This is a genomic window from Marinovum algicola (assembly GCF_900109145.1).
Classification (GTDB): domain Bacteria; phylum Pseudomonadota; class Alphaproteobacteria; order Rhodobacterales; family Rhodobacteraceae; genus Marinovum; species Marinovum algicola.
This window is the reverse complement of record NZ_FNYY01000006.1, coordinates 111,156-223,790: the sequence shown is the minus strand read 5'-3', so window position 1 is coordinate 223,790 and position 112,635 is coordinate 111,156. Positions and strand designations below refer to the sequence as shown.

The window sequence follows — 112,635 nt, the reverse complement described above, 5'->3', positions numbered from 1 at the left end:
ATCGATGCCCGCGGCACCTGTCTTTCGGCCTTTGAGCGCTATCAGCTCAGCCTCGCACGCGCGCTCTATCACAGCCCTGAAATCCTGATCATCGATCAGCTCGATTCCGACATGCTGGTGCGCATTCCCAAAAAACTGAAACAGACGCTTACCGCGCTCAAAGACGAGGGGACGCTGATCCTGATGACCGCGCGCGACCCTCTGGGGCTGGGGTATACCGACCGGCACTTCCTGCTCAAGGACGGCAAGCTCACCGAACAGAAAAGCGCCTCGTCCTCCAATCAGAACCGCAGGGTGGCCGAAGACGCGCCCGCCGCCGCGGGCCAGCAACGGCCGCGGGTCGCGGTGGTGCGCAACGATGGCGCCGTGAGCGAAGAGCCCCGCCCCAAGGTCGCGAGACGGTGAGCCGATGACCGAGAGCCCCGACCGACGCCGCAGGACCTGGACCACCGGACGCCCGTTCACCATCGTGGTGCTGACAATGATCCTCGGGCTGGCGGGGCTGGGCTATTGGTCGACGCAGGCGCGGATATCAGGGGCGGTGATCGGCAAGGGCGTGCTCGAGGTTTCGACCTCCATGACCGCCGTGCAGCATCCGGTGGGCGGCGTCGTCGATCAGATTTTTGCCCGCAACGGCGACCGGGTGCGCGCCGGCGATCTGCTTGTCCGGCTCGACAGCACCGAGCCGCGCTCCGATCTCAATGTCACCGAAGGCGAGCTCTTCGAGACGCTGGCCAATATCGCCCGGCTCGACGCGGTGCTCGACAACCGCGACGCGCTCGACCTGCACCCGTTGCTGGCCGAAGCCGCGGCCGAGCACGCGGATATCGGCCGGCTGGTCGCGCGACAGCGCCGACAGCTGGCGGCCCATTTCGAGGCGGTCAGCTCCGGCATGCGGCTGCTGGAAGAACAGGCCCAGCAAATTCGCGCCGAGATTGCCGGGGTGTCCTCGCAGTTGGCCGCCACTCGCGAAGAGCTGTCGCTCTTGGCGGAAGAGATCGCCAATGCCGACGCCCTGGCCGAACGCCAGTTGATCAAGGCCTCGGAGGTCTACAAGCTCAAGAAGGAAGATGTCGCCATGCGCGGCGAGATCGGCAGGCTCGAAGCCAAGATCGCGGAGCTGCGCGGCAAGATCTCCGAGCTCGACCTCAAGCGGTTGGCGGTGGTGCCGGAAGCACAGGAAAAGGCCGAAGAGGCGCTGAGCAAGCTGCGGCCGCTGCGCACGCGCTACCTGGAAAAGCGGCTTCAGCTCACCGACACGTTGAGCAAGCTGGAGATCCGCGCGCCGGTGGACGGCACCATCCACCAGTCAGCCCTGTTCGGCACCCGGTCGGTCGTGGTGGCGGCCAAGCCGCTGATGATGATCGTGCCCAGCAGCGAACCGGTGCAGGTCGGCATAAGGGTCGACGCCACCGACATCGACGAGGTGCGCGTCGGGCAGCAGGCGTCGATCAAGTTCAAGGCGTTCAGCGAGCGGGAAATCCCGATCATCGTCGGTGAAGTGGCGCGGATCTCGGCCGATGTGATCTCGGATCCGGTGAGCAAGGCCTTCTACTACGAGGTCAAGGTGCAGCTGCGCGAGGATGAGATGGCCAAGCTCGGCGATCGCGATCTGGTGCCCGGAATGCCGGTGGAAGCGTTCATGACCACCGAAAGCCAGATCGCCATTCAATACGTGCTCCGGCCGATCAAACATTATTTCGATCGCGCCTTCCGCGACACCTGACCGCTATTGCGGCTTTGGCGTGGCGTGGAAATCGCCCGCCGCCAGCACCGGCGAGGCATCGATATCTTCGGCGTCGAGCATGGCGGCCACCCGCTCGAGCGAGGACAGAAGCTGCGCCTGCTCCCAATCCTGCATCCGCTCGAAGGAGCCCACAAAACGCTGTTGCAGCGCGTCGGGCACATCCTTGACCACGCTGCGGCCCTTGTCGGTGATCACCACATGGGTCTGGCGGCGGTCGGTCTCGCTGCGCTGCCGCGATACCAGGCGCGAGGCCTCGAGCTTGTCGATCAGCGCGGTCACCGTCGCCTGCACCACCCCCATCTGCGTTGCCAGCACCTTGGGCGTGGTGCTGCCGTCGCGCTGACCGTGCAGGATCTGCAACACCCGAAGCTGTGCCGGGGTGATTCCCGCCGCCATGGCAAGATTGCGCTCATACAGCGTCGTGGCGCGCAGGATTCGCCGCAGCGCAATGAGGCACTCGTCGACACGGATGGGGGGCAATTCAGTCATGCGCCCAGTGTCGCATGAAGCGGGTTGACGCTTCAATCATCAAACTATCTACATTCTTTCGTTCACAGAGCGAAGAAAGCCTGAGTCAAGCTGCTTCGATAGTCTTTCCAATTATGGCGCATTCTTGCCTCAAATGCCGCTATTAGCGCCGGAAAGCGAGATAAATCTACTTCGCATGTTGAAGTTTCGGCACTCTGGCGCTATTTAAAGCCTCGAACGATCAGGGAGCGTAAAGCCAGATGCCGAAAGACATGACCGAACCCCGAACGCGTAAGCTCCGTTTGCGCAAACCCGATGCGACGGACGGAGCCGACATCTGGGCGCTTGTCAAAAGTTGCAAGCCGCTCGACGAAAATTCCATGTATGCGAACCTGATCCAGGCCGATCATTTCCGCGATACCTGCGTGGTGGCGGAGCTTGACGGCGAGATCGTCGGCTGGATCTCCGGCCACATGATCCCGTCGAAGGACGAATTCTTTGTCTGGCAGGTGGCGGTCAGCGCACAAGCGCGTGGCCTCGGCCTCGGCAAGAAGATGCTGCTGGAACTGATCCAGCGCGACGCCTGCGACGGCGCCGACCATCTCAAGACCACGATCACCAAGGACAACGCCGCATCCTGGGGGCTCTTTCGGAGCTTTGCCCGCGAAATCGGCGGCGAACTGGCAGATGAGCCGCATTTCGAACGCGATGCGCATTTCGACGGGCATCACGACACCGAGCATATGGTGACGATCAGCCTTCCGGCGCCCGAAATGCTGGCACGCGCTGCCTGAACTCACCCCCGGATTCCAGAAATTTTCAACGCACCAAGTGCGAAAGGATACCTCATGCCCAAGGACATGACAGAAACCCGCGATATCTTTGAACGTCGCGAGAGTGCCGCCCGCTCCTATTGCCGCAGCATGCCCGCCGTCTTTACCAAGGCGAGCGGTTCCGAGCTGACGGCGGACGACGGCCAGAGCTACATCGACTTTCTCGCCGGCTGTTCCTCGCTGAACTACGGCCACAACGACCCGGACATGAAGGCCGCGCTGATCGATCACATCAGCGCCGACGGCATTGCCCATGGTCTCGACCTGCACACCGACACCAAGGCCGCCTTTCTCGAGGCCTTCGACCGGCACATTCTCGAGCCGCGCGGCATGGATCACCGGGTGATGTTCACCGGACCGACCGGCGCCAATGCCGTCGAGGCGGCGATGAAGATCGCCCGCAAGGTTACCGGCCGCACTAATGTCATCGCCTTCACCAACGGCTTTCACGGCGTGACCAACGGCGCGCTGGCCGCGACCGGCAACGGCTATCACCGTGGCGGCGCCGGCATGGCGCTCTCCGGTGTGACGCGGATGCCCTATGACGGCTATTTCGCCGGTGCCACCGACACCGCCGATTTCCTCGAGGCGATGCTGAGCGACAAATCCGGCGGCGTCGACGCGCCCGCCGCGATCATCCTCGAGACCGTGCAGGGCGAAGGCGGATTGAACGCCGCCAGCACCGAATGGGTGCAGCGCATCGCCAAGCTGGCCAAAGACCACGGCGCGCTTCTGATCATCGATGACATCCAGGCCGGCTGCGGCCGCTGCGGCACTTTCTTCTCCTTCGAAGAGATGGGTGTGACGCCGGATATCGTGACCATGGCGAAATCGCTCTCGGGCTTCGGCCTGCCGATGGCGATGCTTCTGGTGCGCCCCGAGCATGACGTGTTCGGCCCGGCCGAGCACAACGGCACCTTCCGCGGCAACACCCACGCCTTTGTCACCGCGCGCGTCGCGATCGAGAAATTCTGGGCCGATGATGCGTTCCAGAAAGAGCTGGCCGACAAGGCCGAGCTGATCCATGGCAAGCTGACCGAGCTGGCAAATATGGTCGAGGGCTCCAAGATGAAGGGCCGCGGTCTGATGCAGGGCGTCGACGTCGGTTCGGGCGAGCTCGCCGGCGAGATCTGCGCCAAGGCCTATGAGAACGGCCTCGTGGTCGAGACCTCGGGCAGCGAGGACCAGGTGGTCAAGATCCTTGCGCCGCTGACCACCCCGGTCGCGCTGCTGGAGAAGGGCTTCGAGATCCTGCTTTCGGCGGCCGAGACCGTGATTTCCGAGAAAACAGCAATCGCAGCGGAGTAACCGACATGATCGTGAGAGACTTCAACAAGATCGTCGATTCCGAGCGGGATCGCGTGGTGTCCGACGCGCAATGGACGTCGGTCCGGATGCTGCTGGCGGATGATGGTATGGGCTTTTCCTTCCATATCACCTTCCTCGAAGGCGGCTCGGAACACACCTTCGAGTACAAGAACCACTTCGAAAGCGTCTATTGCATGAAAGGCAAGGGCTCGATCACCGATCTCGCCACCGGCGAGACCCACGAGATCACCCCCGGCGTCATGTATGCGCTGAATGAACATGACCGGCACGTCCTGCGCGCCGAAGAAGAGCTTGTCATGGCCTGCGTCTTCAATCCGCCCGTCACCGGGACGGAAGTACACCGCGAAGACGGGTCCTATGCGGCAGCCGAGGTAGCTTGACATGTCCCATACAGTCGAAAAAATCGGCGGGACGTCCATGGACCGCATCGACGAGCTGCGCGACACGCTGATCGTCGGCGACCGCAAGCCGGCGGACCTTTATGGCCGGATCTTCGTGGTCTCGGCCTTCGGCGGCATCACCAACCTGCTGCTCGAGCACAAGAAGACCGGCGAGCCCGGCGCCTATGCAGCCTTTGCCAGCGACGACAACGATCACGGCTGGCATGACCGGCTGGATCGCGTCGCCGAGGCGATGAAGATGGCGCATACCCGCGTGCTGGAGAATCCGGCCGACATCGAGCGCGCCGATGCCTTTGTGAACGACCGTCTGCTGGGCGCCCGCAACTGCCTGATCGACCTGCAACGGCTGTGTTCCTACGGCCACTTCCGCCTGTCCCAGAACATGGGGCAGACCCGCGAGCTGCTGGCCGGTCTGGGCGAGTCGCATTCGGCCTTTGTCACATCTCTGATGTTGCAGCGGGCCGGGGTGAACGCACGGTTCATCGACCTCTCCGGCTGGTGTGACGAAGGTGACCTGACCCTGGAAGAGCGCATCACCGGCGCAATGAAGGGTGTGGATCTCGAGACCGAGATGCCGATCGTCACCGGCTATGCGCAATGCTCCGAGGGCCTGATGGGCGAATTCGACCGCGGCTATTCCGAGGTGACATTCTCGCGTCTGGCGGCGCTGACCGGCGCCCGGGAAGCGATCATCCACAAGGAATTCCACCTCTCGTCGGCCGATCCCAAGCTTGTCGGCGCCGATGCCGTCAAGAAGCTGGGCCGGACCAACTATGACGTGGCCGATCAGCTGTCGAACCTCGGGATGGAGGCGATCCACCCGAAGGCCGCCAAGACCCTGCGCCAGGCGGCGGTGCCGCTGCGCGTGACCAATGCCTTCGAGCCGGCCGACCCCGGCACGCTGATCGACGATCAGCCGGCGGAAGAGGCAGCGGTCGAGATTGTCACCGGCCTCGATCTCTTTGCGCTGGAGGTGTTCGAACAGGACATGGTCGGCGTGAAGGGCTACGATTCGACCATCCTCGAGGTGCTGACCCGGCACAACGTGCGGATCGTCTCGAAAGTGTCGAACGCCAATACGATCACCCACTACGTGGACACCTCGATGAAGGTGCTGCGCCGGGTCGAGCGGGATCTGGCCAAGCACTACCCCTCCGCCGACGTTTCGTCGCGTGCCATCGCCATGGCAGCGGTGATCGGCGGCGATCTGTCGGGGCTCTCGGTGCTGACCCGTGGCCTTCAGGCCATCGCCGCGGCCGATCTCGAAGCGATCGGCGCCAGCCAGGGCCCGCGCAACGTGGATGTTCAGTTCATCCTCGAGCGTGACGCGCTGAAGCCGGCCATTGCCGCGCTGCATGGCGCACTGGTAGAGCAACGCGCGCCAAAGCTCGCCCGCGTCGCCTGAGCCATCCAATGAGCAGCCAAGGGCCCGCCTGGCATCAGCCGGTGCGGGCCTTTTCACGTCTTGGGGCACCGTATCCGGCCGAATATTCGTCGAAAAACCGATAGGCATTGGCGAGCAGGGCAAATTGCCGTCTCGGATCCTCGGCGTGCAGCGGCAGCATCGCTACAAACAGCAGCGCGGTCATCGGGATGATTTCCTCGGACAGCAGATCCTGCCCCCGGATGCGCAGCGGGCGGAATTCATCCTGCACCGCCTGAACCGAACTTTCCTGATGAACCTCGAGCGCAAAATCGCTTGGTCCTCGCCGCTCGAAGGACATGCGATCCGACAGGATCAAATCGTAGCAGCCAAAGACGGAATGGCAGAGCTTGGCCATATCGTAGCGCCAATCGCCGATCGCGACCTTTTCGGCTGCATCGGGAATACCTCTGGGATCGATTGCCTTCAGCTTGCTGGACCGCAGGTCGAACAGGATATTGCCGAAGAAGAAATCGCCATGCCAGAAACTCATGTCCTGTGGCGTAGACGGGCGAATGCCGTCAATCAGCCCCTCGGCAAACCGCATCAGCGATGGATAGCGGCGCCCGTTCAGCATGATTTCGGCATCGATATCAAAATCCGCCTGCCGGCCAAAGGCCTCGACCCGATCCAGGGACTTGTCAACGATCAGCCGTTGAAACCAGTCCGACGCACGGTTCCCCATGGCGCGATCCGTGGACGTCAGCGAAAAGGCGTTGCATCGGTCAAGGAACACTTCGCATTGGCGGCCGATCGTGCTCCACTGAAATCTCGGTAGGCGCGCAAAGACGTGAAGCTCGGCCAATGTCGGATTGTGCAGGTATTCAAGATTGTAGGAAAACCCATCGGAGGTGCCGTTGTTGCCGAGATAGGCCGGCGCAAAGACACGCATTTCATCGTGCAGCGACTCGAACCAGCGCGCCTCGGCGCGAAGCTTTGCCTGATCCTGCCCGCCCTTGGTCAACACCGGGCCGTCACATTCCAGAGAGTTAAAATACCGCGCCACCAGCATCTGTTTGCGTGAGTTGTAGAAGGTATTGATATGGCCAAAATCCAGCCACTCGTCCCGCTTCAGAGCCACCGGCCGACTCTTTGAATAGGTCGAAATCGCGGCATCGAAATCGACGCCCTTGCAGACTTCATCGCGAAATTTCTGCGCGTCGGAAAGGAAATAGAACCCGGAGGCCACGGTGCGGGGCGAATTGCCGTCGCCAAACCCCTTGCGCAAGCTCAGAACTCCGTCCTGCGCCTCGACGATTTCGGACCATTTGTAGAAATCGGTGGTATCGAAAACCGAAACCGTGTCCGCAGCCGGATTATCCTGAAACCGCATCAAGGTGTCGCCCAGCAGGATCATGACCTCGGAGGTCAATTGCAGGACTTCGAAAATGAAATAGACCGCGTTTCCCAGCGACAATCCGATGGGAACCCGCAGTATTCTGACGTCTTCGCGTTCCAGCCGTTCCTGGTCGGCCAGGTCCAGCTCGAAATCAGCCGGAATCGCCAGCACGATTTCCTCGGTAAACCGGGTCAGCTCCTTGAACTGATGCTCATACAGCCGCCGCGTGCCAACCGGCAAAAAGGCCGGCGGCAATTTCCCGAACTCCGCGCAGATATCTTCGCCGCTGTAATCGCCCGACATGATAACTGCGGTCGGAACCCTAGTCATCGCGCTGCATTTCCCGTTTCAGAAGGTCTTCGATTTCCTGCCGTGACAGGTTGCAGAATTCGCTCGGGCGGATCGCCCGGTCATCGACGTAGAACCCATTGTCGCCGCACCAGGGTTTGCCGACCCAAATTTCGTCATAGGGAACATCGTGTTTCTTGAGCCAGTCAATGACAATCGGCACCGTATTGGCGGTGATCGCCCCGACACTGCTTTCATAGGTTCGCATGTTCCGCGAGGTATGGATCGCGATGGTGAAACCGTCATTGCGGTACTTGCGAAGGGTATCGATGGCGCTCACATTGGGCCGCTTGGTCGAGTAGTCCTCGGGCCCGTCGATCGTGAGCGTATTGTCGAGATCGATAACAAGCCTGGGCGAATTGGGTTTCATTGTGCAGGCTCCAGCTCGGACAGCCGGTCAACCAGACGGGAGACAACCGAAGGATCGGCGCCAGACCGGGCTCGCAAGAAACCTATATACTCGGCAACCGTGCAAATCCGTGTCGCGTTGTACTGCCAGTTCTGAAAGGAAAATATTGGTCTGATATACAAATCGGACAACATGAGTGAGTACCCGAGCGTCGAATGCGGATTGATTGCCCCCGAACCAGTGTCGAAGGGCAAGTCTTTGTATTTCTTCCCATACTCATGCCAGACGCCGCAATAATGTTTTATCGCCTCGGGTCCGGCAATGGCAAAATTGTCGTCAACGAAAGGGAAATGGATGTCATAAAGCGGCGCCCGTCGAACAAATATGGCACGCGGTTGCCGGGCGCAGATTTCGATGGCCTCGCGAAGTTCACTTTGGTCGAAATCGAAACTCAGATCGGGCCGCATCCGGATAAAGAAATCAAACTCCCCGGTTTCGATTGCTGAATGGTAGACGTCAAACAGCTTGTAGAACAAGCGCTCCTGATTGTGCTTGAATTTCTGGCAAGTTTCACCTTCCCGGTCAATCTGGACCCATTCCGCGTCATAGGCCTCGTAGAGCGCCTTCTCTGAAATTCTCGACGAGGGGCTGAAATCATAGGTCTTGTTGAAGGCTTCTCCTGAAATCTGCTTTTCCAGGCAGACCTCGCGAATGACCGGGCGAATTCTCTCTTCATAGCCTCGCAGGGTGCCGAAGTTGGCCGGCGGGGTGCCCCGATTGGCCCAGGTCGAAATCAACGTCGTGAGCTCGATGCCGTCGAACAGCGGCGAATTGCGGAAGTTCTGGGCAAAATCATCGGCCCGCATCTGTCCGCTCAGCAGCAGCGCGCCGCGCAGGGCGGGTTTCTTGCTGAAGCTGGGCAACAGCGACTTCAGGCCAAAGCGCTTCTTGGGAGCAGCCGGCCGCTCAGCCTTGACCTGCGGCTTCGCGCTTGTCTGGCCGACGTCCTGCGCCACGATGTTGCGCAGGATCTGACGGCGCTTGTCGTCACCCTTGGAATGCTCGCGCGCCGTTTCCAGGTGACGTTCGATATAGGCGAGGATCGGTTTCCTGTCGGCCTCCGGGCGCAACCGGGTGATGCAATAGATGAAAAACAGGAAAACCACCGTCGGGCTCTCCTGCTCCAGATCGACGACATGTTTGATCATGCGGCTCGGCGAGATCGATTTCCGCATGATCCGAAGGATATGGCGATGGACGGGCAAGGAGAAATCGGCAAACGCGAATTTGAGCGCCTCGCTCGGCCGTTTCAGAGCATCCGCTTCACAGAGGTTGATAAGCCCGGCCAGAATATTCATCGCCTTGGCCCGGTCGTTTTCAAAATAGGCCCGTTGCAACATGTCATTCAGGATCGGGCGCAGGGCTTGGGTCGCCTTGCGAAAGCCCTTGGCTTCGGCGCGCAATCCGCGCAGGCCGAATGTATAATGGCTGAAACTGTCATGCTCGACGTGATACTCGAGAATGTTGCGGCAGATTTCGGTTAGTTTGCCCTGCTGCGCGATACTGGGATGCGCCATGATGTGATCGAAGAACTCGGTAAACCTGGGCTGCGATCGGCCCTGTGTGTACATCCTGGTCAGGACCGACATGTGATAGGCAAAATCAAGCTCGATCCCGCGCGGGCTCTGTTGGGCCCGGAACGCTTCATATTCCTGCGGCGTGCCGCAAAAATGCATGGCCTCAGCCGGCACCAGAACCGCAGCGACGCGATGGCCGTTCTTGATCAGCCGGTTGTAGATCGGTGCCACGAACAGCTCGTTGCCTATCGAGTAGTTTTTCGCTTCTTCGTCAAAGTGCTTGAGGAACAGCTCCGCCGTCCTGAAATAATACAATCCGTTGGAGCAGAAATCGGAAATCCGCACCTTCTCCGCGACGGCCTTGACCTCGGCAGCACCGGAGGCCTTGAAGGCTTTCGGGTCGGCCACTTCCGCAAACGACCAATGGTCGCCTTCGCCGCGAAAGACCTCGAGATAGCCATCCAGCGGCTTCAGGACTTTGGCCGATGGCAGCTTGAAATTCAGCCGGATCGTATCGACGTTGAATATGATGATCCGCTCGTCGGCCGGAACATCGGTGGCGCGAATGCCCTGGGCGACGGTATCCGCCTGCCCGGCGGTCATCCGGGGGACGCGGTGGACCTGGATGCGGTCCTCGGCAACCCCGGCCTTGGCGCATTCTGCGCGGATGAAATTCTCTGTAAAGTCATCCTCCTGGAGGATAAACAGGAAGTCGTCTTTGATCCCGGGCCCGTTGAAATGCTGAACGATGTGGCGGAAGATCGGGGCGCCAAACGCCTCCAGCCGGAATTTCGGAAGGGTGTAACCGGCGTCGGAAAACCGTCGGCTCTTCCCGACCAGAGGAAAAACTATCATAAAGGCGATGTTCCTGCGGTAGAGTATTGTATTAAAAATGCCGCCTGAACCGGCAGCGAAAGATATTCTCTGCGGCGCAGGGTAACCTGTGCGGCATGCAGCATCAAGCATGGTTTGCCGTGGGCGGCGCCCGCAGGCCGCCGGAAAGGCCGGCTCAGTACAGCCGCGCGGCGGTGCCGTGGTAGAGCGCTTGTCGGTCGCGCTCCGGGATATCCAGCTCGGCGAGAGCGGTGTCGAGCCGGTGGCGCCAATAGCCCGGCGAGGCCAGGGCCGTGGCGACCGGCCAGTTGCTGGCGTAAAGCAGGCGCTCGGCCCCGAAAAGCCGGATCATCGCGGCGACATGACGCTGGGTCATCGGATCGTCCTGCGCCGGATCGCCGGTCAGCGGCAGGCCCGAAACCTTGACGTGGATATTGTTCAGCTCGGCCAGCCCGGCCATGGCGCGATGCCAGCCGTCAAAGCGGCCGGGGTCCGTGTCGGGCAGGCCGAAATGCGCGACCACGACCGGCAGCTTCGGATGCGCCCGGGCCAGCGCCGCCACGGCGCCAAACAGGGGCGGCGGGGCCAGCACCTCGATCAACGCGCCGCTGTCCTGCAAGGCCGCGCAGGCCCCGCGCGCGGCCGCGCTGCGCAGATAGTCTTCGGGTGCCGCATCCAGCAGCGGTGTGAGCCGCACACCGCGAAAGCCGGGATCGGCGGATTGCCGGGCAAGTTGGGCCTGGCAGGCGGGATCGCGCAGATCGACCCAGCCCACAACGGCGCGAAACATTTCATGCGCGCGGCAAAGATCAAGGCAATGCAGCGCGTGCTCGACCGTCGCGGGGCCGTGAACCAGCACCGCGCTCTCGGCCCCGGTCTCGGCCAGAACGGGGGCAAGATCGGCAGGCAGAAAGGCGTTGCCGGTGAGGCTGGGGAATTGCTTTTCGGCAATGAAGGTCTCGCCGCGGCTGCGGTCCCAGATGTGGACATGGGCGTCGATGATGTGCTGGGTCATGTCAGGGCTGTTCGGTTGGGGCCGGTATCCCGAGCGAGGCCAGGGCCGGCCAGAGGGCGGCGGGAACGGGCGCGGAGAGATCGGCCAGGTTGGAGCGCAAACCCGCGGGCGCGGTCAGCCCGAGCACCAGCCGCGTCACCGCCGGATGGGCGGCGCTATAGTGCAGCGCGGCGCGTTTGAGCGTGACGTCATGGGCCGCGCAAGCCTTTTGAATGGCGTGCACTTTCGCCCGCGTCGCGGCGTCGGGGGGCTGATAGTCGAAGCGCGTGGCGGGATCGTCGGGGCCGGTGGCGAGAATGCCGGAGTTGAACGGCGAGGCCAGCTCGACCTGGGTGCCGCGCTGGCGGCACAGCGGGAAAAGATCGGGCGCGGCGGATTGATCAAGCAGGGTGAACCGCCCGGCGACCATCAGCACGTCAAGCTCGGCCTCGCGCAAGAGCGCGAGATGCGTGGCGGCGAAATTGCTGCCGACGCCCAGCGCGCCCACCACCCCCTGCGCTTTCAGCTCGGCCAGGGCCGGCAGCGCGCCGTCCAGTGCGGCGTCCGGGTCATCGTCGCAATCATGCACAAAGGCGATGTCGAGCCGGTCGGTGCCGAGCCGCGTCAGGCTCTGCTCGACCGAACGCAGGGTGGCGTCGCGGGAATAGTCGCGCCAGTCGCCCGGATTGGCCTTGGGGTTGCTGATCCGGGCGGCATAATCGCGGTAGCGCCCGACCTTGGACGACAGCAGATAATCGCCGCGCGGCACGCCCCGCAATAGTCGCCCCAACCGCTCCTCGGACAGCCCGCCGCCATACAGCGGCGCGGTGTCGAAACGCCGCAGGCCCATCGCCCAGGCGGCGGCGAACATCGCCTCGGCCTGGGCGTCCGAGATCGGCGCGACATTGCTGGTGCCCAACAGGCCGAACCCGAGGCCAAGAGGTTTGATCGGCTGGCTCATCGAATGCGCCGTTCGGTGTCGGGATCGAAGAAATAGGCATGCGCCATGTCGAAGGCGAGCGGATGGGGGGCGCCTTCGGCAAGATCGACCCGGCCGCCGGTCTTGCCGATCATGCTGTGCTGGCCAGCGCGGAAATGCACCAGCTTTTCGGTGCCCAATTGTTCGATCAGGTCCACCGGCACCGTCGCGGTTGCGCGGCCGGGCTGGTCGGCGGCGGGGCGGATGTCGTCCGGGCGGATGCCGCAGATCACCCGCGCGCCGGCGCGCAGCCCGTCGGGCGTGGCGCAGGCAATCTCGCTGTCGCCCAGTTTCAACCCGGTCGGCGTCACCATGCAATCGACCAGGTTCATCGGCGGGCTGCCCATGAACCCGGCGACAAAGACGGTGTCGGGATCGTGGAAAATGGCATCCGGCGTGCCCTGCTGTTCGATCTTGCCGTCGCGCATGATGACGATGCGGTCGGCCAGGGTCATCGCCTCCACCTGATCATGGGTGACATAGATGATGGTGTTCTGGAGCCGCTGGTGCAGCCGCTTGATCTCGGCCCGCATCTGGCCGCGCAGCTTGGCGTCGAGGTTCGACAGGGGTTCGTCAAAGAGAAACACCTCCGGGTCGCGCACGATGGCGCGACCCATGGCGACGCGCTGGCGCTGGCCGCCCGAGAGGGCGCCGGGCTTGCGCTCGAGCAGCGGCGTCAGCTCGAGAATATCGGCCACCTCGCGCACGCGCCGGTCGATCTCGGGCTTGGGCATCCGCGAAAGTTGCAGCGAAAACGCCATGTTGTTGTAGACGGTCTTGGCCGGGTAGAGCGCGTAGTTCTGGAACACCATGGCAATGCCGCGTTCCTTCGGGCGCAGCCCGTTGACGACGCGCTCGCCGATGGCAATCTCGCCGCCCGAGATGGTCTCGAGCCCGGCCACCATGCGCAGGGTGGTGGATTTGCCGCAGCCCGAAGGGCCGACAAGGACACAGAACTCGCCCGGCTGGATCGAGATGTCGATCCCGTGCAGCGCCTGATGGGCGCCGTACATCTTCACGAGGTTTCGGATTTCAATGCGTGACATGGGGTCTCCGGGTCTTACAGACGGCGCGCTTCGTTGCGCAGGTAAAGCAGCGTGAAGGCCGCCGAGATGATGAGGATGGATACGGCGACGGTGGCCGCCTGGCTGAACTGGAAATCGACAAAGGCGAGGCGGAAGGTCAGGGTCGAGAGCACCTCGGTCGCCCGGCCGGGGCCGCCGCCAGTGGACAGCCAGACCAGCGGAAAGAGCTGGAAGGTCCAGATCAGGTCCAGCAGCGCGACACCGAAGATCACCGGTTTCAGCTGCGGCAGGGTGACATGCCAGAACTTGTGCCAGAAGCCTGCGCCGTCGATCTCGGCGGCTTCGTAAAGCTCACGCGGGACGGTTTGCAGCCCCGACAGGAAGCTGACCATGATGAAGGGATACCCGCGCCAAGTCGAGATCAGCAGCAGCGACCACATGGCGAGATCGGGATCGCCCAACCAGTCGAGCGGCTCGGACGTGAGCCCCATCCATTGCAACATGTAGTTGATCAGGCCGAAGGGGTTGAGCAGCAATTGCCAGTTCAGCGCCACGACGACGGCGGTGAAGATCCACGGCAGGATCAGCATCGAGCGAAAGAACGTGCGGGCGCGCGGTGCAATATCGGCATTGACCAGGAGCGCCAGCCCGATGCCGACAATCATGTGGCCCAGCACCGAGCCCACGGTGAAGACCACGGTGTTGAACCCGGCACTCCAATAGCCGGGATCTGTCATCAGGTTGGTGTAATTGGCGAGGCCGACAAAGGTGGGGTTTCGCTCGACGATGACATTGTCGTAAAGCGAATATTCCACCACCTTGTAGAGCGGCACCGACAGCAGCGCGCCGAGGATCACCAGCCCCGGCAGAAGGAACAGGTAGGGCGTGCCCCGGGTGGTCATCTGGCGAAGCATTGTGGTCACTTGAACGTCCTTTTCGCGTGGAGGGTGGGGCGCAGGGATGCGCCCGGCCCTTGCGTCTTATCCGGCGAGGTCGAGCCAGCGCGCCTGAACGGCGGCGGCGGCCTCTTCCGGGCTTTGGTCGCCGCGCAGCATGGCCTGGATTTCCTCGGTCATGACCGACCAGCTGGCCGCCGCCTTGGGCGACTGGCGCATCTCCTCGACCGGGGTATCGCCCGACAGGATTTCCATCTGTTTGAGCAGCGTCTCATCCGCGCCCTCGCGCACCGCATCAAGCGCGGCGAGATTGCCGGGCAGCGCATTGGCGGCCTTGGCGGCACGGGCATTGACCTCGGGCGAAAGCAGGTAGTTGACGAAGGTCCAGGCCGCGTCCTTGTTGGGGCTGTCGGCGGCAATGCCGATTTCCCAGCCATGCACGCGATAGGCGGTCTCCCCGTTCGTGGGCACCCGCACCAGCGTGTACTCCAGCTCGGGATTGCGGCTGGTGATCGAGCTGGAATGCACCCCCGGGGAAATCATGAACCCGGTGCGCCCGGCGATGAACTCCTCCAGATCGACGCCGCCGGTGCGCGAGGCCGCGCCCGGCGCGATGGCACCGGCATCGTTCATGTCCTTGAGGAATTGCAGCGTCGCCACCACCTCGGGGTTGTCGAAGTTCGGCGTGGTGTCAGCCATGATCCTGCCGCCATGGGCATAGAGCAGCGGCAGGAAGGTCAGGATCGGGCCGTTCGACGGCGGCTGCGAGGAAAACGGCATGCCGATGCCCGAGATGCCATCCTCCAGCGCCGAGATCGCGCCGGCCTGTTCGGCCAGTTCCTCCCAGGTGGCGGGCGGCGCGTCGAACCCGGCCTGGCGCACCAGCCCCATGTTCACATGCATCACGAAAGGAAAGGCATTGAGCGGCACCATCCAGGTGTGGCCGTCGATCTTGCCCAGCGGCGCCTCGACCAGATCGGATGTGGCAAAGCTGTTGTCGTCGCGGGCCAGATACTCGTCGAGCGGCTCGAGAATGCCGATGTCGAGGAATTCCTTGGTCCAGGGCATGTTGAGGCCCAGCACGTCCGAGCCGACGCCGATGGCATTGTCGGTCACGATGCTCTCGCGCACCTTGCCAAAGGGCTGGGTGACCAGCTTGACGGTGATATCCGGGTGCTTGGCTTCGAAGTCGGCGACCAGCTCGTCATAAAAGCCGTCGGTGTTCTCGGCCGCGAACCATTGCAGCCATTCGATCTCGGCGGCCTGCGCCGCCAGCGGCGTCAGCGCCGTCGCGGCGGCGAGCGCCAGGGCAGTGAAACGGGTCTTGATCATGGTAGTCTCCTCCTTGTTGTGGTCCGGGGCTTGCCGCCCCGGTGTGCGGGCTCCTCACCCCTTGACGCCCCCCGCGGACAACCCGCCGACGACAAATCTCTGAACGAGCATGAACAGGATCAGCACCGGCAAAGAGCCGATCACCGAAAACGCCATCATCTCGTCCCACTTCAGGCCGAACTCGCCGACCATCATCGAAATCCCCACCGGCACGGTGCGCATGTCCATCGACCGGGTCAGCGCCAGGGCAAACAGGAACTCGTTCCAGGCCAGCAGGAAGGTGTAGACGGCGGTCGAGATGATCCCCGGCAGCGCCACCGGCAGCAGCACCCGCACCAGCACGCCCAGCGGCGTGCAGCCGTCGATGGTGGCGGCCTCGTCGAAATCCTTGGGGATGGTGTCGAGATAGCCGTTCATCATGACGATGGAATAGGGCAGCGCGAAGGTCAGATAGGTCAGGATCAGACCCCAGAGCGTGTCATAGAGCCCGAGAAAGACGATCACGCCGAAATAGGGGATCAGCAGTGTGATCGTCGGCACCATCTGGGTGGTGATCACAAAGAGCTTGGCCACCCGGTCGCCGAAAAAGCGGTAGCGCGAGAAGCCGAAGGCCGCCAGCGTGCCGATCACCAGCGACAGCGCGGTGACGGCGAGGCCCACCACGTAGCTGTTGATCAGGAAGCTGCGAAACTTGGGATCGGTCAGCACCTTGGCATAGCCGTCCCAATGGAAGGTCTCGGGCAGGAGCCGCGGCGGCAGCGAAAAGGTCTCCGTGGTCGGCTTGAGCGAAACCGAGATCATCCAGAGGATCGGAAACACCATGACAAAGGTGACCAGGGCCAGCGCGGCATAGATCGCGGCCTGCCGCCAGCGGCGGCGGCGCTCTTCGTTGACGGCCTGTGTGGCCTGGGCGGGCTGGACGATATCCGACATCACAGCACCTTCAGCGTCGCGTTGTCGATGAAATCCCAATCCAGCGCGATGCCGAGGCCCGGGCCCTGCGGCAGATGCGTGTGGCCGTCGCGCACGTCGATCGGATCTTTCAACCCGATGGCAAAGAGCTCTTCCGGCACCAGCACCTCGAAGAATTCGTTGTTGCGGATCGCGGCGGCGCAATGCAGGTTCACCAGCTCCAGCGGGTGATAGATCGCGGTGTGGATCTCGCAGTTCATTCCATGCGCCTCGGCCAGATGCGCCGTCTTCATCAGCCCGGTGATCCCGCCCGACCACGAGGCGTCGCCGCGCACGATGTCGACCGCGCGGCTGGCCACCAGCTCGGCCACGCCTGCGGGGTGGTTCTCGGCGGTCTCGCCGCCGACGATGGGAATGCGCAGCGCCCGCGTCAGCTCGCGCATGGAGCCGTGGCATTCGTCGAACATCGGTTCTTCGAGCCAGTAGTAATTCAGCTCTTCCAGCATCTTGCCGAAGTGCAGATTCTGCTGGAAATTGAAGTTGTTGACCGGGTCGGACATCAGCCGGAATTCCGGGCCCACCGCCTCGCGGCAGAGCCGGTGCGCCTCGAAGGCAATGTCGATATCCGCCGGCGGGTGCAGCTTGTAGGCCGCCCAGCCGCGCGCCTGCAACGCCTTCGCCTCATCGGCATAGGCCTGCGCCGTGGGCAGGGTCAGCGAAGAGCCATAGATCGGCACCGCATCGCGCACCGCGCCCAGATGCTTGTACAGCGGCAGCTCCGCCGCCTGCGCCTGCGCCAGATGGCAGGCGATGTCGTAAGGCGCATAGGCATAGGCCGGGGTGAAGTTCCAGGCCCGGTTGAAGCGGCGATAATCGTGCCAGTGCTTTTCGCGGTAATCCGGGTCGCGACCGATGAAAAACGGCCGCAACAGCTCGGCCGAGACCGCCCCCATGGCCAGCGCGCTGCGGCCGGCAAAGCCGAAGGTCTCGACGCTGATCCCGGCGTCGGTGTCGAATTTCATGGCGAGGAATTCGAAGTCGATCGGCTTGCCGTCCTTCAGGCTGTAGGCCTGATCCGGTTCGTGGCGGCAGGCCCGGATTTCGATATTGGTGAACTTCATGAAAATCTCCTTCAGCCGGCCTGATAGGCGGCGTGTTCGGTCGTGTAGAAATCGAGGGTGGAGGGGCCGACCGAGCCGGTGCCGAGGCCGGATGCGCGGATGCCGACAAAGGGCATGTTGTCATCCGGCGCGGTGCCGTGGTTGACGTGGATCATGCCCGATTGCAGCTCATTCATCGCGCGCCGGGCAAAATCGAGCCGGTCGGTGAAGATCGCGCCGGTCAGCCCGTAGGCGGTGGCATTGGCAAGGCGCAGCGCCGCATCGTCGCCGTCATAGCGCGACAGCGTCAGCACCGGGCCAAAGATTTCGTCCTGCACCGCCGGGTTGGCGGGATCGTCGCTGGCCAGCAGCGTCGGCTCGAAAAACAGCCCCTCGGGCGCGCTGTCCGGCGCCAGCCGCCGCCCGCCAGTGAGCACCGTCGCGCCTTCGAGCTCGGCGGCACGGACAAGATGCGTGATCCGGTCAAGCTGCGCCTGCGTGGTGATCGGCCCCAGCGTCGTTTTGGCATCGCGTCCCGGCCCCGCGATCAGCCCCTGCATCCGCGCGATCAGCCCGTGGCGCACCGCGTCATAGACCTCGGTCTGGGCGATCACCCGGCTGATCGCGGTGCAACGCTGGCCCGAACATTGAAAGGCCGCGCCGATGATTGCATCGAGCGCGGGTTCCAGATCGGCCACCCGGTCGACGATGACCGCATTCTTGCCGCCCAGCTCGAGAGAAACTGGCACCAAATTGCCGCCGGCGACCGCGCCGATCTTGCGCCCGGTGGCAACCGAGCCGGTGAAGGAGATCGCGTCGACCTGTGCCGCGACAAGCCCCGACGCCACCTCGCCGGCGCCATTGACCAGGCAGAGCGCGCCCTGCGGCAAGAGGCCCTCGGCCGCGCGCACCAGCCGCATTGCCGCCGCCGGGGTGTATTCCGAGGGTTTCAGCACCACAGCATTGCCTGCGGCCAGCGCCGGCACCAGCTTGCGCAGCGGGGTCAGCACCGGGAAATTCCATGGCGTGATCGCCAGCACCACGCCACGCGGGCGGCGCAGGATGGTGTTGCTCCAGCCCGGCGCGCGCCCGGGCAGCGTCTGGCCGCCATGGCTGCGGGCAAATCCCAGCATCTGCCGCGCCTCGCGCAGCGATTTGCCGATCTCGGCCGTCGCTTCGGCCAGGGGCTTGCCCTGTTCATCGGTCATCTCGCCGGCCAGCGCCGGGGTTTCGGCCTCGATCCGCGACAGCCAGTCGCCCAGCAGATCGCAACGCTGGTTGACGGTCAGCGCCGACCATGCGGCAAAGCCCTTGCCCGCAATCTCGAGCACTTGCGTCACATCCCCGGGCGAGGCAAAGGCGTAGCGGCCGACCACCAGCCCCAGCGCCGGGTCGCGGGTCTCGAAATCCGCCGTGCCCGACCAATTGGCCGGCGCCGGCAGGACGGGCGGCTTTACCGACGTCATGCCGCCCCTCCCGCCGCCTTGAGCCCGGCGACCAGCGCCTGTGCCCCGCCGCGCAACATCGTCTGATCCGAGCCACCCGGCACCACCTGCGCCCCGCGTTGCACCAGCGCCTCGAGCGCCAGGCCGGGAGCGGGCAGCGCGCCAAACACCTTGCCTGCGGCCAGGGTGCTGTCGAAGACCTTGTCAAAGGCCTCGCGGAATGCCGGCGCCTCGAACTGGCGGAACAGCCCCATGGTGGCTGAGAGATCGTTCGGCCCGACAAAGAGGCCATCGAGCCGGGACAGCGCGAGGATCGCATCGAGGTTGGCCACCGCCTCGGGCGATTCAATCTGCATCAGCACCGTCAGGGCGTCATTGGCATGGGTGTAATAGCTGTCGGCCGCATACCCCCAATCGGCGGCCTGGATCGCGCCGACTGCCACGCCGCGCCGCCCCGCGCCGGGAAACAGCGCCGCCTCCAGCACCCGCGCCGCCATTTCGGCATTGTCGACCTGCGGCACCAGAAGGCAGTTCGCCCCGGCATCGAGACAGCGCTTGACGCTGCTGGTGTCGTGATCTGGCAGCCGCACCATGACCGCTGTGTCGAAGCCGGCCAGCGCCTGCACCTGTGCCGCCAGACCATCGATCCCGCCGCGCCCGTGCTCGAGATCGACCAGCAGGTAATCCAGCCCGGCTCGCGCCATGAGACAGGCGACCTCGGGCGAGCCAAGCGTCGACCATGCGCCGGAAACGGCCCGGCCCTCGGCCAGCTTCTGCTTGAAAATACGCCCTTTTTTCAGGGTACGGGGCAATGTGTCTGTCATTTGCTTTCCTTCGAAATCGTGGCATGGGCGCTGACGAGGTTGTGGGTGTGCACATGTGCCCCCGCCGCGATGTCGGCCGTGGCCCGGCCGATGGGCCAGCCGCCGCGCCAGACGGTTTCGCCGGCGCGGATCGGGCGCAGGGCAATCTTGTGAAACACTGAAATCGCGTCTTGGGCCGTCACCGCGCCGGTTGCCGCACCTTGCAGCGAGGTCTCGGCCCCGGCCGCGACATCGGCGAGCAGATAGGCGACCATGTCATCGGCGCCGACCGTATGGGCAACCGGGGTCATATCGCTTCTCCGAACCGGCTGATGGCCTCGCCGCCCTCGCCCATGATCTCGCCATAGGTGAGCTGGCCGGCGGCAGTGGCGGCGATTTCTTCGATCAGCCGGTCGGCCATGTCGTCCATTGTTCGCCCGGCGAGCAGGCCCGAAGCGTCAAAGTCGATCTGGCGGCCCAGCGCCCCGGCGGTTGCGGCATTGGCGCTCAGCTTCAGGGTCGGCGCCAGCGCGCTGCAATAGCTGTTGCCGAGCCCGGTGGTGAACAGGATCATCTGCGCCCCGGCGGCGACAAATCCGGTCAGCGACTCGGGCGAATAGCTCGGGGCGTCCATGAAATGCAGCCCCGGGGTGGCGGGCGTCTCGGCATAGGCCAGCAGCGACCGGATCGGCCGCGTGCCGGCCTTTTGCACCGCGCCGCTGGCCTTTTCCTCGATGGTGCTCAGCCCGGCCTTGATATTGGCGGCATTGGGATTGGTGCCGAGCAGGTCGAGCCCGGCGGCATGCGCCAGATCGAGGCGCCGTCGCACCGCCTGTTTCAGCGCGCGGCCGAGTTCGGGCGTCGCCGCGCGACGCGCCAGCTCCTCTTCGGTGCCGAGCCATTCGATGCTTTCGCCCAGCATCACGCTGCCGCCGGCATCGACCAGCCAATCGGCCACCCGGCCGAGCAGCGGATTGGCCGCCAGCCCGGAAGACGGGTCGGACAGGCCGCATTCGAAGGCCAGCAACAGATCGATGAGCGGGCAGTCCTGCGGCTGCTGCGCCGACAGGCGCCGCAACAGCCCCGCGCCGAGGGCCAGGCCGCGCTGGCTCAGCAGATGCGCGTCATGTCCGACCTCGTCGAGGCCCAGCGCCGCATACGGCCGCCCGTCGCGGTCCAGCACCGCGATCAACTGGTCAAGCCGGGTGCGGTCGGCGCCGATCAGAAGCACCGCGCCGCAATTGGGATGCACCGCCAGACCTGACAGCGCGGCAAGGTGAAGCTCGGCGTCCCGGCCGACCATACCCATGCCGAACATCGTTCCGGCAAAGACCGTGCCCGGCAACGCCCCTGCAATCCGCCGCGCCGCCGCATCGGTCAGCCCGGTGGCGTTCAGAACCAGCAGGTGATTGCGGATCCCCGGCCGGCCGCTGGGGCGCGGATAGCCCCGGAATGTCTCGGGCCCCCGCACCATCAGGGGGCCACCATCCTGGCGGCGGTGCGGGCGGCTCTCGGGGCCGGAACGACGGTGCGCGACATGCGGGTCTCCAAGCTGGGTTGCTGCGCTCCTTATTGGGCGCTTAACTGAGATCTTACAAAAGATTTGACAGAGTCGACTGGCCGAGTCAATGCTGATCTCACCGCCATGAAAGGACCGAGGCCGCATGACCGCCCCCACTCTCCCCGCCGACCGGCCGCCAGGTGCGCAGGTTGAAAAGACCGGGGGCTTGGGCGTAATGAGGGGGCGGGCGGCCGGCGATAATCACCCGGGCCCCTGCCGTCCCTCGCCTTGCCCGACCGCCCCATTTTCAGGAGATCACCTGTGCCCAGTGACGTGAACGACCCGACTGTGGAAGAGGCCGCGCAATCCTCCCAGGTCCAGCGCTCGGGCGCCTATGAGCGGTTTGTGAAATGCCTGATGCAGGGCACGTTCAAACCCGGCCGGCTGGTCACCCAGCGCGAGATCTGCGATGCCACCGGCTCGACCATCACGGCGGTGCGCGAGGCGCTGAAGCGGCTCGAGGGCGAGGGGATTGTCGAGCTGATTGCCAAGAAAGGCGTCGTTCTGCGCGAGATCGACGCCACCGAGGTGCGCGAGATCTATCAGTTGCGCAAACTGGTCGAGATGCCGGCGGTGCGCGCATACGCAAGCGACCACGACCCCCAGGAAGTCGACGCATTGCGCCGCAGAACGCTGGAGATCATGGAAGCCTCGACCGAGACCGCCGAACAGCGCCAGGCGCTGGTCCGCCGGCGCACCAAGCTCGACTGGGATCTGCACCAGACCTTTCTAGGGGCCCTGGGCAGCAGCCTGATCGACGAGATATTCAGAAACCTTGAAACCAAGCAGATGCTGGTGCGGCTGCAATTGCCGCCGCGCTATCTCAGCCACGGCGAGGCCTTTGCCGAACACCTCGAGATCCTGCATGCGATCCGCGACAAGGACGCCGACCGGGCCGCGCGGCTGCTCGAAGAGCATCTCAACACCGCGCAGCAAAGATTTCTGGACGCCATCGAATATTGACGGCCCGGCGGGGCCGGGGCCTGCCGCCGGCCGGGGTGCGTCAGGCGCGGCCGGTCGCGGCCAGGGCCGCGGCGGCACCGCGCAGCTCGGCCAGGCCGCGCAGCCGGCCGATATAGGGGTAGCCGGCGCGCATGCCGCGTGACTGATCCCAGCCGATCATATGGCCGTGGTCCGGGCGCATCGGCACGTGCCGGCCGCTGTCGGCCTCGAGACGCAGCGCCCGCCGCACGATTTCGACCAGACCGGCATCGCCGGCCAGATGCGCGGCCTCGTGAAAGCTGACGCCATCGGCCTCGCGCTCGGTCGAACGCAGGTGCAGGAAGTGGATGCGGTCGCGGAACCGATCGAACATCGCCGGCAGATCGTTGTCGGCGCGCACGCCCAGCGAACCGGTGCAGAAGGTCAGCCCGTTTTCCGCCACCGGCGCGTGATCGAGGATCGCCGCCAGGTCCTCGGCGCAGGAGACCACCCGCGGCAGGCCGAACAGCGCGAAGGGCGGATCGTCGGGATGGATGGCCAGCTTGACGCCGGCCTCGCGCGCCACCGGCAGCACCCGGTCGAGAAAGGCCAGCAGGTTGGCGCGCAGCCGCGCGGCATCGATCTCGCGGTAATCGGCGATGCGATTGCGGAAGCCGTCGAGCGTCCAGCTTTCCTCGGCCCCCGGCAGCCCGGCGATGATCGTCTCGGTCAGCCGCTGACAGGCGGCCCCGTCCATGCCGTCATAGCGCGTTTCGGCCTCGTCGGCGATGTCCGCGCGGTGGTCGGCGCGGGCGCCGTCGCGCTTGAGCAGGAAGATGTCGAAGATCGCCGCATCCACCGCGTCATACCGCAGGCATTGCGCGCCATCGGCCAGCGCATGGTCGAGCGCGGTGCGGGTCCAGTCCAGCACCGGCATGAAATTGTAGCAGACCGTGGTGATGCCTTCGGCGGCGACGGCGCGCAGGCTCTCGGCCCAGACGTCGGCCATGGCTTCCCAGCCCGGCGCGCCGGTCTTGATGCTCTCGTGGACCGGAATGCTCTCGACCACGACCCATTCCAGGCCGGCATCGCGGATCATCTCTTGCCGGGTCGCAATATCCTCGCGGCGCCAGGGGGTGTCGGCCGGCACGCCGTGCAGGGCGGTGACAATGCCGGTGGCGCCCGCCTGGCGGACATCGGATAGGGTCACGGGATCATCGGGGCCAAACCAGCGCCAGGATTCGATCATAGAGGCCTCTCGGGGGCTTTGGGGTTATCCGGTCTGGGCGACCGGCTCGAAAAGATAGCCGTCGAACGAGGGATCCTCGACGTCCGACAGCGCCATCAGCGTTTCGCGGACATTGCCGAGATGCTGACACATGGCGGCGCGCGCCTGTTCCGGGTTGCGGGCCTGAAGCGCGGCGAGGATAGCCTCGTGATCGTCCAGCCAGGCGCGGCGATATTCGGTCTCGAAGATGCGATCGTGCAGCCGCGCCCACATCGGGCTCTGCTCGCGCTTGCGCCAGAGCTCCTCGACCACGTCGACCAGCACCGAATTCTGCGTCGCCTCGGCGATCAGCCGGTGGAATTCGCGGTCGCCGTCATAGCCGGGATCGCCGTCGGCCATGTCGGCACGTTCACGGGCCAGCGCCTCGCGCAGCCGCAGGATGTCGTTCTTGGTGACCATGCGGGCGGCAAAGCCGGCGACCTCGGATTCGATGAGCTGCCGCGCCTGCAACAGCTCGAACGGGCCGATATCGTCGCGCACCTGTGCCCCGGTGCCCAGTGGCGTGTCGGAGATGTAGATCCCCGAGCCCTTGCGCACCTCGACCACGCCCTCGATCTCGAGCAGGATCAGCGCCTCGCGCACCAGCGAGCGCGACACGCCAAGCCGGTCCGACAGCCCGCGTTCCGGCGGCAACCGGTCGCCGGCGGCCAGCGCCTCGCTGCGGATGATGTCCTGTATGTCCCGCGCCACATCCCGATATTGCCTGCGTTCGCCCATCACTCCTCCTTCGATGCCCGCTCCGCGTAATGCGCCGCCAGAAGGCCGAAGGCCGGCTTTCTGGTCTGCTTGTCGGCGGCGATCAGACCCTTGCGGTTCCAACCACGCTGAAAGACATTCTGACGCCGTTCGACACGGAAATCATAGAGGATCCAGGGCGAAATTCCCTTGATGTAATCAAGATCCGACAGTGTCGCGATCTGTTTTTCATAGACTTCAGACTGATAGGCGGTGGAAAACAGCCCGCGCTCGGGCCCTTTCTCATGGTCGCCATCGGCTCCGGTTTCCGAAATCACCACCGGCCGGTCGGGGGCGGAATTGCGGCCGATGATCGCCAGTTCGTCGAAGTTTTCGTCATACCAGCCGTAATATTCGTTGATCCCGATGATATCGAGCGCGCCGGCCAGACGGTCCTCGATCTTGAGCTTGGCGTGGTTGATCAGGCAGGCGGCGGCGATCAGCCGGGTCGGATCTTCGGCCCGGGCGGTCGCGGCCAGACCCTGCATGAAGTCGAGCCGGGCATCGGTGTCGGGGTTCTCGTTGCCGATCGACCAGATGATCACGCTGGCGCGGTTGCGGTCGCGGCGCACCAGTTCGGTGAGCTGGTTGGTGGCATCGCGGCGGGTGGCCGGATTGGCGAAATCGATCGCCCAGTAGACCGGGATTTCCTCCCAGAGCAGCAGGCCCAGCTCGTCGGCGATCTCTGCGGCGCGTTCGTGATGCGGGTAATGCGCCAGCCGCAGGAAGTTGCAGCCCAGTTCGCGGGCATGTTCGAAGCGGCGGCGGATGTCGGCCTCGCTGGTGACCTTGCCGGATTGTTCGTCGTCCTCATGCACGGAAATGCCGCGCAGGAACAGCGGTTTGCCGTTCAGGAAAATCTCGGTTCCGCGCCGTTCGACAGTGCGGAAACCGACCCGGTCGGTCACCACATCGCCGCCGGCGGCGCAGGTCACGTCATAGAGCTTCGGGCTGTCGGGCGACCAGAGCGCGGGCTGCGCCTCCAGCGTCACCTCGCCACGACCCTCGGTCAGCGGAATGTCGGTTTTGACGCCCAGTTCGGGGATCTCCAGCCGCGCGCTCTCGGCCGGGCCATCAGCAACGACCAAGGCTTTTACCGCGCCGCCCTCGAGTCGCAGGAACAGCTCGCGGATCACCGTCGCCGGCGTCTCGAAAAGCGTCACCTCGCGGTAGACGCCGCCATAGTTGAACCAGTCGGTGTTGCGCATCGGCACCCGGTCGCGGGTGCGGGTATTGTTGACGCAGAGCATGATCCAGTTTTCGCCCGGCTCCAGCGCCTCGGTCAGCTCGACACAGAACGGCGTGGAGCCGCCGTAGTGGTTGCCGAGGAACTGGCCGTTGACGAAGACCTTGCAATCATACTGGGCGGCGCCGATCCGCAGGAAGCGGCGCCGTCCTTCATCCAGGGCGTCGACGGTGACGGGCCGGGTGTACCAGGCCGAGCCTTCGAAGAAATACCATTTCTCCTTCAGCATCTGCCAGTTCGAGGGCACCGGCACCGTCTCGCCGTCATGGGGATCGTAATCCCAGGGCTCGATACGGTCTTCGGGGCGGGCGGGCGTCATGGCGAACCATTTCTGCCGCAGCCCGGTATCCAGGAGATCGACGCAGAAATACCACTCTCCGTCCAGCGACCGGCCCTGCCGGCCGCCGGAGAAGATCAGGGTATCGGCGTTCAGGTTCTGCGTGTTGAAAGGACGGTCGTAGTCCTCGTCATGCAGACACTGAAGCGCGTTCTCGGCGATATCTGACCGTTCGAGCATGGCCGCCTCAGGAGCCGGAAGCCGAGGACTGGATACGCTCGATCAGATCGGCGACCGTCTCGGATTGCGCGGCAACCTCTTCGTACATCGGCTGGACCGCCTCGACGAAGGGCGTCTTGTCGACCTCGTGGACGGTGACGTCCAGCTCGGCCTGGGCCTGTTCGATGGCGGCGTCAGAGGCTTTTTTCCACTCCACGCCGTGGCGCTCCTGCATTTCCGCCGCAGCGGTCATGAAGGCTTCCTGCTCTTCGGCGCTCATGCCGTCCCAGGCGCAGTTCGACATCACCACCACCGAGGGGATGATGGTGTGCTCGTCGAGCGAGAAATGCGACGCCACTTCGCCGTGACGGGCCGACGTCAGTGCCGTGGGGTTGTTCTCGGCGGCGTCGACGACACCCTGTTGCAGCGCGCTGTAGAGCTCGCCCCAGGAGATCGGTGTGGGGTTGCCGCCGAGCAGCTCGACCATGCGGATGGCCGACGGCGAAGGCTGCACGCGCACCTTGACGCCGGTCAGATCGGCCGGCGACAGGATCGGCTTCTGGCCATAGAACGACCGTGCGCCTTCGGTCAGGAAGGCCACGCCGCGAAAGCCGTTGTCGACCGATGCGGCAAGGATGTCCTGGCCGATTTCACCCGAGATCACCTCGTTGAAATGCGCTTCGGAGGCGAAGATATAGGGCAGGTTCATTGCCGAATAGCTTTCCTCGAAGGCTTCGAGCTCGGAGGCGTTGGAGCGGGCCATCTCGAGCGCGCAGTTCTGCACCAGCTCCATCGATTCGCGCTGGGTGCCAAGCTGGGCGTTGGGGAAGATCTGGATCTTGATGCCGCCATCGGTCAGCTCTTCGACGCGATCCGCCATGAACTGCATCGACAGATGCGTCGGATGATCCGGCGGGTTGTTGTGGTTGAGACGGAACGTCTCGGCGCCGGCCGATGTGGCGACCGCGGCAATGGCGGCGGCGGTAAAGGTAGCTGCGACTTTCATGGAAGTCCTCCCGGAAGAATTTCAGCGATTGGCCCCTTATCCTGGTTGACCAATCTGGACGGATGATGCGGTTTATTGCAGGAAGTAGTCAACCCATTTCTGAAATTGGTTGACCACATTTATCGAGGCTGCGAGTATGCGGCACATTCTCAGCCTGAGGAGGAGACGAGATGATCCCCCACGCAAGACCACCCCGCCCAAGCCGGAGGCGCGCTCCATGAAGTCCGCAATCGACAGCCTGTTGCGCTGGGTCATCATCGCGATCTTCACGGTGCTGGTCGCCTGTGTCACCTGGCAGGTGCTGAGCCGCTACGTGCTCGGCACGCCGAGCACTCTGACCGACGAGATCGCGCGCTTTCTCTTCATGTGGCTGGCGCTGATCGGCGGCGCCTATACCTTTGGCGCCCGCCGCCACCTGGCCATCGACCTGCTGACCAGCACGCTCAGCGGCCGCCGCAAGCTGGCTTCCGAGGCGGCGATCCTGCTGGTGGTGGCAAGCTTCGCCGCCGTGGTGATGATCTGGGGCGGCTATTCGCTGGTGTCGCGGACCCTGGCCTCTGGCCAGGTCACCCCGGCGCTGCGCATCTCGATGGGCTGGATCTACGGCGCCATCCCTTTCGCCGGGGCGGTGATTCTCTACTACTGCGCCCTGTTTTTTGCCGAGGTCGCCCGCGGGCGGATGCCTGTGGTCGAGTCCGACTCCGACCTGCCGATCGAATGAGGAAATAGATATGAGCTACGCGATCTGGGTCCTCTTCGGCTCCTTCGTCATCTTCATGGCCATGGGCGTGCCCATTGCCTTTGCCATCGGCTCCGCGGCGACGCTGACCTTCCTGCTGTTCATGGGGGTCGAGCAATCGGTCTTTATCGTCGCCCAGCAGATGGCCTCGGGGCTCGACAGCTTCACGCTGCTGGCCATCCCCTTCTTCATCCTCGCCGGCAACATCATGAACCATGGCGGCATCGCCATGCGGCTGATCAATTTCGCCAAGGTGCTGGCCGGCCGGCTGCCCGGCGCGCTGGCGCATTGCAACGTGCTGGCCAACATGATGTTCGGCTCGATTTCCGGCTCTGCCGTGGCCTCGGCGGCGGCGGTCGGCGGCGTGATGGCGCCGCTGCAAGACCGCGAAGGCTATGACCGCAGCTTCTCGGCAGCGGTCAATATCGCCTCCTGCCCGACCGGCCTGTTGATCCCGCCCTCGGCGACGCTGATCGTCTATTCGCTGATCACCGGCGGCACCTCGATCGCGGCGCTGTTTGTCGCCGGCTACCTGCCCGGCCTGCTGATGGGCCTCGGCATCATGATCGTCGCCGGCATCATCGCCAAGCGGCGCGGCTACCCGGTCTCGCCCCGCCCCTCGCTGAACGAATTCTGGGTGGCGGCGCGCGACGCGGTGCTGCCGCTTGGGCTGATCGTCGTCATCATGGGCGGCATCATCTCGGGCGTCTTCACCGCAACCGAGGCCTCGGCCGCGGCGGTGATCTATGCGCTGGTGCTGGCGCTGGTCTGGTATCGCGAGATTTCGCTGCGCGACCTGCCGCGCATCATCATCGAGAGCGCCGTCACCACCTCGGTGGTGCTGCTGATGATCGGCGCTTCGATCGCGATGAGCCGGGCCATGGCCTTTGGCATGATCCCCAACACTATCTCCGATGTGCTGCTCAATCTGTCCGACAACCCGCTGATGATCCTGCTGGCGATCAACATCACCCTGCTGCTGATCGGCACCTTCATGGACATGACACCGGCGCTTCTGATCTTTACGCCGATCTTCCTGCCGGTGGTGGGCGATCTGGGCATGGATCCGGTGCATTTCGGCATCGTCATGACCTTCAACCTCTGCATCGGCATCTGCACCCCGCCGGTCGGATCGGCGCTGTTTGTCGGCTGTTCGGTCGGCGGCACCTCGATCGCCAAGGTGATCAAACCGCTGCTGCCGCTCTATGCGGTGCTTGTCTCGCTGCTGCTCGTGGTCACCTATGTCCCCGAGATCAGCCTCTTCCTGCCCCGCCTGCTTCTGGGATACGGCCTATGAAAACGCTTCGCGACTGGACCCTTCACACCCGCCACGCCGCCGGGGCCGATCTTTTGGTCGAGGGCCGGCACCTGCTGTCGATCCGGGTGCTGGAGCATGACCTGATCCGGGTGTCGCTGAAGAAGGACGGCACCTGGCGGCTCGACCGGACCTGGTGCGTCGCGCCGGGGGGCGAGATGCCCTGGCAGGGGCGCAGCCGCGACGAGCTCACGGGTTTTGCCTGCCCCGCGGCAAAGATCACCGACGGCGAGACGCTGGTGATCGAGACCGATGTGCTGCGCCTCACGGTCTCGCAGCCGCTGCACCTGGCCTGGGCGGCACGGATCGACGGTGAATGGGTGCCCTTTGTCGAGGAACGCCCCACCGGCGGCACCCTACTCGACACCCGCGATCACCGGCACGAACATTTCCTGCGGCGCTATCCCGAGGACCGGGTTTATGGCCTTGGCGAAAAGACCGGCGATCTGGAACGCAGCGGCCGCCGTTTCGAGATGCGCAATCTCGATGCCATGGGCTATGACGCCGAAAAGACCGATCCGCTCTACAAGCATGTGCCCTTTACGCTGACCCAGACCGAGCGCGCCGGGGCCTGGTCGATCTTTTACGACAACCTGGCCTCCTGCTGGTTCGACATCGGCAACGAGCTCGACAATTACCACCTGCCGTATCGCGCCTACCGGGCCGAGGATGGCGATCTCGATTACTATGTCCGCTGGGCGCCGCAACTGCTCGATCTGGTCAAGGGCCAGACCCGGCTGACCGGCGGCACCGCCTTTCCACCGCGCTGGACGCTGGGCTATTCCGGCTCGACCATGAGCTATACCGACGCGCCCGACGCGCAGGCGCAGCTCGAGGGTTTTCTCGCCCATATTGCCGAGCACGACATTCCCTGCGACAGCTTCCAGATGTCCTCGGGCTACACCTCGATTGGCCCGAAACGCTATGTCTTCAACTGGAATCATGACAAGGTGCCCGACATCGCCGGCATGACCACGCGCTTTGCCGAGGCCGGTGTACACCTGATCGCCAATATCAAGCCCTGCCTGTTGCAGGACCACCCGCGTTATGACGAGGTGGCCGGGGCCGGGCTCTTCATCCGCGACAGCGAGGACCACGACAAACCCGAACGCTCGATCTTCTGGGACGACGAAGGCGCGCACCTCGATTTCACCAACCCGGATGCGGTGGCGTGGTGGCAGGAGGGCGTGACGACGCAACTGCTCGATCATGGCATCGGCTCGACCTGGAACGACAACAACGAATACGAGATCTGGGATCACCACGCCCGCTGCGCCGGCTTTGGCGATCCGGTCGATGTCGGGCTGATCCGGCCGCTGATGCCGATCCTGATGAGCCGCGCCTCGGAAGAGGCGCAGCGCAGACATGCGCCGGGCAAGCGGCCCTACCTGATCTCGCGCTCCGGCGCGCCGGGGCTCCAACGCCATGCCCAGACCTGGTCGGGCGACAATCGCACCGACTGGAAGACCATCCGTTTCAATACCCGCACCGGTCTCGGGATGAGCCTCTCGGGGTTCTACAACATCGGCCATGACGTCGGCGGCTTTTCCGGCCCCAAGCCCGGACCCGAACTCTTTGTCCGCTGGGTGCAGAACGGCATCTTCCATCCGCGCTTCACCATCCATTCCTGGAACGACGACGGCACCGTCAACGAGCCCTGGATGTACCCCGAGGTGCTGCCGCAGATTCGGGCGGCCCTGGCGCTGCGCTACCGGCTGCTGCCCTATCTCTACACCTGCCTGTGGCAGGCGGCGGACGCCGACGAACCGATGCTGCGGCCGCTGTTCCTCGATTTCCCGGAAGATCCGGCCTGCTGGCAGGAGCGTGACGAATTCATGCTCGGCCGCGATCTGCTGGTCGCCAATGTGATGGACGCGGGCGCCGAGACGCGGGTGGTGCAGCTCCCCCGGAACGCCACCGGCTGGTGGGATTTCCACAGCGGCGCCTATCACGCCCCCGGCTCCCGGCTCGAGCTGCCGGTCGACCTGGGCAGCATGCCGCTGTTTGTCCGCGCCGGTGCGGTGTTGCCGGTCTCTGCGGGCGCGATGCGCGCCGATCCCTCCGCCGATCAGGCGCGCGACCTGCTGCTGTTCCCCACCCCGGGCGAGGCCAGCGAGGTATCGCTGTTTTACGAGGACGATGGCATCAGCGAAGCCCCCGAACACAGCCTGCTGAGATTCACCCTTGCGAGCACCGACAGTCATGTCACGCTCGACTGGCAGCAGGCGGGCAGCGCCGCGCCGATCCTGCCGAGCGCGCGGGTGATCCTGCCCGCCGGCGAAACCCGTGGCTTGCGTGCCGGGGGCCGGGACATCGCATCGCATGACGAGGTAGAGCTATGACCGATCTGGAGATCACCCACGAGGCGCCCGCTTATGACCGCGCGGCGCTGAAACCGCGCATCCTGCATCTCGGCTTCGGCGCCTTTGGCCGGGCGCATCCGATGTGGGTGCTCGACCGGGGGCTCGACGCCACGGGCGGCGATTGGGGCGTGGTGGCCGCGCGGCTGCATTCGGGGGCCGAGGCGCTCTCGGCGCTGGACCGGGCCGAGGGCCGCTATCATGTCGCCGCCGCCGATGGCGAAAGCGCCCGGGTGCGCAGGATCGGCTGCGTGATCGCCAGCCTGCATCCGCGCCGCGACGGGCCGGAGGCGCTTCTCGATCTGATCGCCTCGGGCGGGCTCGAGGTGGTGCTGCTGACGGTGACCGAAAAGGGCTATTGCCAGGCCGGCGGCCGGCTGGACACCAGCCGCGACGACATCAAGGCCGACCTTTCCGGGGACAGCGCACCCAGCACCGCCATCGGTGACCTGGCCGAGGGGCTGCGTCGCCGCCGCACCGGCGGCGCTGGGCCAATCACCCTGGTCTCTTGCGACAACATGCCGGGCAATGGCGATATCCTGCGCCAGGTGGTGCTGGACTACGCCGCAGAGATCGACGCCGAACTGCCCGGCTGGATCGAGGCCAATGCCGCCTTCCCGAACTCCATGGTCGACCGCATCACCCCGGCGCTGGATGACGCGGGTCGGGCGCTGATCGAACAGGCGGCGGGCGGCGAGGACGCCAACGGCATCGTCACCGAGCCGTTCCTGCAATGGGTGCTCGAGGATCATTTCGCCGGCGCCCGCCCGCCCTTTGCCGAAGGCGGGGCCGAGCTGGTGGAGGATGTCACGCCCTACGAGGAAATGAAGCTGCGCATGCTGAATGGCGCGCATAGTTTCCTCGCCCACGCCGGGCGGCTGGCGGGCCATGAGACCGTGGCAGAGGCCACCGGCGACGCGGTGCTGCGACAGGCGGCGCTGAAACTGATGCTCGACGAACAGGCCGCGACGCTCGACATGCCCGAGGGCGTCGATCTGCCCGGCTATGCCGAGGCGCTGATCGCGCGGTTCGCCAACACGCGGCTGCGCCACCGGCTCGACCAGATCGCCCAGGACACCAGCCAGAAGATGCCGCAGCGGCTGTTCGCACCGGCCAGCCGGAACGCCGCCGCCGGGCGGCCCTGGCCGCTCACCGCGCTGGCGATCGCCAGCTGGATCGCCGCGCTGCGCGATCTGCCCCCGGTGGCCGACCCGCGCCAGGACGCCCTGCGCGCCGCTGCTGCCGGCGCCGATCCGGTCGCTGACGTGCTCGGCCTCGATGGGCCGACCGACCTGTCGGAAACATTGACCCCCGCCGTGCAAACTGCGTTTGACGCCATCACCAGCCAGGGCATCATCGGCGCCCTGAAGGAGGCCCTGTGACCCGTTTCCTGAACGACGATTTCCTGCTCGACACCGCCGAGGCGCGGCACCTGTTCCACGAGGTGGCCCGCGACCTGCCGATCATCGACTACCACAACCACCTGCCCCCGGCCGAGATCGCCAAGGACCAGCGCTGGGACGAGCTTGGCACGCTCTGGCTTGGCCATGATCACTACAAATGGCGGCTGATGCGCTGGGCCGGGGTCGAGGAACGGCTGATCACCGGCGACGCCGACCCCCGCGACAAGTTCAATGCCTTCGCCCGCGTCATGCCCAAGCTGGTCGCCAACCCGGTGCACCATTGGTCGCATCTCGAGCTCTGGCGCTACTTCGGGCTCGACGGCACCGTGCTGAGCACCGAGACGGCCGACCGGATCTGGGACGCCGCCAAGGAGCGGCTGGCAGAGCCGGGCTACGGCGCGCAGGGGCTGCTCAGCCAGATGAAGGTCGAACTGGTGGGCACCACCGACGATCCGCTCGACAGTCTCGAACATCACGCCGCGCTCAAGGACGCGCCCTGGCGCGTGGTGCCGACCTTCCGCCCCGATCCTGCGATGAAGATCGACGCGCCGGGCTTTGCCGCCTGGATCGCGCGGCTGGAAGAGCTGACCCACCCGATTGCCAGCTTCGACGACCTGATCGGCGCGCTGGAAAAACGACTCGATCATTTCGTGGCGCATGGCTGCCGCGCCGCCGACCACGGCATCGACCGGCTCGACGCCGGGCCGGAGGTGCCGGCGGCGGTGCTTGACGCGGCGCTGGATGCCGGGCGCACCGGGCGCGCGGTCTCGGGTGAGGATGCCGCCGCCTGGCGGGCGGCGCTGCTGGTGGCGCTGGGCCGGGCCTATGCCAAGCGCGATCTGGTGATGCAGCTGCATGTCAACGCCCTACGCTCCAACCGCACCCGTCTGCGCGAGAGCCTTGGCCCCGACGTCGGCGCCGACAGCCCGCGCGACATCAGCCTGGCCGAGCCGCTCAACACCCTGCTCGACCGGCTCGACCGCGACGGCACGCTGCCGCGCTCCGTGCTCTACGGGCTCGACACCACCCGCAATGCCGCCATTGTCACCACTGCCGGCAACTTCCAGGACGGTTCGATCCCCGGCAAGATCCAGGCCGGCACCGCCTGGTGGTTCAACGACCAGCTCGATGGCATGGAGGACCAGATGCGCACCCTGGCGCAGATGGGGCTGATTTCGACCTTCCTCGGGATGCTGACCGACAGCCGCTCGTTCCTGTCCTTCCCGCGTCACGAATATTTCCGCCGGCTGTTCTGCCGCATCGTCGGCCGCTGGCAGGTCGAGGGCCATGTGCCCGATGATCAGGACGCGATGGACGAATTGGTGCGCGATGTCTGCTATCGCAACGCCCGCGACTGGTTTCTCTAGAAGACTGCGGGTGGCGGCCTATTGCAACAGGTCGGTCGCCACCTCCACATCCTCGAAGCGCAGCACCTCGATATCGCGCAGGTGAACCACACCCTCGCTATGCCAAGCCCGCAGGAGCGGCCCCTGACGGTCGAAACCATAGCTGCCATAGGCCCCCGGCAGCTCGGCCACGTCGCGCCCGGGCCCGCCATGCAGGAAATCGCCCCGCCCGGCGCTTACCAGCACGTCATCCCCGGCCCGCCCGATCAGCACATCCTCTTCGCTGGTGCCCTCCAGCCGGTCGGCCGCCTCGGTGCCCCGCCGCGTCACGCCCTGCAAGAAGGTGCCCGGCGCGCGTTGTTCCCACCAGCCGGGGGCGGTCTGGTTGAAGGCCATCAGCGCATCCCAGCGCGGGGTGCTGTCGTCGAGGTGGCGCAGGTTGCCCCAGCTGCCGAATTTCGACGGCTTGCCGATATCGACAAAGGCATTGAACAGCGTGCCGCCGACATCGCGCCAGGCGACGAGCAGATCGGCATAGAGCGCACCCATCTCGGGCGAATAGTTGAGCCGGTGGAAATAGGCGGTCAGGGTCTCATCCTCCTGCCAGGGGCCGTGACCGAGGATATGGGTGCCGCCCTCGTACATCACCAGCCGCATGTCCTGTTCTGCCGCGACCCGGGCGTGATAGGGCCAGAGCTCCTCGGTCAGCTCTTTCAGCGATCCGGCGCGCAGCCGGTCGATCACCGGCGCAATGGTGCCCTCGAACTGCCGCGCCCGCGCATATTCGCGCAGGGCAACCCGGCGCAGCCCTTCGGCCTCGCCCGCCGCGCGCGCCCGCGCCGCGGCATCGTCGAGCAGCGCCCTGATCTCGTGGCCCTCCTCCTCGCTGCCGATCATATGGCCGAAATAGCCCGAGACCGCATAGGCCTGAAACCGCCCGGCCGGGGCGGCATTGCCCTCCGCCTGCCAGAGCGGCGCGGCAAGCTGCGGCACCTCGAGCCCCGGCCAGCCGATGTGCACCCCGATCACGTTGACCAGCCGCGCGGCAGCTTCGGCGCCGAAAACCCCGGTCCAGATATCCGCCACCTGCGCCGCCCGCATCCCGGCAAACTGCATCCAGCCATCGTCGCCGGCCGCCTCGCCCCAGCGGGCGCGGGCCTGTTCGTCGGCCCAGGCCGCCTGGGGAAAGAACCGGTTCCAGAGCTCGTTGGAATATTCGACATGGGCCTTGAGCCGTGGATCGAGCCCGCTGCGCACCGCCGTGGCATAGGCCCGGAGATAGCCGTCATCGGCCATATGCGGCATGGTGAACCACGGATCGGCGCCCACCAGATTGGCCAGCGCCACCAGATGTTCGACCGGCACGCCGCGATGGAAATAGGAATAATCGCCAATCCGCGCACGGTCCTGCCAGGCCACCTTGGGCGAGCCGTTGGTGAACATCCAGTCCATGAAGCGCAGGGCGCGGAGATCCTTGATGCGGTCGATGAAATCCGGGTTGAACACCACCCCGGCCTCATCCAGCGGCAGATGCGCCTCGCGGATCACGCGGATGTTGCGGATGTAATCGCCGGTGCCGTTCGGATCGGTCGATCTGATCTGGACCGCAACCGTCCCCTCCCCCGGTTCATAAAGAAACCAGAGCGCGCGCGCCTCCTTCTGCTGCACCCGGGCGCGCCCGACGACGGTGACTTCGCCGCTGCCCTCCCATGTCACCCGGTAGCGGCCTTTCAGCGAGACCGCCTCGGGCGGCATATCGGTCAGCAGAAAGGCCTCGACCCGGTCGACACCCGCCGGCATCCGGGTCAGCCAGCCATGCGCATCCAACGCCCCCTGCGCCGCCATATCCTCGGCCGAGACACCGCCCCATTGCCCCGGCAGATGCCCGACCCAGTGCCGCGCGGTCTTCATCACGTCGATGAAGGGCTGTTGTGTGGACCAGTCGGCAATGCCGTTCAGCCCCACGGCCATCGACGGGTTGGCCAGTCCGACACCGGTCGAGGCCGGGGCGAACTGCGGCTGCGGCGCCACTTGCGCCGTGGCCGGCACGTCCTGCGGCGGGGCATCGAGGGCAGCGGCCCGGCGCGGCGCGGCAAATCCCTGCATTTCCTGCCAGATGTAATCCGCCGCGGCGCCATAGCTCTCTGCCAGCACCGGATGCACGTCCTCGGGCAGCTCGAGGACCGGCGGCGGCGCGTTGTAGAGCGCGGCATAGGTGATCATGGCGGCGATCAGATAGGTTGCCGGCGTGCCATGCGGGGCGTTGTCAGTATAGAGATCGGTCGGGCGCAGCTCCTGCAACGGGCCCTCGGTCAAGAGACCGGTCAGGATCGGCCCGACCGGGATCAGCCGCACATCGAGCGCGGGCAGTGCCGCGGCCACGGCGGCGTGATAATCGAGATACCAGTCGTGGTAATCGCCGGTGGTAAAGGCCTGATAGCGGCGATAGGCGCGCCGGGTGGGCGGGAAACGCTCCATCTCGGCCCATCCTTCATAAAGAAAGACCGTCGGCGACAACCCCTGATCGACCACCCAGGCGGCAAGCGCCACAGTGCCGCTGACCGGGCTGCGGCCGTCGCTGTGATCGCCGTCATACGGCTCTGACGGGCCCTTGTACTGGATAAAGTTCTCGGGATTTATCAACAGGGTATCAATCCGCGCATCGCCAAATGCGCGGCCGGGCTCATAGCTGGGCGTGACTCCCGGAAACCCCCATTCCGGCAGCGGCGGCAGCTTGTCGGGGAATTGCCCGCCAAAGGCATATTGCCCGCTGAGCGCCAGCTCGCGCCCCGCTGCCCCGGCCATCCGCGCCAGCCACCAGGGCACCGCGGTGCCCTCCGATGCGGTGGGATGATTGATCAGCGAATTGCCCCAGACATAGGCCCTGACCGAGCGCTCCTCCTGCGCTGGGGCCGCGCCGGCAAATCCGAGCCCCAGACACAGGGCCATCCAGACCGTTCTCAACATGAAACATACCTCCGAATCCCGTCCCACCATTCTTGTGAATGTTATGGCGAGAATTTGACAGGCTGTCTCACGATTGCGCGGGCCGGCTCAGACCGAGACATGCTCCAGCAGCACATCGCGTTCGGCGCTGGCGCGGTCCCGCTCGAGCACCACCTCGCCGCGTTTCAGCACCACGAAATGATCGCCGAGACCATAGGCGAAGTCAAAGAACTGCTCGACCAGCACGATCGCCATCTCGCCCTTGCCGCGCAGGTATTTGATCACCTCGCCGATCTGCTGGATGATGTTGGGCTGGATGCCCTCGGTCGGTTCGTCGAGCAAGAGCAGCTTGGGCTTGGCGATCAGCGCGCGGGCAATCGCCAGCTGCTGCTGCTGACCCCCCGAGAGATCGCCGCCCCGGCGGGCGCGCATCTGCTTGAGCACCGGGAACAGCTCGAAGATCTCGTCGGGCACAAAATGCTCCGCGCGCGGCAGACAGGCATACCCGGTTTCGAGGTTCTCCATCACCGTCATCAGCGGAAAGATGTCGCGACCCTGCGGCACATATCCCACGCCTTTCTGCGCCAACACATGCGCCGGCGCCGGCGGGATCACCTCGCCGTCGATCGACAGATCGCCGCCGGCGCGGGGATGGCTGCCGGAGATCGCCTTGAGCAGGCTTGTCTTGCCGACGCCATTGGTGCCCATGACACAGGTCACCTCGCCGGCCCGCGCCTGCATCGAGATGCCGTGCAGGATCTGGCTGTGGCCGTATTTCAGCGTCAGGTCGCGGGTTTCCAGCATCGGCTTACCGTCCGAGATAGACATCGATGACCTCCTTGTTGTTGGTCACGTGGTCGAGCGAGCCTTCGGCCAGCACCGAGCCTTCGTTCAGCACCGTAACCTTGCAGTTCAGGCGGCGGACAAATTCCATGTCGTGCTCGACCACCACCACCGCGTGTTTCCGGGCTGCCTCGACCAGCATCGTCGTGGTCTTTTCGCGTTCCGCCGGGGTCATCCCTGCCGCCGGTTCATCCACCAGAAGCAGGCGCGGATCCTGCGCCAGCAGCATGCCGATCTCGAGCCATTGCTTCTGGCCGTGGCTGAGTTCGCCGGAGAGCCGGGTAAGTTCTTCGGTCAGCCCGATCAGCTCGGCGATCTCCTCGATCCGTTCGGCGCCGCGTTTCGATTTGCGATAGAACAGCACGTCGAAGGGGCCACGCTTGTTGGCCAGCGCCATGGCGAGGTTCTCGCGCACGGTCTGGGCCTCAAACACCGTGGGTTTCTGGAACTTGCGGCCGACGCCGGCGCGGGCGATCTGGCTTTCGCTCATCTTCAGAAGCGAGACGGACTTTTCGCCGAAGAGCACGCGGCCCTCGTCCGGCCGGGTCTTGCCGGTGATGATGTCCATGAAGGTGGTCTTGCCGGCGCCGTTGGGTCCGATGATGGCGCGCAGCTCCGGCTCGCCGATCTGGAAGCTCAGGTTGTTGATCGCCTTGAAGCCGTCGAAGCTGACCGAGACCCCTGACATTTCGAGCAGCGTTGTCATGGCTTGCCCTCCTCCTTGCGTCGTGCGCCGCCGTCGGGTCCGTAATCGCCCACACGGTCGGGGATCGGATGGCGGATGGTGATGTAATCGAAGAGGCCGCCGATGCCCTTGGGGAAGAACAGGGTGACGGCGACGAACGACAGGCCCAGCAACACCAGCCACCAGTCGGTCCACTGGATGGTGTAGAAGCCCAGCGGAATGGCCGGCGCGCCGCCGCCGGTGAACCAGCTCGACAGCAGCGAGACGAAGGCGGCGCCGATCACCGCGCCGTATAGCCGGCCGCGGCCGCCGATCGCCACCCAGACGGCGAGGTAGATCGAGGCGATGGGCGCGATCTCGGCCGGGTTGATGATGCCGGCCTGCGGGTAATACAGCGCCCCGGCAATGCCCGCCACAATGGCGGTCAGGGTGAAGACAAAGAGCTTGTAGCTCTCGACATGGTAGCCGAGGAAGCGGACCCGCGCCTCGTTGTCGCGGATCGCGCGGATCACGCTGCCCATCTTGCCGTCGACCACGACGGCAAAGAGCAGGTAGCCCAGCCCCAAAGCCAGCGCCGAGCCCCAGAAGAAGGCCATCGAGATCATCGCCTGCGGCGTGTCCTCGAAGCCGGGGATGTTTTGCAGGCCGGAGAGGCCGTTGTTGCCCCTGAGCCCGGTGTCGTTCTGAAAGAGGTAGAGCGACAGCGCCAGGGTCATCGCCTGGGTCAGGATCGACAGGTAGACGCCGGTGACGCGGCTGCGGAAGGCGAGCCAGCCGAAGACCAGGGCCAGGAGGCCGGGGACGAGGATGACGGCGATGAGTTGCAGCGGCAGGGAATGCGCGAAACTCCACAGGCCCGGCAGTTCCGAGGCGCCGACCACGCCGAAGATCTGGCCGGCGATAGCGTCGGAAATCTCCTGGGGCGTCGGCGGCAGGGCGCCGGCTTGCAGGCTTTCGAGCACGATGCCCTCGGTGCGGGCATACATCAGCCACATGCCGATGGCATAGCCGCCGATGCCGAAGAAGGCGAAATGGCCAAGCGAGAGAATGCCGCAATAGCCCCAGACCACGTCCATGGCGATGGCGATGAGCGCGAGACAGAGGGTCTTGCCCAGGGTCTTGACGAAGCTGGTGGAGACAAAGCCCACGCCGGTGGCCTCGCTGAGCGCGGTGACCCCGAGGGTGAAAAGCGCCAATGCGGCGAGGAACCACATCACCGACGGGTTGCGGAAGAGGAAGGATCGGGTCATTGGGCTGCGCCTTTCATGTTGCGCCGCCTCTGGCGTCGCCGGGGGCGGGGGCTCTGCCCCCGTCCGCTTGCAGCGGACTCCCCCGCGGTATTTTCGGCAAGAGGAAGGACTGGATGGGTCATGGTCAGTCTCCTGCGGCGCGGCCCTTGAGGGCGACGATGCCCTTGGGACGGAACTGGATGAAGAGGATGATGAAGAGGATCATGTAGGTCTGGGCGGCGAGCGTGTTCGACGGGTTGAAGAACTCGATGCCCTTTTGCAGGAAGCCGATCAGCGTGGCGCCGGCGAGCGTGCCCCAGACATTGCCGACGCCGCCCACGACCACGGTCATGAAGCTCTGCACGATGTAATCGGCGCCCATTTCCGAGGTGACCTTGGCGTAAAGGCCGATGGCGACGCCGGCGATGCCGGCGATGCCCGAGCCGAGGCCGAAGGTCAGCATGTTGATCCGGTCGGGATTGATGCCCATCGACGACGCCATGCGCGGATTCTGCGTCACGGCGCGCACTTCCAGCCCGAGGCGGGTCTTCTTGAGGATGAAGAGCAGCAGACCGAGGAACAGCAGCGCCAGCACGAAGATCGCGATGCGGATATAGGCGATCTGCACCACGTCGTTGAGCACCCAGGCGCCATCGAGCCAGCCCGGCGAGGTCAGCGGGCGGGCCTGGGTGCCGAAGATGTTCTTGGCCAGCTGTTGCAGGGCGATCGAGATGCCGAAGGTGGCGAGCAGCGTCTCGAGCGGGCGGTGGTAGAGCCAGCGGATCACCAGCCGCTCCATCGCGACGCCGGCGGCGAAGGTGACGGCGAAGGCCAGCGGCAGGGCGACCACCAGCGACAGGGTGTAATCGGGCACGAAGAGCTGGACCACATAGCCGGTATAGGCGCCCATCATGATGAATTCGCCATGCGCCATGTTGATCACCCCCATGACGCCGAAGGTGATGGCGAGGCCGATGGCGGCGAGGAAGTAGATCGAGGCCAGCGACACCGCATCCATCGTCAGATCGATGGTCTGGCCGACGCCGACGCGGGTGCGCACGGCGGCCAGCGTGTCCTCGGCGGCCCCGGTGATCGCCGGATCGGTCTCTTCGTAGCTGTCGAAGAAGACATGCGCCGCGAGGGCGGCGTCGATGTCCGCTTCGGTGACCTGTTGCGGCACCGTGCCTTCGGCGGCCAGAGCGGCATAGGCCCTGGCGCGGGCTTCGGCAGTGCCGAGCTGGCCGAGCGGGATGCCGCCGACCCGGCCTCCGGTGATGTTGGCTTCGAGCGCGGCGCGGACCGCGCCGGCATCAACCAGCGGCGGGGCGAGATCGGCATCGACCAGGGCGGCATAGGCGGTGTCGCGGTCGATGCCCTCGCCCGGGGTAAGCACGCGGGCGATATTGCTGTCGCCGGGCAGGGATTGCGCCGCGGCGAAACGCGTGGCGAGGATCTGGTTGAGCACCGCGCGGCCTTCGACGCTGAGGTCGTCGGACAGGGTGCGGATAGCCGTGATCCGGGCTTCGGAAGTGTCGCCGAAACGGGCGGTGAGATAGGTGGCGAGCCGCGCCTTGCGGCTGCGCAGGCCGGCGTCGGTCTCGCCCTCGATCGAGGCGGTCAGCGCGGCGAGCTGCGAGGGATCGGGATTGCGCGAGATCGCGTCGAGCGCGTCGCGGCGGCGGGTGATGTCGGGATCGGAGAGCTGGAACTGCACCAATGCCGCGCCGATCTCGCGCCGGACACCGCCGTTGGGCTTGATGTTCTTCAGGCCGTCGCCGTCCACCTCGGCCAGGACGTCACCGCTGTCGATGTCGGTCAGGGCATAGGCGTCACCGGTTTCCTCGGCATAGAAGAACACCCCATCCGCCTCGCGCTGCCAGACCTCCTTTTCGGCGTAGCGGTTCAGGAAGACCGGCACCTGCGGCAGGCCGGAGGCCGTGAGCGCATCGAGCACCGTGCCAATGGTACGGCGCGACGGTTTGGCGACAAGTGGCGCATGCTCTTGCAGGATCGCTTGCAGGGCGGCGTCGGTGGTGGACGATTGTGAGGAGTTCGGGGCCTGATCCTGCGCCGCTGCCATCAGCGGCAGGCACAGAAGGGTCAGGCACGCGAAAAGAACGCGGTGCATATTCAGGGGCCTGTTCTGTCGAGGAGAGCGGGGGCGCGGCACGATGGCCACGCCCCTCGGGAGGTCAGATCAGTAGTTCGACTTGATCTGGACGCAGGTCGAGGTCTCGGTGTTGTACATGCCGCAGCCGAGGTCTTTCCAATCGGACTTCAGCACCGCCGATTCCGGCAGGAAATCGGTCCAGGCGTCGCCCGGGACTTCCTCGGTCTGGCTGACGATGTCGAATTGTCCGTCCTCGGTGATCTCGCCGATCAGCACCGGCTTGGCCAGGTGATGGTTGGGCAGCATGACCGCGGTGCCGCCGGTCAGGTTCGGGAATTCCTGACCGTACATCGCGGTACGGACGGCATCGACCTCGGTGGTTTCGGCATCGGTGACCGCGTTCACCCACATGTTGAAGCCGATGTAATGGGCCTCCATCGGGTCATTGGTCACACGCTCCGCGCCCATGCGGGCCTTCCAGGTGTCGATGAAGGCGGCATTGGCCTCGGTTTCAGCGGACTGGAAGTAGTTCCAGGCGGCGAGGTGGCCGACGAGGTTGGAGGTGTCGAGGCCCGAGAGCTCTTCCTCACCCACCGAGAAGGCGACGACGGGGATGTCGTCGGCCGAAACGCCGGCGGCGGCCAGTTCCTTGTAAAAGCCGATATTGGCGTCGCCGTTGATCGTCGAGATCACGCCGACCTGCTTGCCATCGGCGCCGAGCGCCACGACATCCGCCACGATGGTGGCCCAGTCCGAATGCCCGAAGGGGGTGTAGTTGACGAAGATGTCCTCCTCGGGGATGCCCTTGGATTTCAGGTAGGATTCCAGGATGTTGTTGGTGGTGCGGGGATAGACGTAATCGGTGCCGAGCAGGGCGAATTTCTCGACGCCGAGCTCTTCGAGGAAGTAATCGGTGGCCGGGATCGCCTGCTGGTTGGGGGCGGCGCCGGTGTAGAAGACGTTCTTGGAGCTTTCCTCGCCTTCGTATTGCACCGGGTAGAACAGCAGGCCGTTCAGCTCTTCGATCACCGGCAGGACGGATTTGCGGCTGACCGAGGTCCAGTTGCCGAAGATCACGTCGACCTCATGCACGCTCAGCAGCTCGCGCGCCTTTTCGGCAAACAGCGGCCAGTCCGAGGCCGGATCGACGACAACCGCTTCAAGCTCGCAGCCCAGCAGGCCGCCGGCGTCGTTCTGCTGTTCGACCAGCATTTCGACGGTGTCTTTCAGCGTGGTTTCGGAAATGGCCATGGTGCCGCTGAGCGAGTGCAGCACGCCGACCTTGATCGGGCAGTCCTGTTGCGCCAGCGCGGGCGCGGCGGCGAACATGCCAAGTGCGGCGATAGAGGTGAATGTCTTGCTGATACGGGTCATATCTTGTCTCTCCCCGCAGAGCGGCTGTGGGGCCATTGCGCCAGCGGGCGCGGCGGCCTACAGAAAGCCCTGCAACGTTCATGTTGCGAAAGTGTGGCGGCCGCTACGAATGCCAGTTCTCTTGGCCGTCACACGCCCTGCGCCGGTTGCCCTAGCGGGATGTCACCGTTGCGTGAGCAAGGACATGAGTTCTGCATTGCGGCGAATGGATCAATTCTGCCGGGAGGATTTCAGGCCGCTCCTCGGCAATTGCCCCATTTCCGGGCGCTGTTAACCACTTTTGTCTAAAAATTAGGCGAAATGGCCCGGCACTTGCTTCCAAACTGCCGCGAATCTGGCCATTGGCGGCGCCCATATGCTCAATCCGCAGCAGATCACGTCATCCAAGCGGAGCAAGCCCATCACCCTGCATCCCCCGATACCCCAAGCGTTTCAGCCGCTTGACGCCCAGCCCCGGGCGCGCGGGGAGATCGTGCTGTCGGCGAAACGCCATGGCGGGCGCAGCGTGATCGACGGGTTGCGCCAGGCCGGCGCGATGAAGGCGCTGTTTCCGCGGGCGGGCGCGATGTTGCAGACGATCTGCATCAATACCGCCGGCGGCGTGACCGGTGGCGACCGACTGTCGCTGACTGCCAGCGCCGGGCCGGGCGCGGCGCTGGGGCTGACGACGCAGGCGGCCGAGCGCGCCTATCGCAGCCGCGACGGCGAATTCGGCCGGGTCGACAGCACGCTTCAGGTGGCTGCCGGTGCGACATTGCATTGGCTGCCGCAGGAACTCATTCTTTATGACGGCTGCGCGCTGCGGCGGCGGTTGAGCGTCGATCTGGCCGCCGATGCACGGCTCTTGATGGTCGAACCGGTGATCTTCGGGCGCGCCGCCATGGGCGAAACCCTGACCGACGCCCGGTTTCACGACCGGATCACCCTGCGCCGGGCGGGCCAGCCGCTTTATTGCGATGCGGTGCGGCTCGAGGGCGACATCAGCCGACAATTGGCCCGGCGCCCGATCGGCGATGGCGCCGGGGCGATGGCCTCGCTGGTCTATGTCGCGCCAGACGCCGAGGCGCATCTGGCCGCCGTCCGCGCCCAGCTTGCCACCTGCGGCGGCGCCAGCCTGCTGGCGCCGGATGTGCTGGTGCTGCGTCTTCTATGCCCTGACAGCCATGTGCTGCGGCAGCATCTGCTGCCGGTGCTGGACCGTCTGTCGGGCGATACCCTGCCTGTTTCCTGGAGATTGTGACCTCATGAACCTGACCCCCCGCGAAAAGGACAAGCTTCTGGTCGCCATGGCGGCCGAGATCGCCCGCAAGCGGCTCGACCGAGGCGTCAAGCTGAACCACCCCGAGGCGATTGCCCTGATCACCGACGCGGTGGTCGAAGGCGCGCGCGACGGCCGGTCTGTCGCCGACATGATGGAGGCGGGCGCGCAGGTGATCACCCGCGACCATTGCATGGAAGGCGTGCCGGAGATGATCCACGAGGTCCAGGTCGAGGCCACCTTTCCCGACGGCACCAAGCTTGTCACCGTCCACAACCCGATCCGCTGACCCGTAGGGTGGGTTTGCAACCCACCGCCCCAACAGGAGAATTCCCCATGACCCGCCTGCTCGCCCCGCTTTTCACCCTAACCCTTTCGACTGCCCCGGCCCTCGCCCATTCCGGCGCCCATCTGCATCCGCATGACTCCGGCAACTGGCTGACCGTTGCAATGGCGCTGGGCCTCATCGCCGTCGCCGCCGCGCTGATGGTGCTGCGCAAATGATCCCGGGCGAGCTCATTCCCGCCGCCGGCACGCTGACGCTCAACCCGGGCGCCGAAGCGCTCACCCTGATGGTCGCCAATACCGGCGACCGCCCGGTGCAGGTCGGCTCGCACTACCACTTTGCCGAGGCCAATCCCGCGCTGGAGTTCGACCGTGACGCCGCGCGCGGGCGACGTCTGGACATTGCCGCCGGCACCGCCGTCCGGTTCGAACCGGGCCAGCGGCGCGAGGTCAGCCTGATCCCGATTTCCGGGGCGCGGCGGATCTTTGGTTTCAATCAACATGTGATGGGAGACCTCTGAGATGCCCGCCACGATCAAACGCTCCGATTACGCCGCCATGTTCGGCCCCACCGTCGGCGACCGCCTGCGGCTGGCCGATACCGACCTGATCATCGAAGTCGAACGCGACCTCACCGCCGAGCAGGCCGGGGCCGCGCTCACCGGGGGCGAGGGTCGGAACGCCCTCGCCTACGGTGAAGAGGTCAAGTTCGGCGGCGGCAAGGTGATCCGTGATGGCATGGGCCAAGCCCAGGTCACGCAGGCCGGCGGTGCGGTGGATACCGTCATCACCAATGCGCTGATCGTGGATCACACCGGCATCGTGAAAGCCGATGTCGGCCTGAAAGACGGCCGGATCGCCGCCATCGGCAAGGCCGGCAACCCCGACACCCAGCCCGGCGTGACCATCATCGTCGGGCCCGGCACCGAGGTAATCGCCGGCGAAGGCCGCATCCTGACCGCCGGCGGTTTCGACAGCCACATTCATTTCATCTGCCCGCAGCAGATCGAGGATGCGCTGCATTCCGGCCTGACCACCATGCTGGGCGGCGGCACCGGCCCGGCGCATGGAACGCTGGCCACCACCTGCACCCCCGGCCCCTGGCATATGGGGCGGATGTTGCAGGCGGCGGACGCCTTTCCGATGAACCTGGCCTTTGCCGGCAAGGGCAATGCCTCACTGCCCGAAGCGCTGGTCGAACAGGTCAAGGGCGGCGCCTGCGCGCTGAAACTGCACGAGGATTGGGGCACCACCCCCGGCGCCATCGACTGCTGCCTGAGCGTGGCCGATGACATGGACGTGCAGGTGATGATCCACACCGATACGCTCAACGAGAGCGGCTTTGTCGAGCACACGGTAAAGGCCATGAAAGGCCGCACCATCCACGCCTTTCACACCGAGGGCGCGGGCGGCGGCCACGCCCCCGATATCATCAAGATCTGCGGCGAAGAGCACGTTCTGCCGTCTTCGACCAACCCGACGCGGCCGTTTACCGTGAACACGCTCGAAGAACATCTCGACATGCTCATGGTCTGTCACCACCTCGACAAGTCGATCCCCGAGGATGTGGCCTTTGCCGAGAGCCGCATCCGGCGCGAAACCATCGCCGCCGAGGACATCCTGCACGACATGGGCGCGTTTTCGATCATCGCGTCGGACAGCCAGGCCATGGGCCGGGTGGGCGAGGTGCTGATCCGCACCTGGCAGACCGCCGACAAGATGAAGAAACAGCGCGGGCGGCTCTCCGAGGAGACCGGCGACAACGACAATTTCCGCGTCCGCCGCTATATCGCCAAATACACCATCAACCCGGCCATCGCGCATGGGCTGTCGCACGAGATCGGCTCGATCGAGGTCGGCAAACGCGCCGACCTGGTGCTCTGGAACCCGGCGTTCTTCGGGGTGAAGCCCGAGATGGTCCTGCTCGGCGGCACCATTGCCTGTGCGCAGATGGGCGATCCCAATGCTTCGATCCCGACGCCGCAGCCGGTCTATTCGCGGCCGATGTGGGGCGCCTATGGCCGTTCGGTCGAGAACTCCGCGGTGACCTTCGTCTCGGCCGCCGCCCAGGCCGAAGGCATCCGCGACACCTGGGGCCTGGCGAAGCAGACCGTGGCGGTGGAAAACACCCGCAAGATCGGCAAGTCGGACCTGAAACTCAACACCGCCACACCTCAGGTCGAGGTGCATCCCGAAACCTACGAGGTGCGCGCCGACGGCGAGCTGCTGACCTGCCAGCCGGCCGAGGTGCTGCCGATGGCGCAAAGGTATTTTCTGTTCTGAGGCCTTCCGGGATGCACTCCCGGCCGGCCTGCCCCCACGCGCGGCGCGTTCCTCTTCTTCCCTTATAACCGGATTAGACCATGTCCCTCCCCGTTACCCAGACCCTGATCCCCCACGTCGACACCTGCACCGACCGCGTGCAGCTCTCCTATGACGACCGGTTCCTGCGCCGCAAGGTGCTGGTCTCGGAGGCCGGCCTGCGCTTTCTCGTCGATCTCGAACACACGACCTCGGTCGATCACGGCCAGGCCTTTGCGCTGCCCGACGGCATCCGGATCGAGGTCATCGCCGCCGCGGAAGACCTCTATGCCGTCACCGGCCCCGATCTCACCCGGCTGGCCTGGCATATCGGCAACCGCCACACCCCCTGCCAGATCGACGACAGCCGACTGCTGATCCAGCGCGACCCGGTGATCGGGCATATGCTCGAACATCTCGGCGCCACGCTGACCGAAGTCACCGAGCCTTTCACCCCGGAGGGCGGCGCCTATGGCCATGGCCGCACCCATGCGCATGAACACGGGCATACGGCCCATGCCCATTGACCTTCTGACCCTGCAACACTGGCTCTCGCCCGCCTTCCCGCTGGGCGCCTTCGCCTATTCGCACGGGCTGGAGAGCGCGATTTCCCGCGGCTGGGTAAACTCCGGCGACAGCCTGCGCGACTGGCTGGCGGCGCTGCTCGAGGACGGCAGCGGCCGGGCTGACGCGGTGCTGGTCTCGCTCGGCTGGCAGGCCGAGGATGCGGCCACGCTCGATCAGGTCGATGCCACGGCGCGGGCCTTTGCCGCTTCGGCCGAGCGGCTGATGGAAGCAGAGCTGCAAGGCGCGGCCTTCTGCAAGACGCTGCGCGATGTCTGGGGCCATGACCTGCCCGACCTGATGCTGCCGGTGGCGCTCGGCCGCGCCGCGCGGCTGGCCGGCCTGCCGCTGGAGCAGACTGGCGCCATGTATCTGCACGCCTTTGCCGCCAACCTGGCCTCGGCGGCGATCCGGCTGGTGCCGCTGGGCCAGACCGAGGGCCAGGCGGCGCTGGCCGCGCTCACCCCGCTCTGCGCCCGGGTCGCCGGCGAGACCGCCGAGGCCACGGCGGACGACCTCTATTCCAATGCCTTCCTGTCGGATGTGGCGGCGATGGCGCATGAAACCCTGCAACCAAGGATCTTTCGCTCATGACCCGGATGAACGGACCCCTCCGCATCGGCATCGGCGGCCCCGTCGGCGCCGGCAAGACCACGCTGACCGCCAAACTGGCAGGGCTGATGCATCCCGGCTATTCGATCGGGGTGATCACCAATGACATCTACACCCAGGAGGACGCCGAGGCGCTGATGCGCATGCAGGTGCTGCCGGGCGACCGGGTGATGGGGGTGGAGACCGGCGGCTGCCCGCATACCGCGATCCGCGAGGATGCCTCGATCAACCTCGCCGCCATCGCCAAGATGCGCCAACGCCACGCGGATCTCGAAGTGGTGCTGGTGGAATCGGGCGGCGACAACCTGTCCGCCACCTTCTCGCCTGAGCTTGCCGATTTCACCATCTACGTGATCGACGTCGCCGCCGGCGAGGAGATTCCGCGCAAGGGCGGGCCGGCGATCACCAAGTCGGACCTGCTGATCATCAACAAGACCGACCTGGCGCCGCATGTCGGCGCCTCGCTCGAGGTGATGGAGCGGGATGCGACACGGATGCGCCAGGGACGGCCATTTCTCTTTACCGCGCTGCGCCATGACCGGGGACCGGACGAGGTGCTCAAGGCGATCTGCGCGCTGGCCGGGCTGCGCGAGCTGGCTTGTGTGGCGTGAGGTCGCGCCCCGGACCTGATCCGGGGCCTCATGGCGGGCGGCGAGGTCCCGGGTCAGGCCCGGGACGGGTGCCGCGAAGGTCGATCGAAAATCTCGCCTTTTGAAAGACGTCGGCACAGGCCGCGCGAGTGCCGGTCTGCGGAATGGCGATCGTCGGGCGCCTTCGGGGCCGTTCGCGCGCGGGTGCCGCCGCCATGAAAAAGCCGCCCGGGTCCCCCCGGACGGCTTTCGTGGATTTCGAGCCCTGATCAGCCGATGATCGCGTTCAGCGTCTTGCTCGGGCGCATCACCTCGGCTTTCTGCTCGTCGCTCGGCTTGTAGTAGCCGCCGATTTCCGCCGCCTGGCCCTGCGCCGCGGCCAGTTCGCCGGTGATCTCGGCTTCCTTGGCGCCCAGCTCTTCGGCCAGCGGCTTGAAATGCACCGCCAGCTCGGCGTCCTTGGTCTGCGCCGCCAAAGCTTCGGCCCAGTAACGGGCGAACCAGTAGTGGCTGTCGCGGTTGTCCGGCTGGCCCACCTTGCGCGAGGGCGAGCGGTCATTGTCGAGAATGCCCTGCGTGGCTTCCTCGGCGGCTTCGCCCAGAACACCGGCCTTGTCGTTGCCCTGGCTGTCGGCGAGGAACTTCAGGCTTTCGCCCAGGGCGCAGAACTCACCCATCGAATCCCAGCGCAGGTGGTTTTCCTCGACCAGCTGCTGTACGTGCTTCGGCGCTGAGCCGCCGGCACCGGTTTCGAACAACCCGCCGCCGTTCATCAGCTTGACGATCGACAACATCTTGGCCGAGGTGCCGAGCTCGAGGATCGGGAACAGGTCGGTCAGATAGTCGCGCAGCACGTTGCCGGTGATGGCGATGCTGTCCTTGCCGGCGGTGATGGTCTCGAGCGAGGCGCGGGTCGCTTCGCGCGGCGCCAGGATCTCGAACTTGTCGGCAACGCCCTTGGCTTCAAGGATCGGGGTCACGTATTTGATCAGCTCGGCATCATGCGCCCGGGTCTCGTCGAGCCAGAAGATCGCCTGCGCCCCGGTGAGCCGCTGGCGGTCCATCGCCAGTTGCACCCAGTTCTCGATCGGCGCCTTCTTGGTGGTGCAGGCGCGCCAGATGTCGCCGGCCTCGACGTCATGGGAATGCAGCACATCACCGTTCTCCAGCACGATGCGCATCGTGCCCTCGGCTTCGGCCTCGAAGGTGGTGGGATGCGAGCCGTATTCCTCGGCCTTCTGCGCCATCAGGCCGACGTTCTGCACCGAGCCTGCGGTCGCCGGGTCGAGCGCGCCGTTTTCCTTGAAGAACTTGATGCTCTCGTCATAGACCGGAGCATAGGAGTTGTCGGGGATGACGCAGTTGCTGTCGCCCTCGTTGCCATCAGGGCCCCAGCCCTTGCCACCGGCACGGATCAGCGCCGGCATCGAGGCGTCGATGATCACGTCGGACGGCACGTGCAGGTTGGTGATGCCCTTGTCCGAGTTCACCATGTACATCGGCGGGCGTTGCTCGCGCACCTCTTCGATCGCCGCCAGGATCTCGGGCTTGTCCTTGACCCGCTCGAGCAGGTCACCCAGACCGGAGTTGGGGTTCACACCCGCCGCCTTCAGCGCATCGCCGTGCTTCTCGAACACCGGGGCCAGCCAGGCCCTGACCGCGTGGCCAAAGATGATCGGGTCCGAGACCTTCATCATCGTCGCCTTCAGGTGCAGCGAGAACAGCGTGCCGTCGGCCTTGGTCTCTTCGATCTGCTTGGCCAGGAAATCCGAAAGCGCCCGGGCCGACATGAAGCTCGCATCGACGACCGCGCCCGCCTCCAGCGGCCAGCCGTCCTTCAGCACCTTGGTGCTGCCGTCCTTGCCGACGAATTCGATTTTTGCCGTGCCGGCCTGCTCAGCGGTCAGCGTGGCCGAGACCTCGTTCGAGCGGAAATCATTGCCGTCCATCGACGACACCTTGGTCTTGCTGTCGGCCGACCATTTGCCCATGCGGTGCGGGTTCTTCTGAGCGTCGTTCTTGACTGCCTTGGCGGCGCGCCGGTCGGAGTTGCCCTCGCGCAGCACCGGGTTCACCGCCGAGCCCTTGATCCCGTCGTAGCGCGCGCGCACGTCCTTCTCGGCGTCGGTCTGCGGATCCTCGGGATAATCCGGCAGCGCATATCCCTGCGCCTGCAACTCCTTCACCGCCGCCACCAGCTGCGGCACCGAGGCCGAGATGTTGGGCAGCTTGATGACATTGGCGCCGGGCTGTTTCACCAGCTCGCCCAATTCGGCCAGATCGTCGGACTGGCGCTGCGCCTCGGTCAGGTTCTCCGGGAAGGTCGCGATGATCCGGCCTGCCAGCGAAATATCCTTGGTGCCAACCGTGATCCCGGCCGCCGAGGCGAACTTGCGGATGATCGGCAGGAAGGAGGCGCTGGCCAGCTCCGGCGCTTCGTCTACAATGGTATACAGTATCTCGGGGGACTTTGTTTCGGCCATGATGTATTGCCTTTTTTCTGACAGTGGAAACGCTTGCGGCTCTGGCGTGTGGCGGTCGGCAGGAAAGCCAGGCCCTCGCCTGGACGCAACCGGGGTATCGCCAAATACTTCGATCACTGGTCGCATAGACCAGCCCCGCCCGCGTTTCAACCGGACAAAGCCGCGCGGCACCATCGCAGCCCGCGCCCCGGACGTGATCCGGGGCCCCCTGGCTGGCCGAGAGGGGCCGGGACGGGCAAGTCCCGGGTCCAGCGCCGGTTCAGAAGTCGAGGCCGAGGTCCAGGGTCTGCGCCGAATGGGTAAGCGCGCCGGAAGAGATGTAATCCACTCCGGTCGCCGCCACTTCGGCGATCCGGTCGAGCCGCATGTTGCCGGAGGCCTCGGTCACCAGCCGCCCCGACACCAGCGCCACGGCTTCGCGCAGGGTCGCGCTGTCCATATTGTCGAGCAGCACGACATCGGCGCCGCCGGTCTCGAGCACCTCCGCAAGCTGGTCCAGTGTATCGACCTCGATCTCGACGCGCATCATGTGGCTGGCCCGCGCCTTGCAGGCCTCGAGCACCGGGCGCACGCCACCGGCGGCGGCGATGTGATTGTCCTTGATCAGGATCGCATCCGACAGCGAGAAGCGGTGGTTGAAGCCGCCGCCATGCAACACGGCCAGTTTCTCGACGATGCGCAGTCCAGGCGTGGTCTTGCGGGTGCAGGTGATGCGGGTCGCGGTGCCGGCGGTCTCTGCCACAAAGGCCGCGGTCAGGCTGGCGATGCCCGAAAGCCGCCCGGCAAAGTTCAGCGCCACGCGCTCGGCGGTCAGGATCGCGGCGGCGTCGCCCGCGATCTCCATCAGCACGTCGCCCGGCACGCAGGGGCTGCCATCCGTCAGGCGGGTCACCGGCGCCAGCGCGGGATCGACCAGCCGAAAGGCCAGCGCCGCCACCTGCATGCCCGAAACGACCCCCGCCTCGCGCGCGGTCAGCCGGGCGGTGTAGCTGGTGCCGGCGGGGATCACGGTGCGGGTGGTGATATCGCCGTAGCTGCCCAGATCCTCGGCCAGCGCCATGCGCAGCATCGGTTCCAGCACCAGATCGGGAAGGGATGTATGGGCGGTCATGCGATTTCCTCTTCTGCCACCTTGCGCCGCAGGGCCAGCGCCTCGGTCAGGGTGATCCGGCTGCGCCGCGCGTCCGGGGCGGCGGCCGGAAAATCCTCGCGGAAATGCGCGCCGCGGCTTTCCTCGCGCAACAGCGCGGCCGCAGCGATCAGCGTCGCGGTGGCGGTCATGTTTCTGAATGTCGGGCTGGTGCCGAACGTGGCCTCCAGCCGGGCGATTTCGGTCAGGGCGCGGCGCAGCCCGCCGGCGGTACGGATCACGCCGACATGGCTCGTCATCGCCGCCCGCAGCCGTGCCACCGCGCGCTCATCGGGCGCTTGCCCGCCCTTCTCGAAGGTCAGCGTCACCTCCGGGGCGGGGTCCGTGTCGGGGGCCAGCGTCGCGGCGATGCCCAGCGCGCAGTTGCGGGCATAGACCAGCGCCTCGAGCAGCCCGTTCGAGGCCAGCCGGTTGGCGCCATGCAGCCCGGTCGAGGCCGCCTCGCCGCAGGCCCAGAGATTGCCGAGACTGGCCCGGCCCTCGGCGTCGGTGTCGATGCCACCCATGTGGTAATGCGCCGCCGCCGCCACCGGGATCGGCTGGGTCGCCGGGTCGATGCCGGCCCGCAGGCAGGCCTCGGCCACTCCCGGAAACAGTGTCAGGATGCGTGCGCCCAGGGCCTCGCGCGTGTCGAGCGCCGGCGCCAGCCCGGCCTGGGTCTGGGCATAGACGGCGCGCGCGACGACATCGCGGGGGGCCAGCTCGGCGTCGGGATGGGCCGCGACCATGAAGCGTGACCCGTCGCGGTTGATCAGCACTGCGCCTTCGCCGCGCAGCGCCTCGGTGGCCAGCGGTGCCGGATCCTCGCCCGAGGCGATGGCCGTGGGATGGAACTGGACGAACTCCGGGTCGGCGATCACCGCGCCGGCGCGGGCCGCCATGCCGATCACCTGGCCTCTGATGCGGCGCGGATTGGTGGTCAGCGCATAGAGCCCGCCCGAGCCGCCTCCGGCCAGCAGGACCGCCGATCCGCGAAGGGTCAGCGGCGCCGAGCCCTGATCGCAGGCGCGCGCCAGCGTGACACCGGTGACCCGGCCGTCGGCGACCTCGAGGCCGGTGGCCAGCACGCCTTCGATCACCTGCACCGAGGGCGTCGCCCGCACCTGCGCCACCAGCGCCTTCATGATCTCGGCCCCGGCCTGATCGCCCTTGACCCGCACCACCCGGGCAAAGGAATGCGCCGCCTCGCGCGAAAGCACGTACCCGCCCGCCGCCGTACGGTCGAAAGGCGCGCCAAGCTCGGTCAGATCGAGGATATGCTCGCGCGCCGCGCGCGCAATCTGATCGGCCACCGCGCCATCGACAATCCCGGCACCCGCGCTGACGGTATCGCCGGCATGGGCCTCTGGGCTGTCGGCCGGGTCCATCGCCGCCGCCACGCCGCCCTGCGCCCAGGCCGAGCTTGCGCCTTCACCCAGCGGCTCGGGCGAGATCATCACCACCGGGTGCGGCGCCAGTTTCAGCGCCGCGTAAAGCGCGCCCAGCCCGGCGCCGATGATGACAGTGCGGCCGGTCTCGACCACCTGCACCCGGATCAGAGCCCCAGCTTGCGCGACAGGTCGATCATCCGCTCGACCGCGACACGGGCGTTTTCGGCGATGGCCGGATCAACCTCGACCGGCTCGGTCATCGTGTGCAGCGACCAGAGCACCTTTTCCAGCGTGATCATCTTCATGTAGGGGCAGGCATTGCAGGGCTTGGTCAGCTCGACCTCGGGCAGTTCCTCGGCCACATTGGCAGCCATCGAACATTCGGTCACCAGCATCACCTTTTCGGGGCGGTTCTGCCGCACCCAGTCGACCATGCCGGTGGTCGAGCCGGTGAAATCAGCGGCCTGCACCACGTCGGGCTTGCATTCGGGGTGGGCCACGATCTTGGTGCCCGGATTGGCATCGCGATAGGCGTTCAGCTCATCGGCGGTATAAAGCTCGTGCACCACGCAGGAACCGGGCCAGTAGACGACCTTCTTCGAGCTCTGCGCCGCAACGTTCTGGGCCAGATACTGGTCGGGCGTCATGATGACGGTGTCGCTTTCCATCGCCTCGACGATTTGCAGCGCATTGGCCGAGGTGCAGCAGATGTCCGACGCCGCCTTGACCTCGGCGGTGGTGTTGACATAGCTCACCACCGGCGCGCCGGGGTATTTCGCCCGCATCTCGGCGATGCCGTCTGCGGTGATCGATTCGGCCAGCGAACAGCCGGCGTTCATGTCGGGCATCAGGACGGTCTTGGACGGGTTCAGGATCTTCGAGGTCTCGGCCATGAAATGCACGCCGCATTGCACGATCACATCGGCCTCGACCTCCTTGGCCTTGACCGCCAGAGCCAGGCTATCACCCACCACGTCGGAAATGCCGTGAAAGATCTCAGGCGTCATGTAGTTATGCGCCAGGATCACCGCATTCCGCTCTTTTTTCAAGCGGTTGATCGCCGCCACATAGGGCGCGTACATCGCCCAGTCGGGGAGGGTGAGCGAGGGCTTCATCGGCGCATAGAGCGCGGCCATGTCTTCGGCGAGATCGAGCGAGGGGGCGAGATCATAATGTTCGGCAAGCGTGCTGCGCATGTCGAGGTGATCGAGCATCGGAGATGTCCTTTGCCAAGGGGCAGGGCCAAGGGCCCGAGATACAAGAGCGGCTTACATATGTCGGATGTGACCCAAGGTCAAAAGCCTGTTTCCACGAGACCGGGGAATATCGCCTCTGCCCCGGTGTGTCACGGCTTCCCTCGGGTGCCCGAGAGGCGAAACGCGGCTTGCAAGGGGCCTGGGCCGGTGCTAATTGCCTGACCGGCGCCGGTGTAGCTCAGCTGGTAGAGCACGTCATTCGTAATGATGGGGTCGTAGGTTCGAGTCCTATCACCGGCACCATTTTCCAAGCACCTCAAGGGATCTCGGGGCAGACCGCCACCGCCTGCCGGCCCGGGCCCGGCCGAAGGGGTCAGCCGGCGGCCGCCAAGGCACCGGTACGGGGCTGGCAGGGATAGGGCACCGGGGTGCCGCTGACCGGATCGGGGTAGATTTCGACCGCGATCTCGTAGACCTCGGCGACAAGTTCGGCCGTCACCACCTCGGCCGGGGCGCCCTGGGCCACGATCGCACCATCCTTCATGACCACCAGGTGATCGGCATACCGGGCCGCCTGGGCGATGTCATGCAGCACCGCGACACAGGTACGGCCCTCGGCGGCGAGGCTCCGGATCAGCGTGAGCACCTGCACCTGGTGCTGGATGTCGAGCCAGTTCGTCGGCTCGTCGAAGAGCATCGCCGGGGTGTCCTGGGCCAGCAGCATGGCGAGAAAGGCGCGCTGGCGCTGGCCGCCCGAGAGGCTGGCCACCGGCGCCTGCGCCAGATGCGCCAGATCCATGCGGTGCAGCGCCCGGGCGACATGGGCGCGGTCTGTGTCGCTGGCGATGCCCAGCAGGCTTTGATGCGGCGCACGGCCATAGCCGGCCAGATCGGCGACGCTGATCCCGGCCGGAGCGATGTTTTCCTGCGGCAGGAGCGCGATCCGCCGGGCGAGGTCTTTCTGGCTCAGCCCCGCGGCCGCGCGCCCGCCGATCCGCACCGCGCCGGAGAGCGGCGCAAGCTGGCGCGAGATCATCCGCAACAGGGTCGATTTCCCGCAGCCGTTGGGGCCGATGAGAGCGGAAAACCGGCCCTCGGCAAAGGTGAGCGTGGTCGGCGCCAGCCGAAACGACGTGTAGCCCGCGACGGCGTTCTCGAGGTCGATCATGCCTATATCCTCCGGTCTTCGGCGATCAGCAGCCAGATGAAAAACGCCGCCCCCATCAGCGCGGTGAGAATACCGGCCGAGATCTCGAGCGGCGGGCGGATGGCGCGGCCCAGGGTATCGGCACCCACGGTCAGCACGGCGCCGAACAGCGCGGCGGTGGGCAGCATGATCCGGTGCCGGCCACCGACAAGCCGGGTGGCGACATGCGGCGCCATCAGCCCGACAAAGCCGAGCACGCCGACCACGCTGACGGCGACCGAAGCCAGGATCACCGCCGCCAGCAGCGCCAGCGTCCGCTCCAGCCCGATCCGCACACCGAGGCCGGCGGCGCGACGCGGCCCCAACGCCTGAAGATCGAGACGGAAAGCCAGGATCAGGGCAGCGGCCGCCAGCGTCAGCAGCACCGGCGCGACGCTGGCCAGATGGGTCCAGCCCCGGCCCCAGAGACTGCCGGTCAGCCAGATCAGCGGCGCCGAGGATTCCGGCCCGGTGTTGGCCACCAGAAGCGCATCGACCCCGGCGTCCAGCGTCAGCCCGACGGCAAGCCCGACAAGCGTCAGCTGCCGGGGGTCGATATCGCCGCGCTGTGCGCACCACCAGACCAGCGCCCCGGCCATCAGCCCGCCCAGCGCCGCCGGGACCGGCAGCAGCGAATGTGGCAGCGCCGGGATGTAGAAGGCGGTGACCAGCACGGCAAAGGCCGCGCCAGAGTTGATTCCGACGATCTTGGGGCTGGCCAGCGGATTGCGCATCAAGGCCTGGATCAACGCCCCCGAGAGCGCCAGAGCGCCGCCGGCCAGCGCCGCCAGCAGGGCGCGCGGCAGGCGCGATTGCAGCACGATGAAATCCTGCCGGGGCCCGTCGCGGCCCAGCAGGCTGTTGACCACGGTCTCGATCTCGAGCGGTATGGCGCCGGCAAAGAGACCGGCGAACATCAGCACCGGCAAGAGCGCGCCAAGCAGCGCCAGCGTGACCGGACCGCGCAGGCCGGGGAACTCGGGGCGCCGGGCGTCAGACATGGGCGGTGCCCGACCGGCGCAGAACCGACACCAGCAGCCAGGGCGCGCCCAGCATCGCCACGACGATGCCGACGGGGGCTTCCTCGGCCTGCGGCAAGAGCTTGGACAGCGCATCGGCCCAGATGGTGAGCGTGGCACCGATCAACACCACGACCGGCAGCAGCCGGCGGTGATCGGCGCCGCACAGCCAGCGCGCGATATGCGGCGCCACCAGACCGACAAAGGCAATCGGCCCGGCCACCGAAATCGACACCCCGGTCAACAGCGCGGCAAGCACGGTGCCCTGCACCAGGGTCGCCCGCGGATCGAAGCCCAGCCCGTGGCTGGCGGCATGGCCCATGGCCATCAGGTTCAACCGATGCGCCATGAGATAGGCCAGCCCCAGCCCCGGCACTGCAAAGGCCAGCAGCCGCAGCGCCGCATCGATCCGCAGGTCGGCGATGTCGCCGACCGTCCAGCGCACCACTTCTCGGGCGATGTCATCCTCCAGCGTGTAGCCCAGCCGCACCGCGGAAAAGCCGATGGCGCCGACCGCGACGCCGCCGAGGATCAACCGCATCGAGTCGATCCGCCCCGAGACCAGACCGGCAATCGCGAAGGTCAGGCAGGCCGCCGCCAGTCCGAAGACCGACGCCAGGAGCCAGCCCGGCACCACCGCCAGCGCCGGAACGGTGAGCCCCAGGACGATGCCCAGCGCCGCGCCCTGGTTGATCCCCAGGATCGCCGGCGAGGCCAGCGGATTGCGCGTCACCGCCTGCAACAGAAGGCCCGCCACCCCGAGATTGATCCCGAGACCTGCCGCGGCCAGCGTCCGCGGCAGGCGAATGTCGCGCATCGTCTGTTCCGCCGGGCTGGCGGCCTCCCCGGCAAAGAGCCCGGCCAGCTGCGCCAGCCCCACATCGTCGCGGCCGCCGGTCAACAGCGAGGCCAGCGCCCCCGCGGCGAGGACGCAGGTCAGGACCGCCCCGCGCATCCCGCCCCGGGAGAGGCGGATACGCGACGGGCGACCGGTGCGGCTGAACGTCAGGTCGGTCACTTCAGCGTGGCGGCAATGTCGCGGATGTCAGCCGCGATCTCTTCGGCGGTCAGCATGCCACGGGCACGCGACCACAGGTCAGACGACACATTGAACAACCGGCCACGCTCGACCGCGTCGATCTGCTGCCACAGGCTGTCGGCGTTCCAGTCCTGATCGAGGGTGCGGCCATCGCCACTCTTGCCGAGAATGAGCAGCCCCGGATCAAGCGCCGAAAGCTGTTCCAGCGTGGTCTTCTGGTACAGCTCGCCATAGCTGTCGGAGCCGGTCAGCGGCATGGCCGGGGCAAAGCCGAAGCTGGCCAGCAGACTGCCGACATAGGATTTCGGGCTGTGCAGCCAGAGGCCATTGGCGTTGATCACCCCAAACTGCGCGTCATCGCCCTGCGTCTGCTCCGAGACGTCGGCCCGCAGCGCATCCATGCGGGCGCCGTGGCCGGCCTGGAAAGCGTCCATTTCCTCGGCCCGGCCAAGCGCGGTGCCGATCTCATCGGCGACGGCCAGCATGTCCTCGTAATCGCCGGTAAGACTGTCATAGACGACGGTCGGCGCGATCTGGCCGAGAGTCTCGTAGACCGCTGCATGGCGCGACTTGTCGGCAATGATCAGATCCGGCTGAAGCGAGGCGATGATCTCGAGGTTCGGCGTCTTGCGGGTGCCGACGCTGGTCCAGTCGTCGCCGATCCGCTCTGACCAGACCGGCTGGACCCGGTCGCGCTGATCGTCATCGGCGATGCCCACCGGCGCAAGGTTCAGCGCCGCGAGCGCGTCGATAAAGGAAAACTCCAGCACGACAATGCGCTCGGGGCTGTCAGGCACGTCAGTGGTGCCAAGCTCATGGGTCACGTCACGCGCCTGGGCCGCGCCGGCGGCCAGGGCAAGCGCAAGGAAAACAGTGGGGAATTTCATGAAATCTGCCTGCGGTTCGAGGGGTGGAGACATCCGCCTCCTTAATTCCGATTTATTTAGTCGGATATTGCGCCCCGGTCAAACCGTTTCGCTCAGGAATTCCGGCCACCCCAGGCCGGAACGCCTGTCAGATGCTGCCTTTCAGTGGTCGGCCCGCTTCAATGTCGGGTCGAGCCGGTCGCGCAACCAATCGCCCGCCAGACTGATCGACAGGGTGGTGAGAAAGATCACGACCCCCGCCGGCACGCCGATCCACCACGCGGTGGCGAGATAGCTGCGCCCCTCGCCCAGCGCGAGGCCGAGGCTGGTCTGCGGCGGCTGGATGCCCAGCCCGAGAAAGCTCAACGAGGTCTCGAGCAGGATGAGATCGGGGAAATTCAGCGTCACCTGCACGATCAGCACCGACAGGATATTGGGCAGGATGTGACGCAGATAAATCCTGACCGGCGGCACGCCGAGGGTGCGGATGGCAAAGGCATAGCTCTGACTGTTGGCTTGAAGCACGAGGCCACGGGTGATCCGGGCATAGGTTTCCCAGCCGTGCAGGCCGATGATCAGGATGAACAGCTCGATCGAATTGCCAAAGAAGGCCAGGATCGCCAGCACGATGATCAGAAATGGCATGGCGGCCTGAAGATCGACCAGGGTCATGATCGTCTCTTCCACCCAGCCGCGGAAATGCGCCGCGAGGATGCCGATCAGCGTGCCGACGCTGGCACCGATCAGCGACCCGGCCAGCGCGATGATCACGCTCATCCTTGTGCCATGCAGCAGCCGGCTCAGCACGTCGCGGCCGAGATTGTCGGTGCCCAGGAGATAGGCCGGGTCGCCGCCGGCAAAGGCCGGCGGCATTAGACGCGACAGCAGGCTTTGTTCGGTATGAGAATACGGGGCCAGAAGATCGGCAAAGATCGCCACAAAGACAATCACCGCCAGCCAGACCAGCGACAAGATCACCAGCGGGCCGGGCGCAGAGGCATTCCGGGCCCGCGAACCCCGCCAACGGCGGCGCTGCGGGAGCGAGAGGTCGGGTGCGGTCATGTCGCCTCCTTTCCGGCGCCGGCGATGCGCGGATCGAGCCAGCGATAGGCCACGTCGACGGCGAAATTGGCCACCACCATGGTCAGCGCCACCAGGATCACGATGGTCTGGACGACCGCCAGATCGCGCTGCCCCACGGCCGTCACCAGCAATTGCCCGATGCCGGGCCAGGCAAAGACCGTTTCGACTACCACGGTGCCGGAGATCAGCCCGCCCATGCGCAACCCCAGAACGGTGACCACCGGGATCGCCGCATTGGGCACCGCGTCGCGCAGCACCCGGGTGGCGACCGGCACGCCCTTGGCACGGGCGGTTTTCATGTAGGGCTGGTTCAGCACTTCGAGCATCGACGACCGGGTGAAACGGGCAATCGCCCCGGCGCCACCCACCCCCAGCGTGATGGCCGGCATCACCAGATGCGCGGCACTGCCCATGCCGGCGCTTGGCAGGATGCGCCAGGTCATGGCAAACAGCAGGATCATCAGGATGCCGAGAAAGAAGCTCGGCATCGAATGACCAAAGATCGAGAAACTGATGACCGCCTGATCGACAAGGCTGCCCCGGCGCAGCGCCGCGACGATCCCCGCCACCAGGCCGATCAGGGTCGAAACCACAAAGCTTGTCAGCCCCAGCAGCAGGGTCGCCGGAATCCGGCTCAGCACCGTGTCGAGCGCCGGCTGCCGGTCGCGGAAGGAATAGCCGAAATCGCCCTGCATCAGCCCCTGAAGATAGCGCAGGTATTGTTCCGGCAGCGGCCGGTCGAGCCCATAGAGCTGGCGGTAATGGTCGATCACATCGGGCGGCGTGTCATCGGGCAGCATCAGCCGCAGCGGGTCGCCCGCCAGACGCAGGATCACAAAGACAAAGGTCACCGCGAGAAACAGCGTCAGCAGGCCGCGCAGCAGCTTGAGGGTGAGAAATCCGGGGCTCATGCCTGCGGCTCCGCGTATCGTGTCAGTACCGCGCGGCAGGCGGCCGGGTCGTTCACCAGAAAGCCCGTGGCGCCCAGGTCGCGCAGCTGCCTCAGGCTGGCATCGGCGTGATCGCCGGCCCTGCGACCGTCACAGCCGCCGGTGGTGATCCAGACCGGCCGGTGGGCGGCGACATGGGCCGCCAGGCTGCGGGGATCGGCAAGCGCCGGGCCTTCCCAGAGACGCAGGATGGTGCCGCCCTCGGCGAAAAAGGCCTCGGCTTCAGACATGTCGCGCAGCAGGCCCAGCACATCGCCGCGCCAGCCCAGCGCCCGCAGGCGCCGCAGGCCCTCGACCCGGTGCAGCCCGAAAGTCAGGTTCTCGCGCCCGCTGGCCAATGCGGCCTCGACCAGCAGCGCCAGCGCCACGGGGCGTTCGTCCTTGACGTCGAACAGGATCGGCTGGCGCGGCGGCACGGTGGCGAACAGTTGCGACAGCGGCGGCGCGGCGGGGGCGTCTTCGGCACTGTGGCGTTGCAGCTCGGCAAAGGGCGTCTCGGCGATCACATCGGGGCTGCCTGCGATGCGGGCAAGATCGGCGTCATGGCAGATGACAATGCGGTGGTCGGCGCTCATGCGGACGTCGGCCTCGATCATCGCGGCACCGGCGGCAATGGCGGCCTGCCAGGCGGCGGGGGCGTTTTCGCGGTGCTGGGCCGAGGCGCCGCGATGGGCAATCAACAGGGGCTGGCTCATGTCAGGGCTCTTTCCTGGCGGCGCTGCTGCGCCGTGTCGCGCGCCCGCCGGGCGGCGGGTGTGGCGGCGGGCACGGCGGCAAGCAACGCGCGGGTGTAGGGATGGCGCGGCGTGGCAAAGACGCGATCGGCCTCACCTTCCTCGACCAGCTTGCCATGGCGCATCACGGCAATCCGGTCAGAGATGTGGCGCACGACGCCGAGGTCGTGCGAGATGAACAGGTAGCTCATGCCGAACCGGGCGCGCAGGTCGGTCAGCAGGTTGATGATCTGGGCCTGAACCGAGACATCCAGCGCGCTGACCGCCTCGTCACAGATCACCAGCCGCGGCCGGAGCGACAGGGCGCGGGCGATCACCGCGCGCTGTTGCTGCCCGCCGGACAGCTGGTGGACAAAGCGGTCGCCCAGACCGCCCAGACCGGTCAGCTCCAGATATTCCGCCACCTTGTCGCGCCGGTCGCGGCGGCCGGCGATGGCATGAGTGGCCATCGCCTCTTCGATCTGAGCGGCAACCGACATCCGGGGATCGAGCGCGCGCGACGGGTTCTGCCAGATCATCTGCACCTGCGCGCGCTCGCGGCGCCAGGCGGCAGAGCCGATCCTCGGCCCCGGCTGACCATCGATCAGCACCTCGCCTGCGGTGGGGCTTTCGATCCGGGCGGCGATCCGGCCCAGCGTCGACTTGCCGGAGCCGCTTTCACCGACGATGCCCAGAACCTCGCCCGGGGCGAGGCTGAGGCTGACGTCATCCACCGCACGCACTGCGGCGACCCGGCGCCAGAGACCCCCGCCATAGACCCGCGTGATCCCGCGCAGGCTCAGACCGGCGCCGCTCATCGCGCGGGCCCGATCGAGTGGCAGGCCACCGCCTGCGCCGCCCCGACGCCCAGCAACGCGGGCCGGTTGGCACAGACCGCTTCGGCCTTCGGGCAGCGCGGCGCAAAGGCGCAGCCGGCGGGCCGTGCCGATGGCGGCGGCACCACGCCTTCGATCGCGGCCAGCCGCCCGGCGCTGGGTGTGGCCACATGCAGGCGACAGGCCATCAGGCCGCGGGTATAGGGATGGCGCGGCGCCTCGAACAGCGCATCGGCGGTGGCGACCTCGACAATCCGGCCGGAATACATCACCGCAACCCGGTCAGCGATTTCGGCCACGACGCCAAGATCATGGGTGACAAAGATCATTGCCGCGCCGGTCTCGACCTGGAGCTGGCGCAGCAGGTCGAGGATCTGCGCCTGGGTGGTGACATCCAGCGCCGTTGTCGCCTCGTCGGCAACGATCAGCTTCGGGCGGCAGGCCAGCGCCATGGCGATCATCACCCGCTGGTTCATCCCGCCCGAAAGCTCATGCGGATAGGCACGTAGCCGGGCGCGCGGATCGGGAATGCCGACCATGTCGAACAACGCGGCGGCGCGGGCACGGGCGGCGTGGCAGGTCAGGCCCTCGTGCAGCACGAGCACTTCGGCCACCTGGTCACCGACCCGGCGCACCGGGTTCAGAGCCGCCGTGGCATCCTGAAAGATCATCGAGATATCGCGACCGCGCAGCGCCTGAAGCTGGGTCTCGGTCAGGGCCGAGATCTCCTGCCCGGCAAAATGCACCCGCCCCGACGTGCACCGCACCGGCGCCGACAGCAGCCCCATGGCTGCCAGACAGGTCAGCGATTTGCCGCAGCCGCTTTCGCCGACAAGGCACAGGGTTTCCCCGGGCGCGAGCGAAAGATCGACATCCATCACCAGATCGACGCGATCGGTGCCGACGCTCACCCCCTCGAGACGCAGAAGCGGCTCGGGCCCGACGGCGGGGCCGGTCGGGCCCGAGGACGTCCGCCGGCGGGTGCCGGCGAACGAGATATCATCGACCAGCGTCACTGCGAGACAGCCATGTCTTCGAAGTTGTCGTTGCGCAGATCGAGGTAGAAGTGGGAATAAGGTTGCCACTTCAGGCTCTTGCGCACGCCATAGGTTTCCAGCGGCTGATAGAGGATGGTGCCGGGCGCCTCGTCTTCCCAAATATCGAGCATCTGGTGAAAGACCTCCTTGCGCGCGGCCGGCTCGGGCGTCTTGTCCAGCGTTTCACCCAGAGCGTTGAACGCCGCCGGCACCCATTCCTTGTTGCGCTGCGTGCTCTGATGCGGGCCCCAGAGGTTCCACAACCCGCCGGCCGGATCGGGGAAACGGGTGGTGTTGGACCAGGTGCGCACCATCAGCGTGTCTTCCGGTCCGCCGCGCGTGTCCTCGACAAGGTTCAGCTTGCCGTTGAGACCCACGGCTTTCCACATCTCGATGATCGCCTGCGCGGCGGGCACGGTGTTGACGTAGTAATTGGGGTTGGTGTTGTAGTGGATCGGTGCCCCGTCATAGCCGGCCTCGGCCAGAAGCGCGCGCGCCCGCTCCGGGTCATAGACCAGGCCGTCGCGGCTCGGGTCGAACAGCGCACCGTATTCCGGGTATTGGTGCGACAGCGGCACAACCGTCTTGCCGGCCCAGAGCGCCTTGACCAGCAGCTCGCGGTCGATCGCCAGGTTCATCGCCTGGCGAATGCGCTTGTCAGCCAGCGTCGGGTGTTCGGTATTGTAGACCAGCACGTGCGAGTTCGACAGGACAACCGACCGGGCCTCGACCGTGTCGTAAGCGTTGATCTGGCCGATCTGATCCGGGCCGATGGTGGTGACGATGTCGAAATCGCCGGCCACAAGCCCGGCAATCCGCGCCGCTTCCTCCGGCACTTTCACAAAGGTCACCGAGGCGGCCTTGGGCGTGCCGCCGAAGTAATCGTCGAAGGCCACCAGACGGATCGACTGATCGGCCTTGTAGTCGTCGAGCATGAAGGGGCCGGTGCCGACCGGAAACTGCGGATAGCTGTCACCGGCGTTGGCCTGCCAGTCCTTCTTGTTCACCACCCAGGCGGTCCAGGAGGCGAGCCGTTGTTCAAAGATCGGATCGGCGACTTTCAGGGAAAAGGTCACTTGCAGCGGGCCGGTGGCATCGACACTCTCGATATTGCCGAAATAGCCGCGGCCGTTGGCCATGATCGATTCCGGGCCCGACAGCCGCTCGGCGGAAAAGGTAAAGGCCACGTCTTCGGCGGTCAGGGTTTCGCCGTTGTGGAATTTCACGCCGGCGCGCAGATCGAGCACCAGGGTGCGCGGATCGGTCCAGGCCCAGCTTTCGGCCAGCGCCGGTGTCAATTCGGCACCGGAGCCATCCTCGGCCGAAAGGAAATCCCGGCGGATGACCGTATCGAAGATGTCATAGGTGATGCGCGTGCCGATGTTGGACAGCTCCTTGGCGGGCTCCAGCGTCGGCGGCAGGTCGGGAACGGCAACGACGATATCGGGCCGGCTTTCGGCCTTGGCCGCGGACATGCCGAAGGTGGCGGCCAGTCCGATGCTGGCCGCTGCGAGGGCGGACAATAGTTTCAAGTGCTTGCTCCAGGTGAGATGCAGGATGAGCACCGCAATATGCCCGCTTTGGTGACGCCGGCACTACGGTTGCGTGACACTTGCATGAAGGCATGCGGCAGCCGTCAGAGCAGCCGGCCGGCAGGGCATCGCGCTGGCTACGGACCGGTCACTTCAACTGGCCGGCCGACGTCACGATCAGGTCGCGGGCATATTTCAGCCGCGCCGGGAGCGGGCGGCCGCGCCGGGCGGCCAGCCAGAGCGCGTGCCAGCGCCGTTGCGGCAACGGCACGACCCGGAGACGGTCCTTGCGCGCAAAGGCCTCGATCCCGCTGCGCGGCAAGAGCGTATAGCCGATGCCCTCGGCCACCGGGGCGGGAATCTGGCCAATCTGGTTCACATAGGCTCGAATCCGCATCCGGTCGGCGCCGGGATAGGCGCCGGTAAAGTTCAGGTTCAGAAGATCGTCGGCATAGGCATAGCCGTCGGGATGCGCGACAAAGCCACGCGCGTCGAGATCGGCGAAGCCGGACACCCGGTCGGGCGCATCCGCCGGCAGCACAAGGCACAGCTCTTCGCGTCCGAGATGGCGCGCCTCGAGTCGGGCATGACCGGGATCGGCGCCGAGCACGCCAAGATCGAAACGCCCGTCGAGCAGACCCGCCAGAATATCCGCCTGTGGCGCCGCCTGAAGGTGGATCGCCAGATCGGGCGCGGCGCGCATCCACGGCAGCAGGACCGGATAGAGCAGCATCGCAAAACTGCCGGAACAGGCGATGCGCACCTCGCCGGCATCCCGGTCGTCGGTCTCGAGCGCAGCGCGCAGGTGTTTCTCTTCGTTGCGCCGCGCCCGGCCAAGCGCAAACACCGCCTCGCCGGCGGCGGTGAGGGTAAAGCTCTTGCCCTCACGCGCGATCAGGCTCTGGCCCAGTTGCGCCTCGAGTTTGCGCAGATGCTGCGAGACGCCCGGCTGGGTCATGTTCAGCCGTTCCGCCGCGCGGGTGAAATGCTCGGTCTCGCAAAGCGTGGTGAAGGTGTCGAGCCAGGTGGCGTTCAGCATGAGGAGGCAAACGTTTTGTTATGATTTCCATTCAAACTGATAATTTCACATGCGGGCACCGGCTGTCTACTTCAAGCTCATCGCAACCGGATTGGAGTAATCGAATGTCACCGACCCCCCGCAGCTTTTCCCACATCGGCCTGTCGGTTCCCGACCTCGAGGCCGCCGTAAAGTTCTATTCCGAGGTTCTGGGTTTCTATGTCGTGATGCAGCCGTCCGAGGCCATCGAAGACGACAGCGCCATCGGCACCATGTGCACCGATGTCTTTGGCCCCGGCTGGGGCTCGCTCAGGATCGCACATCTTGCCACCGCCGACGGCATCGGCATCGAGATCTTCGAGTTCCCCGGCAATTACGCCCCCGACAAAAACCTCGAACACCGGCGCCACGGCACCTTTCATTTCGCGATCCAGGACCCGGATGTCGAAGGCCTGCTGGAGCGGATCGTGGCCGCCGGTGGCCGTCAGCGCATGCCGGTCCGGGAGTATTTCCCCGGCAAGAAGCCCTATCGCATGGTCTATGTCGAAGACCCGTTCGGCATTGTCTTCGAGCTTTACAGCCACAGCTACGAGCTCACCTATTCCGCCGGCGCCTATGAATGACTGCCAGCCCGGACCCCGCCGCAGCGGCTTTTCCGGCGTGGCGGGGCAGGTTTGTCGCGGGGTCGGGCTTATCCGGGTTGAACCGGCTTGAAGGCGATCACGTCGATTTCGACCTTGGCATCGACCATCAGCAGCGATTGCACCGTCGAACGGGCCGGCGGATGATCGATGAAGTGCTTTTCGAACACCGCGTTGAAGGACGAGAAATCCCGGGCGTCGTCCAGCCAGCAATTGACCTTGATCACATCCTCGAGCCCGCATTCGGCCAGGGCCAAAACCTGCTTGATATTGGCCACGACCTGCTCGGTCTGGGCGACGATGCCGCCGGTGACGACCTCGCCATCGACGGTCGGCACCTGTCCCGAGACATAGACGAAATCCCCGGCCCTCACGGCCTTGGAAAAGGGGCGTTTCTGGCCGCCGGCCTGGGCGTCGGCGCCGTCAAACCGGATAAGGTGCGGGTGTGTCATGTCAGCATACCTGTTTGTGTGATTGTTTCGTGAAAGAGACGCGGCCGGCGCGTCACCAGACCTGGCCCCGCGCCGCCACCGGCGCCGGGCCTTCATGATGATCGCCGCGGACCAGCTCGACCCGGTCCAGCATGTTGGTGACGACGCAGGCGTGATTGGGCACGATTCGCACCCGATCGCCGACCGCGAGGCCGATGGTCGCGGCGCTGAGCGTGCCATGCTCTTCCGACAGCGCGGCAACCGTGATGTCGGGACGGCCCAGCACATGGCCAAAACCCTCAAGCCCCAGCAGATCGGAGGTCAGCACCTTGGACCCCGCGTCGATGATTGCCCGATCCGGCGCCGGAACCGAAACCACCGTGGCCAGTACCGCCAGCGCACAATCAGCCCAGTCGCAAAGCCCGCGCGCCTGCAAGGAGCGGTCGTTGTAGATGTAGGTGCCGATCCGGTATTCGGTGGCGGCGGGCACCTCTTGCGCCTGCCACATGCCCGGCGTGCCGCCGTTCGACACCACCTCGACGGTCAGGCCGCGCGCCTCGCAGAGCGTTCTGGCGCGGGTCAGCCAGTCCTGCACCTTGGCCTCGCGCCCGACCGGTGGATAGGTCATCAGCCCGCCAAAACGCAGGCCGGGCAGGTCCGCAATTGCCGCCGCCAGCTCGGCCGCGGCTTCGGGCGTCTGCACGCCGCAGCGTCCTGCCCCGGTGTCGCATTCGACCAGCACCGGCAGCGGCGCGTCGGCATCGCAAAACGCCGCTGAAAGTCCCTCCGCCACTTGCCCATTGTCGCAGACCACAGAGAGCCGCACCCGGTCGGCCAGCTTGCGCAGCCGCGCAAGCTTTTCCGCGCCAAGGATATTGTAGGTCAGCAGCACATCCTCGACGCCGCCCTCGGCGATCATCGCCTCGGCTTCCGAGATCTTCTGACAGGTGATGCCAATGGCGCCGGCGGCGATCTGACGTTGGGCGAGGCGCGGCAGCTTGTGGGTTTTGATATGCGGGCGCAGCCGCAGGCCATGGCGGTCGCAATGGGCCTGAAAGCGGTCGATGTTGGCCTCGGCGATATCGAGGTCGATCAGGACGGCGGGGGTGTCGATTTCTCGGAACGTCATTGCGCCTCCAATTCATGCGGGTTGTCGACGATCGGCCAGAGCGGCCGGGTCAGGCGGGTATAGGCGTTTTTGCGCGGGTCGTTCGGGTACGGCCCGTCCACCGCGGCATAGAGGATCTCGGCCGCTATCGGAGCAAAGGCGCCATGGAAATGGTTGGTCGACTTGACCACCAGGATCTTGCGGGCGGCGGTGTCGATGCCGAGGTTGCTGAACAGATCCGGCGAAAAGGCCTGCGCCCGGTTCGAGTTCAGCACGACCTCGATCCCCTGCACTTCGATCACCGCGCAGTCGCCGAGCGGCACGACCGAGGTGCCGAAGCTCTGGACCGCATCTTTCTGCACGCGCTTGACGAGAACCTCGGCATCCACCGGATCGCCCGCCACCGAGGAGGTCTTGCCGCCAAAGCGCAGCGCCAGCCGGGCGCCCTCGCCCGCCGCATGGCAAAGCCGCACCGCCATCGGATCCCAGATCGTGCCAAAGGCTGCATCGGTAAGCCCCAGCGCCATCGCCTCGCGCAGCAGAATGGTGCTGTCGCCCGGCACGCCGCCGCCGGGATTGTCCCAGACGTCGGCGATCACCACCGGCCCTTCGGGCGCGGCGGCGGCGCGTTGCAGTGCCTCGCGGGCGGTCAGGAAATCGGGCCGGGCCGCACCGCGAAAGGAAAAGAGTTCCATCCCCAGATCACGCGCCAGCCGGTCGGCGGCGGCCGGGTCATTGTCGGTGATGACGATGAGCTTTGCGCCCAGATCGGGCGAGTCGCCCGCCATGAATCCATGGATCACCGAAACCGACAGCGCCGCGCCGGAGGCCTCGAGCGCCTGCATCCGGTCGACGAAACCGCGCATCGGATCGCGGCTGGTGGGCAGGATATCCATCAGCCGCACGTCAAACACCGCCATCGCGGGGGCAATCTCGCCCCGCGCGGCGCGCAGGGTCAGATCGACACAGGCCTCGCCGGTTTCGACGAAATCGGTGTGCGGGAATTCCTTGAAAACAGTGACGATATCCGCGTTGTCCGTGCGTTTGGCGCTAAGGTGGCTATGCGGGTCGAAACTGACGCCGATGGTGACATCAGGCCCGACGACCTCGCGCATGCTTTCGATCAGCACGCCCTCGCAATCGACGCAGTTTTCGGCGATCATCGCGCCGTGCAGCCCCAGTACCACCGCCTCGACAGGAAGCGCGGCGCGCAGCTGCGCCAGCACCTCTTCGCGCAACCGGTCCCATGTCGGCGCATTCACGATGCCGCCCGGCTCGGCCCAGGTCGCGGTGCCCTCGATCAGCTCGATCTCGCCGGCGGCTTCTCGCCGGCGCAGCGCCGGAAAGACCGCGCTGCACAGGGTCGGCGTCTCTGGATGCGCCCCCGGCGGAGCATAGAAGCTCTGGGCGAAATCGGTGAAGTCGGCCCGCAGCGGCGAGAAGGTATTGCATTCCGTTGCGACGGAGGCACAGAAAACACGCATATTGGGAAACCTATCTGCTTGGGGCCGGCGGCAGAGCGCCCCCGGCCCGCATTGTCGGGATCAGTCGAGGTAGGTGTTGCCGTTGGCGGCAGAGACCTCGGTCTTCAGAAGCTCGAGCAATTCGCCCGCCTTGGCGTCCAGATTCTCGGCGACATGGGTCTCGAACACCGGCTGGGTCGCATCGGCCATGGCCTTGCGCTGCTCGGCGGTCAGGGCGGTCACCTCGATCTGGTCCATCAACCCGGCAAGACCACGATCCGAGGCTTCGATGATCCGGCTGATGCCACGGCTGGCGGTGACGCAGTTCTCGGCCGCGTGGTGCAGCACGGTCCGCTCCTGATCGGTCAGATCTTCATAGAACGCCCGGTTAATCATGAAGGTATAGGGCGAAAACAGGTGGTTGGTGAGCGTCATGTATTCCTGCACCTCGGCGAAGTTCGCGAACGAGATGATCGGCACCGGGTTCATCTGGCCGTCGATCACGCCGGTTTGCAGCCCGGAATAGACCTCGCCCCAGGCCAGAGGATAGGCCTCGGCGCCGAGCGCCTGCATGATCTTCTGGTGCGACGGCAGGGTCATGGTGCGCACCCGCACGCCCTCGAAATCCGCCAGGTCGGCAATCGGCCGCTTGGAGTTGGTGACGGCAAAGAACCCGCCGGTATCCGGGAACCCCAGGACCACCACGTCGCCCAGCGTCTCTTCGATATCCGCCGCCAGCGCCGTGCCGAAGGCACCATCGAAGACTTCGTACGTCGAGCTGTTGTCGGCAAAGGCAAAGGGCAGGTTCAGCACGTCGATGCGCGGGTAATAGCTGGCCAACGCCCCGGTCGAGGTCAGCGTCGCCTGCAAGATGCCGTCGCGCACCTGCTGCACGTGTTCGGCGGCGGTGCCGAGTTGGTTCGAGCCAAAGACCTCGACGTCGACGCTGCCGTTGGTGCCGGCCTCGAGAATGTTCGAGAAGACGGCAGTACAGGCATGCGCCGGGTTCTCGAAGGGGTCGGCCTTGTTGTCATGGCCGAACTTGATTGTGCCACCGGCAAAGGCCGACGAGGCGGTCATCATGCCGGCAAGCGCGGCACAGGTTGCGAGATGTTTCATTATTATCCTCCAGTTGTCATGAAACGGTTATTGGGCAAATCCCAGCAGGCGCGGCAGCCAGAGCGCTGCGTCCTCCCAGAAGGCGAAGATGAAGAGCACCGCGACCTCGGCTATCAGGAAGGGGAAGAGCTTGAGCGAGATCCGCTCGAGCTTTTCGCCCGTCACCGAGGACAGCACAAAGAGACAGGCGCCCACCGGCGGCGTCATCAGCGATATGTTGAGCGCCAGCACGAAGATGATCCCGGCATGGATCGGCTCGAGCCCGACATTCTCGGTCAGCGGCACCAGCACCGGCGCGAGGATGATCAGGATGGCGGTGATGTCCATCACCATGCCCACGACAAGTAGCAGGCCGATGATGATGGCGATCACGATATAGCGGTTGTCCGACAGGCTCAGCACGCCCTCGGCGATCATCTGCGGGATGCGCTCGAAGCTCATCCACCAGCCAAGGATGCCGGCGAAGGCGATGATGACGAAGATCACCCCGGTGATCCGCGCGGTGCGCACCAGCATGCCGTAGAAGCTGCGGAAGGTCAGCGTGCGATAGACGAAGATGCCGATGAAGAGCGCATAGGCCACGGCGATCGAAGCCGCCTCGGTGGGTGTCACCACGCCGCCCAGGATGCCGCCGAGGATGATGACGGGCATCGCCAGCGCCGTCAGCGACGACACGAAGGTCTGCCAGACCTCGCGCAGCGTGGCGCCGCGCAGCGCCTTGGGCAGGTTCTCGCGGTTGCCGCCGATGGCGATCACCGACATGCAGACCAAGCAAATCACCAGCCCCGGCAGGACGCCCGCGGCGAACAGCCCGGCAATCGACACGCCCATCAGCGAGCCATAGACCACCATCAGCCCCGAGGGCGGAATCGTCGGCCCGATGATCGAGCCGGCGGCGGTAACAGCACAGGCATAGTCGCGCTTGTAGCCCTCCTTGACCATCGCCGGCACCAGCGTGCGGCCAAAGGCGGCGGCATCGGCCGTGGCCGAGCCGGTCAGCCCGGCGAAGAACACCGAGGCCAGCATGTTGGTATGCGCCAGCCCGCCGCGGAACCGGCCCACCAGAACGCGGGCCAGCTTGACCAGCCGGTCGGTGATGCCGGTGTCGTTCATCACCTCACCCGCGAGGATAAAGAACGGCATGGCGAGAAAGGGAAAGATGTTGAGGCCGTTGAAGATCTTGGACGGGCCGATGGCGAGAAACTGGGTTCCGCCCATATCGATCAACCCGACGACACCCGCCAGGCCGATGGCAAAGCCGATCGGCATGCCAAACAGGATCAGAAAGACAAATGCTGCCAGCGCCCAGATCATACCGCGTCCTCCTCGAAGGTGGGTTCGCTGTGGGCGCCAAGATCGCGCAGAAGCACCAGCGCCATCTGGAGCGAGGCAATCGCCGCCGCCATCGGGATCGCCGCGTAATAGGGGCGCAAGCTGGTGCCAAAGATCATCGCCTGCCGGCTGGCGCCGCCATTGGCAAAGGGAATGCCGTACCAGAGCACGTAGAGAAAAAGCGCCAGCGCCAGCAAATCCATCGCGATCAGGCTGGCCCGACGCAGCACCTTGGGAAGCAGGTCGACAAAGGCCGTCAACCCGATATGTTCGCGCCCGGCAATACCGCAGGACACCGCCAGCATCGCCGCCCAGATCATCAGATAACGGGCAAATTCCTCGGGCCAGGGAAGCTGCCAGTGGAAATAATAGCGATCGACGACGCCCAGCCAGACGTCGAACACAAGCGCCAGCATGAGGCCCGCCACAATGGCCTCGACCACGGCGTTAATCCGCGCACTGACATTTCCAGCCCAGGATTTCACAATGACCCCTCCCCGAATCCATTTTGTAACTTAGGTACAGTTCTGCCGAAGCATCCGGGAAAAATCAAGCAATTTTGTCATTAAAGTACATGTATGAGCGGAAATCCCTGTCATCTATGTACTTTATTGTCAGTCATATGTATCTAAGGTACGCAAACGGATGAAACGGTGACCCATGCCAAGCGATCGATCAGACCTGTCGTCCTCGTCGGAACTGCCAGTGCGCGGCCGCGCCAGGGTGGCCGATGTCATCTCGGAATTGCGCAAGCACGACGGCAATTTTGCCGCCCGGGAACAGAAGGTGGCGGATTTCGTCAAAGCCAATCTGAACACGGTCTCGGACATGACCATTGCCAAGGTTGCCGAAGCCGCCGATGTCAGCACGCCGACGGTGATCCGGTTTTGCCGGACGCTTGGCTGCGACGGATTTCGCGAGTTCAAGCTGCGCCTGGCCCAGAACCTGGCGGTGAGCCAACAATATCTTCAGCCCGCCATCGCCGCCGGCGACGACGGCCTGTCCGGCACCGCGCTCGACCGTGTGCTCGGCGCGCTTTATGCCACCCTCTCGGCCGCCCAGAACCAGGTGGATCCGCAGCAGATCGCCGCGGCCGGCACGCTTCTGGCACACGCCCGGCAGGTGGTGTCGGCCGGCATCGGCGGCGGCTCCTCGATGCTTGCCACCGAGGCCGCCAACCGGCTTTTTCGCCTCGGCATCCCCAGCGCGTCGGTCAATGACAGCTACGTTTTGCAGATGCGGGCCGCGACCCTGGGCCCCGGTGACGTGATGCTGCTGTTTTCTTCCAGCGGTGAGGCCGACGCCGTGGTCGGCGCCGCCCGCGTGGCGCGCAGCTACGGCGCCGCCACCCTCGGCATCTCCCGGGCCGGCTCTCGCCTGGCCGACGCCTGCGAAACCGCAATCGGCCTCGACCTGCCGGAAGACAGCGACATCTTCAAACCGACGCCGTCGCGCTTTGCCTATCTGGCCATTCTCGACGCGCTGGCGCTGTCCGTGGCGCATGAAAACACCGACAAGACCCGCGAGAACCTGCGCCGCATCCGCGCCTCGCTTACCGCCTACCACGGCCGGACCGACCCGCAACCTCTGGGCGACTAACGCCGTTGCCGGCACCGCGACCGCCACCAGCGGAGCCTGGCGCCGGTCTCGCGCGAGACCGAAACTTGCGGTGGCGGCAGTTCGCTTTACCTCACTCCAGCATGAGCCGTTTGTGACCCTGCATCCCCTACAGCCCTTTAGAAATCCAGGTTCTCCACGCTCAGCGCGTTTTTCTGGATGAATTCGCGCCGCGGCTCCACGACGTCGCCCATCAGCTTGGTAAAGATGTCATCGGCCTCGGCCACGTCATCGACCTTGACCTGCAACAAGGTCCGGGCGTCCGGATCGAGGGTGGTTTCCCAGAGCTGGTCGGGGTTCATCTCGCCCAGACCCTTGTAGCGCTGAAGCGTGTTGCCCTTTTCGCCCTCTTCCAGGATCGCCTTCAAGAGATCGAGCGGACCGTGGATCACCTGATGACGATCCTTGCGGTGCAGGGTGGCCGCGCTGCCGTAGATTTCCTGGAGCGACTCGGTAAAGCTGCCGGTGCGGCGGGCCTCTCCCGAGCGCAGCATCGGGCCGTCAAGGGTGCGCACCTCTTCGACGCCGCGCAGGATGCGGGCCAGGCGGATGCCGTGATCCTGGGTGATCCTGCCGCGCCAGCCCATTTCGTATTCCAGCGCGATCAGATCGAGCCGCTGCGCCACCTTGTCGGCGACGCCCTGCAAATCGGCATCCACCGCGCCGGGCACGAAGGCGCCGGCAATCGCCGCCTGTTCGAGAATGTGGCGCGGGTAATGCGTCGGGAAGGCGTCGAGCACGCGCTTGAGCTGGCGCGCTTCTTCGACCACCCGCAGAAGGTCCTGCCCGGTGATCTCCTCGCCGCCGGCGAGTTTCAGCACTGCGCCGTCAACCCCTTGATTCATCAGGTAATCATCCATTGCCGCTTGGTCCTTGAGATAAACCTCGGACTTGCCGCGGCTGACCTTGTAGAGCGGCGGCTGGGCGATATAGAGATAGCCGCCCTCGATCAGCTCGGGCATCTGCCGGTAGAAGAAGGTCAGAAGCAGGGTGCGGATGTGGGCGCCGTCGACGTCGGCGTCGGTCATGATGACGATCTTGTGGTAGCGCAGCTTGTCGATGTTGAACTCGTCCCGGCCGATGCCGGTGCCGAGCGCCATCACCAGGTTGCCGATCTCCTGCGACGAGAGCATGCGGTCGAACCGCGCGCGTTCCACGTTGAGGATCTTGCCCTTGAGCGGCAGGATCGCCTGGGTGCCCCGGTCGCGGCCGGTCTGGGCCGAGCCGCCGGCGCTGTCCCCCTCGACGAGAAAGAGCTCGGTCTTGGCCGGATCCTTTTCCGAGCAGTCCTTGAGCTTTCCGGCCAGGAAATTGACGTCCATCGCGGATTTTCGGCGGGTCAATTCCCGTGCCTTGCGGGCGGCCTCGCGCGCCATGGCGGCTTCGATGATCTTGCTGACGATCATCTTGGCTTCATTGGGGTTTTCCTCGAACCACTCCGACAGTTTCTCGCCGACAAGGTTCTCGACCGCAGGCCGCACCTCGGAGCTGACCAGCTTGTCCTTGGTCTGCGAGCTGAACTTGGGATCGGGCACCTTGACCGAGAGCACGCAGGTCAGCCCTTCGCGGGCGTCGTCGCCGGTAAAGTTGACCTTCTCGCGCTTGGCGATGCCGCTTTCCTGAGCGTATTTCTGGATCGTCCGGGTCAGCGCGCCGCGGAACCCCGCAAGGTGGGTGCCGCCGTCGCGCTGCGGGATGTTGTTGGTAAAGGGCAGCACCGTCTCATGGTAGCTGTCGTTCCACCACATCGCCACTTCGACGCCGATCTCGTCGCGTTCGCCCTGCACATAGATCGGCTCGGGCATCATCGCGTGCTTGTGGCGGTCGACATATTTGACGAATTCCTTGACCCCACCGTCATAGAACAGCTCGATGTGCAGCGGCTCGGCCGGACGATCATCCTCGAGGATGATCTTGACGCCGGAATTCAGGAAGGCGAGTTCGCGCAGGCGCTTTTCCAGCACATGGAAATCGTAGTCGAGGTTCGAGAAGGTGTTGGTCGAGGCAAGGAAACGCACCTCGGTGCCGCTTTCGCCCTCGGCATCGCCGGTGACGCGCAGATGCTCGGTGGTCTCGCCATGTTCGAACTTGGCGTAATGCACCTTGCCGTTGCGCCAGACCCGCAGCTCTAGCCAGACCGAGAGCGCGTTGACGACCGAAACGCCGACGCCGTGCAACCCGCCCGAGACCTTGTAGGAATTGCTGTCGAATTTGCCGCCGGCGTGAAGCTGGGTCATGATGACCTCGGCCGCCGAAACACCCTCTTCCTCGTGGATGTCGACCGGAATTCCGCGGCCGTTGTCACGCACCGAGACAGAGTTGTCCGCGTGGATTTTCACATGCACATAGTCGGCATGACCGGCCAGCGCCTCGTCGATGCCGTTGTCCACCACCTCGTAGACCATGTGATGCAGACCCGAGCCGTCGTCGGTGTCGCCGATGTACATGCCGGGACGTTTGCGGACAGCTTCTAAGCCTTTGAGAACCTTGATCGAATCCGCGCCATATTCGGGTGCGGGTTGTGCTTGCTCGGACATGCGATGCCTTCTTTTTCTCTCGCCCGGAATATATGCGCTTTTTGCGTATATGTCACGCAGATGCCACAAGATTTTGTGTGTCGGCCGGTCCCCGCCGCGGGCTCTCTCGGGCCGTGGGGGGAGGTCCCGGATCGGGCCCGGGACAGGGGCGACCGACGCACCACCGATGCCGCAGACCAGCCCCCGCCCCGGACCCGATCCGGGGCCGCCCCGCGCGCAATGGCACGCTTGGTCAGCCGGTGGCGATCGAGGAGGCGCCGCCCGTCTCGCTGACCTCGAAGCGCTGCGCCCGGGCACCCAGGTCGGCAAAAAGCTCCGGCCCGGTGCCGGTCATCCAGGCCTGGGCGCCAAGGGCGCAGATTTCATCATAAAGCGCGGCGCGGCGGGCGGCATCGAGATGGGCGGCGACCTCGTCGAGCAGAAGGATCGGCGGGCTGCCGATATCGCGCGCCAGCGCCCTTGCATTGGCGAGGATCAGCGAGATCAAAAGCGCCTTCTGCTCGCCGGTCGAACAATCGCGCGCCGGCACCCCCTTGGCGGCAAAGACGGCGTGCAGCTCGGCCCGGTGCGGCCCCACCATGGCGCGGCCGGTGGCCAGATCGCGAAACCGGCTCTCGGCCAGCGCGGCGCGCAACTCGGCTTCGCCGGCCGGCATCTCGCCTTCGGTGGCGGTGAGGTCAAGCTCGCTCACCGGAAAGGCGGTCTCGGTGTCCGCCTGGGCCTCGGCGATCCGCGCGAGCGCCGCCTGCCGGTTGGCGTGGATCACCGCGCCGGCGCGGGCCATCTGCACCTCGAGCGCGGAATACCAATGGGCGTCGCGCACCTGATCCTTGAGCAGGCGATTGCGCTCGCGCATCGCCTTTTCGTAATCCAGCACTGCCTGGGCATGGTCGGGAAAGAAGCTCAGCGTCATCCGGTCGAGGAACCGCCGCCGCCCATCGGCGCCTTCGATCCACAGCCGGTCCATCGAGGGGATCAGCCAGAGAACGCGGGCAAATTTGCCCAAGGCGATCTGGCTGGCGGGCTTGCCGTCGATCCTGACCTGCCGGGCGCTGCCCTGTTCTGACAGGCTCTCGATTTCACGGGCGCGGGTGTCGGCCTCGAGCATGGCGGTGATCTTCCAGCCCAGCGCCTCGGGCCGGCGGGTCATCTCTTCGGCGCTGGCCCGGCGCAACCCGCGGCCCGGCGACATCAACGAGACGGCTTCGAGAATGTTGGTCTTGCCGGCGCCATTGGCGCCGTAAAGCGCGACGGGGCGGGCATCGGTCGTCATCTCCACGCGCTTGTGCGAGCGGAAATGCGAAAGTTTGAGGTGAGTCAGATGGGTCGGCATGACCTAGCCACGTAGCGCAAACCGCGCGATCGCCGCCGCAGACGGCCGGTCGGCGATGGCGCGGCGGCCTGCGGCCCAGATTCCGCGCCGGAAAGGCACTCAGACCCGCATCGGCATGACGACATAAACCGCGCTGGTGTCATTGCCTTCGCGCATCAGGGTCGGATCGCCGGCGGAATTAAACATGAAGACCGCGTTCTCGCGGTCCACCTGGCTGGCGATCTCCAGCAGGTATTTCGCGTTGAACCCGATCTCGAGCCGCTCATCGCCGTAGGCCACGGCCAGCTCTTCCTCGGCGGCGCCGCTGTCGGGCGCGTTCACCGAGAGCACCAGCCGATCCTCGTCCAGCGCCATCTTCACCGCCCGCGACCGCTCGGACGAAACCGTCGCCACCCGGTCGACCGCGCGGGCGAAATCGCTGGCATCGACTTCGAGCTTGCGGGTGTTGCCCTGCGGAATGACGCGGGTGTAATCGGGGAAGGTGCCGTCGATCACCTTGGACGTCAGCATGATGTCCGGCGTGGCAAAGCGCACCTTGGTCTCGGAGACCGAGACCGCGATTTCCATGTCGTCATCGTCCAGCAGCTTGCGCAGCTCGCCCACGGTCTTGCGCGGTACGATCACGCCGGGCATCTCGCCGGCGCCATCGGGCAGCGGGGCGTCGATCCGCGCCAGACGGTGGCCATCGGTGGCAACGCAGCGCAGCGCCTTGCCCTCTTCGCCATCCGCGACATGCATGTAGACGCCGTTCAGGTAATACCGCGTCTCTTCCGTGGAAATGGCGAATTTCGACTTGTCGAACAGCCGCCGCAGAACCGGCGCCGGGGCCGAGAAGTTGGACGAATATTCCGAGGTCGCCATCACCGGGAAATCCTCGCGCGGCAGCGTCGCCAGCGAGAAATTCGACCGTCCGGCCTCGACCGTCAGCCGGCCCGAGGCGCCTTCTTCGGCCAGAGTCACCAGCGCGCCATCGGGCAGCTTGCGAACGATCTCGTGCAGGGTGACGGCGGCAACGGTGGTGGCGCCGGCGCGTTCGACCTGGGCGGCGGCCTTGTCGACCACCTCGATATCAAGGTCGGTGGCGCGGAAGGACACGGTATCCCCCTCGGCTTCGATCAGGACATTGGCAAGGATCGGGATTGTGTTGCGGCGCTCGACAACCGATTGCGCCTGCGCGACGGCCTTGAGCAACGTGCCGCGTTCGATACTGATTTTCATACCCTGTCCCTCCGAAAGCCCGGGACCGGCACGTTAGCCGCATCCCCCCAGCGCTCCAAGCCCTTTTCGGGCAATTACGAGAGGTTTCCAATGGTTTGAGAGGGGCGTCAAGGGCACGACGGGCCAAGATCGCACTCGGCCCGCCAATCGTGCTTTCCCGCCTACGCTTCCAGCGTCCGGCGCAGCATCTCCAGGTCTTCGGCGATCTGGCCGTCCTGCACCTTGAGCTCTTCGATGCGCCGCACCCCGTGCATCACGGTGGTGTGGTCCCGCCCGCCAAAGCGGCGGCCGATCTCGGGCAGCGAGCGGCTGGTCAGCTGCTTGCAGAGATACATCGCCACCTGACGCGGCCGCGCAAACACCCGCAGCCGCTTCGGCCCGATCAGCTCGGACATGCGGATGTTGTAATGCTCGGCCACCTGGCGCTGGATCTCCTCGATGGTGATCTTGCGTTCCGAGGCGCGCAGCACATCGGCCAGACAATCCTGCGTCAGCTCCATGGTGATCGGCCGGCCGACCAGCGAGGCAAAGGCGAAAAGCCGCGTCAGCGCGCCTTCGAGCACCCGCACGTTGGTCGAGATCCGGTGCGCGAGGAATTCGAGCACCTTCTCGTCGAGCTCCAGCTCGGGATATTGCAGCCGGTGCGTCGCCAGCTTGGAATGCAGGATGCCAAGGCGCAATTCGTAATCCGTCGGGTGCAGATCGACGACAAGACCGGATTGCAGCCGCGACTGGATGCGGTTCTCCATATCCTTGATCTCGCCCGGCGCGCGGTCGGCCGAAATGATGATCTGCTTGTTCTGATCCACCAGCGCGTTGAAGGTGTGAAAGAACTCCTCCTGGGTGCTGTCCTTGCCGGCGATGAACTGGACGTCATCCACCATCAGCACATCAACCGAGCGAAAGATCTGTTTGAAATCCATCATTTTGCGGTCGCGAAGCGCCTGGACGAAACGATACATGAACTGCTCGGCCGACAGGTAGAGCACGTTGAGATGCGGCGAGCGGCTTTTCAGCTCCCACGCGATGGCATGCATCAGGTGCGTCTTGCCGAGGCCCACGCCGCCATAGAGAAACAGCGGGTTGAATGTCACCTCGCCCCCCTCACCGACGCGCCGCGCCGCGGCATGCGCCAGCTCGTTCGGCTTGCCGACGACAAAGGTGTCGAAGGTGAACCGCTTGTCGAGAGGCGCGCTGGGCAGCAAGTCGGCCAGATCTGCGCGTGATGTCATCGACTGTGTCGCCTTGGTTTGTGTTTGTCCGGTCCGGTCGGGCGTGTTCGCTGCACGCGACACCGCCGGCATGCTGGCCTTGTTGGCCGGCACGTCAAACTCGATCCGGCGCACATCCGCCCCGGCATTGGTCATAGCATACAGCAGCAAATCCCCAAAATTGCGCTGAACGTAATTGCCTAGAAAACTGGTCGGCACATTGAAATGCGCCACCCCGTCCGTCACCCCTTCGAATTGTAGCGGCTCGATCCAATTGGTGAAGTTGTTTGCTCCAACGGTCTCGCGCAACTGCCCCTGTAGTGCTCCCCACTGGTCTTTTGTCATGTGTCCCTGCGTCCGTTCCCATGTACCCGGCGGCCTCGCGGCTACCGGCGCTAAAAAATATGACCGGTGGTCCCCATACCGGGCGGACCCGGCAACACCAGCCATCCTATAGAAACACCTTTCCCCTCCGGAGACCGATGGACTCCGAGATTCGGCCTGGCGACCTTGTGTTTCCGTCTTGGACATGGCTTCGAGCACAATGCTCTAATATGCTGTAAACACGGCCGTATCCGGCTCTTGTCCACATCAATTCAGTCGGTGCAAATCGACTGGCTTCGCCTGTCCCCCCAGTGCGAGCTGACTCGCAAGACCGAAACTAGCAACCTCGCACGTAGAGCGGCAACCGAAACTAAATGTTGACTCGGGTTGTGCATAAAAAGAATCCCCAGCCCTGTGCAACAATGCCACTATGCCCATTTGCGCCCACTGATATTGCACGAAAAAAGCGCCCCAATGGGGCGCTTCCCGTAACTTTACGTCACTTGAACGGCTTAGCCGATTGCGTTGACCCGTGCCGACAGACGCGACATTTTGCGCGATGCGGTGTTCTTGTGCATGACGCCTTTGGTCACGCCGCGCATCAGCTCGGGCTGGGCCGCGCGAAGTGCCTTGGTTGCCGCATCCTTGTCGCCCGAGGCGATCGCCTCTTCGACCTGGCGCAGATAGGTGCGGATGCGCGAACGGCGTGCCTTGTTGACGGCAAAGCGCTTTTCGTTCTGACGGGCGCGTTTCTTGGACTGGGGCGTATTGGCCATGCTGATCTTCCCTTTCGCGGGTCTGGTATGTCGATGTTACGCGATGCCAGACCGGCCCGGACCTGATGTCACCGGGGATGATTCTAGCCAGAGCGGGCTGCACGCGCATGTATGGCGGCGGGATATAGTGAACTTCGCCGCCTTTGCAAAGGCCAAAAGCGCAGTCGCCCAGGCCTTTGCCGCTTCCGGTCTATTTGTCGCGGAACTGCGCTTCGCGCTTTTCCTGAAAGGCCGCCATGCCCTCCTTCTGGTCTTCGCTGGCAAAGAGCGACTGGAACAGCCGCTTTTCGAACAGCAGACCTTCGGACAGCGAAACCTCTTCGGCGCGGTTCACCGCTTCCTTGGCGGCGACGGTGGCCAGCATGGATTTCTCGGCGATCTTCTGGGCCGCGCCCTGGGCCTCTTCCATCAGCTTCTTGGCCGGAACCACGCGGCTGACAAGCCCGGCGCGCTCGGCCTCTTCGGCATCCATGAAGCGCCCGGTCAGGTGCATGTCCATGGATTTGGACTTGCCCACCAGCCGGGTCAGACGCTGGGTGCCGCCAATGCCGGCAATCACGCCGAGGTTGATTTCGGGCTGGCCGAACTTGGCGGTGTCGGCGGCAATGATGAAATCGCACATCATCGCAAGCTCGCAGCCGCCGCCCAGCGCATAGCCCGCCACCGCCGCGATGATCGGCTTGCGGGTGGCGGTGATCGCCTGGTGCTCGGTCCAGAAATAATCCTCGGTAAACACGTCCACAAAGGATTTCTCCGACATTTCCTTGATGTCGGCGCCAGCGGCAAATGCCTTGCTCGAGCCGGTGAGGATGATGCAGCGCACCTTGTCGTTCGCCGATGCTTCGCCCAACGCCTTGCAGAGCTCGCGCAGCAACTGAGAGTTGAGAGCGTTGAGCGCGTCCGGCCGGTTCAGGGTGATGGTGGCAACGTGGTCGTCTACTTCGACGGTGATCGTCTCATAGGCCATGTCAGATGCTTTCCGTTGTTGCGGTCGATTTCACGTGCTTATCACTCTGAATGTGCGGTTCAACCTATCTTTGGCACACCGGACAATAGAAGCTCGAGCGGCCCGATTGCACGATCCGCGCCACGGTTCCGGCGCATTCGGGGGTGCGGCAGGGCTGTCCCTCGCGGCCGTAAACATCGAAGCTGTGCTGAAAATATCCAAGCTCGCCATCGGCTTGGCGGAAATCCTTGAGCGAGGAACCGCCAGCGGCAATCGCCTCCGTCAGCACGGCGCGGATTGCCGGCACCAGCCGCGCCGCCCGGACCGAAGAGAGGGCGCGCGCCTTGCGACGTGGCGATATTCCGGTGCGAAACAGCGCCTCGCAAACATAGATATTGCCCAATCCCGCGACGATCTTTTGATCTAGCAAGGCCGATTTGATCGGCGTATTGCGTGTTTTCAGCGCCGCCACCAGGTAGGATTCGCTGAATTCGTTGCCCAGAGGCTCCGGCCCCAGCTTCGCAAGGAGCGGATGCGCCTCGGCCCGGTCGGTCGCCATCAGATCCATCGCGCCGAACCGGCGCGGATCGTTGAAGGTGACACGCGCTCCGCCCGCCATGTCAAAGACCACATGGTCATGTTTTTCCGGCGCCGGGTGGTCGTGCACGAACCGCCCCAGCGGATCGCCGGAAATCAGGATGCGCCCCGACATGCCCAGGTGAATCAGCAGCGTCTCGCCGCTGCCCAGATCGGCCAGGATGTATTTCGACCGCCGCCGCAGCCGCAGAACAATCTGCCCTTGCAACCGCTCGGCCATCCGTTCGGGGAACGGCCAGCGCAGATCCGGCCGGTTCACCGCCACCTGAGACATGGCGACACCCTCCATCACGGGGGCCAGGCCGCGACGAACCGTCTCGACTTCGGGCAATTCGGGCATTGGCAGGCCTTCCTTTCGGGGGGCCGCATTGTAACGGCCATTCAGCGCTCTATAAGAAAGCCGGAGACAATAAAACGGCAAGCCCCCATGAGTGACGACGCGCAGAAGACAACGCATTTCGGCTATCAGACCGTGCCCGAAGAGGAAAAGGCCGGCCGGGTGCAGGGCGTCTTCAATTCCGTGGCCTCGCGCTACGACGTGATGAACGACGCCATGTCGATGGGCATTCACCGGATCTGGAAGGATGCGATGATGGACTGGCTGGCGCCGCGCCCGGGGCACAGGCTGCTCGACGTGGCCGGCGGGACCGGCGACATTTCCTTTCGCTTCCTGAAACGTGCGGGCCAGGGCTATGCCACCGTGCTCGACCTGACCGAACCGATGCTGATCGAAGGTCGCAAGCGCGCCGAGGCCGAACAGATGGCCGGCAGCCTCGACTGGGTGGTGGGCGACGCCATGGCCCTGCCCTTCCCCGACAATACCTTTGACGTCTATACCATCAGCTTCGGCATCCGTAACGTGACCCGGCCCGAAGAGGCGCTCTCCGAGGCCTACCGCGTGCTGCGCCCCGGCGGCCGGCTCATGGTGCTGGAATTCAGCCAGATTCCCAATCCCGGGCTGCAATGGGCTTATGACCGCTATTCCTTCAACGTCATTCCCGCCATGGGCCAGGCGATCGCCGGCGACCGCGACAGCTATCAATATCTGGTCGAATCGATCCGCCGCTTCCCGGATCAGGACACCTTTCTCGGGATGGTCCGCACCGCCGGCTTTGAACAGGCCAAGTATCGCAACCTGACGCTGGGCGTTGCCTGCCTGCATTCCGGCTGGAAGCTCTGATGCGCGGCCCGCACAATGTCCTGCGGCTGATCCGCACCGGCGCCACGCTGGAACGCACCGGCGCGATGAACGACGTGCTCGACGCGCTGGATGCGCCGCCGGCCTTGCGCGCTGCGGCAAAAACCCTGGGCTGGCCGTTCAAATGGCTGGGCTTTCGCGGCGACCCCAGCCTGCCGCCGGTGACCCGGGCGCTGACGGCGATGGGGCCGGCCTATATTAAGTTCGGCCAGATCCTCTCGACCCGGCCGGACGTGGTGGGCGACGATCTGGCGCAACAGCTGCGCGTCTTGCAGGACAAGCTGCCCCCCTTCACCGTCGAGGCCGCCCGCACCAGCATCACCCAGGCGCTGGGCCGCCCCGCCGACGAGATCTTTGCCGAGATCAGCCCGCCGGTCGCCGCCGCCTCGATTGCCCAGGTCCACAAGGCCCGGGTGCGCGAGACCGGCGAGACCGTGGCCGTCAAGGTGCTGCGCCCCGGCATCGAACGCGCCTTTCGCCAGGACATCGACGCCTTCTATTTCGCCGCCCGCGCCATCGAGCTGATATCGCCCTCGTCGCGGCGTCTGCGCCCGATGGAAGTGATCCGTCATTTCGAAGGCGTCGTGATGGGCGAGCTTGACCTGCGGCTGGAAAGCGCCGCCGCCTCGGAATTCGCCGCCAACACCAAGGACGACGACGGCTTTCAGCTGCCCGAGATCAAATGGCACCTGTCGGATCGCCGGGTGATGACCATGGGCTGGGCCGAGGGTGTGCCGCTGGGCGACAACGCCGCGCTGGACGCCGCCGGGCATGACCGCGTGGCGCTCTCCGAGCGGGTCTTGCAGCTGTTCCTCAGCCACGCCCTGCGCGACGGTTTTTTCCATGCCGACATGCACCCCGGCAACCTCAAGGTCGCGCCGAGCGGCGATATCATCGCTTATGATTTCGGCATCATGGGCCATATCGATGAATACACCCGCCGGGTTTATGCCGAGATCCTCTTTGGCTTCATCCGCCGCGACTATCAGCGCGTCGCCAAAGTGCATTTCGAGGCCGGTTATGTCCCCGCCGACCGCGATGTGGATGAATTTGCCCGCGCCCTGCGCGCCGTCGGCGAACCCATTTTCGGCATGGATGCGACGCGCATTTCCATGGCCAAGCTGCTCTCGTACCTCTTTGAAGTGACGGAACGTTTCGGCATGGAGACTCGCACCGAGCTGATCCTGCTGCAACGCACGATGGTGGTGGTCGAAGGCGTGGCCCGCGCGCTGAACCCACGCATGAACATCTGGGAAGTCGCCCATCCGATTGTCGAGGATTACATCCGCGGCAGTCTCGGGCCGCGCGCCTTTGCCGGCGATCTCGCCCGCACCGCGCAGGTTCTGGCGCGGTTCGGGCCGCGACTGCCGGCGCTGGTGGAAAACGCGCTGCTCGCCGAGGCCGGGCGCAACGCCGATCCCGCCCCCGACAAGGGCCGCAAGTCCCGGTGGGCCTATCTCGCGACCGGTCTTCTTGCCGGGTTCGCCACCGCCGCCGTGCTGCTGCCGCTGTTCTGAACGGCGGCGTCACGGCCCGGGCCGGGGCGTTCAGGTCCGAGCGGCTCGGTTTTGGCCCCCAAACGCAGAAACGGCGACCATCCGGGCCGCCGCATCAGGAATTCTCTGTAAAAAAAACTTAGTCGGTGCCCGACGAGCTGCCGCTGCCATTCGAGGCTGCTGCAATGATCACCAAGGTGGTCACGGCGCCAATAACGGCCAGTTCAGTGGTACCTTGAGTCGCAACAAAGGGATCTGCGGCCGTATCAGCTTGCTGAGCAACAGCAGGTGCAGCCGACGCAATAAAAGTAGCAGCTGCTGCTGCCATGGCAAATTTTTTCATAATGTTCTCCAGACATTCTTGGGTGAACACGCACCCCACGCGGAAAGAAGCTACTACGAAGGCCCTTTGGTTTCAAACCCGTTCATCGTGAAAATCCTGCGAAAATTCGCTGCCCCGCGCACCGCGTCTTTTGTGCAACAAATCGGCGTGACCCAAGGTTTTTTGTGTCGAGAATGCATCATGTGCCCAATTTCCGCTGCTCAAATACCGGTCAACTGGTGTAGCATTCACCCCAGAGCGCGAACTCCGGTGATGTTTTCCACGTCTACGGGGTATCCACCGTTGAGCACAAGCACAAGTTCTCCGTTGTTTATGCGGGCTTCCGTCACTTCCTGATAGCTCGAAACCGGTGTCTGACCGATTGATTCGGCCTGCGAAATGTTGTCCACCACAAAGTTGTAGTGGCCGGCCACAAACGGCGTGCCGCTGTCATCGACGCCGGCCCATTCAAAGGTGGTCTGTCCGGGCGTCAATGGCAGTCGCTGCACCAGAGTGTCCGTGTCGTCATAGACCTCGAGATAGCTCTCGTCAGTCAGATGCGACGGGGCCACCGAGAGGGCAATCGGCGTGCCGTCGAAATAGGCCGGCGCGTCAGAGCGCACCGCGCGACCGACCCAGTTCGCCATATCGCCCAGCCCGCCGACCCCCAGAAGGGTGATCATGCTGCCCAACAGGTCGTTGGTGACAACCTGTTGCTCGACAGAGGAAAACGTCGCCAGTTGCGAGGCGAATTCGGTGGAATCGAGCGGGTTGAGCGGGTCCTGATTGCGCATCTGCGCGGTGAGCATTTGCAGGAACGTGTCAAAGTCGGAAGACAACGCACCTCTGCTCGAAGTGGTCGGCACCGGCGACGCAGCCTGCGCTGTGGTCTGTGCCTGCGGGCTGGTGGCTGGGATCATCTCGCTCTCCTATACACGGATATCGAGGCGCGCGGCCGCGCCCTCGGTTTCAGGCCCGGGCGCGGCATCCTCCGCCTCGGCTGTTTCTGGCGAAACTTCCGGGTCACCCGCCGGGATTTCGGACCAGGGCTGGCGCTTGCTCTGACCGGAGGTGGAGAATTCGAAAGCGATTTCGCTGTATCCGAGGTCGCGGAAGGCGCGTTCGACGACGTCGATATGGCGCCGCATGAGATCATGGGTTTCGGGCCGTTCGGTGACAACCTGAAGCAGGATCTGCCCCTCCTGCCCGCGCATCCGCATCTGGACACGCCCGAGCTCTTCCGGTCGCAGGGTGATTTCGGTGAATTCGCCGGGCATGGCGCGCACGACTGGGGCCATCTGCTGGGCAATCTCACGCGCCATCGTCTGCGCGGCGTGGGCCGTCGGCGGCCCCTGCGACCCGCTCTGCCTGAGCAGGCTCTCCGCCTGTGGCGCGCTCGGGGTCTCTGGCGCAAAACCGGCCGGGCTCACCAAGGCGGCCCGCTCGTCCGACGCCGCGACCTGTCCTGCCCCAGCCCTGACAATCAACTCGGCAACCGGGCGGCCGGAGAACTCACCACGGCCCGTTGCAAGCCGGTCGCCGGGAGCTTCCGCTTCGTCCCCCCGATCGGGACCCCGATTTTGAAGGCCCGTCGACACATGGTCGGGCAAGGGGTCGAAACCGGTCGAGATCCCTGGGCGCGTGGCGTCCATCCGATCAAGGCCTCGCGGCGCAGGCTCCCTCCGCTGGCGGTGGGTCGATACCTCAGGATCACCTGTGGTTACAGGCCTGCGAGCATCCTCGCCGGTTTCGTCTGGCCCGCTTAGGCCATTGCGGGGCGGAAAGGCAGCCGGATCGGCAGCTGACCTGGCGACAAACTTGTCGCCTGTCCCGGCACCGCCAGAGGAATTTGCCCACGGGAGGCTCGCCACCACACCGGACGCCCCGGACATCGGTGCCGAAGTTGGAACGTCCCGCCCGGCGCGACGCCCCGCCCGGCCAGGGTCAGGGGACTCGCGCGCCATTGGCTCGGTTTCAGCGGGCTGTTCGCGCGTTGCTCGGTCTGCTGAAATGGCGGCAAGCCGGGGGTTCCGGTCGCGAAAATGCAGCTGCGCGCCGTCGGTCTGCACGTCACGCGGGACGGCCTTTGGGCGCGGGTGGTCCGGCTCGAAGAAGTATTCATTTGCCGGAAAGCGAGCCCCCCCACCCCGGTTCGCCTCCGCCGCTTTGACCGGCGCCGCAGCCGGCTGCGGAATGTCGCCCGGAGGCCGCGAGATGGCGCCGCTCTTCTCTGCACTACTCCCGGCCGCTGTCGTCTTGCCCTCGGCGCCGGCCATCATTTCCGTCGAAGGCCGTTCCCGCGGCCCGGCCAAATCTCGGGCAGAATTTGCGGACGGCGGCCCAGATGCCCCCTCCGATAGAGCAGAGCCCCCAATAGCCGCCATCATCGGAGATCTAACGCGCCGAAAATTCGACATATCCCCAGTGCTTTCCGGTTCTGCCGGCCGCATCGACCTCGGGTGTTTCACCTCGCTTGACCTAGCTTCGCTCGACGGGATCGTCAGCGCCGGAACGGCGGCGCGCCGTGGTGATCCGTTCTGGGTGGAATAGCCGTAACGCGGGTCCGACACATCCGTCGCACCCCGCCCCGGGTTCGGCTTCGGTTCAGCAGTTGCCGCCGGAAAAAGAACCGCCTCCTCCTGCGACAGCGGATTGCGATGTCCGGGGCTGTCATCCGGCATTTCCGCGCCCTGCGCCGACCGACTAGAACCCGCAGGCGGGACATGGGTGTTTTGTCGGTCTGTCGGCTGGAGCCATTGTTGCGGCGGGGATTTCACCTCGGTGGGCTCGCGAGGCGGCCGGGAAGATGAAGCCTGTGCGGAGCGGCCCGAAGCCGCGCGCGCATCCTTCCGGCTCGGTTCAGAAATTATCGGCAGGGGCTCCGATGGCATGGCGGTCATCTGCCTCGGGGCGCGCTCTGCGCCCATCGCCGTGTCCGTGACTGCGCGAGCCTCACCGGCGGCGCGCCGATCAGCCAATGCCGGTTGCGCCGCTGCGGGCTCCGGCCCAACCGAGCGTCCGGGCCAATTGTGCGGTGCCGGCTTGCCACTCGTCAGCGGCGCAATGCGAGAGGAATTCCTGGTTTCCACCGCGGCGGCGCGCACAATCATATCCGGCACGCGCCCGCGCGCGGAGTCCGTTTCCGAGGGATCGATTTTTCGGAAGGCACGTTCCGCCTGATCGGGCTTTTCCCTCCAATTCGAATCCGTCGGAGATTCCGAGTTTTTCTTCAATTCTTCAATAGGTTGACGCGACATAGCCATCCGCGTATCGGCGTCCATGTCAGCGCCTTGCCCCCGCGGTTTCGGCGTCTGCTCAACCGGCCCTAGTAACTTTGCATCGGGCGCATCCCCGTTGCCGGACAGCAAGGCGGGCGGCTGTGTCGACAAGCCGTCGCCGCCACGGCGTGCAGCGATATTCCCATCGGCAAGGAAATCCGCTTCGGGTTGCACGGGCCGATCCGCAGGCAAAGGCCAGGTCGACCCGCTGCTCTCCGCCTCGGGCACGGCGGACAGGGTGGCCACCGTCTTGGCATCAGCCTTGTCCGCCGCGATTTCCCGGCCTTCCGGTGCAGGCCCGATCGTTTCGGGCGGGCTCACCTTGGCGGAAGGGGGCTGGGCCAATTCGGCGACGGCCGCCTCCGGGGCGGTTGCATCCGAACCCTTCCGATCAGGCGCAGCCCCCGTTCCCCCAACGCCAGGAGCGGCTGCGTTGCCCTTCTCCTTGTCAGCAAAGGCGCTCCGGCCAGTCAGGAACATCTGGCTGAAGCTGACCGTTCGCTCCGCGCCCGGAGGGAGACCTTCGAGCTTCGGCACAGCGCGCAGAAACCCGAGGCCGCCGGAAATCGATTCAATTTGCATAAGGACTCCAGGAATTCTTCCCAACTCCAGCCTTTATCCGCCATGACGGTTACCAGTTCTTTACCGGTCCTGCGGCAAATTGGAAAAAACCGGAACAATTTGTGAGGACTGCCCAATGTCATTATTGATTCAGCCAATTGGCCCACATGTGGCCCGGCAACCAGCCACCTCCGAAGAAGCAAGGCAAGTGGCGCATGAATTGGAAGTGACGTTTTTGGCGGAAATGTTGAAATCCGCCGGATTCGGCAGACAACCGGACAGTTTCAACGGTGGAATAGGAGAAGAACAATTCTCATCGTTTCTCGTTCGCGCGCAGGCGAATGCGATGGTCGAAGCCGGTGGATTGGGGCTGAGCGAAGCGTTCGTCAAAACGATGATCGAGGCCGAAAATGGCTGATCGCGACATAGCAATTCTGGACGAATTGAACGATCTTCTGGAGACCGAGCGGGCGGCGCTTCTCGCGGGCGACATTGATGCCGTGGGGCGCGTGCTCGACACCAAGGAGAAATTGCTGCGTGACCTGGCTGAATGCGCCGCCTCCGACACCGAAGGGCTTGACGAGATTCGCATCAAAATCACTCGTAATCAAGAACTTATTGAAAGCGCCATGAAGGGGATCGAGGCCGTCGCACAGAGATTCGCAGCGATTCGAAAGGTGCGCAGGTCGCTTGAGACCTATGACCGCTCCGGCCGGCGCAAGATGATCGATATATCCCCCGGAGGCCGGCTTGAAAAACGGGCCTGACCGTTTTTAGGCGAATCCTGCCAAACAATGAGGCACGCATTAGCAAACCCTTAGGACAACGGCTCCATGGTGGCGATGCACCCCTGATGGTGGCGCAATCAACGCGAAGTTCGTGCAGATTGCAAGTGTCAGAATGACAGAGATGCCGGGAGACCGGCTGTGGCATGAAATTGACGCAAAAGCGTCTCGCTTATGAGGATAATCTATGTCCAGTATTCTGACCAACTCCAGCGCAATGGTCGCGCTTCAAACCCTCAAGGGGATCAACAAAAGCCTTTCGGATGTGCAATCGGAAATTTCGACCGGTAAATCGGTGGCCAATGCCAAGGACAACGCCGCGATCTGGGCAATTTCCAAAGTCATGGAATCCGATGTGCAAGGCTTCAAGTCGATCGGCGAGAATCTCTCGCTGGGCCAATCGACCGTGGCTGTCGCGCGGAACGCTTCCGAGACCGTCACAGATCTTCTGACCGACATGAAGGATCTGATTGTCAGCGCCCAGGCGGACAATCTCGATCGCGGAACGCTTCAGGACGACGTCCAGGCCATCATCGGCCAGATCGAATCGGTGGTCGGCGCCGCGCAGTTCAACGGATTGAATCTGGTCAACGGCACGGCCGGCGCCTTCAACTCCAACGGCAATCTCGGCGCCGATGTGCTGTCGTCGCTGGACCGAGACAATTCCGGCGCGATCAGCGTGTCCAACATCGGCGTCGATGCTCAGAACCTGTCGACAGATACCGGCACGACGATCACGGCGGCCACCGCCGACACCGCATCGCTGGACGAAAACGGCGGCACCGACGACGATGTCCAGATCGCGCTCGGCTCGGCCTTCCTTGACACGAGCGGCGGCGCAACCGGCACGTCGGCGCTCAAGGCCTCTGACGCGGGTGTCGACAATGCGGTCACCACCGGCCTTGTCGCCGGCGATACCATGCGTCTGCAAATCGGCAATATCGAGGGCAGCTATGTCGTTCGGGAAGGCGACAATGCAAATGCCGTCCTGGCCGGTCTGAAAAACGGCATGCTGCAAGCCGGGCTCGATACCAACGACTTCTCGCTGACGCTCGGGGCGGGCACGCTCGATGTCGAGAACCTCACTTCCGAGACCGGCATCGGCGTCACGCTGACCCAGGAACGCGGCACCGGCGCCCTGGCGCAGCTGTCCAGCATGGATGTCTCGACCGAGGCCGGCGCGGAAACCGCGCTGGGCAATATCGAAGGCATGATCCAGGCGGCCACGTCAGCCGCGGCGGCCTTCGGCTCGGTCGAAAGCCGGATCGAGACCCAATCGGACTTCATCATGAACCTGGCCGATTCACTGACCTCGGGCATTGGCAGCCTGGTGGACGCCGACATGGAAGAGGCCTCGGCCCGCCTCCAGGCCCTTCAGGTGCAGCAGCAACTGGGTGTGCAGGCGCTTTCGATCGCCAATCAGGCGCCGCAGCAGCTCCTGTCGCTCTTCCGGTAACCGAGACGGACGGGGGCGAAGGCCGTCTTCGCCCCCCGACCGCCCGATGACAACAATTCATACTCCAGAAGGAAGGATGCGGCATGAACGCTCAGTCCATGGCCCACCGCGCCTATGCGCAATCCGCCGCCACGAAAACCGATCGCCGGGCCGAATACGAGACCATTGCCCGCACCACCCACGAATTGAAGGCCGCCGCCGAAAAGGCGACCTCGGATTTTCCCCGTCTTGCCGGCGCCCTGCACCGCAACAACAGGCTCTGGACCATCCTCGCCGCCGACGTCGCCGATCGCGACAACCCCCTGCCCCAGGATCTCAAGGCGCGGATCTTCTTTCTGTCGGAATTCACCAAGCGCCACAGTGCACAGGTGCTGGCCCGGAAAGCCACTGTCGTGCCGCTTCTGGAAATCAACACCGCGATCCTGCGCGGCTTGCGTCGCGGGAGCGCGAGAACATGACCGGGCTCGTTCTCAAACTCGGGCCCAAGGAACGAGTGCTGATCAATGGCGCGGTGATCGAAAACGGCGACCGGCGCAGCCGGCTCAACATCGTGACCCCAAACGCCAATATCCTGCGCCTGCGCGACGCCATTCATCCGGAAGAAGCGAATACGCCGGTGCGCCGGGTCTGTTTCGCCACGCAGCTTGTGCTGACCGGCGACGCCGAACCGGATGAAACCCGGTTGCAGCTGCTGCGGCGGATCGAGGAACTCAGCCAGATCCTCACCGATACCGACAGCCGCCGCCACTTGACCGCCGCGACCGATGCCCTGCTCGGCGATCAGTTCTACCAATGTCTCAAGTCGCTGCGCGCGCTTATCCCGCGCGAGGACCGAATTTTTGCCGCGGGGCACAGATGAGCTTTCAACCGATCCTTCCAGGCACCGGCCTCGTCGGCTGGAAGCTTCTGAGCCGGACGATGGAAACCCAGCAGGCCGCGCTCAACCGGTCGGCGGAGATCTCGCGCGACACCGCCTATTTCGCGGCCAATATCGCCAAGGTCGACACCGCCGAACAGCTGGTCGGCGATCGCCGCTTGTTGCGCGTGGCGCTGGGGGCCTACGGGCTTCAGGAGGATATCGACAACAGGTATTTCATTCAGAAAATCCTTGCCGACGGCACCCTGGCGCCGGATGCGCTGGCCAACAAGATGGCCGATGATCGCTATACCCAATTCGCCGAGGCTTTCGGTTTCGATCAGCCGCTCGGCCCCCACACCGCCGGTGCGGATTTTGCCAAAACCGTGGTGGAGAAATTCAACCGGGCCTCCTTCGAGGCGTCGGTGGGCGCGCAGGATGACAACCTGCGGATCGCGCTCTACGCCGACCGCGCGCTTCCCGAACTTGCCGCCGACACCGGCACCACCGAAAACGGCCGCTGGTACACGGTGATGGGCGTGCCTGCCCTGCGCAAAATCTTTGAAACCGCGCTCAACCTGCCGGACAGCTTCTCGCAGCTCGAACTCGACCGTCAGCTCGCCGTGTTCCGCGAAAAATCGCAGGCGCGGTTCGGCGTATCAGAGGTGGCGGATTTTGCCGATCCCGAGCTGCGGGAACGGCTGGTGGAACAATTTCTGCTGCAAGGCCAGCTTCAGGAGAGTGCCGCTCTTTCCGGCATGTCGGTGGCGCTGACCCTGCTTCGGAACATCCCGCAATAGGCCTGTCACGGGCGGGGCTGCGGCCGCGCGGCGGGCGGCCTGGCCAGCGGTTTCGATTTCGGGCGAAAGGCCTCGGCCTCCCGCAACACGACCTCCAGCCGCGCAAAGCTCTTGTCGATGCTGTCTTCTTGCTGCGCGATCAGCCCGTCGAGCTTGTCAAAGACCTGCACCGCCTGGTCGAGCACCGGATCGCCACCCGCGCTGTAAAGCCCGGCTTTGATCATGGTTTCCGAACCGTGGTAGGCACTGAGCAGTTTTCGGGCGAGGCCGATACGCGCGTTCTCGCGTTCGGTGGCGCACTCCGGCAGGCTGCGCGAGACCGAGCGTAGGACGTTGACAGCGGGAAACCGGCCGCGTTCGGCGATGGCCCGCTCCAGCACCACATGCCCGTCGAGCACCCCGCGCAGCACATCGGCCACCGGCTCGTTCATGTCGGACCCGGCGACCAGCACGGTATAGATCGCGGTGATATCGCCGCCGGTCTCCGGCCCCGGCCCGGCGCGTTCGCAGAGCGACATGATCATATGCGCCATCGAGGGCGGATAGCCGCGCAGCGCCGGCACCTCGCCGCCCGCCACGGCAACCTCTCGATGGGCGTCGGCCAGCCGGGTGATCGAATCGGTCAGAAGCAGCACCTGAAGGCCCTGATCGCGAAAATGCTCGGCAATCGCCATGGCCGCGGCGGGGCAGCGGCGGCGCACCAGCGGCGAGCGATCCGAGGTGGCGGCGACGACGACACTGCGCGCCATGCCTTCCGGCCCCATGACATCATCGACGAAATCGCGCAGCTCGCGGCCACGCTCGCCGACCAGCGCGACCACCACGACATCGGCCTCCATCTTGCGGGCGAGATGGCCGAGCAGGCTGGTCTTGCCGACGCCCGAACCGGCAAACAACCCGATCCGCTGGCCGCGCACGATCGGCAGCATGGTGTTGAACAGCACCAGCCCGGTACCGAGCCGCGCCCCCAGCCGCCGGCGACTGGCCGGATCGGGTGGCCGGGCGTGGATCGGCCGCAGCTCCGGCCCGCCATGCAGCGCGCGGCCATCGAGCGGTAGGCCGTAGGGGTCGATCACCCGGCCGATCCAGCCGGCATGCGGCGCAATCTGCGCCTCGGGCATGAGGAACACCTTGTCGCCCAGCGCCACCCCTTCAAGCGCGTCATCTGGCAGCATCATCACCCCGCCAGCCGCGATCTTGAGCACCTCGCCGCCCAGCGCCGCCCCGCGCGAACGCACCAACCGCAGCTGATCGCCCATGCGCACATTCTGCCCGAGGCCCGCCACCATCAGATAGGTGCCATCGACGCTGGCCACCCGGCCGAACGGCCGGACCGGCGTGAGCCCCGCAATCCTGTTTTTCAAACCTTCCAGCCGCGGCGTCTGCATCGTGCGCCTCCATTATCTGCTGAAAACCATTTCTAAAGGAATCAGGGTTAAGCCTTGATTGAAGCCAATCGAGGGAGAAGCCCCGATGTTCGACAATCTCGAAGTCCTGCAAATGTCGCAGGCCATGGCCCGCCATGCCGGGGCCAGACAGGCGATTGCCGCGCGCAATCTCGCCCATGCGGATACCCCTGGCTACAAGGCCCGCGACCTGGTCGCCTTTCCGCAGCTTGTCCTGCAACAGCAGGCCCAGTTCGGGCTGCGCGCCACCCGCGACAGTCATCTCTCCGGCGCCCGCGCCGAAGGCGCCGCCGCGCCGGTGGAAGATCCGGGCGCAATCAGCGACCCCAATGGCAACTCTATCTCACTCGAAACCGAAATGCTGCGCGCGGTCGACATCCGCCGCCAGCATGACAAGGCGCTCGCCGTCTACCGAGCCTCGCTCAACATCCTGCGCTCGAGCCTTGGCCGCCAGTGACCCGGAGCCCTGACACATGACCGATTTCTCATCCTCTTTCTCAGTTTCTGCCAGCGGGCTGAAAGCCCAGGCAGCGCGACTTCGCCATGTTTCGGAAAACATCGCGAATGCCGACACCCCCGGCTATCGGCGCAAAACCGTGCCGTTCGAAGAGATGCGCCAGAACGGCGACACGCGGGGCCAGGTGACCACCGGTCGCGTCAGGCTGGATCAGAACGATCTGGCCAAAATCTACGATCCCTCGCATCCGCTGGCCGATGACACCGGCCATTACGAGGGGTCGAACGTCAACCTGGTGATCGAGATTGCCGACGCCAGGGAAGCCCAGCGCAGCTACGAGGCCAACGTCAAGATGTTCGACCAGGCACGCCAGATGTCATCGAGCCTGATGGAGCTGTTGCGCAGATAACCCGATAGGAGACCCAGAATGGATGTCCGTTCAATCCTTGCCGCGCAGAAATACGCGGCCTCTCGCCCTGCGACCCAGCCGGACGACACGCCCCATTCGATGGGCGCGGCCTTTGCCGACACCGCGCGGGATTTCGCCCGGACGCTGCAAACCGCCGAGGAAACGGCCAAATCGGCCATGATCGGCGACGCCGATCCGCATGCGCTGGTGCAGGCCCTGGCGCAGTCCGAACTGGCGGTCGAAACCGTGGTGACGATGCGCAACAAGGTGGTCGAGGCCTATCAGGAAATCCTGCGGATGCCGGTCTGACCGATGGATGAGGCGGTTTTCTTTGACACGATGCGCCACGGGCTCTGGATTTCGGTAACCATGTCGCTGCCGATCCTGTCGGCGGCACTGGTGGCCGGGGTCACCATCGGTCTGTTTCAGGCGCTCACCTCGATCCAGGAGATGACGCTGACCTTCGTGCCGAAACTGGCCGCCATCGTCGCCGTCTTCTGGCTCTCGATGAGTTTCATGACCGAACGGCTCACCGCCTTTTTCCAAAGCTGGATCATCCCCCTGATTGTCGAGGTCTGACATGGAAAACGCCACCTATACCACGCTGACCCGCCAAGCCGGGCTGATGCGCGAGATGCAGGTCGTCGCCAACAATATCGCAAATGCCGCCACCACCGGCTTTCGTGCCGAGAACATGGTGTTCTCGGAACATGTGGTGCGGGTCGAAAACGGCCCCTCGATCTCGATGGCCAGCGGCAACATCGGCGCCGCCTCGGAATTGCAGGGCGCGCTGACGCCCACCGGCGGGCGGTTCGATTTTGCCATCGAGGGCAGCGGCTATTTCCTCGTCCAGACTCCCGCCGGCGAAAGGCTGACCCGGGCCGGCAATTTTTCGACGAACGGCCAGGGCGATCTTGTGACAAAGGAAGGCGACCCGGTGCTCGACGCCGGCGGCGCGCCGATCTTCGTACCGCCGGACGCCACCGATCTTGCCATCGGCGGCGACGGCACGCTCAGCTCGAACGGCAGACCGCTGGCGCAACTCGGCGTAGTGCGCCCGGTCGCGGGCCAGGACCTGATCCGCGAGGATGGCGTGATGTTCCGCGCCGAGGCGGGCTTTGCACCGGTGGAAAACCCGCGCGTGTTGCAAGGGTTTCTCGAGAATTCCAACGTCGATCCGATCCGTCAGATCGCCCGGATGATCGCGGTTCAGCGCGCCTATGAAATGGGTCAGAGCTTTCTCGACGCCGAAAACGAACGCATCCGCACTGCGATGCAAACCTTCCTCAAATAGGAGGCCGCCATGCGTGCCCTGAAAATCGCCGCCACCGGCATGACCGCCCAGCAGATGCGGGTCGAGACCATTTCGCAGAACCTCGCCAACATGTCGACCACCGGCTACAACGCGCGGCGCGCCGAATTTGCCGATCTGCACTATCAGCAATACGCCCGCGCCGGCGCCGTCAGCGCCTCTGACGGCACGGTCCTGCCCACCGGGGTGCAGCTTGGCCTCGGGGTGCGTCCGGCGGCGGTGTCGGTGCAGCTCGAACAGGGCGCGCTCTCGGCCACCCGCAGCGATCTTGACGTGGCGATCGACGGCAAGGGCTATCTCGAGGTCACCCTGCCCTCGGGCCAGCCCGCCTATACCCGTGACGGCGGGTTGAAACGCTCGGCCGAGGGGCTGATCGTCACCTCGGACGGCTTTCCCGTGGTGCCCGATATCGTCATCCCGCAGGACGCACGCAGCATCTCGATCAATGCCGATGGCGAGGTCTATGCCTATTTCAACGACACCGTCGAGGCGCAGTTGCTGGGCCAGTTCACCCTGGCCGGTTTCACCAATGCCAAGGGGCTCGAGGCGATGGGCTCGAACCTCTTTCTCGAGACCGAGGCCTCCGGCCCGGCGATCACCTCGGCCCCGGGCCAGGACGGGCTGGGCATCCTGCGGCAGGGCTATCTCGAGGACAGTTCTGTCGACGCGGTGCGCGAGATTTCCGAGCTGATCGAGGCGCAGCGGGGCTATGAACTCAATGCCAAGGTGATTTCCGCCGCCGATCAGATGTTGGGCGCGACGACGCAGGTGCGGTGATGCGGCTGCTCTGGGCGATCCTCTTGCTCTGTCTCGCCGGCGCCGCCTGGTCCGAAACGGTTGTGCCGGCCCGGACCCTGCGCGCCAATACCGTCATTGCGCCCGCCGATCTGGCGCTGCGCAGCGCCGATGTGCCGGGCGCGTTTTCCGATCCGGCCGCGCTTATCGGTCAGGAAACCCGCGTCACGCTTTATGCCGGTCGGCCGATCCGCCCCGGCGACATCGGCCCGCCCGCGCTGGTGACGCGCAACCAGATCGTCACCCTGCATTTCACCTCCGGCGGTCTGCGCATCCTTGCCGATGGCCGGGCGCTGGGCCGCGGCGGCGCGGGCGACCGGATTCGCGTGATGAACCTGTCGTCGCGCACCACGCTATTCGGCACCGTTCAGCCGGACGGCACCATCAACGTCAGTCAATGAGGCCCGAGACATGAGGAAAATGACCTGCGCCGCCGTGGCGATCTCGCTTGGCATGCTGCCGGGATGCGCCCGCCTCGATCACCTGGGCCGTGCGCCGACCTTCTCCGACACGCGGGAAACGCCCGAGCATTTCGCCATGCTGAGCCCGGGCCTGCCGGTCGAGACCGCCCGCGGGCGGGGGATGCCGGAGCCCTCGCTCTGGGATGGCGGCCAGGCCTCGCTGTTCGGCGACCGGCGCGCCGTCAAACGTGGCGATATCCTCACCGTGGTGATCGAGATCGACGAAAGCGCCGAAATCTCGAATTCCACCAACCGCGGGCGCAATGGCTCTGAATCGCTTGCGGTGCCACAGCTTCTCGGCCTGCCGCAGCGGCTCTCGGAAGACCTGCCGCCGGGCTTTACCCTGGACAATGCCGTCAACCTGAATTCCGCGTCCAGTTCCGGCGGCGACGGCTCGGTCAGGCGCAACGAAAAGCTCGAGCTGCGGATCGCCGCCACGGTGGTCGAGGTGCTGCCGAACGGCACCCTGTCGATCCAGGGGGTGCAGGAGGTGCGCGTCAATTTTGAACTGCGCGAGCTGATCGTCACCGGCTATGTCCGCCCCGAGGATATCTCGCGTCAGAACCAGATCACCTACGACAAGATCGCCTCGGCGCGAATTTCCTACGGCGGCCGGGGCCAGATCAGCGACGTGCAACAGCCCCGCATCGGCCAGCAAGTACTTGATGTCATTCTGCCATTCTGAGGTGTTCTCATGGGAAAGATCCTGCCAGTCCTGCTGGCCCTGATCGGCATTGGTGCCGGAGTCGGCGCCGGTGTCCTGCTTCGGCCCGCGCCCGGCCTCGCCGAGTTGGACAACCCCTGCGGCGAGATGGCACCGGCGCATGACCCGGCGCCGGACGAGACCACGCCGACCGCCGACGTCGAATACATCAAACTCAACAATCAGTTCATCGTGCCGGTGGTCAGCGAGGCCAGGGTCGCCTCGATGATGGTGATCGCGCTGAGCGTCGAGGTGCCGGAGGGCCGGTCGGAAGAGGTCTATTCCCGTGAACCCAAGCTGCGCGACGCCTTTCTCCAGGTGTTTTTCGATCACGCCAACCTGGGCGGCTTCACCGGCACCTTCACCAGCTCGCGCAATCTCGAAGTGCTGCGGCGGGCGTTGCGGGAAACCGCGCAAAGCCATTTCGGCGATCTGGTGCAGGACGTGCTGATCACCGATATCGCCCGCCAGGACGTCTGACCGCGGTCAATCGCCGGGCGTCTTCATCCACCGCCTGTGCATCTCAAGCTCCACCAGCCGTTCGGTCTCGCGCCGGGCGGCGTCCTCGCGGATGTCCTCGCGGGTTTGATCCGTCAGCGCCGCGAGCGCCGAGGTGCGGCCGAACGAGGCTCTGGCGCGGAGCTTGATCGCCTCTGTCACCGCCCGCTGATTGGCCAGCGCCATGAGCAACTCGCGCCGCCGCGCCTCGGCCCAGGTTTGCCAGAGCGCCGCACCGGTCTGGGCAAAGGCAACCGCCAGATCGCCGGTCAGCGCCTCGGACCGGCGCGCCTGCGAGGCCGCGATGGCATCAAGCGCCGCGGTCAGCCGGGCCTCTGCCGCCAAGGACTGCCGCAGGTCGGCCGCATCGCGCTCGAACCGGGCCTCGGCCACCTTGTGCAAATCCGCCACATGCCTCATCTCCATGATCGGGCCTTTCGGCTCAGCGCATCGGCATAGCGGATGGCCACGGCCACCGCCGCGTAATGCTCGGGCAGGATCTGCGCGTCGAGCCGCACATGGGCGAAAAGCGCCCGCGCGGTTGGCGGATCGCTGTACACGGCAACCCCTTCTTCATAGGCGATCTCCTTGATCCGCAGGGCAATCTCGTCCACCCCCTTGGCCACGCAGACCGGCGCGCCGCCGGCGGTGCGGGCCCATTTCAATGCCACCGCGTAATGGCTCGGGTTGACGATCACGACATCGGCCTCGGGCACCTGTTTGAGCATCTGGTTGAAGGCGATCTCCTGCGCCTTGCTGCGCCGCGCCGATTTCAGATGCGGGTCGCCCTCGGCATCCTTGACCTCGTCCTTGATTTCCTTGTCCGACATCCGGTTCTTGGCCATGTGGCTGCGATACTGCCAGAGGTAATCAATTACCGCCATGGCCACCGCAATGGCCAGCACGATGGCCAAGAGCTGCGCCGCAAGCTCGAGCCAGAGAAGGATGGCGCGGACCGCGTTCATCTGCATGGCGCCGATGATCAGGTCGCTCTTGTTGCGCAGAAAACCGGTGAGGATCGCGGCATAGATCACCAGCTTTACCGCGCTCTTGAAGAACTCGAACAGCGCGTTCCAGCCGTATTTGTTCTTGAAATTGCGCAGGGGCGAGATCCGCGAGGCCTTGAATTCCAGCTTCTTGCCGGCAAACACCAGGCTGCGCTGGGCGATGATCGCTGTCAGCACGGTCAGGAACGGCACGGCGACCCAGGGCACAATGGCCAACGCCACGGCACCGATCAGCTTGCCGGCGAAGCGCGTGCCCTCGCCGGCAAAAACCCCGGGCGCAAGCCCCTGCGGCCGGGCCAGAAGCGGCGCCATGGCGTGGCCCAGCGCCGTCAGCGACGCGGCGCCGAAGACCGACGCGGCGATCAGAAAGCCGAAATACATCGCCGCCGTATTGACCTCGGAGGATTTGACCAGCTCGCCTTTCTTGCGCGCATCGTCGAGCTTCTTCGGCGTCGGGTCATGCGGTTTGTCGGCGGTTTCCGTCTCTGACGACATCAGCCGGCTCCAAGCGGATGGCTCAGGAACCGTGCCAGCGCCGCCTGCCAGAGGCCCAGCATGTAAGGCGCGCTGAGGGCCAGAAGCATGAGCCCGCCCAAGGTTATCACCGGCGCACCGACAAAAGAGACCATGAGCTGCGGCATCGCCTTGTTGATGACGCCGAGCGTCACGTTGTAGAGCATCGACAGGATCACAAAGGGCACCGCCAACCGGAAGGCCAGGACAAAGGTTTCGCTGACATGGCCGGCGATCCAGAGGGCCAAGTCGCCCGCCGCGGGGCGGGCGCCGATCGGCCAGACGTCATAGAACCCGGCCAAAGTGGCGAGAAGATGCAGATGCATCCCGCTGAGAAACATCAGCGCCAGCCCGCCCACCACCAGCACATGACCGATTGCCGGCATCGGCTCGACCCCGTCGGTGCCGAAAATCTGGCTGAGCGACGTGGATTGCGCGGCGATGGTGCCCGCGGTGTGCAGTGCAAGGATCATGAAGCGCAGCGCCAGGCCGATGGCGAGGCCGATGACCGTTTCGCTGGCCAGCAGCCCGACATCCGGGTCTGGCACCGGCACGGCGGGATCAAACAGCAGCACGGCAAAAAACCCGGCCAGCGAGATCGCGAGCGCCAGCCGGACCCGGAGCGGCAGGCTCCGGGTGCCGATACCGGGCATTACCGAGAGCACGGCGCCGATCCGGAAAAACACGATCGCGGCAAACCGCATCCCCTCGCCCAGCACATCAAAGAGCGCCTCGGGGCTCATGCGGCGACGGTGCCGACCAGCATCGGCTTGGCTTCGAGCCCGAGCTCTTCGAACGAAAGCACCGGCGTCTGAAACCCCTTGGCACGGGCGATCCGGCGCAGGAATCGCCGCCGCCGCGAAGAGGTGACGATCGAGGCGGCAAAGCCGCTTTCACTGCTCTGTTCGATCTGGTCGGCCATGGATTTGGTCAGCTTGGCAAAGACCTCCGGTGGCAGCGCCACATCGACCGTGTTCTGATCGGAGTCCACCTGATAGGTGGCAAAGATGTCCTCCCATTCCGGCGCCAGCTGAATCAGCGGCACCGTTCCGTCCGGCCGTTTGAGCCCGGCGACGATCTGAAAGCCCAGCCGCTGCCGCACATGTTCGCAGATCCCCTCGGGCTGATTGGAGAATTTACGCGCCTCGCCAATGGCTTCGAGGATCACCGGCAGATTGCGGATCGAGACCTGTTCCTCCAGCAGATGTTTCAGCACCTGATGCAAGAGGTCCATCGGCACCCGGTCGGGGATCATCTCGTCGAACAGCTTGCGGTTGGCCTCGGCGCGGTCGGGCTCTGACAGGTTGACCATTTCGTCGAGCAGGCGGCGCAACGCCTTGTGCGTGAAGAGCCGGCTGAAACTGGTCTTGATGACCTCGAGCAGATGCGTCGCCAGCACCTCGTTCGGCGTGACGATGGTCAGCCCCCGAAGCGCCAGATCCTCCTGCTCTTCCGGCTTGATCCAGCACGCCGGCGCGCCATAGACCGGCTCATCGACGTCGCGGCCCGACGGCAGATCGGAGCCGCCCTGCGGGATCAGCGCCAGAACCAGATCGGGGTGCACCTGCGCCCGCGCCTGTTCGACGCCCTGGATGTGGATGATATAGCTGCCCGGGTCGGCGGTGACATTGTCGGTCAGGCGGATTTCCGGCAGGATCAGGCCAAAGGCGCTGGCGATATGGGTGCGCATGTTGGATATCCGCGCGTCGAGGCCGGACGCCGGATCGAGCACCATGTCCACCAGATCGCTGGCAAATTCGAGGTGGATATCGTCGAGCGCGAGGACATCGCCGATCGGTTTTGCCGGCGCGGCCTCGGGCGCTTCGGCGACCTCGGGCACTGCTCCGGCATCGCTCTGTTTTCGGTAACGATGTAGGCCCAGCGCGATGAACAGCGCCGCCCCGAGCAGAAAGGGCGCCAGTGGCAGGCCCGGCATCAAAGCAAAGACCAGTTGCAGGATCCCCACCGCCATCAGAGCCGCGGGATGGCGGCCCAACTGCCCGAGTACCGCGATATCGGCGGCGCCGAGGTTGCCGCCCTTGGCCAGGAGCAGCGCCGAGCCGATCGACACGATCACCGCCGGGATCTGCGTCACCAGGCCGTCGCCCACCGTCAGGATGGCATAGGTCTGCAAGGCGGCGGTGAATTCCATGCCATGCGAGAGCACGCCGTTGGCCGTGCCGACAACAAGATTGAGCAGGGTGATCAGCAATCCGGCCACCGCGTCGCCCTTGACGAATTTCGACACACCGTCGAGCGAGCCGAGGAAGGTGGTCTCGCGCTGATCATGTTCGCGGCGCCGCTTGGCTGTCTCGTGATCGATGGCACCGGCCGAAACGTCGGAATCGATCGCCAGCTGCTTGCCCGGCATGCCGTCGAGCGCAAAGCGCGCGCCGACCTCGGCCATGCGGGCGGCGCCCTTGGTGATGACCATGAAATTCACGATAAGGATGACACAAAATGTAACGATACCAATGACAAAATTGCCGCCCATGATAAAGCTGGCGAAGCCGTCGATGACATTTCCGGCGGCCTTTGTGCCGGTGTGACCCTCGCCGATGATCAGCTTGGTTGACGAAACATTGAGCGCCAGCCGCAGCATCAGCCCGGCCAGCAGGATGGTCGGAAATGAAGAGAACTCCAGCGGCTCATCGATGAAAAGCACGATGACAAAGACCAGGATCGCCAGGGCGAAGGAAAATGACAGGCCGAGATCCAGCACGACGGCGGGTACCGGCAGGATCATCATCGCGACGATCCCGAGCAATCCGACCGCCAGAAGAACGGTGTGATTGACCAGCATCGCGGCCAGCCCGCGGCCGGTATTTCCGCCGATTTTCGCGGCCATTGTCATCGCGGCCCCGATCGGGGCGCCGCCGCCCGGCAAAGCTGTGTCATGGTTCGAGCCTCAGCAGGGGATCATCGAGCACTTGGGCCACCGTCTCGGCCAGGGAGGCTGATGCCTCGGTCAGAGCGCTGGCGCGCTGCAAACTCAGCTCCGGCCCGCTCAGCGCTTCGGTGCCGTCCGGTTCGGGCTGCCTGGCGAGCAACGGGTCCACCGGGTCTTCGCGGCCCAGGCGCAGGGCCGCCTGCTTGGCCTCGGCGAACCTCCCGGCGCCGAGCAGGGCGGCGTGGCGGGCTTCGGCGGTTTCCCGGTCGGCGGCGTCGGACGGCGCAAAGAGCACCGCATCGGGAATGCCGACATCGCCGTGATACCGCGCGCCCAGCGCCTCGGCGAGAAGCGCACCGTCGAGCGGTTCGCCCCCCAAGATCAGCCGCGCCGCAGGCCCGGGAAAGCGATTCTCATAAAGCCGCGCCGCCACGGCCTGGCGCACCTCTCTCGGGGCGGTGGCGGCCAGATCGGGCTTGGCCAGGACGACGCGGAGGAAGGTCACGGTATCCGCCTTGCCGGCCAGTTCGCGGAAAAACTGCGCGGTGACAGAGGCTTCCGCCTCCGCGTCCAGGGCCTTTGTGCCGAGGATGAGCAAGGCGGCGGCGAAATCGCCCTTGGAGATCAGCGAGAAGGCCTCTGCCTTGCGCAGCATGCTTCCGGCCACGCCATGGCGTTGCTCTTCGGCGTGGCTGGCCACGAGCTGGGCCAGGCCGTCCGGCACCGGTTCACCGGCCTCGATCTGGCGATCCACCAGAAGCGCGCTGGCGCGGGCGGCCTCTTCGCCGTTGGAGGCGGCGATTTCGGTGAGGATGACCTCCTGCTCCGAAGCCGCCTCGGCCAGCAGCACATCGGCCATTGTCTTGCCCGCCGCACTGCCCGACCGGTCGAGGATCCGGGCAATCATGTTGGCCGGATCCTTGCGGCCGGCATCAATCAGGTGGGCAATCATCCGCGGCCCGATGACTTTCAGCAAGGGGCGCGGCAGGGATTCGGCGGCGCGGGCGATCCGCCAGGCATCCGCCTCGCCCATCGGCGTGCGGGCCGCAGCAAGCAGCGGCCAGATGGCATTCATGTCGGAACAATCGCGATACGGCTCGAACGTACTGCGCGGCAGGCTGTCCGGCGCTTCGATCAGCCGCGCGACCTGAGACAGGAAACCGGCGCCCTCCTCGGGCCGGTCGATCATGCCGAGGATTTGCCCCGCCTCCGAACCGAGACCCTGCGAGAGATGCAACTGGGCCAGTTCGACTGCCACCCCGGGATCAAGCATGAGCTGTTCGGTAAACAGCGCAGCGGACAGCGCGGCCTTTTCCTTGAAAAATCGCACCTTGCCGCCGAACCGGCCCAGAGGCGCCGCGACCAGGCCGGCACAGACAGCGCGGCGCGGTTTCGTCAGGGCCGGTGCCCCTGCCGCCGTGCCCGGTACGGCGATGTTCGGCAGGTCGATGTCGCGCAAATCCGGGCCAGGTGCGGCCACGCTGGCAAGGCGCGGTGCGTCGGGGTCTCCAAGATCGAGGATCTGCCGCGTCGTCCGCCCCGCCAACGCCTCGGCGAATTGCGACACGCCGCTTGTCGAATAGCTCTGCCGCGCCACCAGCGGGGCGCGCAACCTGTCGCGAAGCGCCGCCGGCGGGGCGGCCGGGGACGGCGCGGGCATCTGCGCCGCGACAGGCGTTCCGACGGCATCGGCGACATCGATGATCAGCAATCGCGGCGGCTCGAAAGCCGAGGTCACCTGACAATCGCAGTTCAACGTCACGGTGAGCCGGTTGCCGCCGGGCTGCGAGAGGCCGGAGACCCGCGTTTTCGGGATCAGGTCGAACACCGTGCCGACATCGAACCGATGGTCGTCCTCTCCCGCCAAGTCCAGCGTCAGGCTGCGCCCATCGACCTGTAAATCATAGTCCGTGCCTTCCGGCAGATAGGCAACCAGCCGGCTGAAATCGGCGTGTTCGCCGGATTTCACCGTCACGGTGGCCGCCTGCACCATGCCGGCGCTCAGGATCGACAGGGCGATGATCCCGGCGCGCCTCATGCCGCATCCTGCTTGAGGGATTTCAAAGCCTCTTCGAGATCGTTGAAATCGGGCCGAATATGCGTCGGCGTGTTCTGCCGCCCGACCTCGATGCAGATATTCGTCGGATGGGCATGCAGGTTGGCAACCAGAACCTCGCGAATGAGCTGATGGAAATGCGCATCGTCCTCGACCACCGTCTTGACCCGGGCGGCAAAGGGGCCGACGAGACCATAGGCCAGGAACACGCCGAGAAAGGTGCCGACAAGCGCGCCGCCGATCATCTTGCCCAGTACCTCGGGCGGCTGATCGATCGACCCCATGGTCTTGATCACGCCAAGCACCGCGGCGACGATTCCCAGCGCCGGCAGCCCGTCGGCGATGGTCTGAAGCGCGTGGCTGGAATGCAGCTTGTGATGCAGGCTGGCCTCCATGCGCTTTTCCAGCACCTCTTCCACCTGGTGCGGATCGTCGTAATTCATCGTCGCCGCCCGCAGGGTGTCGCAGATCAGGTCGACCGATTCCTTGTCGGCCTGGATCTTGGGGTATTTCGAGAAGATCGCGCTTTCGCCGGGGGCTTCGATATGTTCCTCCAGCGCCACCGGGTTCTGCTTTGCGATGCGGATCAGCTCGAACAGCAGGCAGAGCAGATCGCGGTAATCCTCCTGCTTCCATTTCGGGCCCTTGAACACCTTGCCGACATCCTTGAGCGTATGTTTGGCGCCGGCACCATCATTGCCGATCAGAAAGGCGCCGAGCGCGGCGCCGCCGATCATGATCATTTCGAACGGCAGCGACTTGAGGATGATGGCAAGCTTGCCGCCCGCCAGCAGGTAGCCGCCAAAGACCATGACGAAGACCACTGCGATACCCACGAATCCGATCATCGATGCACCTGTTGTTTGCCTGTCCCCGGAATCGCACGGAAACCTAAAGAAACCGTTCGCTCATTCCCGGGGCACCTCGGCATTTCGTCCGGCCAGCACGACGCTGACCAGATAGGCCGTCTCGGGCGACAGCCCGGTCATGATCCCGGCCGCGGCCTCGGGGCGCATGCGGCCGAGAAAACCGGCGGCGAAATCCGGGTCCATCGTCTCGAACAGCGCGGCGGCATCCTTGGGCTTCATGTTCTCATAGACCGAGGTGAGGCGCGTCAGGTCGGATTCGGCGGCCTCGTCGGCCAGGGCGATCGTCGCGCGCAGCGCCGCTTCCGAGGCCCTGAGTTCGGCCAGCTTTTCCTGGATCCGCGCATCCGCGACCTGAAGCGCGCGCATCCGCATGGTCATCCGCTCCTCGCGCATGCGCAGCCGGTCCTCGCGTGTCTCCATCGCCTCGAGCAGCGGCACCAGATCGGGATCGCTGACACATTGCTGCGGCGCGGCCAGGGGCGCCGGCATCGGCAGGCTCTCGGCCAGCTCCTCCGGGCTGGCCTCGCGGGCAATGGCCTCGGTCGCCTGAAGCCCGACCCGCAGGAGCGCGGAGCCCAGAAGCAACACGGCGATGATCGCCAGGGTGCCGCGGCCGGGGCGATGGCCGCGCTTGCGGTCCTGTGTCATCTACTGCGCCCTCCCGGCATCGCGCGAGTGGCGCGAAAAGACCGGCGCTGGCGGCGCGTCCTCGGCCTCCTGGCACGGGGCCGGTGGCGGTTGATCGGGAATGTCGTGCATCGAGGCCACCAGCAATTCGAGCTTGCGCGAGACGGTTTCCGCCCGGCCGGTCAGATCTTCGAGCGAACGGCTGGAGCCCTGGGCGGCCGATTGCGCCGCCTGCAACGTCCGGGTCAGGTCATCGACCTGCGCCGAAAGCACGGCCACGGCGCCGCCGACCCCGGTCTCCAGATCGTTGAACCGGCTCAGCCGCCGCGCCAGCACATAGCAATAGACCCCGGCGCCCAGCGCCCCGGCAACCAGAAGTACATCGGCAATCATTTCCACCATGTCGCCCCCGTCAATTGACCACAAATTCCATCACCAGCAGGTTGCTCACCCGCTCGTCGCCCAGCACCAGCTGCGCCCGCCGCAACAGATGCGAACGAAACCGCAGAAGCGCCGTCGGCTCTTCGAGATCGGCCACCTCGACCGCACGCAGATAGCTGTTGAACACGTCCACCACCCGCGGCAGCAAGAGCTCGACATCGGATTGCGCGGCCGTTGGCACCTCGAGCTGGGCGGTAAACCGCAGGTGCCTGGTCCCGCCCCCAGGCAGGGAAATCACCATCGGATCGAGCGGCACAAAGGCGACATCCGGCAGCAGCGCGGCCGCCTTTGGTTTGGTCTCGGCCGCCTCGGCATGGGGCGCGTCGGATGGCGCGGCGAGAATCATCCCGGATTGGACCGCAAAGAACCCGCCGCCGCCGCCGGCCAATGCCAGAACCACGCCAAGGATCAACGGCAGCTTGGATTTCTTCCTGACCGGCCGTTCTTCGATTTCCGCGTCCGACATGGGCCACCTCAATACTCGGTTTCCCGATCTATAACCTCAGAGGAACTAACCGATTGTTAAGGCTGATCGGCGAAACCGGAGGGGCAATGTCGTGCAGAAGGCCGACCCGACGGAGGATTCAGTGGATCAATTCGCCAAGACCTGGGCAGCGCTGAACATGCAAAGAAAGATCGCCGCTCTGGCGGCCGGTCTGGGCATGTTCGCGGCTGTGTTCCTCATGAGCCGCATGGCCGCCACGCCGAATATGGCGCTGCTGTATGCCGGCCTCGAAAACGGTGCGGCGGGCGAGGTGGTGCGTGCGCTCGAACAGCGTGGGCTGGAGTATGAAATTCACGGCGGATCGATATTCGTGCCGTCCAATCAACGCGATGAGCTGCGGCTGACCCTGGCCAGCGAAGGCCTTCCCGCCAACAGCACCAAGGGCTACGAGCTGCTCGACCAGCTCAGCGGTTTCGGCACCACCTCGCAGATGTTCGATGCCGCCTATTGGCGCGCCAAGGAGGGCGAGCTGGCGCGCACCATCCTGTCGAGCCCCGGGGTCTCGGCGGCGCGGGTGCATATCGCCAATGCCGCCACCAACCCGTTCCGCCGGGAGGGCGAAAGCTCGGCTTCGGTCTTTCTCACCGCCGCCGGCGGCGCCCTGTCACCGCAACAGGCCAAGTCCTTGAAATATTTGGTATCCTCCGCTGTGCCGGGCCTCGCTCCGGAAAGGGTGTCGGTGATCGACAGCACCGGCGGCCTGATCGCGGCCAGCGAGGAGGACGCGCCGGCCTCGATTGGCGATGAACGCTCGGCCACGCTGCGCGACGCGGTCACCCGGCTGGTCGAGGCGCGGGTGGGGGTCGGAAATGCGGTGGTCGAGGTCAGCGTCGACACGGTGACCGACAGCGAATCGATCCGCGAGCGCCGGATCGATCCCGGCAGCCGTGTCGCCATCAGCACCGACACCGAGGAACGGTCGAACACCGCGCAAGAGGCCGGCGGCGGCGATGTCACCGTGGCCTCCAACCTGCCCGCCGGCGAGGGCGGCGGTAGCGGCGAATCGCAATCCCAGGGCAATGAGACGCGCGAGCGGGTGAACTACGAGGTGTCGCAGACCGAACGCGAGGTGATCCGCGCACCCGGCGCGATCAAGCGGCTGACGGTGGCAGTCCTGGTCAATGGCACCCGCACGCCGGATGGCAGCGGCGCCGAGACATTCACCCCCCTTCCCGAGCGGGAAATCGAGGCGCTGCAAGAGCTTGTGGCCTCGGCCGTTGGCTTTGACGCGGCCCGCGGCGACGCGATCACCATCCGCTCGATGGCCTTCGAGCCGGTCTCGGAAATCGGCACCGCGGCCGCCCCCGGCCTGTTGGCGCAGCTGCCATTCAATCTCGGCACGCTGGTGCAGATGGCGGTGCTCGGCGTCGTGGCGCTGATCCTCGGGCTCTTCGTGCTGCGGCCAATCTTCCGCAATCCTCCGCCGCCCGACAGGCTGGCGCTGCCGCCGCGCGACGGAGCCGCCCCGGCCCACGCCACGCCGGCCACGCCCGAGGCCGCCACGCCGCTCGACGGCGAGATCGACGATGGCCAGGGCGGCTTCATCTCGCTGACGCCGACGCGGGCCGCGCCCGAGGCGCCGGCACCCGGTGCCGAACCGGCCCCGCCGCCGGCCGACCCCGTCGAACGCCTGCGGGGCCTGATCGGCGAACGCCAGGAAGAAACCGTCGAGATCCTCCGCGGCTGGCTTGACGACACCGGGGAGAAAGCCTGATGTCCCTCCTGCATCTGCTGGAAGATTTCGGCGGCGCCCGGGGCGCGGCCGGCGGCCATCCCGCCCCGAACGACGAAGAGCTCGAGACCCGCCGGCTTGCCGCCTTCGAAGAGGGCTACCAGGCCGGCTGGGACGATGCGCTGCATGCCCATACCCAGGACAGGATGCGCCTCACCTCCGATCTGGCGCAGAACCTGCTGGACATGTCCTTCACCTACAACGAGGCCTACACCCACCTCTTCCGCGAGTTGCGGCCGCTCCTGGTCGAGATCGTCGACAAGCTGCTGCCGCGAATGCTGCGCCATTCGATCGGGCCGCGCATCGTCGAGGAACTTCAGGCCGCCGCGACCGACACGCTGCGCGGCGAGGCGCATATCCTCGTCAATCCCGATGTGGCCAAAACGGTCGCGGCGCTGGTGGCACAGGATGGCGCCTTTCCGGTGTCGATCCGGGGCGATGCCGCGCTGGCCGAGGGGCAGGCGCAGCTTTCGCTGCCGGATCGCGAGATCGAAATCAATCTCGACCAGATGATCGCCGAGATTTCCTCGGCGCTCGAGGCATTCACCCACGATCTTCAGAAGGAAGACCCGGATGACCGAAAACACGCCGTTTGACGCGGGCCAGAGCCCGTTTACCAGCGTTCCGATCGAAATCACCATTTGCGTTGGCAAGGCCCGGCCGACGGTGCGCGATCTGCTTCGGCTCGGCCCCGATTCGGTTCTGACGCTCGACAAGCGGATCGATGACCCGGTCGAGCTTTACGTCGGCACCCGGCTGATCGCCCGGGGCGAGCTTGTCGAAGCCGGCGATGACGCCCCCGGCCAGCTGGCCGTGCGGCTCACCGAGGTCGCCGATCTCCGGGACAATCTGGATCAGGGCTGATGGCTGCCGGCAGAACCGCCGTATGCGGCATCCTGCTTGCCGCCGGGCTTGCCCTGGCGGGCGGCGGCGCCGAGGCGCAGGAATTCTCGCTCGATCTTGGCGAAGGCGAGTCGCTCACGCTGCGCTCGGTCCAGTTGATCCTGGTGATCACCGTGCTCAGCCTGGCCCCGGGCATTGCCATCACGGTCACCTGTTTTCCCTTCATCGTCACGGTGTTGTCGATCCTGCGGCAGGCGCTTGGGCTGCAACAGGCGCCGCCGAACATGCTGATCGTCACCCTGGCGCTGTTTCTGACCTATTACGTGATGGACCCGGTGTTTACCGCCGCCTGGCAGGACGGCATCCAGCCGATGCTGGAAAACGCCCTGCCCATCGAAGAAGGCTTCGTCCGCACGCTCGCGCCGTTCCGTGGCTTCATGGCCGCACGGCTCGACCCCGAGACTTTTGACGCCATGGCCGCGCTGCGCGCCGATGTGGCGGCGGATCAGGTCTCTCCCGAAGCACCGCTCAGCGTGCTGGTGCCGAGCTTTCTGCTCTCGGAGGTCTCGCGCGCCTTTCAGATCGGATTCCTGATCTTTCTGCCCTTCCTGATCATCGATCTGGTCGTCGCCGCAATCCTGATGTCGATGGGCATGATGATGGTGCCGCCCGCTATCGTTTCACTGCCGTTCAAGCTGGCCTTTTTCGTGGTCGCCGACGGCTGGGCACTGGTTACCAGCAGTCTGGTCCGGGGCTATCTGGGATAGCGCCCATGGCCCGACCCTGGTCGAACCTGGCCAAACCTCGGAGCCATGCTCGCCTGCCCGGCCACCAGTCCCGGCGCCGAACGTGGCAACGCGCGCCGGCCTGCCGGCCGCGAC

The 112,635-nt window shown here is 65.4% G+C and carries 109 protein-coding genes and 1 tRNA gene (1 of these 110 cut by a window edge); 44 read left to right on the top strand and 66 right to left on the bottom strand.

Annotated features, from left to right (window positions below; translation table 11 throughout):
- Positions 1 to 405, top strand: partial view of a type I secretion system permease/ATPase gene (locus tag BMW90_RS11100; RefSeq protein WP_074836596.1) — the 3' portion only. Its footprint begins 1,392 nt before the window's first position; only the last 405 of its 1,797 coding nucleotides appear in the window; its start codon lies off the left edge, out of view; the stop codon is at positions 403 to 405.
- 4 nt (positions 406 to 409) lie between these two features.
- On the top strand, positions 410 to 1,726 hold the full coding sequence (locus tag BMW90_RS11095; protein ID WP_083416020.1) for an HlyD family type I secretion periplasmic adaptor subunit: 1,317 nt from the start codon (positions 410 to 412) through the stop codon (positions 1,724 to 1,726).
- Positions 1,727 to 1,729: 3 nt separating this feature from the next.
- Here BMW90_RS11095 and BMW90_RS11090 read toward each other — a convergent pair whose 3' ends face one another.
- Positions 1,730 to 2,236 carry a MarR family winged helix-turn-helix transcriptional regulator gene (locus BMW90_RS11090; protein WP_048528987.1) on the bottom strand — a complete coding sequence of 169 codons (507 nt, stop codon included), beginning with the start codon at positions 2,234 to 2,236 and terminating at the stop codon, positions 1,730 to 1,732.
- A 239-nt stretch (positions 2,237 to 2,475) separates the two neighbouring features.
- Here BMW90_RS11090 and ectA point away from each other — a divergent pair, with 239 nt between their 5' ends.
- The 4 genes from ectA to BMW90_RS11070 are packed head-to-tail and all read left to right on the top strand — an operon-like array spanning position 2,476 to position 6,183.
- On the top strand, positions 2,476 to 3,009 hold the full coding sequence (gene ectA / locus BMW90_RS11085; protein WP_048528985.1) for a diaminobutyrate acetyltransferase: 534 nt from the start codon (positions 2,476 to 2,478) through the stop codon (positions 3,007 to 3,009).
- 54 nt (positions 3,010 to 3,063) lie between these two features.
- On the top strand, positions 3,064 to 4,356 hold the full coding sequence (gene ectB, locus BMW90_RS11080; protein ID WP_048528984.1) for a diaminobutyrate--2-oxoglutarate transaminase: 1,293 nt from the start codon (positions 3,064 to 3,066) through the stop codon (positions 4,354 to 4,356).
- Positions 4,357 to 4,361: 5 nt separating this feature from the next.
- A complete protein-coding gene (locus tag BMW90_RS11075; RefSeq protein ID WP_048528982.1) occupies positions 4,362 to 4,757 on the top strand; it encodes an ectoine synthase in 396 nt (131 codons plus the stop codon).
- A gap of 1 nt (position 4,758) precedes the next feature.
- Positions 4,759 to 6,183 carry an aspartate kinase gene (locus BMW90_RS11070; RefSeq protein ID WP_074836595.1) on the top strand — a complete coding sequence of 475 codons (1,425 nt, stop codon included), beginning with the start codon at positions 4,759 to 4,761 and terminating at the stop codon, positions 6,181 to 6,183.
- Between the two features lie 34 nt (positions 6,184 to 6,217).
- Here the strand turns inward: BMW90_RS11070 and BMW90_RS11065 are convergent, their stop codons facing one another.
- The 14 genes from BMW90_RS11065 to BMW90_RS11000 form a co-directional block, all read right to left on the bottom strand.
- Positions 6,218 to 7,870 (bottom strand): hypothetical protein, encoded by a 1,653-nt coding sequence (locus BMW90_RS11065; RefSeq protein WP_139211327.1) that lies wholly within the window; start codon positions 7,868 to 7,870, stop codon positions 6,218 to 6,220.
- A complete protein-coding gene (locus tag BMW90_RS11060; RefSeq protein ID WP_074836593.1) occupies positions 7,863 to 8,258 on the bottom strand; it encodes an HAD family hydrolase in 396 nt (131 codons plus the stop codon). The genes BMW90_RS11065 and BMW90_RS11060 overlap by 8 nt, the downstream gene beginning before the upstream one ends.
- Complete coding sequence (locus BMW90_RS11055; protein WP_139211325.1) at positions 8,255 to 10,780, bottom strand: glycosyltransferase family protein; 2,526 nt, start codon at positions 10,778 to 10,780, stop codon at positions 8,255 to 8,257. Before BMW90_RS11055 ends, BMW90_RS11060 begins: the two co-directional genes overlap by 4 nt.
- Positions 10,781 to 10,823: 43 nt before the next feature.
- The gene (locus BMW90_RS11050) at positions 10,824 to 11,663 is read right to left on the bottom strand and encodes an amidohydrolase family protein (protein ID WP_074836591.1); all 840 of its coding nucleotides are present in this window, start codon (positions 11,661 to 11,663) and stop codon (positions 10,824 to 10,826) included.
- Between the two features lies 1 nt (position 11,664).
- A complete protein-coding gene (locus tag BMW90_RS11045; RefSeq protein ID WP_074836590.1) occupies positions 11,665 to 12,603 on the bottom strand; it encodes an aldo/keto reductase in 939 nt (312 codons plus the stop codon).
- Positions 12,600 to 13,667: an ABC transporter ATP-binding protein gene (locus BMW90_RS11040; protein ID WP_074836589.1), complete on the bottom strand. Its 1,068-nt coding sequence runs from the start codon at positions 13,665 to 13,667 to the stop codon at positions 12,600 to 12,602. Before BMW90_RS11040 ends, BMW90_RS11045 begins: the two co-directional genes overlap by 4 nt.
- 14 nt (positions 13,668 to 13,681) lie before the next feature.
- Entirely contained in the window at positions 13,682 to 14,560 is an 879-nt protein-coding gene (locus BMW90_RS11035) for a carbohydrate ABC transporter permease (protein ID WP_048528971.1), read from the bottom strand.
- A 66-nt stretch (positions 14,561 to 14,626) separates the two neighbouring features.
- Positions 14,627 to 15,874, bottom strand: coding sequence for an ABC transporter substrate-binding protein (locus BMW90_RS11030; protein ID WP_074836588.1), 1,248 nt, complete (start codon positions 15,872 to 15,874; stop codon positions 14,627 to 14,629).
- A 54-nt stretch (positions 15,875 to 15,928) separates the two neighbouring features.
- Positions 15,929 to 16,807 carry a carbohydrate ABC transporter permease gene (locus tag BMW90_RS11025; protein WP_083416019.1) on the bottom strand — a complete coding sequence of 293 codons (879 nt, stop codon included), beginning with the start codon at positions 16,805 to 16,807 and terminating at the stop codon, positions 15,929 to 15,931.
- Positions 16,807 to 17,907 carry an enolase C-terminal domain-like protein gene (locus BMW90_RS11020; protein WP_074836587.1) on the bottom strand — a complete coding sequence of 367 codons (1,101 nt, stop codon included), beginning with the start codon at positions 17,905 to 17,907 and terminating at the stop codon, positions 16,807 to 16,809. Before BMW90_RS11020 ends, BMW90_RS11025 begins: the two co-directional genes overlap by 1 nt.
- An 11-nt stretch (positions 17,908 to 17,918) precedes the next feature.
- Complete coding sequence (locus BMW90_RS11015) at positions 17,919 to 19,352, bottom strand: aldehyde dehydrogenase family protein (protein WP_074836586.1); 1,434 nt, start codon at positions 19,350 to 19,352, stop codon at positions 17,919 to 17,921.
- Entirely contained in the window at positions 19,349 to 20,155 is an 807-nt protein-coding gene (locus tag BMW90_RS11010) for an HpcH/HpaI aldolase family protein (RefSeq protein ID WP_074836585.1), read from the bottom strand. The genes BMW90_RS11015 and BMW90_RS11010 overlap by 4 nt, the downstream gene beginning before the upstream one ends.
- Positions 20,152 to 20,445, bottom strand: coding sequence for a UxaA family hydrolase (locus BMW90_RS11005; protein ID WP_074836584.1), 294 nt, complete (start codon positions 20,443 to 20,445; stop codon positions 20,152 to 20,154). The genes BMW90_RS11010 and BMW90_RS11005 overlap by 4 nt, the downstream gene beginning before the upstream one ends.
- Complete coding sequence (locus BMW90_RS11000; protein WP_074836583.1) at positions 20,442 to 21,608, bottom strand: UxaA family hydrolase; 1,167 nt, start codon at positions 21,606 to 21,608, stop codon at positions 20,442 to 20,444. The genes BMW90_RS11005 and BMW90_RS11000 overlap by 4 nt, the downstream gene beginning before the upstream one ends.
- A 348-nt stretch (positions 21,609 to 21,956) precedes the next feature.
- Here BMW90_RS11000 and BMW90_RS10995 point away from each other — a divergent pair, with 348 nt between their 5' ends.
- The gene (locus BMW90_RS10995) at positions 21,957 to 22,658 is read left to right on the top strand and encodes a GntR family transcriptional regulator (protein WP_139211321.1); all 702 of its coding nucleotides are present in this window, start codon (positions 21,957 to 21,959) and stop codon (positions 22,656 to 22,658) included.
- Positions 22,659 to 22,698: 40 nt separating this feature from the next.
- On the opposite strand, the gene uxuA is transcribed toward BMW90_RS10995, so the two are convergent.
- The 4 genes from uxuA to BMW90_RS10975 are packed head-to-tail and all read right to left on the bottom strand — an operon-like array spanning position 22,699 to position 27,387.
- Entirely contained in the window at positions 22,699 to 23,865 is a 1,167-nt protein-coding gene (uxuA, locus tag BMW90_RS10990; protein WP_074836581.1) for a mannonate dehydratase, read from the bottom strand.
- A gap of 24 nt (positions 23,866 to 23,889) precedes the next feature.
- Positions 23,890 to 24,621: an FCD domain-containing protein gene (locus BMW90_RS10985; RefSeq protein WP_048528956.1), complete on the bottom strand. Its 732-nt coding sequence runs from the start codon at positions 24,619 to 24,621 to the stop codon at positions 23,890 to 23,892.
- Entirely contained in the window at positions 24,621 to 26,402 is a 1,782-nt protein-coding gene (locus BMW90_RS10980; protein ID WP_074836580.1) for a glycoside hydrolase family 2 protein, read from the bottom strand. The genes BMW90_RS10985 and BMW90_RS10980 overlap by 1 nt, the downstream gene beginning before the upstream one ends.
- A 7-nt stretch (positions 26,403 to 26,409) precedes the next feature.
- Entirely contained in the window at positions 26,410 to 27,387 is a 978-nt protein-coding gene (locus BMW90_RS10975) for a TRAP transporter substrate-binding protein (protein WP_074836579.1), read from the bottom strand.
- A 217-nt stretch (positions 27,388 to 27,604) separates the two neighbouring features.
- On the opposite strand from BMW90_RS10975, the gene BMW90_RS10970 reads away from it, so the two are divergent.
- Genes BMW90_RS10970 through uxaC form a run of 5 tightly spaced genes read left to right on the top strand, consistent with a single transcriptional unit; the run spans position 27,605 to position 34,571 of the window.
- Positions 27,605 to 28,108 (top strand): TRAP transporter small permease, encoded by a 504-nt coding sequence (locus BMW90_RS10970; protein WP_048528952.1) that lies wholly within the window; start codon positions 27,605 to 27,607, stop codon positions 28,106 to 28,108.
- Positions 28,109 to 28,118: 10 nt separating this feature from the next.
- A complete protein-coding gene (locus BMW90_RS10965; RefSeq protein ID WP_170850537.1) occupies positions 28,119 to 29,423 on the top strand; it encodes a TRAP transporter large permease in 1,305 nt (434 codons plus the stop codon).
- Positions 29,420 to 31,783, top strand: a complete 2,364-nt coding sequence (locus BMW90_RS10960) for a TIM-barrel domain-containing protein (protein ID WP_074836578.1) — start codon at positions 29,420 to 29,422, stop codon at positions 31,781 to 31,783. The genes BMW90_RS10965 and BMW90_RS10960 overlap by 4 nt, the downstream gene beginning before the upstream one ends.
- Entirely contained in the window at positions 31,780 to 33,183 is a 1,404-nt protein-coding gene (locus tag BMW90_RS10955; RefSeq protein ID WP_074836577.1) for a mannitol dehydrogenase family protein, read from the top strand. The genes BMW90_RS10960 and BMW90_RS10955 overlap by 4 nt, the downstream gene beginning before the upstream one ends.
- Entirely contained in the window at positions 33,180 to 34,571 is a 1,392-nt protein-coding gene (gene uxaC / locus BMW90_RS10950) for a glucuronate isomerase (RefSeq protein ID WP_048528947.1), read from the top strand. The genes BMW90_RS10955 and uxaC overlap by 4 nt, the downstream gene beginning before the upstream one ends.
- A gap of 18 nt (positions 34,572 to 34,589) precedes the next feature.
- Here the strand turns inward: uxaC and BMW90_RS10945 are convergent, their stop codons facing one another.
- From BMW90_RS10945 to urtA, 6 genes are all read right to left on the bottom strand, one after another.
- Positions 34,590 to 37,517 (bottom strand): calcium-binding protein, encoded by a 2,928-nt coding sequence (locus BMW90_RS10945; RefSeq protein WP_074836576.1) that lies wholly within the window; start codon positions 37,515 to 37,517, stop codon positions 34,590 to 34,592.
- An 87-nt stretch (positions 37,518 to 37,604) separates the two neighbouring features.
- Complete coding sequence (urtE, locus tag BMW90_RS10940) at positions 37,605 to 38,300, bottom strand: urea ABC transporter ATP-binding subunit UrtE (RefSeq protein WP_074836575.1); 696 nt, start codon at positions 38,298 to 38,300, stop codon at positions 37,605 to 37,607.
- A 4-nt stretch (positions 38,301 to 38,304) separates the two neighbouring features.
- On the bottom strand, positions 38,305 to 39,045 hold the full coding sequence (urtD, locus tag BMW90_RS10935) for an urea ABC transporter ATP-binding protein UrtD (RefSeq protein WP_048528944.1): 741 nt from the start codon (positions 39,043 to 39,045) through the stop codon (positions 38,305 to 38,307).
- Positions 39,042 to 40,274, bottom strand: a complete 1,233-nt coding sequence (urtC, locus tag BMW90_RS10930) for an urea ABC transporter permease subunit UrtC (RefSeq protein ID WP_074836574.1) — start codon at positions 40,272 to 40,274, stop codon at positions 39,042 to 39,044. Before urtC ends, urtD begins: the two co-directional genes overlap by 4 nt.
- A 124-nt stretch (positions 40,275 to 40,398) precedes the next feature.
- A complete protein-coding gene (urtB, locus tag BMW90_RS10925) occupies positions 40,399 to 42,381 on the bottom strand; it encodes an urea ABC transporter permease subunit UrtB (RefSeq protein ID WP_074836573.1) in 1,983 nt (660 codons plus the stop codon).
- Between the two features lie 69 nt (positions 42,382 to 42,450).
- Positions 42,451 to 43,737 carry an urea ABC transporter substrate-binding protein gene (gene urtA, locus BMW90_RS10920; protein WP_048528940.1) on the bottom strand — a complete coding sequence of 429 codons (1,287 nt, stop codon included), beginning with the start codon at positions 43,735 to 43,737 and terminating at the stop codon, positions 42,451 to 42,453.
- A 355-nt stretch (positions 43,738 to 44,092) separates the two neighbouring features.
- Between urtA and BMW90_RS10915 the strand changes: the two genes are divergently transcribed.
- The 8 genes from BMW90_RS10915 (at position 44,093) to ureG (ending at position 49,368) form a co-directional block, all read left to right on the top strand.
- Complete coding sequence (locus BMW90_RS10915; protein WP_083416018.1) at positions 44,093 to 44,977, top strand: urease accessory protein UreD; 885 nt, start codon at positions 44,093 to 44,095, stop codon at positions 44,975 to 44,977.
- Positions 44,978 to 44,981: 4 nt separating this feature from the next.
- Positions 44,982 to 45,284: an urease subunit gamma gene (locus tag BMW90_RS10910; RefSeq protein ID WP_048528939.1), complete on the top strand. Its 303-nt coding sequence runs from the start codon at positions 44,982 to 44,984 to the stop codon at positions 45,282 to 45,284.
- Positions 45,285 to 45,331: 47 nt separating this feature from the next.
- Positions 45,332 to 45,499, top strand: a complete 168-nt coding sequence (locus BMW90_RS26670; RefSeq protein ID WP_170850536.1) for a hypothetical protein — start codon at positions 45,332 to 45,334, stop codon at positions 45,497 to 45,499.
- Positions 45,496 to 45,801, top strand: coding sequence for an urease subunit beta (locus tag BMW90_RS10905; RefSeq protein WP_074836572.1), 306 nt, complete (start codon positions 45,496 to 45,498; stop codon positions 45,799 to 45,801). The genes BMW90_RS26670 and BMW90_RS10905 overlap by 4 nt, the downstream gene beginning before the upstream one ends.
- Position 45,802: 1 nt before the next feature.
- Positions 45,803 to 47,563, top strand: coding sequence for an urease subunit alpha (gene ureC / locus BMW90_RS10900; protein WP_074836571.1), 1,761 nt, complete (start codon positions 45,803 to 45,805; stop codon positions 47,561 to 47,563).
- A gap of 80 nt (positions 47,564 to 47,643) precedes the next feature.
- A complete protein-coding gene (locus BMW90_RS10895) occupies positions 47,644 to 48,108 on the top strand; it encodes an urease accessory protein UreE (protein WP_074836570.1) in 465 nt (154 codons plus the stop codon).
- Positions 48,098 to 48,739, top strand: coding sequence for an urease accessory protein UreF (locus tag BMW90_RS10890; protein WP_074836569.1), 642 nt, complete (start codon positions 48,098 to 48,100; stop codon positions 48,737 to 48,739). Before BMW90_RS10895 ends, BMW90_RS10890 begins: the two co-directional genes overlap by 11 nt.
- Positions 48,736 to 49,368, top strand: a complete 633-nt coding sequence (gene ureG / locus BMW90_RS10885; RefSeq protein WP_074836568.1) for an urease accessory protein UreG — start codon at positions 48,736 to 48,738, stop codon at positions 49,366 to 49,368. Before BMW90_RS10890 ends, ureG begins: the two co-directional genes overlap by 4 nt.
- Before the next feature lie 248 nt (positions 49,369 to 49,616).
- Here the strand turns inward: ureG and BMW90_RS10880 are convergent, their stop codons facing one another.
- The 4 genes from BMW90_RS10880 to nadA form a co-directional block, all read right to left on the bottom strand.
- The gene (locus BMW90_RS10880; RefSeq protein WP_074836567.1) at positions 49,617 to 51,830 is read right to left on the bottom strand and encodes an NADP-dependent isocitrate dehydrogenase; all 2,214 of its coding nucleotides are present in this window, start codon (positions 51,828 to 51,830) and stop codon (positions 49,617 to 49,619) included.
- A gap of 259 nt (positions 51,831 to 52,089) precedes the next feature.
- Complete coding sequence (gene nadC, locus BMW90_RS10875; RefSeq protein ID WP_048528924.1) at positions 52,090 to 52,941, bottom strand: carboxylating nicotinate-nucleotide diphosphorylase; 852 nt, start codon at positions 52,939 to 52,941, stop codon at positions 52,090 to 52,092.
- Positions 52,938 to 54,509: an L-aspartate oxidase gene (locus BMW90_RS10870; RefSeq protein WP_074836566.1), complete on the bottom strand. Its 1,572-nt coding sequence runs from the start codon at positions 54,507 to 54,509 to the stop codon at positions 52,938 to 52,940. Before BMW90_RS10870 ends, nadC begins: the two co-directional genes overlap by 4 nt.
- A 5-nt stretch (positions 54,510 to 54,514) precedes the next feature.
- Positions 54,515 to 55,564, bottom strand: a complete 1,050-nt coding sequence (nadA, locus tag BMW90_RS10865; protein WP_074836565.1) for a quinolinate synthase NadA — start codon at positions 55,562 to 55,564, stop codon at positions 54,515 to 54,517.
- A 209-nt stretch (positions 55,565 to 55,773) separates the two neighbouring features.
- Between nadA and BMW90_RS10860 the strand changes: the two genes are divergently transcribed.
- A tRNA-Thr gene (locus BMW90_RS10860) sits at positions 55,774 to 55,849 on the top strand.
- Between the two features lie 70 nt (positions 55,850 to 55,919).
- On the opposite strand, the gene BMW90_RS10855 is transcribed toward BMW90_RS10860, so the two are convergent.
- From BMW90_RS10855 to BMW90_RS10805, 11 genes are all read right to left on the bottom strand, one after another.
- Positions 55,920 to 56,714 carry an ABC transporter ATP-binding protein gene (locus BMW90_RS10855; RefSeq protein ID WP_074836564.1) on the bottom strand — a complete coding sequence of 265 codons (795 nt, stop codon included), beginning with the start codon at positions 56,712 to 56,714 and terminating at the stop codon, positions 55,920 to 55,922.
- Between the two features lie 2 nt (positions 56,715 to 56,716).
- On the bottom strand, positions 56,717 to 57,733 hold the full coding sequence (locus BMW90_RS10850) for a FecCD family ABC transporter permease (protein WP_074836563.1): 1,017 nt from the start codon (positions 57,731 to 57,733) through the stop codon (positions 56,717 to 56,719).
- Positions 57,726 to 58,769, bottom strand: coding sequence for a FecCD family ABC transporter permease (locus BMW90_RS10845; protein WP_211568866.1), 1,044 nt, complete (start codon positions 58,767 to 58,769; stop codon positions 57,726 to 57,728). The genes BMW90_RS10850 and BMW90_RS10845 overlap by 8 nt, the downstream gene beginning before the upstream one ends.
- Positions 58,766 to 59,677 (bottom strand): ABC transporter substrate-binding protein, encoded by a 912-nt coding sequence (locus tag BMW90_RS10840; RefSeq protein ID WP_074836616.1) that lies wholly within the window; start codon positions 59,675 to 59,677, stop codon positions 58,766 to 58,768. Before BMW90_RS10840 ends, BMW90_RS10845 begins: the two co-directional genes overlap by 4 nt.
- A gap of 141 nt (positions 59,678 to 59,818) precedes the next feature.
- A complete protein-coding gene (locus BMW90_RS10835; RefSeq protein WP_083416017.1) occupies positions 59,819 to 60,718 on the bottom strand; it encodes an ABC transporter permease in 900 nt (299 codons plus the stop codon).
- Positions 60,715 to 61,650 carry an ABC transporter permease gene (locus tag BMW90_RS10830; RefSeq protein ID WP_074836561.1) on the bottom strand — a complete coding sequence of 312 codons (936 nt, stop codon included), beginning with the start codon at positions 61,648 to 61,650 and terminating at the stop codon, positions 60,715 to 60,717. The genes BMW90_RS10835 and BMW90_RS10830 overlap by 4 nt, the downstream gene beginning before the upstream one ends.
- A complete protein-coding gene (locus BMW90_RS10825; protein ID WP_074836560.1) occupies positions 61,647 to 62,384 on the bottom strand; it encodes a glycerophosphodiester phosphodiesterase in 738 nt (245 codons plus the stop codon). Before BMW90_RS10825 ends, BMW90_RS10830 begins: the two co-directional genes overlap by 4 nt.
- Positions 62,381 to 63,220: an ATP-binding cassette domain-containing protein gene (locus BMW90_RS10820; protein ID WP_074836559.1), complete on the bottom strand. Its 840-nt coding sequence runs from the start codon at positions 63,218 to 63,220 to the stop codon at positions 62,381 to 62,383. The genes BMW90_RS10825 and BMW90_RS10820 overlap by 4 nt, the downstream gene beginning before the upstream one ends.
- Entirely contained in the window at positions 63,217 to 64,254 is a 1,038-nt protein-coding gene (locus tag BMW90_RS10815; RefSeq protein WP_244526484.1) for an ABC transporter ATP-binding protein, read from the bottom strand. The genes BMW90_RS10820 and BMW90_RS10815 overlap by 4 nt, the downstream gene beginning before the upstream one ends.
- Entirely contained in the window at positions 64,251 to 65,807 is a 1,557-nt protein-coding gene (locus tag BMW90_RS10810; protein ID WP_211568865.1) for an ABC transporter substrate-binding protein, read from the bottom strand. The genes BMW90_RS10815 and BMW90_RS10810 overlap by 4 nt, the downstream gene beginning before the upstream one ends.
- Before the next feature lie 148 nt (positions 65,808 to 65,955).
- Positions 65,956 to 66,846, bottom strand: a complete 891-nt coding sequence (locus BMW90_RS10805) for a LysR family transcriptional regulator (protein ID WP_074836558.1) — start codon at positions 66,844 to 66,846, stop codon at positions 65,956 to 65,958.
- Positions 66,847 to 66,950: 104 nt separating this feature from the next.
- On the opposite strand from BMW90_RS10805, the gene BMW90_RS10800 reads away from it, so the two are divergent.
- A complete protein-coding gene (locus tag BMW90_RS10800) occupies positions 66,951 to 67,448 on the top strand; it encodes a lactoylglutathione lyase family protein (protein ID WP_074836557.1) in 498 nt (165 codons plus the stop codon).
- Between the two features lie 68 nt (positions 67,449 to 67,516).
- On the opposite strand, the gene BMW90_RS10795 is transcribed toward BMW90_RS10800, so the two are convergent.
- Genes BMW90_RS10795 through BMW90_RS10770 form a run of 6 tightly spaced genes read right to left on the bottom strand, consistent with a single transcriptional unit; the run spans position 67,517 to position 73,362 of the window.
- Entirely contained in the window at positions 67,517 to 67,918 is a 402-nt protein-coding gene (locus BMW90_RS10795; protein WP_074836556.1) for a RidA family protein, read from the bottom strand.
- A gap of 52 nt (positions 67,919 to 67,970) precedes the next feature.
- Positions 67,971 to 69,026 (bottom strand): D-TA family PLP-dependent enzyme, encoded by a 1,056-nt coding sequence (locus tag BMW90_RS10790; RefSeq protein ID WP_074836555.1) that lies wholly within the window; start codon positions 69,024 to 69,026, stop codon positions 67,971 to 67,973.
- The gene (locus BMW90_RS10785; protein ID WP_074836554.1) at positions 69,023 to 70,489 is read right to left on the bottom strand and encodes a M81 family metallopeptidase; all 1,467 of its coding nucleotides are present in this window, start codon (positions 70,487 to 70,489) and stop codon (positions 69,023 to 69,025) included. Before BMW90_RS10785 ends, BMW90_RS10790 begins: the two co-directional genes overlap by 4 nt.
- A 60-nt stretch (positions 70,490 to 70,549) precedes the next feature.
- Complete coding sequence (locus tag BMW90_RS10780) at positions 70,550 to 71,587, bottom strand: TRAP transporter substrate-binding protein (protein WP_074836553.1); 1,038 nt, start codon at positions 71,585 to 71,587, stop codon at positions 70,550 to 70,552.
- Between the two features lie 27 nt (positions 71,588 to 71,614).
- The gene (locus tag BMW90_RS10775) at positions 71,615 to 72,901 is read right to left on the bottom strand and encodes a TRAP transporter large permease (protein WP_074836552.1); all 1,287 of its coding nucleotides are present in this window, start codon (positions 72,899 to 72,901) and stop codon (positions 71,615 to 71,617) included.
- Positions 72,898 to 73,362, bottom strand: a complete 465-nt coding sequence (locus BMW90_RS10770; RefSeq protein ID WP_244526483.1) for a TRAP transporter small permease — start codon at positions 73,360 to 73,362, stop codon at positions 72,898 to 72,900. Before BMW90_RS10770 ends, BMW90_RS10775 begins: the two co-directional genes overlap by 4 nt.
- A 217-nt stretch (positions 73,363 to 73,579) precedes the next feature.
- Between BMW90_RS10770 and BMW90_RS10765 the strand changes: the two genes are divergently transcribed.
- Complete coding sequence (locus BMW90_RS10765; RefSeq protein ID WP_074836550.1) at positions 73,580 to 74,518, top strand: MurR/RpiR family transcriptional regulator; 939 nt, start codon at positions 73,580 to 73,582, stop codon at positions 74,516 to 74,518.
- A 137-nt stretch (positions 74,519 to 74,655) separates the two neighbouring features.
- On the opposite strand, the gene gyrB is transcribed toward BMW90_RS10765, so the two are convergent.
- The 7 genes from gyrB to mutM form a co-directional block, all read right to left on the bottom strand.
- A complete protein-coding gene (gene gyrB / locus BMW90_RS10760; RefSeq protein ID WP_074836549.1) occupies positions 74,656 to 77,073 on the bottom strand; it encodes a DNA topoisomerase (ATP-hydrolyzing) subunit B in 2,418 nt (805 codons plus the stop codon).
- 232 nt (positions 77,074 to 77,305) lie between these two features.
- A complete protein-coding gene (gene recF / locus BMW90_RS10755; RefSeq protein ID WP_074836548.1) occupies positions 77,306 to 78,406 on the bottom strand; it encodes a DNA replication/repair protein RecF in 1,101 nt (366 codons plus the stop codon).
- A 99-nt stretch (positions 78,407 to 78,505) separates the two neighbouring features.
- Positions 78,506 to 79,624: a DNA polymerase III subunit beta gene (dnaN, locus tag BMW90_RS10750; RefSeq protein WP_074836547.1), complete on the bottom strand. Its 1,119-nt coding sequence runs from the start codon at positions 79,622 to 79,624 to the stop codon at positions 78,506 to 78,508.
- 161 nt (positions 79,625 to 79,785) lie between these two features.
- On the bottom strand, positions 79,786 to 81,180 hold the full coding sequence (gene dnaA, locus BMW90_RS10745; protein ID WP_048528875.1) for a chromosomal replication initiator protein DnaA: 1,395 nt from the start codon (positions 81,178 to 81,180) through the stop codon (positions 79,786 to 79,788).
- A 491-nt stretch (positions 81,181 to 81,671) separates the two neighbouring features.
- Positions 81,672 to 81,935, bottom strand: a complete 264-nt coding sequence (gene rpsT, locus BMW90_RS10740) for a 30S ribosomal protein S20 (protein WP_048533612.1) — start codon at positions 81,933 to 81,935, stop codon at positions 81,672 to 81,674.
- A 190-nt stretch (positions 81,936 to 82,125) separates the two neighbouring features.
- On the bottom strand, positions 82,126 to 82,902 hold the full coding sequence (locus tag BMW90_RS10735) for an enoyl-CoA hydratase (protein WP_048533611.1): 777 nt from the start codon (positions 82,900 to 82,902) through the stop codon (positions 82,126 to 82,128).
- A 64-nt stretch (positions 82,903 to 82,966) separates the two neighbouring features.
- Positions 82,967 to 83,818, bottom strand: a complete 852-nt coding sequence (gene mutM, locus BMW90_RS10730) for a bifunctional DNA-formamidopyrimidine glycosylase/DNA-(apurinic or apyrimidinic site) lyase (RefSeq protein ID WP_074836546.1) — start codon at positions 83,816 to 83,818, stop codon at positions 82,967 to 82,969.
- An 87-nt stretch (positions 83,819 to 83,905) separates the two neighbouring features.
- Here mutM and ubiE point away from each other — a divergent pair, with 87 nt between their 5' ends.
- Positions 83,906 to 84,658, top strand: coding sequence for a bifunctional demethylmenaquinone methyltransferase/2-methoxy-6-polyprenyl-1,4-benzoquinol methylase UbiE (ubiE, locus tag BMW90_RS10725; RefSeq protein ID WP_074836545.1), 753 nt, complete (start codon positions 83,906 to 83,908; stop codon positions 84,656 to 84,658).
- A complete protein-coding gene (gene ubiB, locus BMW90_RS10720) occupies positions 84,658 to 86,193 on the top strand; it encodes a 2-polyprenylphenol 6-hydroxylase (protein WP_074836544.1) in 1,536 nt (511 codons plus the stop codon). Before ubiE ends, ubiB begins: the two co-directional genes overlap by 1 nt.
- 118 nt (positions 86,194 to 86,311) lie before the next feature.
- Here the strand turns inward: ubiB and BMW90_RS26335 are convergent, their stop codons facing one another.
- The 3 genes from BMW90_RS26335 to BMW90_RS10710 all read right to left on the bottom strand — a co-directional run bounded on the left by BMW90_RS26335 (position 86,312) and on the right by BMW90_RS10710 (position 90,354).
- On the bottom strand, positions 86,312 to 86,515 hold the full coding sequence (locus BMW90_RS26335; RefSeq protein WP_139211319.1) for a hypothetical protein: 204 nt from the start codon (positions 86,513 to 86,515) through the stop codon (positions 86,312 to 86,314).
- Between the two features lie 227 nt (positions 86,516 to 86,742).
- Positions 86,743 to 87,414 carry a flagellar hook capping FlgD N-terminal domain-containing protein gene (locus BMW90_RS10715; protein ID WP_074836543.1) on the bottom strand — a complete coding sequence of 224 codons (672 nt, stop codon included), beginning with the start codon at positions 87,412 to 87,414 and terminating at the stop codon, positions 86,743 to 86,745.
- A 9-nt stretch (positions 87,415 to 87,423) separates the two neighbouring features.
- On the bottom strand, positions 87,424 to 90,354 hold the full coding sequence (locus BMW90_RS10710; protein ID WP_074836542.1) for a flagellar hook-length control protein FliK: 2,931 nt from the start codon (positions 90,352 to 90,354) through the stop codon (positions 87,424 to 87,426).
- Positions 90,355 to 90,469: 115 nt separating this feature from the next.
- On the opposite strand from BMW90_RS10710, the gene BMW90_RS10705 reads away from it, so the two are divergent.
- The 6 genes from BMW90_RS10705 (at position 90,470) to BMW90_RS10680 (ending at position 94,230) form a co-directional block, all read left to right on the top strand.
- Complete coding sequence (locus BMW90_RS10705; RefSeq protein WP_048533605.1) at positions 90,470 to 90,751, top strand: rod-binding protein; 282 nt, start codon at positions 90,470 to 90,472, stop codon at positions 90,749 to 90,751.
- A complete protein-coding gene (locus tag BMW90_RS10700) occupies positions 90,744 to 91,100 on the top strand; it encodes a hypothetical protein (RefSeq protein WP_074836541.1) in 357 nt (118 codons plus the stop codon). Before BMW90_RS10705 ends, BMW90_RS10700 begins: the two co-directional genes overlap by 8 nt.
- A 205-nt stretch (positions 91,101 to 91,305) precedes the next feature.
- Positions 91,306 to 92,574, top strand: a complete 1,269-nt coding sequence (locus tag BMW90_RS10695) for a flagellin (RefSeq protein ID WP_048533603.1) — start codon at positions 91,306 to 91,308, stop codon at positions 92,572 to 92,574.
- A gap of 83 nt (positions 92,575 to 92,657) precedes the next feature.
- Positions 92,658 to 93,032 (top strand): flagellar biosynthesis regulator FlaF, encoded by a 375-nt coding sequence (flaF, locus tag BMW90_RS10690; RefSeq protein WP_048533602.1) that lies wholly within the window; start codon positions 92,658 to 92,660, stop codon positions 93,030 to 93,032.
- Complete coding sequence (gene flbT, locus BMW90_RS10685; protein WP_048533601.1) at positions 93,029 to 93,433, top strand: flagellar biosynthesis repressor FlbT; 405 nt, start codon at positions 93,029 to 93,031, stop codon at positions 93,431 to 93,433. The genes flaF and flbT overlap by 4 nt, the downstream gene beginning before the upstream one ends.
- Positions 93,430 to 94,230, top strand: coding sequence for a DUF1217 domain-containing protein (locus tag BMW90_RS10680; RefSeq protein WP_074836540.1), 801 nt, complete (start codon positions 93,430 to 93,432; stop codon positions 94,228 to 94,230). Before flbT ends, BMW90_RS10680 begins: the two co-directional genes overlap by 4 nt.
- Positions 94,231 to 94,235: 5 nt before the next feature.
- Here BMW90_RS10680 and BMW90_RS10675 read toward each other — a convergent pair whose 3' ends face one another.
- Positions 94,236 to 95,618, bottom strand: a complete 1,383-nt coding sequence (locus BMW90_RS10675; RefSeq protein ID WP_074836539.1) for a FliI/YscN family ATPase — start codon at positions 95,616 to 95,618, stop codon at positions 94,236 to 94,238.
- Positions 95,619 to 95,703: 85 nt separating this feature from the next.
- Here BMW90_RS10675 and BMW90_RS10670 point away from each other — a divergent pair, with 85 nt between their 5' ends.
- The 9 genes from BMW90_RS10670 to BMW90_RS10630 are packed head-to-tail and all read left to right on the top strand — an operon-like array spanning position 95,704 to position 100,253.
- A complete protein-coding gene (locus BMW90_RS10670; protein WP_074836538.1) occupies positions 95,704 to 96,093 on the top strand; it encodes a FlgB family protein in 390 nt (129 codons plus the stop codon).
- 16 nt (positions 96,094 to 96,109) lie between these two features.
- Positions 96,110 to 96,502: a flagellar basal body rod protein FlgC gene (gene flgC / locus BMW90_RS10665; protein WP_074836537.1), complete on the top strand. Its 393-nt coding sequence runs from the start codon at positions 96,110 to 96,112 to the stop codon at positions 96,500 to 96,502.
- An 18-nt stretch (positions 96,503 to 96,520) separates the two neighbouring features.
- Entirely contained in the window at positions 96,521 to 96,811 is a 291-nt protein-coding gene (gene fliE, locus BMW90_RS10660) for a flagellar hook-basal body complex protein FliE (protein WP_074836536.1), read from the top strand.
- A gap of 3 nt (positions 96,812 to 96,814) precedes the next feature.
- A complete protein-coding gene (locus tag BMW90_RS10655; protein ID WP_048533595.1) occupies positions 96,815 to 97,081 on the top strand; it encodes a flagellar biosynthetic protein FliQ in 267 nt (88 codons plus the stop codon).
- Position 97,082: 1 nt separating this feature from the next.
- Positions 97,083 to 97,796, top strand: a complete 714-nt coding sequence (locus tag BMW90_RS10650) for a flagellar hook-basal body complex protein (RefSeq protein ID WP_074836535.1) — start codon at positions 97,083 to 97,085, stop codon at positions 97,794 to 97,796.
- 9 nt (positions 97,797 to 97,805) lie between these two features.
- Positions 97,806 to 98,591: a flagellar basal-body rod protein FlgG gene (gene flgG / locus BMW90_RS10645; protein WP_074836534.1), complete on the top strand. Its 786-nt coding sequence runs from the start codon at positions 97,806 to 97,808 to the stop codon at positions 98,589 to 98,591.
- A complete protein-coding gene (gene flgA, locus BMW90_RS10640) occupies positions 98,591 to 99,010 on the top strand; it encodes a flagellar basal body P-ring formation chaperone FlgA (protein ID WP_074836533.1) in 420 nt (139 codons plus the stop codon). The genes flgG and flgA overlap by 1 nt, the downstream gene beginning before the upstream one ends.
- 10 nt (positions 99,011 to 99,020) lie before the next feature.
- A complete protein-coding gene (gene flgH / locus BMW90_RS10635; protein ID WP_048533591.1) occupies positions 99,021 to 99,755 on the top strand; it encodes a flagellar basal body L-ring protein FlgH in 735 nt (244 codons plus the stop codon).
- 9 nt (positions 99,756 to 99,764) lie between these two features.
- Positions 99,765 to 100,253 (top strand): flagellar basal body-associated FliL family protein, encoded by a 489-nt coding sequence (locus tag BMW90_RS10630; protein ID WP_074836532.1) that lies wholly within the window; start codon positions 99,765 to 99,767, stop codon positions 100,251 to 100,253.
- A gap of 6 nt (positions 100,254 to 100,259) precedes the next feature.
- Here BMW90_RS10630 and BMW90_RS10625 read toward each other — a convergent pair whose 3' ends face one another.
- The 9 genes from BMW90_RS10625 to BMW90_RS10585 are packed head-to-tail and all read right to left on the bottom strand — an operon-like array spanning position 100,260 to position 109,140.
- Entirely contained in the window at positions 100,260 to 100,697 is a 438-nt protein-coding gene (locus tag BMW90_RS10625) for a hypothetical protein (protein ID WP_074836531.1), read from the bottom strand.
- Positions 100,688 to 101,773, bottom strand: a complete 1,086-nt coding sequence (locus BMW90_RS10620) for an EscU/YscU/HrcU family type III secretion system export apparatus switch protein (protein ID WP_074836530.1) — start codon at positions 101,771 to 101,773, stop codon at positions 100,688 to 100,690. The genes BMW90_RS10625 and BMW90_RS10620 overlap by 10 nt, the downstream gene beginning before the upstream one ends.
- Complete coding sequence (locus BMW90_RS10615) at positions 101,773 to 102,534, bottom strand: flagellar biosynthetic protein FliR (RefSeq protein WP_074836529.1); 762 nt, start codon at positions 102,532 to 102,534, stop codon at positions 101,773 to 101,775. The genes BMW90_RS10620 and BMW90_RS10615 overlap by 1 nt, the downstream gene beginning before the upstream one ends.
- Positions 102,531 to 104,639, bottom strand: a complete 2,109-nt coding sequence (locus tag BMW90_RS10610) for a flagellar biosynthesis protein FlhA (RefSeq protein WP_244526482.1) — start codon at positions 104,637 to 104,639, stop codon at positions 102,531 to 102,533. The genes BMW90_RS10615 and BMW90_RS10610 overlap by 4 nt, the downstream gene beginning before the upstream one ends.
- A 46-nt stretch (positions 104,640 to 104,685) precedes the next feature.
- A complete protein-coding gene (locus tag BMW90_RS10605) occupies positions 104,686 to 106,719 on the bottom strand; it encodes a hypothetical protein (protein WP_074836528.1) in 2,034 nt (677 codons plus the stop codon).
- Positions 106,716 to 107,585 carry a flagellar motor stator protein MotA gene (gene motA, locus BMW90_RS10600; protein ID WP_048533585.1) on the bottom strand — a complete coding sequence of 290 codons (870 nt, stop codon included), beginning with the start codon at positions 107,583 to 107,585 and terminating at the stop codon, positions 106,716 to 106,718. Before motA ends, BMW90_RS10605 begins: the two co-directional genes overlap by 4 nt.
- 60 nt (positions 107,586 to 107,645) lie before the next feature.
- A complete protein-coding gene (locus BMW90_RS10595; protein WP_074836527.1) occupies positions 107,646 to 108,254 on the bottom strand; it encodes a MotE family protein in 609 nt (202 codons plus the stop codon).
- The gene (locus tag BMW90_RS10590; RefSeq protein WP_074836610.1) at positions 108,255 to 108,632 is read right to left on the bottom strand and encodes a hypothetical protein; all 378 of its coding nucleotides are present in this window, start codon (positions 108,630 to 108,632) and stop codon (positions 108,255 to 108,257) included.
- A 13-nt stretch (positions 108,633 to 108,645) separates the two neighbouring features.
- Entirely contained in the window at positions 108,646 to 109,140 is a 495-nt protein-coding gene (locus BMW90_RS10585; protein WP_074836526.1) for a flagellar basal body-associated FliL family protein, read from the bottom strand.
- A 121-nt stretch (positions 109,141 to 109,261) separates the two neighbouring features.
- On the opposite strand from BMW90_RS10585, the gene fliF reads away from it, so the two are divergent.
- Genes fliF through fliP form a run of 4 tightly spaced genes read left to right on the top strand, consistent with a single transcriptional unit; the run spans position 109,262 to position 112,521 of the window.
- Positions 109,262 to 110,893 (top strand): flagellar basal-body MS-ring/collar protein FliF, encoded by a 1,632-nt coding sequence (gene fliF / locus BMW90_RS10580; protein WP_074836609.1) that lies wholly within the window; start codon positions 109,262 to 109,264, stop codon positions 110,891 to 110,893.
- A complete protein-coding gene (locus BMW90_RS10575; protein WP_074836525.1) occupies positions 110,893 to 111,507 on the top strand; it encodes a FliH/SctL family protein in 615 nt (204 codons plus the stop codon). Before fliF ends, BMW90_RS10575 begins: the two co-directional genes overlap by 1 nt.
- On the top strand, positions 111,485 to 111,775 hold the full coding sequence (locus BMW90_RS10570; protein WP_048533581.1) for a FliM/FliN family flagellar motor switch protein: 291 nt from the start codon (positions 111,485 to 111,487) through the stop codon (positions 111,773 to 111,775). The genes BMW90_RS10575 and BMW90_RS10570 overlap by 23 nt, the downstream gene beginning before the upstream one ends.
- Positions 111,775 to 112,521 carry a flagellar type III secretion system pore protein FliP gene (gene fliP / locus BMW90_RS10565; protein WP_074836524.1) on the top strand — a complete coding sequence of 249 codons (747 nt, stop codon included), beginning with the start codon at positions 111,775 to 111,777 and terminating at the stop codon, positions 112,519 to 112,521. The genes BMW90_RS10570 and fliP overlap by 1 nt, the downstream gene beginning before the upstream one ends.
- The last annotated feature ends 114 nt before the right edge of the window (positions 112,522 to 112,635 follow it).

Bases quoted from the DNA above. Each gene is read 5' to 3' on its own strand.
- BMW90_RS11095 (WP_083416020.1), top strand. From the start codon at position 410: ATGACCGAGAGCCCCGACCGACGCCGCAGGACCTGGACCACCGGACGC.
- BMW90_RS11090 (WP_048528987.1), bottom strand. From the start codon at position 2,236: ATGACTGAATTGCCCCCCATCCGTGTCGACGAGTGCCTCATTGCGCTG.
- ectA (WP_048528985.1), top strand. From the start codon at position 2,476: ATGCCGAAAGACATGACCGAACCCCGAACGCGTAAGCTCCGTTTGCGC.
- ectB (WP_048528984.1), top strand. From the start codon at position 3,064: ATGCCCAAGGACATGACAGAAACCCGCGATATCTTTGAACGTCGCGAG.
- BMW90_RS11075 (WP_048528982.1), top strand. From the start codon at position 4,362: ATGATCGTGAGAGACTTCAACAAGATCGTCGATTCCGAGCGGGATCGC.
- BMW90_RS11070 (WP_074836595.1), top strand. From the start codon at position 4,759: ATGTCCCATACAGTCGAAAAAATCGGCGGGACGTCCATGGACCGCATC.
- BMW90_RS11065 (WP_139211327.1), bottom strand. From the start codon at position 7,870: ATGACTAGGGTTCCGACCGCAGTTATCATGTCGGGCGATTACAGCGGC.
- BMW90_RS11060 (WP_074836593.1), bottom strand. From the start codon at position 8,258: ATGAAACCCAATTCGCCCAGGCTTGTTATCGATCTCGACAATACGCTC.
- BMW90_RS11055 (WP_139211325.1), bottom strand. From the start codon at position 10,780: ATGCTTGATGCTGCATGCCGCACAGGTTACCCTGCGCCGCAGAGAATA.
- BMW90_RS11050 (WP_074836591.1), bottom strand. From the start codon at position 11,663: ATGACCCAGCACATCATCGACGCCCATGTCCACATCTGGGACCGCAGC.
- BMW90_RS11045 (WP_074836590.1), bottom strand. From the start codon at position 12,603: ATGAGCCAGCCGATCAAACCTCTTGGCCTCGGGTTCGGCCTGTTGGGC.
- BMW90_RS11040 (WP_074836589.1), bottom strand. From the start codon at position 13,667: ATGTCACGCATTGAAATCCGAAACCTCGTGAAGATGTACGGCGCCCAT.
- BMW90_RS11035 (WP_048528971.1), bottom strand. From the start codon at position 14,560: ATGCTTCGCCAGATGACCACCCGGGGCACGCCCTACCTGTTCCTTCTG.
- BMW90_RS11030 (WP_074836588.1), bottom strand. From the start codon at position 15,874: ATGATCAAGACCCGTTTCACTGCCCTGGCGCTCGCCGCCGCGACGGCG.
- BMW90_RS11025 (WP_083416019.1), bottom strand. From the start codon at position 16,807: ATGTCGGATATCGTCCAGCCCGCCCAGGCCACACAGGCCGTCAACGAA.
- BMW90_RS11020 (WP_074836587.1), bottom strand. From the start codon at position 17,907: ATGAAGTTCACCAATATCGAAATCCGGGCCTGCCGCCACGAACCGGAT.
- BMW90_RS11015 (WP_074836586.1), bottom strand. From the start codon at position 19,352: ATGACGTCGGTAAAGCCGCCCGTCCTGCCGGCGCCGGCCAATTGGTCG.
- BMW90_RS11010 (WP_074836585.1), bottom strand. From the start codon at position 20,155: ATGACAGACACATTGCCCCGTACCCTGAAAAAAGGGCGTATTTTCAAG.
- BMW90_RS11005 (WP_074836584.1), bottom strand. From the start codon at position 20,445: ATGACCCCGGTTGCCCATACGGTCGGCGCCGATGACATGGTCGCCTAT.
- BMW90_RS11000 (WP_074836583.1), bottom strand. From the start codon at position 21,608: ATGGTGCGGGGGCCCGAGACATTCCGGGGCTATCCGCGCCCCAGCGGC.
- uxuA (WP_074836581.1), bottom strand. From the start codon at position 23,865: ATGATCGAATCCTGGCGCTGGTTTGGCCCCGATGATCCCGTGACCCTA.
- BMW90_RS10985 (WP_048528956.1), bottom strand. From the start codon at position 24,621: ATGGGCGAACGCAGGCAATATCGGGATGTGGCGCGGGACATACAGGAC.
- BMW90_RS10980 (WP_074836580.1), bottom strand. From the start codon at position 26,402: ATGCTCGAACGGTCAGATATCGCCGAGAACGCGCTTCAGTGTCTGCAT.
- BMW90_RS10975 (WP_074836579.1), bottom strand. From the start codon at position 27,387: ATGAAAGTCGCAGCTACCTTTACCGCCGCCGCCATTGCCGCGGTCGCC.
- BMW90_RS10970 (WP_048528952.1), top strand. From the start codon at position 27,605: ATGAAGTCCGCAATCGACAGCCTGTTGCGCTGGGTCATCATCGCGATC.
- BMW90_RS10965 (WP_170850537.1), top strand. From the start codon at position 28,119: ATGAGCTACGCGATCTGGGTCCTCTTCGGCTCCTTCGTCATCTTCATG.
- BMW90_RS10960 (WP_074836578.1), top strand. From the start codon at position 29,420: ATGAAAACGCTTCGCGACTGGACCCTTCACACCCGCCACGCCGCCGGG.
- BMW90_RS10955 (WP_074836577.1), top strand. From the start codon at position 31,780: ATGACCGATCTGGAGATCACCCACGAGGCGCCCGCTTATGACCGCGCG.
- BMW90_RS10945 (WP_074836576.1), bottom strand. From the start codon at position 37,517: ATGTTGAGAACGGTCTGGATGGCCCTGTGTCTGGGGCTCGGATTTGCC.
- urtE (WP_074836575.1), bottom strand. From the start codon at position 38,300: ATGCTGGAAACCCGCGACCTGACGCTGAAATACGGCCACAGCCAGATC.
- urtD (WP_048528944.1), bottom strand. From the start codon at position 39,045: ATGACAACGCTGCTCGAAATGTCAGGGGTCTCGGTCAGCTTCGACGGC.
- urtC (WP_074836574.1), bottom strand. From the start codon at position 40,274: ATGACCCGATCCTTCCTCTTCCGCAACCCGTCGGTGATGTGGTTCCTC.
- urtB (WP_074836573.1), bottom strand. From the start codon at position 42,381: ATGCACCGCGTTCTTTTCGCGTGCCTGACCCTTCTGTGCCTGCCGCTG.
- urtA (WP_048528940.1), bottom strand. From the start codon at position 43,737: ATGACCCGTATCAGCAAGACATTCACCTCTATCGCCGCACTTGGCATG.
- BMW90_RS10915 (WP_083416018.1), top strand. From the start codon at position 44,093: ATGCTCAATCCGCAGCAGATCACGTCATCCAAGCGGAGCAAGCCCATC.
- BMW90_RS10910 (WP_048528939.1), top strand. From the start codon at position 44,982: ATGAACCTGACCCCCCGCGAAAAGGACAAGCTTCTGGTCGCCATGGCG.
- BMW90_RS26670 (WP_170850536.1), top strand. From the start codon at position 45,332: ATGACCCGCCTGCTCGCCCCGCTTTTCACCCTAACCCTTTCGACTGCC.
- BMW90_RS10905 (WP_074836572.1), top strand. From the start codon at position 45,496: ATGATCCCGGGCGAGCTCATTCCCGCCGCCGGCACGCTGACGCTCAAC.
- ureC (WP_074836571.1), top strand. From the start codon at position 45,803: ATGCCCGCCACGATCAAACGCTCCGATTACGCCGCCATGTTCGGCCCC.
- BMW90_RS10895 (WP_074836570.1), top strand. From the start codon at position 47,644: ATGTCCCTCCCCGTTACCCAGACCCTGATCCCCCACGTCGACACCTGC.
- BMW90_RS10890 (WP_074836569.1), top strand. From the start codon at position 48,098: ATGCCCATTGACCTTCTGACCCTGCAACACTGGCTCTCGCCCGCCTTC.
- ureG (WP_074836568.1), top strand. From the start codon at position 48,736: ATGACCCGGATGAACGGACCCCTCCGCATCGGCATCGGCGGCCCCGTC.
- BMW90_RS10880 (WP_074836567.1), bottom strand. From the start codon at position 51,830: ATGGCCGAAACAAAGTCCCCCGAGATACTGTATACCATTGTAGACGAA.
- nadC (WP_048528924.1), bottom strand. From the start codon at position 52,941: ATGACCGCCCATACATCCCTTCCCGATCTGGTGCTGGAACCGATGCTG.
- nadA (WP_074836565.1), bottom strand. From the start codon at position 55,564: ATGCTCGATCACCTCGACATGCGCAGCACGCTTGCCGAACATTATGAT.
- BMW90_RS10855 (WP_074836564.1), bottom strand. From the start codon at position 56,714: ATGATCGACCTCGAGAACGCCGTCGCGGGCTACACGTCGTTTCGGCTG.
- BMW90_RS10850 (WP_074836563.1), bottom strand. From the start codon at position 57,733: ATGTCTGACGCCCGGCGCCCCGAGTTCCCCGGCCTGCGCGGTCCGGTC.
- BMW90_RS10840 (WP_074836616.1), bottom strand. From the start codon at position 59,677: ATGAAATTCCCCACTGTTTTCCTTGCGCTTGCCCTGGCCGCCGGCGCG.
- BMW90_RS10835 (WP_083416017.1), bottom strand. From the start codon at position 60,718: ATGACCGCACCCGACCTCTCGCTCCCGCAGCGCCGCCGTTGGCGGGGT.
- BMW90_RS10830 (WP_074836561.1), bottom strand. From the start codon at position 61,650: ATGAGCCCCGGATTTCTCACCCTCAAGCTGCTGCGCGGCCTGCTGACG.
- BMW90_RS10825 (WP_074836560.1), bottom strand. From the start codon at position 62,384: ATGAGCCAGCCCCTGTTGATTGCCCATCGCGGCGCCTCGGCCCAGCAC.
- BMW90_RS10820 (WP_074836559.1), bottom strand. From the start codon at position 63,220: ATGAGCGGCGCCGGTCTGAGCCTGCGCGGGATCACGCGGGTCTATGGC.
- BMW90_RS10805 (WP_074836558.1), bottom strand. From the start codon at position 66,846: ATGCTGAACGCCACCTGGCTCGACACCTTCACCACGCTTTGCGAGACC.
- BMW90_RS10800 (WP_074836557.1), top strand. From the start codon at position 66,951: ATGTCACCGACCCCCCGCAGCTTTTCCCACATCGGCCTGTCGGTTCCC.
- BMW90_RS10795 (WP_074836556.1), bottom strand. From the start codon at position 67,918: ATGACACACCCGCACCTTATCCGGTTTGACGGCGCCGACGCCCAGGCC.
- BMW90_RS10790 (WP_074836555.1), bottom strand. From the start codon at position 69,026: ATGACGTTCCGAGAAATCGACACCCCCGCCGTCCTGATCGACCTCGAT.
- BMW90_RS10785 (WP_074836554.1), bottom strand. From the start codon at position 70,489: ATGCGTGTTTTCTGTGCCTCCGTCGCAACGGAATGCAATACCTTCTCG.
- BMW90_RS10780 (WP_074836553.1), bottom strand. From the start codon at position 71,587: ATGAAACATCTCGCAACCTGTGCCGCGCTTGCCGGCATGATGACCGCC.
- BMW90_RS10775 (WP_074836552.1), bottom strand. From the start codon at position 72,901: ATGATCTGGGCGCTGGCAGCATTTGTCTTTCTGATCCTGTTTGGCATG.
- BMW90_RS10765 (WP_074836550.1), top strand. From the start codon at position 73,580: ATGCCAAGCGATCGATCAGACCTGTCGTCCTCGTCGGAACTGCCAGTG.
- gyrB (WP_074836549.1), bottom strand. From the start codon at position 77,073: ATGTCCGAGCAAGCACAACCCGCACCCGAATATGGCGCGGATTCGATC.
- recF (WP_074836548.1), bottom strand. From the start codon at position 78,406: ATGCCGACCCATCTGACTCACCTCAAACTTTCGCATTTCCGCTCGCAC.
- dnaN (WP_074836547.1), bottom strand. From the start codon at position 79,624: ATGAAAATCAGTATCGAACGCGGCACGTTGCTCAAGGCCGTCGCGCAG.
- dnaA (WP_048528875.1), bottom strand. From the start codon at position 81,180: ATGACAAAAGACCAGTGGGGAGCACTACAGGGGCAGTTGCGCGAGACC.
- rpsT (WP_048533612.1), bottom strand. From the start codon at position 81,935: ATGGCCAATACGCCCCAGTCCAAGAAACGCGCCCGTCAGAACGAAAAG.
- BMW90_RS10735 (WP_048533611.1), bottom strand. From the start codon at position 82,902: ATGGCCTATGAGACGATCACCGTCGAAGTAGACGACCACGTTGCCACC.
- mutM (WP_074836546.1), bottom strand. From the start codon at position 83,818: ATGCCCGAATTGCCCGAAGTCGAGACGGTTCGTCGCGGCCTGGCCCCC.
- ubiE (WP_074836545.1), top strand. From the start codon at position 83,906: ATGAGTGACGACGCGCAGAAGACAACGCATTTCGGCTATCAGACCGTG.
- ubiB (WP_074836544.1), top strand. From the start codon at position 84,658: ATGCGCGGCCCGCACAATGTCCTGCGGCTGATCCGCACCGGCGCCACG.
- BMW90_RS26335 (WP_139211319.1), bottom strand. From the start codon at position 86,515: ATGAAAAAATTTGCCATGGCAGCAGCAGCTGCTACTTTTATTGCGTCG.
- BMW90_RS10715 (WP_074836543.1), bottom strand. From the start codon at position 87,414: ATGATCCCAGCCACCAGCCCGCAGGCACAGACCACAGCGCAGGCTGCG.
- BMW90_RS10710 (WP_074836542.1), bottom strand. From the start codon at position 90,354: ATGCAAATTGAATCGATTTCCGGCGGCCTCGGGTTTCTGCGCGCTGTG.
- BMW90_RS10705 (WP_048533605.1), top strand. From the start codon at position 90,470: ATGTCATTATTGATTCAGCCAATTGGCCCACATGTGGCCCGGCAACCA.
- BMW90_RS10700 (WP_074836541.1), top strand. From the start codon at position 90,744: ATGGCTGATCGCGACATAGCAATTCTGGACGAATTGAACGATCTTCTG.
- BMW90_RS10695 (WP_048533603.1), top strand. From the start codon at position 91,306: ATGTCCAGTATTCTGACCAACTCCAGCGCAATGGTCGCGCTTCAAACC.
- flaF (WP_048533602.1), top strand. From the start codon at position 92,658: ATGAACGCTCAGTCCATGGCCCACCGCGCCTATGCGCAATCCGCCGCC.
- flbT (WP_048533601.1), top strand. From the start codon at position 93,029: ATGACCGGGCTCGTTCTCAAACTCGGGCCCAAGGAACGAGTGCTGATC.
- BMW90_RS10680 (WP_074836540.1), top strand. From the start codon at position 93,430: ATGAGCTTTCAACCGATCCTTCCAGGCACCGGCCTCGTCGGCTGGAAG.
- BMW90_RS10675 (WP_074836539.1), bottom strand. From the start codon at position 95,618: ATGCAGACGCCGCGGCTGGAAGGTTTGAAAAACAGGATTGCGGGGCTC.
- BMW90_RS10670 (WP_074836538.1), top strand. From the start codon at position 95,704: ATGTTCGACAATCTCGAAGTCCTGCAAATGTCGCAGGCCATGGCCCGC.
- flgC (WP_074836537.1), top strand. From the start codon at position 96,110: ATGACCGATTTCTCATCCTCTTTCTCAGTTTCTGCCAGCGGGCTGAAA.
- fliE (WP_074836536.1), top strand. From the start codon at position 96,521: ATGGATGTCCGTTCAATCCTTGCCGCGCAGAAATACGCGGCCTCTCGC.
- BMW90_RS10655 (WP_048533595.1), top strand. From the start codon at position 96,815: ATGGATGAGGCGGTTTTCTTTGACACGATGCGCCACGGGCTCTGGATT.
- BMW90_RS10650 (WP_074836535.1), top strand. From the start codon at position 97,083: ATGGAAAACGCCACCTATACCACGCTGACCCGCCAAGCCGGGCTGATG.
- flgG (WP_074836534.1), top strand. From the start codon at position 97,806: ATGCGTGCCCTGAAAATCGCCGCCACCGGCATGACCGCCCAGCAGATG.
- flgA (WP_074836533.1), top strand. From the start codon at position 98,591: ATGCGGCTGCTCTGGGCGATCCTCTTGCTCTGTCTCGCCGGCGCCGCC.
- flgH (WP_048533591.1), top strand. From the start codon at position 99,021: ATGAGGAAAATGACCTGCGCCGCCGTGGCGATCTCGCTTGGCATGCTG.
- BMW90_RS10630 (WP_074836532.1), top strand. From the start codon at position 99,765: ATGGGAAAGATCCTGCCAGTCCTGCTGGCCCTGATCGGCATTGGTGCC.
- BMW90_RS10625 (WP_074836531.1), bottom strand. From the start codon at position 100,697: ATGGAGATGAGGCATGTGGCGGATTTGCACAAGGTGGCCGAGGCCCGG.
- BMW90_RS10620 (WP_074836530.1), bottom strand. From the start codon at position 101,773: ATGTCGTCAGAGACGGAAACCGCCGACAAACCGCATGACCCGACGCCG.
- BMW90_RS10615 (WP_074836529.1), bottom strand. From the start codon at position 102,534: ATGAGCCCCGAGGCGCTCTTTGATGTGCTGGGCGAGGGGATGCGGTTT.
- BMW90_RS10610 (WP_244526482.1), bottom strand. From the start codon at position 104,639: ATGGCCGCGAAAATCGGCGGAAATACCGGCCGCGGGCTGGCCGCGATG.
- BMW90_RS10605 (WP_074836528.1), bottom strand. From the start codon at position 106,719: ATGAGGCGCGCCGGGATCATCGCCCTGTCGATCCTGAGCGCCGGCATG.
- motA (WP_048533585.1), bottom strand. From the start codon at position 107,585: ATGATCGGATTCGTGGGTATCGCAGTGGTCTTCGTCATGGTCTTTGGC.
- BMW90_RS10595 (WP_074836527.1), bottom strand. From the start codon at position 108,254: ATGACACAGGACCGCAAGCGCGGCCATCGCCCCGGCCGCGGCACCCTG.
- BMW90_RS10585 (WP_074836526.1), bottom strand. From the start codon at position 109,140: ATGTCGGACGCGGAAATCGAAGAACGGCCGGTCAGGAAGAAATCCAAG.
- BMW90_RS10575 (WP_074836525.1), top strand. From the start codon at position 110,893: ATGTCCCTCCTGCATCTGCTGGAAGATTTCGGCGGCGCCCGGGGCGCG.
- BMW90_RS10570 (WP_048533581.1), top strand. From the start codon at position 111,485: ATGACCGAAAACACGCCGTTTGACGCGGGCCAGAGCCCGTTTACCAGC.
- fliP (WP_074836524.1), top strand. From the start codon at position 111,775: ATGGCTGCCGGCAGAACCGCCGTATGCGGCATCCTGCTTGCCGCCGGG.